The sequence below is a fragment of the Gelria sp. Kuro-4 genome (assembly GCF_019668485.1).
In the GTDB taxonomy this organism is placed as follows: Bacteria; Bacillota; DTU030; order DUMP01; family DUMP01; genus DUMP01.
This window is the reverse complement of the sequence record NZ_AP024619.1, coordinates 552019-666736: the sequence shown is the minus strand read 5'-3', so window position 1 is coordinate 666736 and position 114718 is coordinate 552019. Positions and strand designations below refer to the sequence as shown.

Annotated in this window: 113 protein-coding genes, 4 tRNA genes and 3 riboswitches (2 of these 120 running past the window's edge); of the genes, 41 read left to right on the top strand and 76 right to left on the bottom strand. The window is 63.4% G+C overall.

Annotated elements, in window-relative coordinates; translation table 11 throughout:
* The 7 genes from K5554_RS03475 to K5554_RS03445 form a co-directional block, all read left to right on the top strand.
* Positions 1–2223, top strand: the 3' portion of a protein-coding gene (locus K5554_RS03475) for a DUF2357 domain-containing protein (RefSeq protein WP_221039753.1). The gene continues 213 nt to the left of window position 1, outside the view; 2223 of the gene's 2436 nt are visible here — the last part of the coding sequence; the start codon falls outside the window, past its left edge; it ends in the stop codon at positions 2221–2223.
* A 43-nt stretch (positions 2224–2266) separates the two neighbouring features.
* Complete coding sequence (locus tag K5554_RS03470) at positions 2267–5746, top strand: protein NO VEIN domain-containing protein (RefSeq protein ID WP_221039752.1); 3480 nt, start codon at positions 2267–2269, stop codon at positions 5744–5746.
* A gap of 53 nt (positions 5747–5799) precedes the next feature.
* Positions 5800–8619, top strand: a complete 2820-nt coding sequence (locus K5554_RS03465; RefSeq protein ID WP_221039751.1) for a DUF1156 domain-containing protein — start codon at positions 5800–5802, stop codon at positions 8617–8619.
* 1 nt (position 8620) lies between these two features.
* Entirely contained in the window at positions 8621–12022 is a 3402-nt protein-coding gene (locus tag K5554_RS03460) for a Swt1 family HEPN domain-containing protein (RefSeq protein ID WP_221039750.1), read from the top strand.
* A gap of 197 nt (positions 12023–12219) precedes the next feature.
* Positions 12220–13125 (top strand): restriction endonuclease, encoded by a 906-nt coding sequence (locus K5554_RS03455; RefSeq protein ID WP_221039749.1) that lies wholly within the window; start codon positions 12220–12222, stop codon positions 13123–13125.
* A 337-nt stretch (positions 13126–13462) separates the two neighbouring features.
* Positions 13463–13792, top strand: a complete 330-nt coding sequence (locus K5554_RS14655; RefSeq protein ID WP_221040507.1) for an HD domain-containing protein — start codon at positions 13463–13465, stop codon at positions 13790–13792.
* Between the two features lie 292 nt (positions 13793–14084).
* The gene (locus K5554_RS03445) at positions 14085–15716 is read left to right on the top strand and encodes a Na/Pi cotransporter family protein (RefSeq protein WP_255565575.1); all 1632 of its coding nucleotides are present in this window, start codon (positions 14085–14087) and stop codon (positions 15714–15716) included.
* A gap of 450 nt (positions 15717–16166) precedes the next feature.
* Here the strand turns inward: K5554_RS03445 and K5554_RS03440 are convergent.
* Positions 16167–16241: transfer RNA gene (locus K5554_RS03440), tRNA-Thr, on the bottom strand.
* Between the two features lie 718 nt (positions 16242–16959).
* On the opposite strand from K5554_RS03440, the gene crcB reads away from it, so the two are divergent.
* The 7 genes from crcB (at position 16960) to K5554_RS03405 (ending at position 23357) form a co-directional block, all read left to right on the top strand.
* Positions 16960–17346, top strand: a complete 387-nt coding sequence (gene crcB, locus K5554_RS03435) for a fluoride efflux transporter CrcB (protein ID WP_221039748.1) — start codon at positions 16960–16962, stop codon at positions 17344–17346.
* A gap of 31 nt (positions 17347–17377) precedes the next feature.
* Positions 17378–17716, top strand: a complete 339-nt coding sequence (locus tag K5554_RS03430; protein WP_221039747.1) for a DUF190 domain-containing protein — start codon at positions 17378–17380, stop codon at positions 17714–17716.
* A 539-nt stretch (positions 17717–18255) separates the two neighbouring features.
* Positions 18256–19521 carry a double-cubane-cluster-containing anaerobic reductase gene (locus K5554_RS03425; RefSeq protein WP_221040505.1) on the top strand — a complete coding sequence of 422 codons (1266 nt, stop codon included), beginning with the start codon at positions 18256–18258 and terminating at the stop codon, positions 19519–19521.
* Positions 19522–19548: 27 nt separating this feature from the next.
* A complete protein-coding gene (locus tag K5554_RS03420; RefSeq protein ID WP_221039746.1) occupies positions 19549–20319 on the top strand; it encodes an acyl-CoA dehydratase activase in 771 nt (256 codons plus the stop codon).
* A gap of 114 nt (positions 20320–20433) precedes the next feature.
* The gene (locus K5554_RS03415; RefSeq protein WP_221039745.1) at positions 20434–21519 is read left to right on the top strand and encodes a hypothetical protein; all 1086 of its coding nucleotides are present in this window, start codon (positions 20434–20436) and stop codon (positions 21517–21519) included.
* A gap of 161 nt (positions 21520–21680) precedes the next feature.
* Positions 21681–21977 carry an EscU/YscU/HrcU family type III secretion system export apparatus switch protein gene (locus tag K5554_RS03410; RefSeq protein WP_221039744.1) on the top strand — a complete coding sequence of 99 codons (297 nt, stop codon included), beginning with the start codon at positions 21681–21683 and terminating at the stop codon, positions 21975–21977.
* 39 nt (positions 21978–22016) lie between these two features.
* Positions 22017–23357 (top strand): aspartate aminotransferase family protein, encoded by a 1341-nt coding sequence (locus K5554_RS03405; RefSeq protein ID WP_370636961.1) that lies wholly within the window; start codon positions 22017–22019, stop codon positions 23355–23357.
* Between the two features lie 73 nt (positions 23358–23430).
* Here the strand turns inward: K5554_RS03405 and K5554_RS03400 are convergent, their stop codons facing one another.
* The 4 genes from K5554_RS03400 to K5554_RS03385 all read right to left on the bottom strand — a co-directional run bounded on the left by K5554_RS03400 (position 23431) and on the right by K5554_RS03385 (position 26899).
* Positions 23431–25614, bottom strand: a complete 2184-nt coding sequence (locus tag K5554_RS03400) for a YcdB/YcdC domain-containing protein (RefSeq protein WP_221039742.1) — start codon at positions 25612–25614, stop codon at positions 23431–23433.
* A 253-nt stretch (positions 25615–25867) separates the two neighbouring features.
* Positions 25868–26440 carry a manganese catalase family protein gene (locus K5554_RS03395; protein ID WP_221039741.1) on the bottom strand — a complete coding sequence of 191 codons (573 nt, stop codon included), beginning with the start codon at positions 26438–26440 and terminating at the stop codon, positions 25868–25870.
* 31 nt (positions 26441–26471) lie between these two features.
* Positions 26472–26729 carry a spore coat protein CotJB gene (locus K5554_RS03390; protein WP_221039740.1) on the bottom strand — a complete coding sequence of 86 codons (258 nt, stop codon included), beginning with the start codon at positions 26727–26729 and terminating at the stop codon, positions 26472–26474.
* The gene (locus K5554_RS03385) at positions 26726–26899 is read right to left on the bottom strand and encodes a spore coat associated protein CotJA (protein ID WP_221039739.1); all 174 of its coding nucleotides are present in this window, start codon (positions 26897–26899) and stop codon (positions 26726–26728) included. Before K5554_RS03385 ends, K5554_RS03390 begins: the two co-directional genes overlap by 4 nt.
* A gap of 250 nt (positions 26900–27149) precedes the next feature.
* Between K5554_RS03385 and K5554_RS03380 the strand changes: the two genes are divergently transcribed.
* Complete coding sequence (locus K5554_RS03380) at positions 27150–27386, top strand: glutaredoxin domain-containing protein (protein ID WP_221039738.1); 237 nt, start codon at positions 27150–27152, stop codon at positions 27384–27386.
* Between the two features lie 105 nt (positions 27387–27491).
* Here the strand turns inward: K5554_RS03380 and K5554_RS03375 are convergent, their stop codons facing one another.
* The 3 genes from K5554_RS03375 to K5554_RS03365 form a co-directional block, all read right to left on the bottom strand.
* A complete protein-coding gene (locus K5554_RS03375; RefSeq protein WP_221039737.1) occupies positions 27492–29477 on the bottom strand; it encodes a methyl-accepting chemotaxis protein in 1986 nt (661 codons plus the stop codon).
* Positions 29478–29648: 171 nt separating this feature from the next.
* The gene (locus tag K5554_RS03370) at positions 29649–29921 is read right to left on the bottom strand and encodes a TIGR04076 family protein (protein WP_221039736.1); all 273 of its coding nucleotides are present in this window, start codon (positions 29919–29921) and stop codon (positions 29649–29651) included.
* A gap of 339 nt (positions 29922–30260) precedes the next feature.
* A tRNA-Gly gene (locus K5554_RS03365) sits at positions 30261–30335 on the bottom strand.
* 131 nt (positions 30336–30466) lie between these two features.
* Positions 30467–30659: riboswitch (cobalamin riboswitch) on the top strand.
* Between the two features lie 157 nt (positions 30660–30816).
* On the opposite strand from K5554_RS03365, the gene K5554_RS03360 reads away from it, so the two are divergent.
* The 9 genes from K5554_RS03360 (at position 30817) to K5554_RS03320 (ending at position 39804) form a co-directional block, all read left to right on the top strand.
* Positions 30817–31818: an ABC transporter substrate-binding protein gene (locus tag K5554_RS03360; protein ID WP_221039735.1), complete on the top strand. Its 1002-nt coding sequence runs from the start codon at positions 30817–30819 to the stop codon at positions 31816–31818.
* A 44-nt stretch (positions 31819–31862) separates the two neighbouring features.
* Entirely contained in the window at positions 31863–32987 is a 1125-nt protein-coding gene (locus K5554_RS03355) for an iron ABC transporter permease (RefSeq protein WP_255565487.1), read from the top strand.
* 12 nt (positions 32988–32999) lie between these two features.
* Complete coding sequence (cobU, locus tag K5554_RS03350) at positions 33000–34454, top strand: bifunctional adenosylcobinamide kinase/adenosylcobinamide-phosphate guanylyltransferase (protein ID WP_221039734.1); 1455 nt, start codon at positions 33000–33002, stop codon at positions 34452–34454.
* Between the two features lie 117 nt (positions 34455–34571).
* A complete protein-coding gene (gene cobS / locus K5554_RS03345) occupies positions 34572–35354 on the top strand; it encodes an adenosylcobinamide-GDP ribazoletransferase (RefSeq protein WP_221039733.1) in 783 nt (260 codons plus the stop codon).
* A gap of 21 nt (positions 35355–35375) precedes the next feature.
* On the top strand, positions 35376–35513 hold the full coding sequence (locus tag K5554_RS03340; protein ID WP_221039732.1) for a hypothetical protein: 138 nt from the start codon (positions 35376–35378) through the stop codon (positions 35511–35513).
* Positions 35506–37044 (top strand): cobyric acid synthase, encoded by a 1539-nt coding sequence (locus K5554_RS03335; RefSeq protein WP_221039731.1) that lies wholly within the window; start codon positions 35506–35508, stop codon positions 37042–37044. Before K5554_RS03340 ends, K5554_RS03335 begins: the two co-directional genes overlap by 8 nt.
* A complete protein-coding gene (locus K5554_RS03330) occupies positions 37041–37793 on the top strand; it encodes an HAD family hydrolase (RefSeq protein ID WP_221039730.1) in 753 nt (250 codons plus the stop codon). Before K5554_RS03335 ends, K5554_RS03330 begins: the two co-directional genes overlap by 4 nt.
* 275 nt (positions 37794–38068) lie before the next feature.
* The gene (gene cobT / locus K5554_RS03325) at positions 38069–39121 is read left to right on the top strand and encodes a nicotinate-nucleotide--dimethylbenzimidazole phosphoribosyltransferase (protein WP_221039729.1); all 1053 of its coding nucleotides are present in this window, start codon (positions 38069–38071) and stop codon (positions 39119–39121) included.
* A 26-nt stretch (positions 39122–39147) separates the two neighbouring features.
* Positions 39148–39804, top strand: coding sequence for a diphthine--ammonia ligase (locus K5554_RS03320; RefSeq protein ID WP_221039728.1), 657 nt, complete (start codon positions 39148–39150; stop codon positions 39802–39804).
* A gap of 140 nt (positions 39805–39944) precedes the next feature.
* On the opposite strand, the gene K5554_RS03315 is transcribed toward K5554_RS03320, so the two are convergent.
* Positions 39945–40526, bottom strand: coding sequence for an HDIG domain-containing metalloprotein (locus K5554_RS03315; protein WP_221039727.1), 582 nt, complete (start codon positions 40524–40526; stop codon positions 39945–39947).
* 380 nt (positions 40527–40906) lie between these two features.
* Between K5554_RS03315 and K5554_RS03310 the strand changes: the two genes are divergently transcribed.
* Complete coding sequence (locus K5554_RS03310) at positions 40907–41371, top strand: aminoacyl-tRNA deacylase (protein WP_221039726.1); 465 nt, start codon at positions 40907–40909, stop codon at positions 41369–41371.
* Positions 41372–41416: 45 nt separating this feature from the next.
* Here K5554_RS03310 and K5554_RS03305 read toward each other — a convergent pair.
* From K5554_RS03305 to K5554_RS03140, 34 genes are all read right to left on the bottom strand, one after another.
* A tRNA-Lys gene (locus K5554_RS03305) sits at positions 41417–41492 on the bottom strand.
* Positions 41493–41594: 102 nt separating this feature from the next.
* Complete coding sequence (locus tag K5554_RS03300) at positions 41595–42878, bottom strand: adenylosuccinate synthase (RefSeq protein WP_221039725.1); 1284 nt, start codon at positions 42876–42878, stop codon at positions 41595–41597.
* 23 nt (positions 42879–42901) lie between these two features.
* Entirely contained in the window at positions 42902–44284 is a 1383-nt protein-coding gene (locus K5554_RS03295) for an NAD(P)/FAD-dependent oxidoreductase (protein ID WP_221039724.1), read from the bottom strand.
* A 76-nt stretch (positions 44285–44360) separates the two neighbouring features.
* On the bottom strand, positions 44361–45218 hold the full coding sequence (locus tag K5554_RS03290) for an ATP-binding protein (protein WP_221039723.1): 858 nt from the start codon (positions 45216–45218) through the stop codon (positions 44361–44363).
* Positions 45202–45615 carry a DnaD domain protein gene (locus K5554_RS03285; protein WP_221039722.1) on the bottom strand — a complete coding sequence of 138 codons (414 nt, stop codon included), beginning with the start codon at positions 45613–45615 and terminating at the stop codon, positions 45202–45204. The genes K5554_RS03290 and K5554_RS03285 overlap by 17 nt, the downstream gene beginning before the upstream one ends.
* A gap of 241 nt (positions 45616–45856) precedes the next feature.
* A complete protein-coding gene (gene dnaB, locus K5554_RS03280; RefSeq protein WP_221039721.1) occupies positions 45857–47197 on the bottom strand; it encodes a replicative DNA helicase in 1341 nt (446 codons plus the stop codon).
* A gap of 27 nt (positions 47198–47224) precedes the next feature.
* Positions 47225–47392, bottom strand: coding sequence for a hypothetical protein (locus K5554_RS03275; RefSeq protein WP_221039720.1), 168 nt, complete (start codon positions 47390–47392; stop codon positions 47225–47227).
* 84 nt (positions 47393–47476) lie between these two features.
* The gene (gene rplI / locus K5554_RS03270) at positions 47477–47929 is read right to left on the bottom strand and encodes a 50S ribosomal protein L9 (RefSeq protein ID WP_221039719.1); all 453 of its coding nucleotides are present in this window, start codon (positions 47927–47929) and stop codon (positions 47477–47479) included.
* Entirely contained in the window at positions 47926–49884 is a 1959-nt protein-coding gene (locus K5554_RS03265) for a DHH family phosphoesterase (RefSeq protein ID WP_221039718.1), read from the bottom strand. Before K5554_RS03265 ends, rplI begins: the two co-directional genes overlap by 4 nt.
* A gap of 12 nt (positions 49885–49896) precedes the next feature.
* On the bottom strand, positions 49897–50847 hold the full coding sequence (locus tag K5554_RS03260) for a YybS family protein (protein WP_221039717.1): 951 nt from the start codon (positions 50845–50847) through the stop codon (positions 49897–49899).
* Positions 50848–50852: 5 nt separating this feature from the next.
* The gene (locus K5554_RS03255; protein ID WP_221039716.1) at positions 50853–51173 is read right to left on the bottom strand and encodes a MazG-like family protein; all 321 of its coding nucleotides are present in this window, start codon (positions 51171–51173) and stop codon (positions 50853–50855) included.
* A gap of 41 nt (positions 51174–51214) precedes the next feature.
* A complete protein-coding gene (scfB, locus tag K5554_RS03250; protein WP_221039715.1) occupies positions 51215–52615 on the bottom strand; it encodes a thioether cross-link-forming SCIFF peptide maturase in 1401 nt (466 codons plus the stop codon).
* 75 nt (positions 52616–52690) lie between these two features.
* Complete coding sequence (gene scfA / locus K5554_RS03245) at positions 52691–52846, bottom strand: six-cysteine ranthipeptide SCIFF (protein WP_221039714.1); 156 nt, start codon at positions 52844–52846, stop codon at positions 52691–52693.
* Positions 52847–52983: 137 nt separating this feature from the next.
* Positions 52984–53970, bottom strand: a complete 987-nt coding sequence (locus K5554_RS03240; protein ID WP_221039713.1) for a copper amine oxidase N-terminal domain-containing protein — start codon at positions 53968–53970, stop codon at positions 52984–52986.
* Positions 53971–54633: 663 nt separating this feature from the next.
* On the bottom strand, positions 54634–55170 hold the full coding sequence (locus K5554_RS03235; RefSeq protein WP_221039712.1) for a hypothetical protein: 537 nt from the start codon (positions 55168–55170) through the stop codon (positions 54634–54636).
* Positions 55164–56441, bottom strand: a complete 1278-nt coding sequence (locus tag K5554_RS03230; protein WP_221039711.1) for a Glu/Leu/Phe/Val dehydrogenase — start codon at positions 56439–56441, stop codon at positions 55164–55166. Before K5554_RS03230 ends, K5554_RS03235 begins: the two co-directional genes overlap by 7 nt.
* Before the next feature lie 152 nt (positions 56442–56593).
* Positions 56594–57286, bottom strand: a complete 693-nt coding sequence (locus tag K5554_RS03225; protein ID WP_221039710.1) for a response regulator transcription factor — start codon at positions 57284–57286, stop codon at positions 56594–56596.
* A 25-nt stretch (positions 57287–57311) separates the two neighbouring features.
* Positions 57312–58517 (bottom strand): GAF domain-containing sensor histidine kinase, encoded by a 1206-nt coding sequence (locus K5554_RS03220; protein ID WP_221039709.1) that lies wholly within the window; start codon positions 58515–58517, stop codon positions 57312–57314.
* Positions 58518–58728: 211 nt separating this feature from the next.
* Positions 58729–58959 carry a 30S ribosomal protein S18 gene (gene rpsR / locus K5554_RS03215; protein ID WP_221039708.1) on the bottom strand — a complete coding sequence of 77 codons (231 nt, stop codon included), beginning with the start codon at positions 58957–58959 and terminating at the stop codon, positions 58729–58731.
* A gap of 18 nt (positions 58960–58977) precedes the next feature.
* Positions 58978–59409: a single-stranded DNA-binding protein gene (locus tag K5554_RS03210; RefSeq protein ID WP_221039707.1), complete on the bottom strand. Its 432-nt coding sequence runs from the start codon at positions 59407–59409 to the stop codon at positions 58978–58980.
* Complete coding sequence (gene rpsF / locus K5554_RS03205; RefSeq protein ID WP_221039706.1) at positions 59402–59734, bottom strand: 30S ribosomal protein S6; 333 nt, start codon at positions 59732–59734, stop codon at positions 59402–59404. Before rpsF ends, K5554_RS03210 begins: the two co-directional genes overlap by 8 nt.
* Positions 59735–59929: 195 nt before the next feature.
* On the bottom strand, positions 59930–60124 hold the full coding sequence (locus tag K5554_RS03200) for a DUF951 domain-containing protein (protein WP_221039705.1): 195 nt from the start codon (positions 60122–60124) through the stop codon (positions 59930–59932).
* Between the two features lie 44 nt (positions 60125–60168).
* Positions 60169–61053, bottom strand: coding sequence for a mechanosensitive ion channel family protein (locus tag K5554_RS03195; RefSeq protein ID WP_221039704.1), 885 nt, complete (start codon positions 61051–61053; stop codon positions 60169–60171).
* Between the two features lie 31 nt (positions 61054–61084).
* Positions 61085–61705 carry a sulfurtransferase-like selenium metabolism protein YedF gene (gene yedF / locus K5554_RS03190; protein ID WP_221039703.1) on the bottom strand — a complete coding sequence of 207 codons (621 nt, stop codon included), beginning with the start codon at positions 61703–61705 and terminating at the stop codon, positions 61085–61087.
* A gap of 31 nt (positions 61706–61736) precedes the next feature.
* Positions 61737–62783, bottom strand: a complete 1047-nt coding sequence (gene selD, locus K5554_RS03185) for a selenide, water dikinase SelD (RefSeq protein WP_221039702.1) — start codon at positions 62781–62783, stop codon at positions 61737–61739.
* Between the two features lie 12 nt (positions 62784–62795).
* Positions 62796–63713: a selenium metabolism-associated LysR family transcriptional regulator gene (locus K5554_RS03180; protein ID WP_221039701.1), complete on the bottom strand. Its 918-nt coding sequence runs from the start codon at positions 63711–63713 to the stop codon at positions 62796–62798.
* A gap of 681 nt (positions 63714–64394) precedes the next feature.
* Positions 64395–64601, bottom strand: a complete 207-nt coding sequence (locus K5554_RS14650) for an alkaline phosphatase (RefSeq protein WP_221039700.1) — start codon at positions 64599–64601, stop codon at positions 64395–64397.
* Between the two features lie 92 nt (positions 64602–64693).
* A complete protein-coding gene (locus K5554_RS14560; protein WP_305038869.1) occupies positions 64694–65062 on the bottom strand; it encodes an alkaline phosphatase in 369 nt (122 codons plus the stop codon).
* Positions 65063–65252: 190 nt separating this feature from the next.
* Positions 65253–65963 (bottom strand): response regulator transcription factor, encoded by a 711-nt coding sequence (locus K5554_RS03165; protein WP_221039699.1) that lies wholly within the window; start codon positions 65961–65963, stop codon positions 65253–65255.
* Positions 65964–66012: 49 nt separating this feature from the next.
* Complete coding sequence (locus tag K5554_RS03160; RefSeq protein ID WP_221039698.1) at positions 66013–66768, bottom strand: phosphatase; 756 nt, start codon at positions 66766–66768, stop codon at positions 66013–66015.
* Between the two features lie 603 nt (positions 66769–67371).
* Entirely contained in the window at positions 67372–67746 is a 375-nt protein-coding gene (locus K5554_RS03155; protein ID WP_221039697.1) for a GerW family sporulation protein, read from the bottom strand.
* Between the two features lie 5 nt (positions 67747–67751).
* Positions 67752–68402 carry a hypothetical protein gene (locus K5554_RS03150; RefSeq protein WP_221039696.1) on the bottom strand — a complete coding sequence of 217 codons (651 nt, stop codon included), beginning with the start codon at positions 68400–68402 and terminating at the stop codon, positions 67752–67754.
* A 1-nt stretch (position 68403) separates the two neighbouring features.
* The gene (locus tag K5554_RS03145) at positions 68404–68865 is read right to left on the bottom strand and encodes an anti-sigma factor (RefSeq protein ID WP_221039695.1); all 462 of its coding nucleotides are present in this window, start codon (positions 68863–68865) and stop codon (positions 68404–68406) included.
* The gene (locus K5554_RS03140; RefSeq protein WP_221039694.1) at positions 68855–69433 is read right to left on the bottom strand and encodes an RNA polymerase sigma factor; all 579 of its coding nucleotides are present in this window, start codon (positions 69431–69433) and stop codon (positions 68855–68857) included. Before K5554_RS03140 ends, K5554_RS03145 begins: the two co-directional genes overlap by 11 nt.
* 228 nt (positions 69434–69661) lie before the next feature.
* Here K5554_RS03140 and K5554_RS03135 point away from each other — a divergent pair, with 228 nt between their 5' ends.
* From K5554_RS03135 to K5554_RS03115, 5 genes are read left to right on the top strand one after another with little or no spacing between them, the layout of a single operon-like run.
* Entirely contained in the window at positions 69662–69889 is a 228-nt protein-coding gene (locus K5554_RS03135; RefSeq protein WP_255565486.1) for a spore coat protein, read from the top strand.
* Between the two features lie 12 nt (positions 69890–69901).
* Complete coding sequence (locus tag K5554_RS03130) at positions 69902–70174, top strand: spore coat protein (RefSeq protein ID WP_221039693.1); 273 nt, start codon at positions 69902–69904, stop codon at positions 70172–70174.
* A gap of 34 nt (positions 70175–70208) precedes the next feature.
* Positions 70209–71222, top strand: a complete 1014-nt coding sequence (locus tag K5554_RS03125) for a polyprenyl synthetase family protein (protein ID WP_221039692.1) — start codon at positions 70209–70211, stop codon at positions 71220–71222.
* The gene (locus tag K5554_RS03120; RefSeq protein WP_221039691.1) at positions 71219–72142 is read left to right on the top strand and encodes a prenyltransferase; all 924 of its coding nucleotides are present in this window, start codon (positions 71219–71221) and stop codon (positions 72140–72142) included. Before K5554_RS03125 ends, K5554_RS03120 begins: the two co-directional genes overlap by 4 nt.
* 12 nt (positions 72143–72154) lie before the next feature.
* On the top strand, positions 72155–72304 hold the full coding sequence (locus K5554_RS03115; protein ID WP_221039690.1) for a hypothetical protein: 150 nt from the start codon (positions 72155–72157) through the stop codon (positions 72302–72304).
* A gap of 42 nt (positions 72305–72346) precedes the next feature.
* On the opposite strand, the gene K5554_RS03110 is transcribed toward K5554_RS03115, so the two are convergent.
* The 12 genes from K5554_RS03110 to K5554_RS03055 all read right to left on the bottom strand — a co-directional run bounded on the left by K5554_RS03110 (position 72347) and on the right by K5554_RS03055 (position 84150).
* Entirely contained in the window at positions 72347–73090 is a 744-nt protein-coding gene (locus tag K5554_RS03110) for a glutamine amidotransferase (protein ID WP_221039689.1), read from the bottom strand.
* A gap of 94 nt (positions 73091–73184) precedes the next feature.
* Positions 73185–74462: an ArgE/DapE family deacylase gene (locus K5554_RS03105; RefSeq protein WP_221039688.1), complete on the bottom strand. Its 1278-nt coding sequence runs from the start codon at positions 74460–74462 to the stop codon at positions 73185–73187.
* An 80-nt stretch (positions 74463–74542) separates the two neighbouring features.
* Positions 74543–75472 carry a nucleoside hydrolase gene (locus tag K5554_RS03100; protein ID WP_255565484.1) on the bottom strand — a complete coding sequence of 310 codons (930 nt, stop codon included), beginning with the start codon at positions 75470–75472 and terminating at the stop codon, positions 74543–74545.
* Complete coding sequence (locus K5554_RS03095; RefSeq protein ID WP_221039687.1) at positions 75469–76416, bottom strand: ABC transporter permease; 948 nt, start codon at positions 76414–76416, stop codon at positions 75469–75471. Before K5554_RS03095 ends, K5554_RS03100 begins: the two co-directional genes overlap by 4 nt.
* Positions 76392–77513 (bottom strand): ABC transporter permease, encoded by a 1122-nt coding sequence (locus K5554_RS03090; protein WP_221039686.1) that lies wholly within the window; start codon positions 77511–77513, stop codon positions 76392–76394. Before K5554_RS03090 ends, K5554_RS03095 begins: the two co-directional genes overlap by 25 nt.
* A complete protein-coding gene (locus K5554_RS03085) occupies positions 77506–79053 on the bottom strand; it encodes an ABC transporter ATP-binding protein (RefSeq protein WP_221039685.1) in 1548 nt (515 codons plus the stop codon). The genes K5554_RS03090 and K5554_RS03085 overlap by 8 nt, the downstream gene beginning before the upstream one ends.
* 34 nt (positions 79054–79087) lie before the next feature.
* A complete protein-coding gene (locus K5554_RS03080) occupies positions 79088–80158 on the bottom strand; it encodes a BMP family protein (protein ID WP_370636960.1) in 1071 nt (356 codons plus the stop codon).
* Between the two features lie 91 nt (positions 80159–80249).
* On the bottom strand, positions 80250–81167 hold the full coding sequence (rbsK, locus tag K5554_RS03075) for a ribokinase (RefSeq protein ID WP_221039683.1): 918 nt from the start codon (positions 81165–81167) through the stop codon (positions 80250–80252).
* The gene (locus K5554_RS03070) at positions 81164–82165 is read right to left on the bottom strand and encodes a LacI family DNA-binding transcriptional regulator (RefSeq protein ID WP_221039682.1); all 1002 of its coding nucleotides are present in this window, start codon (positions 82163–82165) and stop codon (positions 81164–81166) included. The genes rbsK and K5554_RS03070 overlap by 4 nt, the downstream gene beginning before the upstream one ends.
* 262 nt (positions 82166–82427) lie before the next feature.
* Positions 82428–82694, bottom strand: a complete 267-nt coding sequence (locus tag K5554_RS03065) for a type II toxin-antitoxin system HicA family toxin (protein WP_221039681.1) — start codon at positions 82692–82694, stop codon at positions 82428–82430.
* A complete protein-coding gene (locus K5554_RS03060; RefSeq protein WP_255565482.1) occupies positions 82691–82921 on the bottom strand; it encodes a type II toxin-antitoxin system HicB family antitoxin in 231 nt (76 codons plus the stop codon). The genes K5554_RS03065 and K5554_RS03060 overlap by 4 nt, the downstream gene beginning before the upstream one ends.
* Positions 82922–83094: 173 nt before the next feature.
* Positions 83095–84150 (bottom strand): BMP family protein, encoded by a 1056-nt coding sequence (locus tag K5554_RS03055; RefSeq protein WP_221039679.1) that lies wholly within the window; start codon positions 84148–84150, stop codon positions 83095–83097.
* A 439-nt stretch (positions 84151–84589) separates the two neighbouring features.
* Between K5554_RS03055 and K5554_RS03050 the strand changes: the two genes are divergently transcribed.
* Genes K5554_RS03050 through K5554_RS03040 form a run of 3 tightly spaced genes read left to right on the top strand, consistent with a single transcriptional unit; the run spans position 84590 to position 87172 of the window.
* Entirely contained in the window at positions 84590–85093 is a 504-nt protein-coding gene (locus tag K5554_RS03050) for an RNA polymerase sigma factor (RefSeq protein ID WP_221039678.1), read from the top strand.
* 1 nt (position 85094) lies between these two features.
* Positions 85095–86069 (top strand): zf-HC2 domain-containing protein, encoded by a 975-nt coding sequence (locus K5554_RS03045; RefSeq protein WP_221039677.1) that lies wholly within the window; start codon positions 85095–85097, stop codon positions 86067–86069.
* Complete coding sequence (locus K5554_RS03040; protein ID WP_221039676.1) at positions 86066–87172, top strand: hypothetical protein; 1107 nt, start codon at positions 86066–86068, stop codon at positions 87170–87172. Before K5554_RS03045 ends, K5554_RS03040 begins: the two co-directional genes overlap by 4 nt.
* A 98-nt stretch (positions 87173–87270) precedes the next feature.
* Here the strand turns inward: K5554_RS03040 and K5554_RS03035 are convergent, their stop codons facing one another.
* The 4 genes from K5554_RS03035 to K5554_RS03020 all read right to left on the bottom strand — a co-directional run bounded on the left by K5554_RS03035 (position 87271) and on the right by K5554_RS03020 (position 92934).
* Positions 87271–89244 (bottom strand): diguanylate cyclase, encoded by a 1974-nt coding sequence (locus K5554_RS03035; protein ID WP_221039675.1) that lies wholly within the window; start codon positions 89242–89244, stop codon positions 87271–87273.
* Between the two features lie 2 nt (positions 89245–89246).
* Positions 89247–90833 (bottom strand): GH3 auxin-responsive promoter family protein, encoded by a 1587-nt coding sequence (locus tag K5554_RS03030; RefSeq protein WP_221039674.1) that lies wholly within the window; start codon positions 90831–90833, stop codon positions 89247–89249.
* Positions 90834–90847: 14 nt separating this feature from the next.
* A complete protein-coding gene (locus K5554_RS03025; protein WP_221039673.1) occupies positions 90848–91414 on the bottom strand; it encodes a methyltransferase in 567 nt (188 codons plus the stop codon).
* Between the two features lie 170 nt (positions 91415–91584).
* Positions 91585–92934, bottom strand: coding sequence for a TrpB-like pyridoxal phosphate-dependent enzyme (locus tag K5554_RS03020; protein ID WP_221039672.1), 1350 nt, complete (start codon positions 92932–92934; stop codon positions 91585–91587).
* Positions 92935–93552: 618 nt separating this feature from the next.
* Here K5554_RS03020 and K5554_RS03015 point away from each other — a divergent pair.
* Both K5554_RS03015 and K5554_RS03010 read left to right on the top strand, forming a co-directional pair.
* Positions 93553–93780, top strand: coding sequence for a hypothetical protein (locus K5554_RS03015; RefSeq protein ID WP_221039671.1), 228 nt, complete (start codon positions 93553–93555; stop codon positions 93778–93780).
* 6 nt (positions 93781–93786) lie between these two features.
* Positions 93787–94191: a type II toxin-antitoxin system death-on-curing family toxin gene (locus tag K5554_RS03010; protein ID WP_221039670.1), complete on the top strand. Its 405-nt coding sequence runs from the start codon at positions 93787–93789 to the stop codon at positions 94189–94191.
* A 352-nt stretch (positions 94192–94543) separates the two neighbouring features.
* Here K5554_RS03010 and K5554_RS03005 read toward each other — a convergent pair.
* The 5 genes from K5554_RS03005 to K5554_RS02985 form a co-directional block, all read right to left on the bottom strand.
* A tRNA-Sec gene (locus K5554_RS03005) sits at positions 94544–94637 on the bottom strand.
* A 45-nt stretch (positions 94638–94682) separates the two neighbouring features.
* A complete protein-coding gene (selB, locus tag K5554_RS03000; protein WP_221039669.1) occupies positions 94683–96602 on the bottom strand; it encodes a selenocysteine-specific translation elongation factor in 1920 nt (639 codons plus the stop codon).
* 42 nt (positions 96603–96644) lie between these two features.
* On the bottom strand, positions 96645–97025 hold the full coding sequence (locus tag K5554_RS02995) for a hypothetical protein (RefSeq protein ID WP_221039668.1): 381 nt from the start codon (positions 97023–97025) through the stop codon (positions 96645–96647).
* A gap of 3 nt (positions 97026–97028) precedes the next feature.
* Positions 97029–98456, bottom strand: coding sequence for an L-seryl-tRNA(Sec) selenium transferase (selA, locus tag K5554_RS02990; RefSeq protein ID WP_221039667.1), 1428 nt, complete (start codon positions 98454–98456; stop codon positions 97029–97031).
* Positions 98457–98585: 129 nt separating this feature from the next.
* On the bottom strand, positions 98586–99341 hold the full coding sequence (locus K5554_RS02985; protein ID WP_221039666.1) for a fumarylacetoacetate hydrolase family protein: 756 nt from the start codon (positions 99339–99341) through the stop codon (positions 98586–98588).
* Positions 99342–99541: 200 nt separating this feature from the next.
* Between K5554_RS02985 and K5554_RS02980 the strand changes: the two genes are divergently transcribed.
* Positions 99542–99907 carry an ATP-binding protein gene (locus tag K5554_RS02980; RefSeq protein ID WP_221039665.1) on the top strand — a complete coding sequence of 122 codons (366 nt, stop codon included), beginning with the start codon at positions 99542–99544 and terminating at the stop codon, positions 99905–99907.
* Here K5554_RS02980 and K5554_RS02975 read toward each other — a convergent pair.
* Positions 99894–101054, bottom strand: coding sequence for a PQQ-binding-like beta-propeller repeat protein (locus K5554_RS02975; protein ID WP_221039664.1), 1161 nt, complete (start codon positions 101052–101054; stop codon positions 99894–99896). The genes K5554_RS02980 and K5554_RS02975 overlap by 14 nt on opposite strands.
* Positions 101055–101302: 248 nt before the next feature.
* Between K5554_RS02975 and K5554_RS02970 the strand changes: the two genes are divergently transcribed.
* Positions 101303–101560, top strand: a complete 258-nt coding sequence (locus tag K5554_RS02970) for a hypothetical protein (RefSeq protein ID WP_221039663.1) — start codon at positions 101303–101305, stop codon at positions 101558–101560.
* A gap of 51 nt (positions 101561–101611) precedes the next feature.
* On the opposite strand, the gene K5554_RS02965 is transcribed toward K5554_RS02970, so the two are convergent.
* Positions 101612–102511, bottom strand: a complete 900-nt coding sequence (locus K5554_RS02965) for a DMT family transporter (RefSeq protein ID WP_221039662.1) — start codon at positions 102509–102511, stop codon at positions 101612–101614.
* Between the two features lie 80 nt (positions 102512–102591).
* Between K5554_RS02965 and K5554_RS02960 the strand changes: the two genes are divergently transcribed.
* Positions 102592–102747, top strand: a complete 156-nt coding sequence (locus K5554_RS02960) for a DUF1540 domain-containing protein (RefSeq protein ID WP_221039661.1) — start codon at positions 102592–102594, stop codon at positions 102745–102747.
* A gap of 101 nt (positions 102748–102848) precedes the next feature.
* Positions 102849–103133 carry a CC/Se motif family (seleno)protein gene (locus tag K5554_RS14555; RefSeq protein WP_305038868.1) on the top strand — a complete coding sequence of 95 codons (285 nt, stop codon included), beginning with the start codon at positions 102849–102851 and terminating at the stop codon, positions 103131–103133.
* A 14-nt stretch (positions 103134–103147) separates the two neighbouring features.
* Here the strand turns inward: K5554_RS14555 and K5554_RS02950 are convergent, their stop codons facing one another.
* The 9 genes from K5554_RS02950 to K5554_RS02910 all read right to left on the bottom strand — a co-directional run bounded on the left by K5554_RS02950 (position 103148) and on the right by K5554_RS02910 (position 112219).
* A complete protein-coding gene (locus K5554_RS02950; protein WP_221039659.1) occupies positions 103148–103996 on the bottom strand; it encodes a helix-turn-helix domain-containing protein in 849 nt (282 codons plus the stop codon).
* Positions 103997–104404: 408 nt separating this feature from the next.
* Entirely contained in the window at positions 104405–105547 is a 1143-nt protein-coding gene (gene grdD, locus K5554_RS02945) for a glycine/sarcosine/betaine reductase complex component C subunit alpha (protein WP_221039658.1), read from the bottom strand.
* Positions 105548–105558: 11 nt separating this feature from the next.
* Positions 105559–107106: a glycine/sarcosine/betaine reductase complex component C subunit beta gene (gene grdC / locus K5554_RS02940; protein ID WP_221039657.1), complete on the bottom strand. Its 1548-nt coding sequence runs from the start codon at positions 107104–107106 to the stop codon at positions 105559–105561.
* Between the two features lie 64 nt (positions 107107–107170).
* Positions 107171–108487: a glycine reductase complex selenoprotein B gene (gene grdB, locus K5554_RS02935; RefSeq protein WP_221039656.1), complete on the bottom strand. Its 1317-nt coding sequence runs from the start codon at positions 108485–108487 to the stop codon at positions 107171–107173.
* Positions 108488–108502: 15 nt separating this feature from the next.
* Positions 108503–108970, bottom strand: a complete 468-nt coding sequence (gene grdA, locus K5554_RS02930; protein ID WP_221039655.1) for a glycine/sarcosine/betaine reductase complex selenoprotein A — start codon at positions 108968–108970, stop codon at positions 108503–108505.
* Between the two features lie 138 nt (positions 108971–109108).
* A complete protein-coding gene (locus tag K5554_RS02925) occupies positions 109109–110395 on the bottom strand; it encodes a glycine/sarcosine/betaine reductase component B subunit (protein WP_221039654.1) in 1287 nt (428 codons plus the stop codon).
* Between the two features lie 43 nt (positions 110396–110438).
* On the bottom strand, positions 110439–110771 hold the full coding sequence (locus tag K5554_RS02920; protein ID WP_221039653.1) for a co-chaperone YbbN: 333 nt from the start codon (positions 110769–110771) through the stop codon (positions 110439–110441).
* Between the two features lie 12 nt (positions 110772–110783).
* Complete coding sequence (trxB, locus tag K5554_RS02915; protein ID WP_221039652.1) at positions 110784–111704, bottom strand: thioredoxin-disulfide reductase; 921 nt, start codon at positions 111702–111704, stop codon at positions 110784–110786.
* Between the two features lie 131 nt (positions 111705–111835).
* Positions 111836–112219, bottom strand: coding sequence for a GrdX family protein (locus K5554_RS02910; protein ID WP_221039651.1), 384 nt, complete (start codon positions 112217–112219; stop codon positions 111836–111838).
* A gap of 100 nt (positions 112220–112319) precedes the next feature.
* Positions 112320–112420: riboswitch (glycine riboswitch) on the bottom strand.
* Positions 112421–112519: riboswitch (glycine riboswitch) on the bottom strand.
* Positions 112520–112701: 182 nt separating this feature from the next.
* Here K5554_RS02910 and K5554_RS02905 point away from each other — a divergent pair.
* The gene (locus tag K5554_RS02905) at positions 112702–112842 is read left to right on the top strand and encodes a hypothetical protein (RefSeq protein ID WP_221039650.1); all 141 of its coding nucleotides are present in this window, start codon (positions 112702–112704) and stop codon (positions 112840–112842) included.
* A 3-nt stretch (positions 112843–112845) separates the two neighbouring features.
* Positions 112846–113472, top strand: a complete 627-nt coding sequence (gene yyaC, locus K5554_RS02900; protein ID WP_221039649.1) for a spore protease YyaC — start codon at positions 112846–112848, stop codon at positions 113470–113472.
* Here the strand turns inward: yyaC and K5554_RS02895 are convergent.
* A protein-coding gene (locus K5554_RS02895) for a cation-translocating P-type ATPase (protein WP_221039648.1) crosses the window boundary here: on the bottom strand, positions 113469–114718 show its end. 1498 nt of this gene lie beyond the right edge of the window; the window shows 1250 of its 2748 coding nt (coding positions 1499–2748); its start codon lies off the right edge, out of view; the stop codon is at positions 113469–113471. The genes yyaC and K5554_RS02895 overlap by 4 nt on opposite strands.

The following is a 114718-nucleotide window of genomic DNA, read 5'->3' as shown; positions in this document are numbered from 1 at the left end:
CAACAGAATTACGAACTAATCATAGCAACAAAAAAGGCCGGCCAGTTCGGCGTTTGGCACGAAAACCCGCTATTAAGAGCTGCTGTCCGTCCTGTGGATCGTCAAGGCAAGGTTTACTCAGCCGTCATCAACTTTGGCAGTGAAGTGGGCAGTTCGGAATTCGTCTTTTTATGGGACAAGCGCCAGGTGCTCAGTATCTCTGTCGAGGTCTTTCCCACGAAAATTGATTATCGCTTGGACTACGAGCAAATGGTTCAGGAAGTCTACTCTGAGGTGTTAGGCCTGGTTTTTAACTTCTTGACTAAGACTTTTCGCCCGGTTTCCTCGCAGAAGAGCGGCCACTCTCCTACTGATGTTGAGTGGATCTCTACCTTGCGATACTTGCTTAAAGACCTGGAAGTGGCAGTTCGCACGGTTGCAAATCACCCGCACCATTCTCTAGCGGTTAACGAGCATTTCCGCCGGATAGACCAAGTTCGGCGACCTGGTAAGTCAGCTTTGCGCTGGTTGAGACACCATCCTGAGCAGTGGGAAGCAATTAACGGAAAACCCTCTCGACCAGATTCCGCTTGGAAGTTCCCCGCCGCCGAAAAGCAGGTCACGTACGATACTCCCGAAAATCGCTTCGTACGCTGGGTCCTGGAACAAACCCTCAAGCATCTAAAGCGCCTGGAACAGAAATACCAGGGCTCACCTTACCCTAACCCGGCTGTGAATGAGGTATTGGCCGAGTTTGCGACCAGGATAAAACGGCTACTGCAGTTGAAATTCTTGAGAAATGTAGGAACCTGGCATCCCGGCTACAGTCCGTCCCTGGTCTTGCAGTTCGGTCCCGGGTATCGAGAAGTTTTTCGTGCCCACCTTCTTCTTCTGCGGGGTTTAAACATAAAGGGCGCGGCTTTGCGGGTGGGGCTGAAATCAATTCATGAGCTTTATGAGTACTGGTGTTTCCTGAGGCTCAGGGAAATCCTGGCGCATTACTGCCGGTTGCAGTCGCAAGACATCATCCGGGTTGAGAGCACGGGTGTTGCGTTAGTACTAAAGAAAGGAAGAGCCAGCTGCGTAACCTATAAGGCACCGGATGGAGCAACCATCGAGCTCGGTTACAATGCCTATCCCGACATTCAATCGCCAACCACACCCCAACAGCCGGATATGCTACTAACGATAGACCGTAAAACGCCGGGCGGGCACCATCGTTACATCCTAGACGCTAAGTATAGGCTTGATGCAACGCCGGACTATGTAAAAAGGTACAGTGCACCGGGGCCAAAGGAAGAGGACGTCAATACTATGCACAGATACCGCGATGCCTTCCTGGCCGGCGACCCCTCTACCCAGGTGTATACCCGGGACGCGCTAGGCGCGTGTATTCTTTTCCCTTGGCGCGGTGAATTCGTGCAGCACCACTTCTTTCGCAGCCTTGAGAAAGTGGGCATCGGGGCCCTCCCTTTCTTGCCTGGGGCTACGGACTTAGTCGAAGCTTTCCTGAGAAAGCTGCTTGAGTGGCCCAACGTGGCCCATATGGACCATGCCATCTTTCCGCGGGACCACGATGTTTTCTGGGGAAGGCGGTATCGGAACAACCCGGTCCTCGTTGGGACACTCGGCCGCGACAAGCGGCCCGAACGTCTGGCGTTTGCTCGTCGCGTAGGTTACTACCACATCCCTGTTGACAAGTTCTCCGCTGCCAGGCTTGGTTTTGAGTACGTGGCGTTCTTTGCAGATGGGTGTATTAAACAGTTTGCCCAGACAGGAGAAACTACCGTGGTCCATGAGAAAGATCTTCCGCAGATTACTGAGCTGCGTCCCCTGCATGGCGATGGGGAAAGGCTTTATTACAAAATAAGCCTGCTACCCGATAGTTGGCAGGAGCTCCCTAAACCCATAACCAACCCATTGCGGCGCCGGTTTGACTTTATCACCACCACTTTGGAAGCCCTCCTGACAGCACAAACCATTGACGAACTGCGACTGAAACGGGAGACAGAACGACGACTGGTAGAAGCACTAAGGGTAATGGGCATAAAGTACAAAGTAGTAGACACCGGTGACAGTCGCTGGGAATTACACCTCTTGGGCCGGAACATACGAGTCCGACCGCAAATAACTACCGACGGCTTGGAGATCTGGAACGAAGGCGCCACAGCCCCACACCGTGTCCCGGGTAGTGTCATTAGGCAAAGACCGGAATATGTCGTTGAGATGATGAACAAGGGATAATCAGCTGCTTCATAAGAGCTTAAGCCGCGAGGGGGTAGCCACTATGGCCCGTCTGGAAGATTTGACCCAGGGTGCCACAGTTAGGGGAGTACTGCCGGACCGCGCGGTGACGGTAGTCGACGTTAAATGGTATGGGGACTCTGTTATTGACCTTACTTATAAAGATACTGCCGGGCGCCTGGGCAGCCAACTGCTTTATCGTGACAATGAGCCCGCCCTTGAAATTGTCACTGAGGGTCGCCTGTGGAGCTTTGCTGCCGACGGCGAGCTTCTCCGGCTGGTTTCCGAGGCGTATCGTATCCGCTTGGGCTACTTATTCGACCCGTACTTGGCGGTACATACTTCCCTTGTAGAGCCACTGCCTCACCAGATAACAGCCGTTTACGGCGAAATGCTCAGCCGACAGCCGCTGCGTTTCCTCTTGGCCGACGACCCCGGCGCCGGTAAGACCATTATGACCGGCCTCTTTATCAAAGAGCTGGTGCTGCGGGGCGACCTGCACCGGTGTCTCATTGTCTGTCCTGGCAATCTAGCCGAACAGTGGCAGGATGAAATGAGTCAGCGCTTTCACCTGCCCTTTGAGATTCTCACCAACGATCGAATTGAAGCAGCGCACACCGGCAATATTTTCTTGGAGTTGCCGCTCTGCATTGCCCGCCTGGATAAGCTCGCGCGCAACGAAGACCTCCAAGCCAAGCTGGAACAGACCGATTGGGACCTGATCGTCTGCGACGAGGCCCATAAAATGTCAGCCAGTTTTTTCGGCGGTGAGGTCAAGTACACCAAGCGTTACCGCTTGGGCCAACTGCTGTCCCGCATTACCCGCCATTTCCTCTTACTTACCGCTACTCCCCACAACGGCAAAGAGGAAGACTTCCAGCTCTTTATGGCCCTTCTCGATGGCGATCGGTTCGAGGGGCGTTTTCGGGACGGCGTCCATACGGTGGATGCCTCTGATCTGATGCGTCGGTTAGTCAAGGAAGAACTGTACCGCTTCGACGGCACGCCGCTCTTCCCGGAGCGCATTGCTTACACGGTGAACTACAGCCTTTCCGACGCTGAGGCCGCCCTCTACAAGGAGGTCACCGAGTACGTGCGCGAGGAGTTCAACCGTGCCGACGCGCTGGAGAATGAAGGCCACAAAGGTACCGTGGGCTTTGCCCTGACCATACTGCAGCGGCGCTTGGCCTCCTCGCCCGAGGCCATTTACCAGTCTCTTCGGCGTCGCCGTCTGCGTCTGGAGGAACGTTTGCAAGAAGAAAAGCTCCTTAGGCGGGGAGCTCGGGTCCAAGCAGCGCAGACCTTGTCCCTGGACGATATCGAGGATCTGGAAGATGCACCCGGTGCCGAACTGGAGGAAACCGAGGAGACGGTAGTCGATCAGGCCACGGCGGCCCGGACCATTGCGGAATTGGAAGCGGAAATCGCAACACTTAGGCGCTTGGAAAGACAGGCTTATCAGTTGCGAGCCAGTGGAACAGATCGGAAATGGGATGAGCTCTCCAAACTCTTACAGAACAACGCGGAGATGTTCGACGCTTCCGGTACCCGCCGCAAGCTGGTCATCTTTACGGAGCACCGCGATACCTTGAATTACCTGGCCGAGCGCATCCGCAGCCTTCTCGGCAAGGGTGAAGCTGTGGTTACCATTCAGGGCGGCATGGGCCGTGAAGAGCGGCGGAAGGCACAAGAGGCCTTCTCACAGGATAAGGAAGTTATGATTCTCGTAGCCACCGATGCCGCCGGTGAAGGTATCAACCTGCAGCGTGCCCACCTGATGGTCAACTACGACCTGCCTTGGAATCCGAATCGGCTGGAACAGCGCTTCGGCCGCATCCACCGTATCGGCCAAAACGAGGTTTGTCACCTGTGGAATCTGGTGGCGGCGGAAACACGGGAGGGTGAGGTTTTCCACCGCCTCTTTTCTAAGCTGGAAGAGGAGCGCAGGGCTTTAGGTGGCCGGGTGTTTGACGTCCTGGGTAGAGTGACCTTCGATAACCGGCCGTTGCGCGACCTACTTCTTGAGGCCATCCGTTACGGTGAGCGGCCCGAGGTGCGTGCGCGCCTCCACCGAGTGGTGGATAACGCCTTCGACCGCAACCACCTGCGCCGGCTCCTGGAGGAGCGCGCCCTGGTGCGGGATAGCATGGACGTGCGCCGTGTCCAGGAGATCCGCGAGGAAATGGAGCGTCTGGAGGCCCGGCGGCTGCAGCCGCACTTTATCGCCTCGTTCTTCATGAAGGCCTTCACCCTGCTCGGCGGCAGCATCCGCGAGCGCGAACCCAAACGCTATGAGATCACCCATGTGCCACTGGCGATACGGAACCGGGACCGCCTTATCGGTACCGGCGAGCCGGTACTCCCCCGCTACGAACGGGTTACCTTTGAGAAGGAACTAATCACGGTAAGCGGTAAGCCTCTGGCGGCCTTTCTCTGTCCCGGTCATCCCCTCCTGGACGCCACCATTGATCTAATTCTCGAGCGTTACCGCGAACTGCTCAAACAGGGAGCCGTGTTGCTGGATCCCAGCGATCCGGGTGAAGAGGTCAGAGCCCTCTTTTACATCGAACACACCATACAAGATGGCCGCCTGGATAAAGCCGGCAACCGCCGGGTGGCCTCCCGCCAGCTGCAGTTTGTGGAGGTAGACTCTGAGGGTAAAGCGCACTCAGCCGGGTACGCGCCCTATCTGGATTACCGAGCGCTGAGTGAAGAAGAACGCCTACTCGTCCAGCCTGTACTCGAAAAAAGCTGGTTGAGCCGGGACCTGGAGGCTGCAGCCACAGCTTATGCCATTAAGGAGCTCGTCCCTAGCCACCTGCAGGCAATCAAGAGCCGTCGAGAAGAACTGGTAACCAAGACCATGGCGGCCGTCAAGGACCGTCTCTCTAAGGAGATCGCCTATTGGGACCACCGGGCGGCTGAGCTTAAGGCCCAGGAAGAGGCGGGCAAAGTCAATGCGCGTATTAACTCGGCCAAGGCGTCCCAGCGCGCCGATGAGCTGACCGCTCGCTTGGAGAAACGCATGGCTGAGCTTGAACAGGAACGGCACCTGGCACCGCTGGCACCGGTGGTGATCGGCAGTGCGCTCATTGTTCCCCAGGGCCTGATCGCCCGGCTGAAGGGTGCGCAAACCTCCCCGGCTATGTTTGCTTTAGAAACCCGCGAGGTGGAACGCATAGCCATGGCGGCCGTAATGGCCGAGGAGAGGCGCCTGGGTTATGAGCCGTGTGACGTCAGCGCTGAAAAGTGCGGGTACGACATCGAGTCGCGCGTACCAGGCACCGGAAAACTGCGCTTTATCGAGGTAAAAGGGCGGAGAAAAGGCGCTACCACCGTTACCGTGACCAAGAACGAGATCCTGACCGCCCTCAACAAACCGGACGACTACATCCTGGCCATTGTCGAGGTAGACGGAGAGCAAGGCCGGCCCATTTATGTCCCCTGCCCCTTCCGGCGGGAGCCGGATTTTGCCGTCACCAGCGTCAACTACGATGTAAGAGAGCTTATTGGCAAGGGGTAGCTAGTGAATACTGCCGCCGGCTGCTAGCAGCTATTAGGGAGGAATAGCACACTATGACAACGCACAAGAAGCTCATAGAAGTAGCCCTGCCCCTTGAGGCCATAAACAAAGAGTCGGCCCGGGAAAAATCAATCCGCCACGGGCATCCGTCCACGCTCCACCTTTGGTGGTCTCGCAAACCGCTTGCCGCCTGCCGGGCAGTTCTTTTCGCCTCGTTGGTAGATGACCCCTCCAGCCGCCCCGACGAGTTCCCTACGGAAGAAGCACAGAAAGCCGAGCGGCAACGTCTCTTCCGCCTTATCGAGGAACTAGTGAAGTGGGAGAACTCGAATAACGAAGAGGTGCTGGCTAAGGCAAGGGCGGAGATTCTAAAGTCCACCGGCGGCAATCCGCCGCCAGTGCTCGACCCCTTCTGTGGGGGCGGGTCCATTCCCCTCGAAGCCCAGAGGTTGGGTCTGGAGGCGCATGCCGGTGACCTTAACCCGGTGGCGGTGTTAATTACCAAAGCTTTAATTGAGATTCCGCCCAAATTCGCCGGCCGCCCACCTGTGAACCCGGAGGCACGGCGTAAGATCGGGCACCAGGTGGAGTGGCCCGGTGCCGCGGGCCTGGCCGAAGACGTGCGCTACTACGGGCAGTGGATGCGGGACGAAGCGGAGCAGCGCATCGGGCATTTGTACCCGAAGGTGAAGCTGCCCCCCGAATACGGCGGGGGCGAAGCCACCGTAATCGCCTGGCTCTGGGCACGGACCGTAAAGTGTCCCAACCCGGCCTGCGGGACAGAGATGCCATTGGCTAGTAAGTTTTGGCTTTCGAAGAAGCGTGGGAAAGAGGCGTGGGTGGAACCGACTCCAGATTCCATGTCCCAGCGGGTTCGCTTTGAAGTCAAGACGGGAAAAGGTAAGCCGCTGGAGGGCACAGTGAACCGCCGTGGCGCTACCTGCATTTGCTGTGGTACCCCAGTACCCTTCGACTACATTCGCAGTGAAGGCCGCGCCGGCCGCATGGGCGCGCAGCTCATGGCCATTGTGGCCGAGGGCCCGCACGGGCGGGTGTATTTGCCGGCAAACGAGGAGCACATGAGGGCCGCTGAAGAAGCGAAGCCGAAGTGGAGGCCTGAGATGGAGTTGCCTCACAATCCAAGGGACTTCAAGACACCAAATTACGGTATGCAGACTTTCAGAGACCTTTTCACCCACCGTCAGTTGGTTGCCCTTGCTACCTTCAGTGATTTGGTGGAAGAAACCTGGGAGAGTGTGCGCCGGGATGGGGTCGTCGCTGGTATGCCCGACGATGGTATTACCCTTGCTGCCGGCGGCACGGGTGCCACGGCATATGCCGACGCGGTAGCAACATACCTGGGTTTGTGCATTGATCGCCTGGCAGATAGGAGCTCTACTATAGCAACTTGGGATGTAACTCGTGACAATATCCGAAATACCTTCGCCCGTCAAGCCATCCCGATGACCTGGGACTTTGCTGAAACCAATCCCTTCAGTTCATCCACAGGAAATTTCCTGGGCGCGGTTGACTGGGTTTCTGAAGTCATAGCGGGGCTACCTGCTACCGCACCCGGCGCATGCAGTCAGCGCGACGCTACCGCTGGTATTAACGGCGTCACGGCTCCCGTGGTATCTACCGACCCACCTTACTACGACAATATCGGTTATGCCGATCTCAGCGATTTCTTCTACGTTTGGCTGCGCCGGTCTTTGCGCGAAGTCTACCCGGACTTATTCAACACTTTGCTTGTGCCTAAGACCGGGGAGTTAGTGGCTACTCCCTACCGTTTCGGGGGAGATAGGAATAAGGCACGGCAGTTTTTTGAAGGTGGGCTGGGACAGGCTTTTGCTCATATGAGGAAGGCCGGCAACGCTGACTTTCCTGTAACCGTCTACTATGCCTTCAGGCAAACCGAGGCGGACACCGATGACGCGAACGAAGGCAATGAAGATCCCCGTGTGGCGTCAACTGGCTGGGAGACCATGCTTGAAGGGTTACTGAGGGCCCAATTCACCATAACCGGAACCTGGCCCATGCGCAGTGAAATGAGCAACCGCCCTGTGGCCAACGGCACCAATGCTCTCGCTTCTTCCATTGTCCTCGTCTGCCGTCCGCGCCCGTCTGACGTGCCGCCGGCCACGCGCCGGGAGTTCCTTGCGGCCCTGCGGCGCGAACTACCCTTAGCACTGAAGAAGCTACAGGAGGGCAACATCGCGCCCGTGGACCTGGCGCAGGCAGCCATCGGCCCAGGCATGGCCGTCTTCTCCCGTTATTCCAAGGTGCTCGAGGCCGACGGCACACCCATGCCGGTGCGGACGGCATTGCAGATTATCAATCAGGAACTGGATGCCTTCTTCGCCGTTCAGGAAGGTGACCTGGACGCCGATACCCGCTTCTGCCTGGCCTGGTACGAGCAGTACGGCCTACAAGAGGCCCCGTATGGCGAGGCGGACGTGCTGGCACGGGCCAAGAATACTACCGTAGACCGATTGGTGGAGCAGGGAGTGCTCCAGGCAGCCAAGGGAAAAGTGTCTTTGCTTCCCCGCGCAGGACTCGATCCGGCCTGGAAGCCGACGCTGCACCATGGCTTGAGCGTCTGGCTTTGTACCCAGCACTTGGTGCGCCGCCTCCAGGCCGGTGGCGAGGAGAAGACGGCGAGGCTAAGCCTGGACCTAGGCACCGCACGAAGCGAAGCCTGCAAGGCGCTGGCCTACCGCCTCTACACCACAGCAGAACGCCACGGCTGGACGGAAGAAGCACTGGCCTACAACACCCTGGTGGTTTCTTGGCCGGCAATCCAGGAAAAGGCGGCGGCGATCGCCGCCGCACCAACGGTACAGTTAGGTTTTCTTGCCGAGGAGGGGGAGTAGAGTGGCCGACAACTACCAACTTATCACCAAAGGTTTCGAGATATTAACGGAAATTCTCGCACCCTACGTCTGCCAGCAACTGGAGACACATTTCCGTACGGACTGGTGGCGCCGGGGAGTACTCGAAGTACTCTCGGACAACCAACGACGTAACCTGCCTGATCTCGGTGACTGGGGCGTCTTGGTGGATTCTTTGGATAGCCTGCGTTGTTTAATTCTCATCGACCTGCACTGGAACGATGTCTTCCGCGTTGAGCTGAGCCGGGAGCACCGCAACTGGGTGAAAGAACTCATCACCACACGCAACAAGTGGGCGCATAAAGGCAGCGGTGCGGTGTCGGACGAGGATGCCTGGCGCGCGCTGGACACCATGGCACGCCTGGTGGAAAAAATTGATGCCGAGTCCACCGAGGCCATCCGGGCTTTGGCGCGCCAGATTCGCTACGGTACGGTGGGCCCTTCCACTGTAGTCACGAATGACAAGAGAAGCAGCGATGTTCCTCTTGACCAGAGGTCAACGGACGTTTTGCCTCTTTCACCGCGCGTCGGTTTACCACCCTGGCGACTCGTGGTGGAACCGCACCCGGACGTAGCGCAAGGCCGTTACCAACAGGCCGAGTTTGCCGCCGACTTGGCTCAAGTAGTGCGGGGAACTGCCCAGGTAGAGTACCAGGATCCGGTGGAGTTCTTCGGCCGCACGTATATTACCGAAGGCATGGAGGGCCTCTTGGTTCAGGCCGTGCGGCGGGTCACCGGGTGCGGCGGTGAACCGGTCATTCAACTCAAGACCGCCTTCGGCGGCGGCAAGACCCACAGCATGCTGGCCCTTTATCACTTACTACGTGGGAAGGTTCCAGTGGACAAGCTCCCTAACGTGCGCGCCGTCTTGGCGAAGGCAGACGTGGACGAGCAGCCCAAGGCCAAAGTGGCAGTGCTGGTGGGTACGGCCCTCAACCCTTCTAAGGTTCGCCGGCCGCCCACCTTCCCCGGCATCACCATCCGGACCCTGTGGGGCGAGATGGCCGCACAGCTGGCGGAACAGGCTGGCCAACAGGAACTGTATGAGCTGGTCCGAGAAGCAGACAAGGCTTCCGTCCCACCAGGATCTGAGACCCTCACTGAACTCTTAGATGCCTGCGGGCCGTGCGTGATCTTGATAGATGAGCTGGTAGCGTACGCCCGAAAGCTGTACGGTGCTTCCGAAAAGCTGGTAGCCGGCACTTTCGATGCCGTCCTAAGTTTTGTTCAGGAACTTACGGAGGCCGCGCGGGCAAGTAAGAACAGCTTGATTGTGGCCTCCATTCCTGAGTCCAACATTGAAATCGGAGGCGAAGCCGGACAGGCTGCGCTGGCTGCGCTGGAGCACACCTTTGGCCGTATGGAAGCGATTTGGAAGCCGGTAGGGGCTGAGGAAGGCTTCGAGATTGTGCGGCGGCGGCTTTTCCTCCCAGTTCAGGACCTGTCCAGGCAGTTGGAAGTATGCCGCGCCTTTAGCGAGATGTATCGCGACGGTGGACCGGACTTTCCCATCGAGTCCAAGGAACTGTCCTACTTCGAGCGATTAAAGGCCTGCTACCCCATTCACCCGGAAGTGTTTGACCGTTTGTATGGTGATTGGGCTACGCTCGAACGCTTCCAGAGGACCCGTGGTGTCCTACGGCTGATGGCGGCGGTAATCCATGACCTGTGGGTGCGGCAGGATTCCAGTCTCCTCATAATGCCGGGTTCCATTTCCTTGGACAACACCACGGTGCGCGAGGAACTCACCCGCTACCTGCGTGAGGGTTGGAATGCAGTAGTAGAAAGTAACGTAGACGGTCCTCGCTCTCTCCCGTACCAGATTGATAGGCAAAACCCCCGCTTTGGCCGCTGGATGGCGGCCCGGCGGGTGGCGCGGGCCATTTTTCTCGGCAGCGCGCCCTCCGTGCGCGAGCAACGCGTGCGCGGAATTCAAGATGTGCGCATAAGGCTGGGTGTCATTCAGCCGGGCGAACAAGTGGCGGTGTTCAACGATGCGCTGGGACACCTGGGTGACAAGCTTACCCATCTCTACAGCAGCAACCAACGCTACTGGTACGACCTGCAGCCTAACCTGCGCCGGACTATGGAAGAACGTGCCCAACAGGTCACCCAGGATGATATCGACCTTGAACTTGAGACACGGCTAAGAAGGGTGCGTGAACGGGCCGACTTCGCCGCCGTTCATACCTGCCCGTCATGCTCCCTCGATGTACCGGATGATCAAGAGGCGCGGCTGGTAGTCTTGGGTCCGGGGTACACCCATAAGCCCGGCGATGAGAAAAGCCCGGCGATAGTTGCCGCCGAAGATATCCTCATCCACCGCGGCACCTCTCCCAGGCTCTACCGTAACATGCTCGTCTTTGTTTCTCCCGATGCTGATGGTTATGCCAGCCTAGTGAACGAAAGCCGTAAATACCTGGCCTGGAAATCCATCGTAGAAGATGAAGATGCTCTGAACCTGGATGCCCACCAGCGGAAACAAGCCAAAGAAAGTATGCAACGCAGTGATGAAACCGTAGATTTACGAATCAAGGAGGCCTACACCTGGTTGCTTGTCCCCACCCAAGACGGTGTCGGCCCCATCACCTGGGAGGCAGTGCGGATTCCCGGCGGCGGAGAGAGCTGGGTTTCTAAAGCAGCCAGAAAACTCCGCTCCAACGAACAACTTATCACTAGGTGGGGCCCTGCGCTCCTAAGGATGGAGCTGGACAAATGGCTCTGGCGGGATAGTGATTACATCCCCATCAAACGACTGTGGCAGTATATGGCCCAATACTGTTACCTACCCCGTTTGCGCGATGTACAGGTACTCTTGAACACCATCCAAGAAGGACTCGCATCCACAGAGTTCTTTGCTTACGCCGCTGGAGTTACCGAAGCGGGAAGGTTCCTGGATCTGCACTTGGGCAATCCAGCCGGCTCAGTCTCAGTCCATGAGTCTGGCTTCTTGGTAAAACCGGAGGCAGCCGGAAGGCAATTTGCCGCCGATGAGGAAGAGCAGAGGCAAATAGAAGCGGAAAAACCACAGGTGGTTTACCGAGCAAGTGGTGAAAACGCAGCAGGCCAGAGCCAAGCTGGGTTACCGGCTGGCGATAATCACGACGTCTTCGTTCCCCGCCTTCCAGAGCCGGAGCCAGCGCCCAAGATGCTGCGGCGCTTCTACGGAACAGTGAACCTTGATGTAAACCGGGTCGGCCGCGATGCCGGCCGGGTAGCGGAAGAGGTGATCCAACACCTGGCCTCGCTCCTCGATGCCCAGGTGAAAATCACCTTGGAGATTCAGGCGACTGTTCCAGACGGAGTTCCTGAGCACGTCTTTCGTGCCGTTACCGAAAACTGCCGCACGCTTAAGTTCAGCCAATACGGATTTGAGGAGGACTGATTGCAGAGCAGGGCCTAGATGTTCTGGCTTCTTTGACACTACCACCGACACTAAGCCCGGCAGCACGGATTTCTATGATTTACAGGGCCGGAATAGGCTACAAGGATGGCGCTGAGAATGTAACTTGCCAGGCACATACCCGCAGTGGGACTAGAGGTCATTCTTTGACCTTTCATGATCAAGGAAGGGGTGATAGGATGTCTATCCCAGGTTTTCAATCTCTCATGCTACCGCTCCTTAAGATCCTGAGGGATGGGCAAGAACATGCTTTTGGCGAATTAGTTGAAGTACTGAGCCAGGAGTTTCACTTGGAAGAGAGTGAGAAAAAAGAGCTGTTACCCAGCGGGAGCCTCAAATTCCGTAACAGGGTAGCTTGGGCTAGAACCTACCTAACGAAAGCGCGCCTTATTGAAAGCGTGGGACGAGGGAGATTGAGAATAACGCAACGGGGTACTGAGGTTTTAGCCGAAAACCCTCCGCTTATTGATCGTAAGTACCTGGAACGGTTTCCTGAGTACCTGGAGTTTAGGTATGGTGCCTTGGCACTTGAATCCGCCGACCATGAGGGAAGAATGGAGGCAACGGTTGAAACACCTGAGGAAACACTTGACTTAACTTACCAAAGCATAAGACGTGAGCTGGCGCAGGATCTATTAGAGCGTGTCAAGTCCTGTTCACCAGCTTTTTTCGAAAGACTGGTCGTTGACTTGTTAGTGGCTATGGGATATGGAGGTTCGAGAAGAGATGCAGGGCAGGCTATAGGGAGAAGCGGAGACGGTGGTATTGACGGGATTATCAAGGAAGATAAGCTGGGGCTTGACGTAATATACGTACAAGCAAAGCGCTGGGAGGGTACAGTCGGAAGGCCGGTTGTTCAGGCCTTCACCGGAAGCTTGGAAGGCGAACGAGCTAGTAAAGGTGTAATGATTACAACTTCACAGTTTTCAACGGAGGCTAGAGACTACGCCAAGAAAGTTGGTAAGAAGATTGTCCTCATAGATGGGGAACAATTAGCAGAGCTTATGATTGACCACAATGTAGGGGTTACAGAGGTGTCACGCTATGTGGTGAAGCGAGTAGATTTAGATTACTTTGATGAGTGACAAGAAGTACAGTCTCTTCCCGCACCCAACCGCCGTAACAGACGGTTCCTGTCGGGCAAGTGGAGGTGTTACTCGTCCGGGGACGATCAAGGGTTTGGTTGACTAATTATTCTCCCATAACTTGCTTTCATGCAATTATGCAGCTTGGTATTCGAATCGGCCTTTACTAAGAATCAGCTAATGAGGGAGGGCATAGACCGTATATGGGACAGGGAGCGTTCGCCGAGGTTCAAATGAATTGCGCTAATTCAAAATGGTTGCAAGCAATCGAAAGGCATGGAAGCTTGTACGAGAGGGATGACGATCCCCGCAGCCCTTTACCCGTGATTACAACAGGATTCTTCATTGCCGTGCTTATCGGAGATTAAAACACAAAACCCAGGTTTTCTTCGCAACAAGAAATGATCGCATCTGCGCACGGATAGAACATGTCAATCATGTTGCCTCTGTTAGCTACACAATTTCGAAGTGCCTTAGGTTAAACACTGAATTGACCAATGCGATAGCATTAGGGCACGACCTTGGACATCCACCGTTTGGCCACGAGGGTGAATCAATCCTGTCTAGCATCGCTTTGAATGAACTGGGGGACAATTTCAGGCAACTCAACATTAACAAACTTCATAAACTCGGTACCTGTGTGTTACCAGAGAGTAACATAGGTTAAAGCGCTCCGCTCATTCTCATCCCCTTCCGCCTGGTTGCTGTATGGATTCTAGCTAGGGTCAGAGCACTCCAATGCCTCTATCTGGAGTCGAAATCCGTATCCCCCTCCAGGGAATGATATCTTCAAACTAATCAACACAACTGGAGGTAGGTGCGGATCGGGGTCCGGGAAACCCTGTTGCCTGGATATGGGAGAGGAATCTGGGCCCTTGGTAGAGAACTTGTCATTAAGTAAGTGGTTTCGCCTGCCAGAGTTTGGGAGCCAATCCTACCGGCCAGGAGTGAATGATTTGGTGTCCAGTGAAATGCTCTTTACCCTCCTAGGGGGACTGGGCCTTTTTATCTACGGCATGAAGCTGATGGGCGAAGGACTGGAGAGGTCTGCCGGCGGGAAGTTAAGGCGTTGGCTGGAAGTCCTCACCAGAAACCGGATTCGGGCCGTCCTTCTCGGCACCTTGGTCACCGGGGTCCTTCAGAGCAGCTCCGCCACCACTGTGATGGTGGTGGGCTTGGTAAACGCCGGACTGATGAACCTTATGCAGGCAGTCGGAGTAATAATGGGTGCCAACATCGGCACCACCGTCACCGCTCAGCTCATCGCTTTTAAGCTCACCAAGGTGGCTCTACCGGCAATAGGCGTGGGCACGGCCATGCACCTGTTCGCCAGAAAGAAAAACCTCAGGTTCGTGGGGCAGTTCATCCTGGGATTTGGATTATTGTTTTACGGTATGCAGGTAATGGAGGTGGCCGTGAAACCTCTGGCCAAGAGCGAGGCTTTCGTCCAGTTTATCGCCGGTTTCGGCAGGAATCCGATCTTGGGTGTCCTGGTCGGCTTTGCCACTACAGCAGTGGTCCAAAGCAGCAGTGCCACAATCGGTATCCTCCAGGCGCTGGCCGGCCAAGGGATAGTCCCCATATCAGCAGCTCTTCCAATTCTCTGTGGCGATAACATCGGTACTTGCGTTACGGCCTTACTTTCCAGCATAGGTACCAACATAACAGCCCGACGGGCAGCTATGATTCACCTGATGTTTAACACAGTTGGTACAATGATTTTTATTACTGTTCTCCCCCTGTATCAGGCAGTAGTTCAGTGGATATCCGTAGATCCGATGCGGCAGATTGCCAACGCCCACACCTTTTTCAACGTGATTAACACTGCCATCCAGCTGCCTTTCGCCGCCTTACTGGTCAAGCTGGTTACAACGCTGGTGCCAGGTCGAACAGAGATTATGGAAAGAGGTGCGAAATACATAGATGACCGCCTCCTGGAAAGTCCCTCAATAGCCCTCTCTCAGGCGCGAAAGGAAATAGGGCGCATGGGGCAACTTGCTCTGGCTAATTTGATAGATGCCATGGAGCTGGTCATCCGCTTCAATGAAAGAAAGGGCCCCTCGCTCCGGGAGAAGGAAGCTGTAATCAATGAGCTTGCCAAGGAAACTTCCCGGTTTCTGGCTCTTCTTTCCCAAAAGCCGCTCCTTTCGGCCCAAGCCGGTCAGGTGGCCGACATGATAAATGCGATAAACGACATGGAGCGAGTCGGCGACCACGACATTAACCTGCTGGAGCTGGCTGAAGACCGGCAGGAAAATGCTTTACCGTTCAGCAATAAGGCTGTAAATGAACTTCGGGAGATGGCCACCTTAGTGGAGCAGAGTTTTTCTGACGCCGTCAAGGCCTTTACGGAACTTGACCACGACCTTGCAAACCAAGTTATCCAACACGAGGATCTTATCGACGAGATGGACAAGAAGCTGCGGAACGATCACATCAAGCGGCTGAACGATGGTACATGCAACCCCAATTCTGGATTTATATTCCTGAGTATAATAACCAACCTGGAGAGAATCGGCGACCATGCTTTCAATCTGGCCTCCTATCTGGCAAGAAAGGATAGACACTATGCGAGGCTCCCGGTTAAGTGAACTTCGACGTAAGTCACGGCGTCCACCCGCTCCTCTGGTATCGACCCGGCGTGTTCGTGGTGCCAGGGAAGCTTTCGCTTACGAAAAAACTCCCCGGCGTTCCAGTTGTGATCCTTCTTCCTCCCCTGCCTGGCAATGGTACCTACGCGGGTAACGCCAGGCTCCTCAGAGCCGTACTTAAAGAGTTACAAGAGGGCCTGGAGGTTCGGCGCAGACAGCCGGAGGTGGACCGGCCGGACCGCCTGCTAAAAGAAACTTCCTTTCGGTCAAAAGCCGAAAGGAAGCAGCTGCCAGGAACCACTATCCAACCCGCAGGAAACGCCACTTTCCTGTGGGTTTTTTTATTCCCACTCAGGGCCAGGGACACACGCCGCTAAGGCTACTGCAGTACTATTGCAGTAATCCTGCTTTACCGCAGCAAGTCCTGAACCCTGAAGCCCTTGTCATTACTGGAGCCGATGGGGGGATTTGAACCCTCGACCCGCGCATTACGAATGCGCTGCTCTACCACTGAGCTACATCGGCCGATTTTACTTGCCGCAGACACTGATTATTATACCTGAGATCGGCCGTCTCTGCAAGAGGTGGCGGAGCGGGGAAACTCCCGGCAGGCAAGTACGACACCGGAACCGCCCAGCGCGTACCAAGCCACCTTCGCCATCTCCACACCACCCCCGCCTGCCGGCTCGGCACTGTCCTGACGCTGCGGACATGGTTTCTCACCGTCACTTATATTTATACTCTAGACGGAGTCGCTTACACAAGGGGCCGGCCTACCAACGGTTTGCCCTGCCGTGAGGTGCGCAAGGAGATACGGGTTGCTCGCCGACCCCGGCTTGGAGCTTGCGTTAGCATGCGGTGTCGGGTAAAATAAAGAGCAGCGATGGAGCCCGCTTAATCGCGAAGAGCGTGATGGCCCCTATTGGGCGCGTGCCCAATAGGGGCTTAATCTTTACTTGAGTGCAAAGGAGCGGAAAAAAGTGCACTTCAGCCGGTAAGAGACAACTTATGCAGCTTTAGAAGAGTACCTAAAAGAAGCGCGAGAAGTTGCGCGTGGGCAGCAGAAGGCCGAGGCGGAAAGGCAGTTGGCAGAAGCCTTGGAAAAGCTCGCGGGCGGCAGCTTCAATCCAAGGCAAAAGGTATGCATCTATCCGCTGTCGGCCAAACTTGCACTTGAGGGCCGAAAGAATACACTTAAAACCAATGACAGCTTTAATACCACTAGAAATGCGAGGTTGCACACATGGCGTTAGACGTAATACTGGGAATTGCTCTAGGTGGCTCTTTGGGAGCACTTGCGCGGTATTTCTTGTCGCTTTGGATACAAAACCTGTTTGGTGACGGGTTCCCAATCGGCACCTTAGTCATTAACGTAAGCGGCGCCTTTGTCTTGGGTTTCGTGTACGTTCTGAGCCTGGAATCGAGCCTCAATCCTGTCTGGCGAAACGGGCTTACGGTCGGCTTTCTGGGTGCCTTTACCACCTTTTCCACGTTTGCCCTCGAAACCTTCCTTCTTATCCAAGAGGGGCTCTTCCTTAACGCCACGCTCAACGTAATCATTACGGTTATCCTGGGCCTTCTGGGCGCCTTTTTCGGCGGCGTGCTGGCCAAGTTCGTATCCGGCATTTGAGCGAAAGCCAGGTCAAGGGGAGGGATCATACTTGAAACCCGGATTAGCGAAGCGTCTGCGAATTTATCTGGGCGAATCAGACCACTATCAAGGGCAGCCTCTTTACCATTGGATCGTCAAAAAAGCTCGGGAGCTGGGGCTGGCCGGGGCTACCGTATACCGAGGAATCGAGGGCTTCGGGGCTACGAGCCGCATCCATTCGGCGCGCTTATTAGCGCTTTCCTCAGATCTGCCGATCCTGGTTGAAATCGTGGACACCGAGCCGTACATTGAAAAAATACTGCCGTTTCTTCAGGAGTGTTTATCGGGAAGCCTCTTAACAATTGAAGATGTTGAGGCCTTAAAATACGAGGAGGGCGCCTCCAAGTAACGGCTCCAAGGGGCGCCCCTTTTTTATCCCGGCTCTGCCTGCGGCAGCGAGCGCAACAAAAGCAGAACTTGTTCCCGCACGGTGGCGCCCGGCCTTCGATGGTGCCCAGGCCGGGGCCATCGAGGAGTTGCTTGGATGCCATCCCAGTTGCTGAGTATGTAGGCAGCCAAGGCCTGTACCCGTTTACGAGCTGCCCCCTTTCGTGCCTCGGCGGCCAAGCGCAGGAATTCTTCCGCCCTGTCCAGGCAATTCTCCCGTAGGGCTAAAGCTGACGCTTGACGCGCGGCAGATTGTACTCCCAGGCCTCGGTCACTGCGCGCCGCCTTATTGAGCCGTTGAACCGGTACGCGCCTGCCGCGGTGCGCCTGGGCCGGGCCGGAATAAGCGGGGCTTATTGGTCCCGTGGGAGACGTAGGCATAAGAAACTCTATTTGGAGGAGCCGGTGCCCATCGCCTAAAATGGTTATGGGGGCTAGGGTTCGGCCACCGAGAACTTGTTGCGAAAGGGGCTGGCTAAAGTGGCGGACGAGTATCATGAAATGTGGCGCGGGCTGGGCATGGACGTGGAAAAACACGATGCGTTTCTCAGCGCCCTGCCGGGAGCCTTCGGTGAGGTTTTTTTACAGCAGCCCAACCGCCCGGCAGGCATGGCTTACTTCGACAACCTCCTGCGTGAAGCCCACAGCCGGCGCGTCAAGGAAATCCTGGAAGAGAAAAAAGCCGGTCACCCGGTGGTCGGTACCTTTTGTGTCTACGCTCCGGAAGAGCTTGTTCTGGCAGCCGGCGGCGTCAGCGTCGGGCTCTGCGGTGGCGCCCAGTTTACCGTACCCGCCGGGGAACAGGTCCTCACGCGCAACCTCTGCCCGCTGATCAAATCGCTGGTGGGCTTCAAGCTGGAGCGCATCTGTCCCTTCTTTCAAGCCGTTGATTTCTTGATCGGCGAGACCACCTGCGACGGCAAGAAGAAGACCTGGGAAATCCTGAATGAATATGTTCCGACCCTGGTGATGGAACTGCCTCAGCGCAAGGAAGCAGTCGATGGAGCGCTCTGGGAGAGCGAAGTGCGGCGGATCAAGGACGAGGTTGAACGCCGCTCCGGCGTAACCTTGGACGCCGAGCGGATCGCGCGGGGGATTAAATCAGCCAACGCCCGGCGGGCGGCCCTGGAGCGCCTCTACCACACGCGCCGGGCCGACCCGGCGCCCATCAGCGGCCGGGACGCGCTCCTCATCACCCAGCTGGCCTTCTTCGACGACCCGGAGCGCTTTACGCGGGAGCTGAACAGCCTGTGCGATGAGCTGGAGGTACGCGTCGCCAAAGGCGAAGGCGCGGCCCCACAGGGAGCACCGCGCATTCTTGTGTCGGGCACCCCCATGGCTCTACCTTTCTGGAAGCTGCACCACCTGGTCGAAACAGCCGGAGCCGTAATTGTCGCGGAAGAGACCTGCACCGGCACGCGCTACTTTGCCGGCATGGTGGCGGAAGACGGCCGGACGGTGGACGAACAGCTGAGGAATATCGCTCAGCGCTTCACCAAGGTAAACTGCGCCTGCTTCACGCCGAACAGCGAACGGCTCACAGACGTGCTGCGCCTGGCTCGGGAAACCAAAGCCGACGGCGTGATTTACTTCTCCCTCCAGTTCTGCCAGCCGTTCGCCCTGGAAGGGCGCAGGGTGGAAAAGGCGCTCCAGGGAGAAGGGATCCCGGTGCTGCGCCTGGAGAGCGACTACAGCGCAGAAGACAGCGGCCAGCTGAAGACGCGGATCGAGGCCTTCCTGGAAATGATCGCCGGGCAAAAGGCGTAGTTCCGGCACGCGTGGGGTGACGAGCGGTTGCTTACAGCAGGAGTCGATGTCGGGTCCACCTCGGCGAAAGCCGTGCTCTTCGACGGCCGGCTCAAGGCCTATGCCGTCCGGCCTACGGGCTGGAATCCCCGGGAGGCCGGGGCGTGCGTGCTGGCGGAAGCCCTGAGCCGGAGCGGTTTTGCCCGCAGCGATGTCGCCTGTATTGTGGCCACGGGTTACGGGCGCGGTATTTTGCCGGACGCCGACCGTACCGTGACCGAGATAACGTGCCAGGCACGGGGCATTCACTACCTTACCGGGCGCGGCGGCACTATCATCGACATCGGCGGCCAAGACACCAAGGTGATCACCACCGACGGCGACGGCCGTGTAGTCGACTTCGTGATGAACGACAGGTGTGCAGCGGGCACCGGCCGCTTTCTAGAAGTGATGGCCACCTCCCTGGGGCTTACCGTGGCTGAGCTGGGGCAGGCCGCCGGCCCGGACGGCGGCGCGACCATCAGCAGCATGTGCACCGTGTTCGCGGAATCCGAAGTGGTGAGTCTTCTCGCCCAGGGCGTGGCCAAAGAGAAGATCATCACCGGCCTGCACCGGGCGGTGGCCCGGCGGGTGCGGAGCATGGTGAAGGCGCCGGTGACTTCGCCTGTAGTCCTCACGGGTGGCGCCGCGAAAAACGCCGGCCTGCGCAGAGCGATTGCAACTGAACTGGGCGTGGAAGTGCTGGTGCCGCCCGAGCCCCAGATCAGCGCCGCCGTTGGTGCCGCACTCATCGCCTCTGAGGCGGAGGAGACGGCCTAGCCTCCGGCCGGCCTGCAGCAGCCATCTTTGCGCCCGCCCCCGGCCCTTTCGCCTCGGCCGGGGGCTTAGTGTCACCGGGGGCCGTGCCGATAGATTCTGTAAGAGGTGGTGGGCATGGAACTGGCGCTACAGCAGGTGCTGCCGGGGCAGGGAGCGGGGACATCAGCTGGAGCGGGGCCGGGGGCGGCGGGGGCCGAGGCAGCGACGGCTGCAGGACCCAGCGCACCGGCAGGAACGACGGCGGGGGCCGGTGGGCCGGCAGCCGGAGCAGCAGCGGGGGTACCGGTAGGCTCCATTGGGGGTAGTGCGCCGGCGCTGCAGCCGGGGCGGGTGCTCCTTATGGAGGTGCTCTCCCTTGTCGCCGGCGAGGCCAGGGTGCGCCTGGCCGGCCGGTCCTTCACCGCCCGCGGGCAGCTGCCGCCGGAGCCGGGGAGTTTCTGGGTGCGGGTGGAAGCGGCGGCGCCGGGTCTGATTAAGCTGAAGCTCCTTACGGAACCCGGCGCCGGGGCGCGGCCGCCCGCGGACCTGGCCGCTGAGCTGGGGCTCCCGGCCGGCAAGGAAAGTGCGGCGCTGGTGCGCGCCCTGGTGCGGTGGCGCCTGCCGCTTTCGCCGGAGCCGGCGCGGGCGCTCCTGGCCGAAGCGCGGGACCTGCCGCCGGAGGCGAAGCCTTTCTTTTTTGCGGCGCGCGCCTGGCTGGAGACCTTGAACCTGGCCGGCAAGCCCAAGGAGCTGGCCGAGGCCCTGCCGTACCTTCTGCGCCGCCCGGACGCCGCTCCGGAGGGCCAGGCCGCGCTCAATCAGGCGCTGCCGCTCCTTCCCGGCCGGGAGGTGGTGCGCTTTTTGTCCTTCCAGGCCGGCCGGGGGGAGGGCGAGGTATACCTGGTGCGGGAAGGGCGCGCTTCCCCCGGCGACGGCGCCGGACCCAAGCGGCTGGTGGTACGCGTGGCCACCGAACGCTGGGGGGAGGTCTGGGTAGAACTTACCCTGACCGGAAAGAATATCGCCGCCCGCGTGAGCGCGGCTGACCCGGCCCTGCCGGCCCTGGCCCAGGCGGCCCAGGTAGGCCTGGCCGCACGCCTCGAGGGCCTCGGCTTCACCCTGGCCGCCTTGCGCGTGGGCCAGCGTGCGGTGCACTCCATCCTGGACTTCTTGGCCCCGGCAGAAAGCCTTACATACTCCGGAATTGACGTTTCTGTTTAGACCTCTCCCCCTACGCTCAGCCGTTTTGTCTGCCCACATTAACCTACGGCGTGGTCAGCTGGGGGCGACAACCTCGGTTCGCCGGGGGCGGCACGTTATGCGCTAAGAATTAAAAAAACTCTGCGGGCCACCCCAAGCAGTGCCATCGTGGAGGTGAGGCGATGAACGAGAAGACCAAACAGGCCGCGGCGGCCCTGGCCTACAACCCGACGTGCGACAACGCGCCGCGCTTGGTGGCGGGCGGCCGGGGCAGCGTGGCCGAGCGCATCCTGGAGCGCGCCCGCGCCGCCGGGGTGCCCATCTACCACGACGCTGCGCTCGCCTTGGCCCTAGCGGGGCTCGACATCGACGAGGAGATCCCGCCCGAGCTGTACCAGGTGGTGGCCGCTGTGATCGCCTGGGTCTACGAACTCGAAGAGCAGGAATTGCCACCCGGGCAGCGAATAAAGAAGGATTAACAAAACCCTGCTGGAAGGAAGGTGGCCCCCGTGCGGAACCTGGAAAAATGCCTGGCCATCGTGGCCGCAGACAAGGAGGTGCTCTCCCCGGCCTCCCGTATGCCCTACTATCCCCTGGCGGTACGAAGCGGACACGGCTCCACCGTGGTGGACGCCGACGGGAACGAGTATCTCGACTTTCTCGCCAGCGCCGCCGCCTTAAACACCGGGCACGCCCATCCCAAGGTGGTAAAGGCCGTACAGGAACAGGCGGCCCGGTTCATCCACTACACCCCGGCCTATATGTACCACGAACCGCTGGTGCACCTGGCCCAGGCCCTGGTGCGCATCACACCCGGGGATTTTCCCAAGCAGGTGGCCTTCGGCCTTTCCGGCTCCGACGCCAACGACGGGGCCATTAAGCTGGCCCGCGCCTACACCGGCCGGCCCAAGATCATCTCCTTCATCCGCTCTTATCACGGCTCGACTTACGGCTCCATCACCCTCTCGGCGGTAAGCCTCAACATGCGCCGCAAAATCGGCCCGCTCCTTCCCGAGGTGGAGCACATCCCCTACCCGGATTGCTACCGCTGTCCCTTCGGGCAGCAGCACGGAAGCTGCAGTCTGGAATGCCTGGAGTACGTGCGCTTTGCCTTCGCCAACTACATCCCGCCTGACGAAGTGGCCGCCGTGATCATGGAGCCCATCCAGGGCGACGCCGGGATTGTGGTGCCGCCGGTCGAGTATGTTAAGGGGCTGGTTAAACTCTGCCGCGAGCACGGCATCCTTTTCGTTTCCGAAGAGGTGCAGCAGGGATTCGGGCGCACCGGGCGCTGGTTCGGCATCGAACACTTTGACGTCGAGCCGGATATCCTCATCCTGGGGAAGGCCATCGCCTCCGGCATGCCGCTTTCGGCCCTGGTGGCAAGAAAAGAGATCATGCAGGCCTGGGAAGCGCCGGCGCACCTTTTCACCATGGGCGGTAACCCCGTCTCCTGCGCCGCCGCGCTGGCCACCATTGAGGTCATTGAGGAGGAGAACCTGGTGGAGCGCTCCCGCACCCTCGGGGAGCAGGCCATGGCCCGCTTCCGAGAGCTGGCCGGGCGCTATGAGCTCATCGGCGACGTGCGCGGCCGGGGTCTTTCCATCGGGGTGGACCTGGTAACCAGCCGGGCGACGCGCGAGCGCGCCTATAAGGAGGCGGCCAAGGTGTGCTACCGCGCCTGGGAGAAGGGGCTGCTCCTCTCTTTCTTCAGCAACTCAGTGCTCAGAATCCAGCCGCCGCTCGTCATTACCGACGCCGAGCTGGAACGTGGCCTCAACATCATCGAGGAGGCCCTGGCCGACGTCACCGCCGGCCGGGTGCCGGACGAGGTGCTGGAAACAGTCAAGGGCTGGTAGAGCGCGACGGCGCAAAGGAGCCCGGGGAGCCCACTGAGCGGGACCCCGGGCTTTTGCTGTAAGGCTGGGGACTTTACGAGCGCGGCAGGCGCAGGAAGCGCACGATGCCCTGGGCGGCCTGGGCGCGGGTGAGCGAAGCGGCGGGGCGGAAGAGCTCCTGCCGGTCGGGGTCCAGGTCCTGGCCCAGGTAGAGGGCGACGTGGCCCGGGTACTTGATGGCCGCGGCGTCCTTGGCCGGCACCTGCCAGATGCCGCGCAGGGAAGCCACGCGGTCCTGGTTCAAAGCTCGTACCGTCCAGACGGCGGTCTGCTCACGGGTTAAGGTCCGGGCGGCGGTGAAGGTTTCCCCTTCCTTGAGGAGGCCGCGGCGGCGCGCTTCCCGTTCGTAAGGTTCGTACCACGTCCCGTCCGCCTCCTGCTCGCGCGGCTGAAACCCTGTGGCCCGAAGCAGCATCACCAGGTAGGCGGCCTGGGTGCTGGACTCGTCCGGGTGGAACTTACCGTCGGGCGTGCCGGTGACAATCTGCCGTTCGGCCAAAAGCTCGATATCGCCCTCCGCCGGGTGGCCGGCGATGTCGTTGAAGGCGGCCGGCTTTTCCTTCCGCAGGGGGTTGCCGTTCCAGTCCAGCGCTACACCGGTCTTCGCGTCGAAGCGGCGGGCGTCCCCCGCGCCGCGCTGGCGGTACACCAGGCGTACCGGCGCCTTATCCGCGCCCGGCCGCAGATCCGGGACGGGAACTGTTACATATTCCAGCGTAAGCGGGCTCTGGGCCAGGAGGGCTTCATTGGCCTCAGCCTGCCCGATGAGCCCCTCCGGCGCCGGGAAGCTGAGGTCGGCCCAGGTCATGCGGTAGGAGGTTATCTCGCCGGAAGCGGCGTCTACCGTAACCCCAAAGCCCTGCTGCGGGAAGGGGATGCCGTTCACGCTGCGCGCCCACTGGAAAGAGTAGGAGCGGGGCTCGGGGAGCTTCTTTACCACCGGGAGGGGCACCGGGGGCTCCTTGGGTTCCTCTTGACAGGCCGCAAAACGCTCAGGCTGGAGCCCGGCGATGAAGGCGGCGGCGAGTTTTTTCGCCTGCTCTTCACTATACTTGACCACCGGCTCTTTTTTCTGCTGCGCCGGGTCAAAGATGTAACGGCTGAAGGAGACGAGCTCACCGGTGCGGGCGTCAACGCTTACGTTGAGGTGCCCGTTCTTAGTGTCCGGATCTTTGGGGGCCAGTGTCCAGCTGAAGGTCCACTGTCTTTGGCTGGGGTACTCCCAGTTCTTATTGAGGGAAGCGCTCTCAAACTTAAAGCCGGCCGGCACCTGAACGGCGGCCTGCGCCTTGGCCAGGGCTTCTTCCTGGGAGAGGAAACCGGCCAGTTCTTTTACCTCGGCCTGCTCCGCCGGGGTGAGGGGCACCTCCTTAACATAGCTGGCCGCGCGCTGCGGCTCGCCCCCGCCCAGGTCGCCCTTACCCATGGGGTAGTAGTAGGGCTCGAGTGAGATGACCTCGCCGCTTAAGGCGTCCACCCCGTAGCGGCCGGCGTACGGGGCGTCATAAACGAGCAGGACCGGCCGTTCTTGCTCCCCGTCGCCGGAGGGGCGGAAGTACACCAGGCGTGGTGCCGCCTTACCCAGAAGGGCTGCCTGCGCTTTGGCTACAGCGATGGCCTTGTCCGGCGCCGGAAACTCCTGCTCATAGTCCCAATTGAAGGAATAGTCCACCACTTGGAGGGTGTTGGCGTTCACCTCGACCCTGATCCCGTTCTGGGCAAAGGGTACGCCGTTCACCACGCGCTCAAAGACGAAGGTATACTGGCCCACCCAGCCCCCCCAGTACGGCGAAGTATCCGGCTCCGGTGCCGGCCGGGTTTCGGCAAAGCGGGGCTGGAGCTTCTTAGCGAACTCCCGGGCCACCTTCTCCGCCTCGGCCCGGCTGTGCTTGGGGAGGGGCGCTCTGGGCTCGCGGTCCTCTTGCCAGGTGTGCATCTCCAGGATGTCTTTGGTGGTAGCGTCCACTGCAACGTTCATGCTGCCGGGAGTGGCACTGCCCGATGGAGCGTTCCACCTGAGCTCCCAGCGCGGCCGGCCCCCGTAGCTGGAAAAACTGGAGCTGAACTCGGTAAAGGCAGGCGGGATGGTGAAGGCAGTTTTAGCCGCCGCCACCGCCTCCTCCAGGCTCACCTTCGGCGCCGGCGCGGCGAACGCCGGGGCAACCGTCGTCAATATAACAATGGCGCTGATAAGTATGGCAAGCAACCTGCGTGCCATGCAGTCTTCCTCCTTTTTCTTATGTTTTCCTTCGTCTTCCACAGCCTTTCCGGGCGGTAGGCCAGAGGCGAATTCCTCCTTTCTTTTACCCTACAGCTGCACCTTCGGGTTACGGGCTGCTTTGCCGGTTTCACCTCGATAGACGACGAGGCGAGGGGAAAAGTTCCAGTCCCGCCCAAAAAGAAACTGCCGGCGTACCGGCAGTTTGTATACATTCTTGTACAATTGAGGTAATTGCTCCTAGTGCGACCGATTAGAAGATGTGACGGCTGCCCTGCCACTGATACACCAGTTGCAGCATCTCGCCAAAGCGCTGGTAGTGCACCACTTCGCGCTCGCGCAGGAAGCTCAGGGTCTCGGTGACCAGCGGGTCGTCGGACAGCTGGATCAGGTACTCGTAGGTGGAGCGGGCCTTCTGCTCCGCCGCCATGTCCTCGTGCAGGTCGGTCACCGGGTCACCCTTGGACTGAATGTAACTCGCCGTCCAGGGGGCGCCGGCGGCATTGACAAAGTACAGGGCCTTGTCATGGTCGGCATAGTAATCATCCATGCCCGCAGCGCGGATCTCTTGAATGCTGGCATCGCGGATGAGGTTGTAGACCAAGGTGGCGACAATCTCCATGTGCGCCAGCTCTTCCGTGCCGATATCGGTGAGCACCGCCTTGGCCTGGCCCAGCGGCATGCTGTAGCGCTGCGTCAGGTAGCGCAGCGAGGCCGCCAATTCTCCGTCGGGTCCGCCATACTGCGTGATAATATCCTTCGCCAGGCGCGGGTTCGGGCCGCTCACCCGGGCCGGGTACTCTAGCTTTTTTTCATACACCCACATGCGCTTATTCCTCCTTAACGGGTGCGGCGCCTTAGAACGCCACTTCCCACGGCCAGGGCTCCGTCACCCAGGCCCAGGGGTACTGGCTGGACGCGTAACCGAAGTTGGTCAGCGGGCCGAAGCGCCGCTGGTACTGGTCCTTCAGGACGGCGAGTTCCTGTACGACGCTGTTGTAGTCCATGAGCGCGCGTTGGTCGTCGGGGTGCGTATCGAGGTAGAGGTTAAAATCCACGGCCGTGAACTCCAGGGCCATGATCTGCACCAACATCTGCGTCTGCTCAAGCATCATTCGGCACTCCCCCTCTCCCGGGGGCGATAGGGCATGTAAAGCTCAGGAAAGATAGTACCGCGCCGCAAACCCTCCAGGGGCTCCAGGCGCGTGGTAAAGATTTGAAAGGGCACATAAGCCCGCGCCAGCTGTAGCTGCTGCAGGGTCTGCGCCTTAGCATCTTCAGGCATACCAGCAGCCTCCTTATTTGTTGCTGGATCCGATTTCTCTACCAGGATATGCGGCCGCGCAGGGTATGGTGCCAGCGGCGCACGCCCGCCCGCAGGACACCTCCCCGGCTGGGCTGGAGTGGTGAGCTTAACAAATACCCTTGACAACTGCACCAGGCAGGAGTAAAATGTGACTTGATGATACCCCCCTTAGGGTATGGGGGGTATTAAAAAGCAAGATAACTCGACAGTGAAAAGGAGGAGAATTCACATGTCAGTGACTGTTTACAGCACGCCGACCTGCCCGTACTGCCGGGCCGCCAAGCGCTACCTCGCCGAGCGCAACATTCCCTTTACGGACGTCGATGTCAGCCGCGATTACGCCGCCGCCATGGAGATGATCCGCAAATCCGGCCAGCAGGGCGTACCGGTGCTGGACATCAACGGGGAGATCATCATCGGTTTCGACCGGCCCCGCATCGATGCCGCCCTGGCCGCCGGGTACTAAGGCTACAGTTTCCGTACACGCAAAGCAAAAGAGGGTGGGTTTTGTGCCCACCCTCTTTTCTTGTAGCTCTCCCGCGCCGGCACAGCCGGTCTCTGGCAGCCTGAGTTACAGCTTAAACCGCGCCACCGCCGCCTGCAGTTCCTGAGCAAGCCCCGCCAGGGCCTCAGCCGCGCCTGCTATCTGCTCCATGCTGGCGTTTTGTTCCTCACTGCTGGCCGCCAACTCTTCGGTGGCCGCTGCGTTCTCCTGGGCGGCGCTGGAGATGGACTCCACCGTCTCGGTAATGCTCTTGGCGTTGCCCTCCACCTGCTCGGCAAAGATCGCAACCTGTTTAATACTCTCGTCCATCTGGTTCACCGCCGCCGCGATGGCGTGGAAGGCCTGGCTGCTGTCGCGGGTGGCCGCGTCTTGGGCAACAACGATGTCTTTCGCCCGGTCCATCTCCGCCACTGCCGCCTCGGCACCAGCCTGGATGTTTTGCACAATCCGGCCGATCTCTTCGGTGGCCTGGCTGGAGCCCTCGGCCAGCTTGCGGACCTCTTCGGCCACCACGGCGAAGCCGCGGCCGGCTTCCCCCGCCCGGGCCGCTTCGATGGCTGCGTTGAGGGCTAAAAGGTTGGTTTGCTCCGCTATGCTGGCGATGGTGGCGAGGATCTGGCCCACGTCCTGGGCCTGGCTCGCCAGCTGGTGGACGGCCTCGGCCACCCGCTCGGCTGAGTCGGCGTTCTCGCGCATCTTCTCGCTTTGGGCTGCAATGGTCTTGGTCCCCTGGTCGGCCAGGCCCCGCAGCTGGTCGGCGCTGCGGGCAAGCTTTTCGATTTGCTCGCGCGCACTGGTTATGGCGCCGGCGATCTCGCTAACCATCCCCGCCGCTTTTTGCGCTGCGGCGGCCTGGTCACTAGTGCTCTGAGCCATATCCTGGGTGGTAGCCGCCACCTGCTGCACCGCCTTCTCGGCATCGGCGGTGGAAGCGCTCAACTCCTCCGAAGACGCCGCCACATTCTGGGCGGTATCCGCCACTTTGCGAATGAGCTCCTTGAGCGAGGTGCTCATGCCGGCGAACGCTTGTGCCAAGCGCCCGATCTCGTCCTGGGACTTAGCCGCAACCGTAGCAGTGAGGTCCCCGGCCGCAATCTGCTCGGCCCCGCGCACCAGTCCCCCGATGGGCCGGACAATGCGGCGCGAAACGGCAACGGCCACCAGCGCGACCAGCAGGCTGACAAAGATGGTGGTCCCCCAAAGGAAACGGGTCAGGGCCTGGTTGTGGCTGAGGGCTTCGTCCCTGTCCTGTTCCATCACCAGGTACCAACCCAGGTCGTGCTGCACTGTGCGGTAGGCGCCCAGCACCTGCTTGCCGCTGTCGTCGGTATAAAGCCCGGCACCCTCCTGCCCCTGCTCGATCTTTTCGCTCACGCTGCCTGCGAGCTTCTCTTTGAGGATGACACTGGTGGCTTTTCCGGGCGGCAGGGTCAGGTAGTACCCGCCCTTGTTGACCAGGAAGGCTTTCCCCGTCGCACCGAGCCGGTTATTCAGCAGGCTTTGCTGCAGCACCCCGGTTGTGACGGTGCCGGAGACCACGGCGACGACCTGTCCTTGGTCATTTTTCACCGGGGCCGAAACCACAAACACCGGAGAGCCGGTGGTTTTAGACATCACCATGTCGTTGAGACCGGCTTTTCCCTGCAGGGCCTGTTTGAAATGGGGGCGGTCGGCAAAGTTGAGGCCGTTGGTACCACTACTGTTGATGATAGCCGTACCCTTGGTATCTATCAGGTTGAGCGTCTCATAGGCATCGGTAGCCCCGAGGAAGCGCTTGAAATAGTCGTGGGCCCGCTTCGGATCCAGAGACTTGATGTCCGCGCTTTCGGCCATAATGGCTACTTCTTTCTGGCGGTCGCGGATGTACTGCTGGAGGAACAGTTCTTCCTGTAGCGCCAGCCGGTCGAACTGCTGCAGCGTCTGGTCGATCATGACCTGGTTCACTTGCCGTGATACCACCTGCGTCAGGGCAGCGAGCGGAACGAGCGTAAGTACCAGAAGGATTACGGTCAGCCTTAAGGTAAGGGAGCGGAACTGCAGTCGTACCTTCATTTTGTCCATCTCCTTGCTGTTTGGACTGCACTAGAAAATGATGCCATAAAAGCCGCTGCTTGTCCAGGAAGTATCTTCCCCAACTGGCAGCCGGCGTCAAAGCCAGTGCCTTGTGAAAATATAAAAAGAAGGCCCGGGGCATGAACCCCGGGGCCTTTTACCCCTGGCAACCTAGGCTTCGCTCCGTTCCAGCCGGAACACCACGTTATTCGCCGGGTCGGGGCAGGCAAGGCGTTCGATGCCGCCGATCCAGTCGCCCGCCTCGCCCCGGCGGCAGTACGCGGCCAGGTAAGGTATGACGGCGGCCAGGCCGTACGCGCAGAGTCTGGTCCGCGCGTCTGCCACCGTGATGCTCCCGTCTTCGTAATAGAACACGTCGCCTATCCGGCAGCCGGCCGCGCACTCCCCGGCGATGGACTCCACCGTAACCTTGACCCTGTACATTTCTCCACCCCCCCTGTTCTCTTTCTCTATGCAGGGGCGCAGTTCCTTCCGGCACCGTAGATAAAAGGCAAAGCAAGAGCGGGTCCTGCCTGCGGCCCTGAAGCAGGCGGTGAAAAACAACCCGGCCTTGGGCAGGTCCTCAACGAGTCCTTAAGCCTAAGAACGGCCTGCCTCTCCTGAACCGGGGAAAAAGAAAAGGGCTCCCTCCCATCCCTAAGAGGAAGCAGCCCACCACAGCCAACCCGCAGGGAACCACCGCTCCCCTGCGGGTTTTTTATTCACCCAACCAGGATCCAGACTACTGCAGTAAACCCTGAACCCTGAAACCCTTATCAAATCTGGAGCGGAAAACGGGATTCGAACCCGCGACCCTCGGCTTGGGAAGCCGATGCTCTACCGCTGAGCTACTTCCGCTCGGTGTTCTTATTATACCCCACTCTTACGAGTTTTGCAAGGGCATCCGCGCGGCCGGGCGTCGCTTGCTCGCCAAGCGTAGGAAAATAAAGTATTTGCTTCCAAGCGCTTTTCCGGTATAATAGAGCCAAACAGCATATTTCCAGACAGGTGCCCGCAGGGCACAAGAGGGAATCAGGTGTAAGTCCTGAACGGCCCCGCCACTGTAACCGGGAAGTCGCCGGCAAAGGCCACTGTTCGAAGGCTGCGCGCGCGGAGAACGGGAAGGCGCCGCTCGATGATGATCCGGAAGTCAGGAGACCTGCCTGTCGGTGTGTACGTGGTACCGGCCTTCGAGGGGAAGGGGTTCACGCCATGGCTGGGAGGCCCGGCCTCCCACAGCGCTTCGTGAAGAGTCCCCGGCTGGCCGCCGGGGTTTCTTTTTAGGTTAAGCGGTGGACAAAGCCCGGGCTGCCAGGCCGGCGGCGAGAGGAGGAGAAACATGGCCCCGAGAGCCAGAAAGAGGAGCCTGCCGTTAAGCAGGATCGCTCGGATCGGCACTGTCGTTGTGGCGGCGGCGGTGCTTTGTAGCATCCTGCTCGCCGGCTGCGCCCCGGCGGCACAACCAGCGCAGGGCGGCACCCAGGCGGCCGCACCCGCCGATGCTCAATTCCCTTTCACCTTTACCGATGACATGGGCAGGCAAGTCACCCTGCCGGCACCGCCGGTGCGGCTCGTTTCCCTCTCGCCCGGCAACACGGAAATCCTCTTCGCCCTCGGCCTGGGACCCAAGGTGGTGGGAGTGGACGAGTACAGCGACTACCCGCCGGAGGCGGCGCAGGTAGCCAAGATCGGCAGCTTTTCCCAACCGAGTGTGGAAAAGGTGGTGGCGCTGAAGCCGGACCTGGTCCTGGCCACCGACATGCACGAACAGGCGGTGCGGCAGCTCGAGGATTTGGGTATCCCGGTGGCCGTAGTGCTGCCGCGCACCGTGGATCAGGTGATGAGAAGCATCGCCTGGGTAGGCCGGGCTGCCGGTGTAAAGGACAAGGCGGACCAACTGGCGGCTGAGATGCAGGCGCGCATCGCAAAAGTTAAGACCCGGGTGGAGAACATTCCGCAGGAGGAGCGGCCCCGGGTGTACTACGAGGTGTACTCGGATCCTCTTATGTCCGCCGGGCCGAAGACATTCATCGGGCAGTTGATTGTGCTGGCGGGCGGGCGCAACATTGCTCAGGACGCGGACACCGACTACCCTAAGTTCAGCGCCGAGGCCATCATCAAGCGTAACCCACAGGTGATGATCTTCCCGCAGTTTCACGGTACAGCCGCTTTGACGGTGGAACAGATAAAGGCACGGCGCGGCTGGGCGCAAGTGAGCGCCGTGAAAGACAGCCGCCTGTACGGCATTGACGCCGACCTGATCTCCCGCCCCGGCCCCCGGGTGGCCGAGGCGCTGGAGGAGCTGGCCCGCCTAATTCACCCGGAGCTGTTCGCAAAGTAAGAACCGGGCGGGAGCACACTCACAAGGGCAGGGAGGTAGCCGGTATGGAGACGGCCCGGCGCAGGGCGCCGCAGAAGCCCTCGCACGCCAGGGAATGGGACACGCCGGAGCCCGGCGGCGGGACTTTACCGGTGCTGCGGAGCAAAAGGCGGCGGGAACGGGCACTCGTCCTGGCGCTGCTGGCGGTACTGGCCGCTGCGGCGTTGGTGGCGGTGTGTGTGGGCGCCGCGGACATTTCCCCGGCCGAGCTGCTGCGTGCCCTAGGACCGGTGCACACCCCGGCTGCAGCCCAGTCGGCCGTGAACCGGGCCATCATCTGGGAGCTGCGGCTGCCGCGCGTAGCGCTGGCGGCCCTGGTGGGCGCGGCGCTGGCCGTTGCCGGGGCCACCTTCCAGGCCTTGTTCCGCAACCCCATGGCCGACCCCTACGTGATCGGCGTTTCCTCCGGCGCCGCCCTGGGGGCCACGCTGGCGCTGCTCTTGGCGCTGAACTTTCGTTTTCTGGACGTGGGCGCGGTGCCCCTCCTGGCCTTCACCGGGGCCCTGGGCACAGTGGCGGTGGTTTACCAGCTGGGGCGGGTGGGCAACGCCGTTTCACTCCTCACCCTGCTCCTGGCCGGCATTGCCGTGGGCTCCTTTCTTTCGGCGCTGGTTTCCCTCCTGGTGTACTTCGCCGGCCAGCGGCTGCACCAGGTGGTGTTCTGGCTGATGGGCGGCTTTGAGGGCGCCGACTGGTCCAAGGTGCGCCTGGCTCTGCCCTACTTCGCCCTGGGCACCGCCGTGATCCTCGTGCACGCCCGCGAGCTGAACGCGCTGCTCCTCGGAGAAGACACAGCCCTGCACCTGGGCGTGGAGGTGGAACGGGCGAAAAAACTGCTCCTGGCGGGGGCGGCACTGCTTACGGCCACGGCCGTCGCCGTAAGCGGCCTGATCGGGTTTGTCGGGCTGGTCGTGCCCCACGCGCTGCGCCTCCTGGGCGGGCCGGACCACCGCTACTTAATCCCCGCCTCCGCCCTGGCCGGGGCGGCACTCCTGGTGGCCGCGGACACCCTGGCCCGCACCATCATCGCCCCGACCGAGCTGCCGGTGGGGCTGATCACGGCCTTGAGCGGCGGGCCCTTTTTCCTGTACATCCTGCGCAACCGCAAGAAGCTGCGTTTGTTTAATTAGGCAGGTGGTACCATGGCGGAAGCTTTGCTGGACATCCACGGGGTAACGTACAGCTACAATGCGGCGCCGGCCCTGGCGGGGGTAACCTTGCGCGTGGCACCGGGCGAGATGCTGGCCATAGCCGGCCCGAACGGATCCGGCAAGTCCACCCTTCTGCGCTGCATCAGCCGGGCCCTGCGCCCACAGGCGGGCACTGTGCTGCTCGCCGGCCGCAACATGCTCACGTACACGGCCCGGGAAGTGGCGCAGCGCCTGGCGGTGGTGCCGCAGGAGACCGGCGTTGATTTCGACTTTAGCGTGGCGGAGGTGGTGCTGATGGGGCGGCAGCCCCACCTGCGCGCCTTCCAGCGCGAGAGCGACCGGGACCTGGAGATCGTGCACCGGGCCATGGAACTCACCGCGACCCTGCACCTGGCAGACCGGCCGGTATCCACCTTGAGCGGGGGGGAATGCCAGCGGGTGGTGATTGCCCGCGCTTTGGCCCAGGAACCCCAGGTACTCCTGCTGGACGAGCCCACCTCGCACCTGGACCTGACCTATGAGGTGGAGATCCTCGGCCTCCTGGAGCGCCTGAGCCTGGAACAGGGGCTGACCATCATCGCCGTCCTGCACGACCTCAACCTGGCAGCGCAGTACTTTACCAAGTGCCTCCTTCTGGCCCAGGGACGGATTGTGGCCCTGGGGCCGGTGGCGGAGGTGCTGACCGGTCCGAACATCCGGCAGGTCTACGGCTGCAACGTCATCGTCTCCCGTCTCCAGGGGAGGCCTTTCATTACGGTAGCAGCCGACCGGGGCCGAGCAGCGGCGGGCAGGTCCCGGCCTCCCAGCGGAGGAGAACGAATCGGTGGGCGCCCTCTAAGCCGGCGCGGCCGCCGAGGAAGGAAGGGGCCAACAGCGCAACCGGCAGGCAAGGTGATCTTTGTTACCGGCGGGGCACGCAGCGGCAAGAGCACCTTTGCCGAGGGCTACGCGCGGGACAGCGGCAAGAAGGTGGTGTACATCGCCACCTCCCCGGTGGTGGACGAGGAAACACGCCGGCGCATCGCCGCCCACCGGCGCCGCCGTCCGGCCGATTGGGAGACGGTGGAAGAACCCTTCCGGCTGGAAGAGGCCCTCAGGCGCTACGGCAGCCCGGACAGGCTCCTCCTGGTGGACTGCCTGACGCTCTGGCTCACGAACCACCTGCTGGAGAGGGCCGGCCTAGACGGGGAGGCTTTGGCCGATGCCGCCCGGGCGGAGAGCATCCTGGCCGAACTCCTCGCCTACGCCCAGGCCACGGCGGCGCTCACCCGCGAGGTTGCGGCAGACGTGGTGCTTGTCTCCAACGAGGTGGGCCTGGGCCTGGTGCCGGATAACCCGCTCAGCCGGCTCTTCCGGGATCTGGTGGGAAAAAGCAACCAGTGCTTCGCAGCGGCGGCGGACGAGGTGTACGTGCTTTTTTCCGGCCTGCCGCTGCGGTTGAAGTGAGGTGGTCACCCTGTTCAAGGCCGTGGTGCGCCCGGCTGCCTGGCTGGCCCCGGGAACGGGCATCCTCGTCTCTTGTCTCTTTGCTCTAACGCTGCCCCGTTGAAAGGAGAGCCTCCCGTGCGCCGCATTTGGAACGCCTTCTGTGACGCCCTGACCCTGCTCACCATTCTCCCCTGCCCCCGCTTTACCTCCCTGCCGCCGGGCGCGGCGGACCTGGGACACTCTACCTGTTTCTTTCCCCTGGTGGGCGCCGTGGTGGGGGCGCTGCTGGTGGCTGTGGATGCCGCAGCCGGGAGGTTCTTTACCACTGCGGCGCGCTCCGCCCTGGTGCTGGCGGCCGCGGTGTACGTAAACGGCGGCCTCCACCTGGACGGTCTGGCCGACACCTGTGACGGGCTCTTCAGCCACAAGGACCGGGAGCGCGTCCTCGAGATTATGCGCGACAGCCGCATCGGTGCCCATGGAGCCACGGCCCTGGCTCTCACCCTGCTCCTTGAGTTCGCGTTCCTCTGCGAAGCGGCCGGCCCGCTGCGCCCGTACGTCCTCTTCTTTTTCCCGGTGGTGGGCCGCCAGGCCATGGTCCCGGCCATCTCCCTCCACGGTTACGCCCGGAGCGGCCCGGGCCTGGGCCGCGGTTACGCCCTGCAGGCCGGGCGGCCGGAGGTGGGGCGTTCGTTCCTTTTAACCGGCCTGCTCTTCATTTGCGCTTACTGGCTCTGGCCGGGGTTGCGGCAGGGTTTTGTCCCCGTCCTCCTGGCCGCCACAGGCGCTCTCCTGGCCGCCGGGCTGTTCGCCCGCGCGGTGGCCGCCCGCCTGGGAGGCCTGACCGGTGACGTTTACGGAGCGGTGAACCAGGCAGCGGAGCTGGTGTTCCTGCTGGTCGCCGCGGCCTACCGCTAAACGAGGCAAGGGGGCGCGGAATTGATCCACTTCTTTTGCCGCGCCCGGCAACCGGCACGGGTGCTGCTGCCGGTGCCCACCTGCGGCGAATACGCCCAGGCGGTGCAGGCCGCCGGGCTGCTCCGTTTTTTTCAGGCAGGGAGGGAATTCAGTGGGTAAAGCCATTATGGTGCAGGGGACCGGCTCCAGTGTAGGTAAAAGCGTGATCGCCACCGCTCTATGCCGTATCTTTCACCAGGACGGCTGGCGCGTGGCACCCTTTAAGGCGCAGAACATGTCCCTCAATTCTTACGTGACGCCGGACGGGCGCGAGATTGGGCGCGCTCAGGGCGTCCAGGCCGAGGCCGCCGGGATCGAAGCGGAGGCGGTGATGAACCCCATCCTGCTCAAGCCCAGCGCCGACTGCATCGCCCAGGTGGTGCTGCTCGGGCGGCCGGTGGGGCATCTCGGCGCCCGCGAGTACCGGGATGCTTATCTCCCCACTGTGCTGCCCACGGTGAAGGAAGCCCTGGCCGACCTCCTGCAGCGCTTCGACATCGTGGTGATTGAAGGAGCCGGCAGCCCGGCGGAAATCAACCTCAAGGAACGCGACATCGCCAACATGCCGACCGCGGCGCTGGCCAACGCGCCCGTCCTCTTGGTGGGCGACGTGGACCGCGGTGGCCTTTTCGCGGCGTACATCGGCACCCTGGAACTCCTGGAGCCAGCGGAAAGGGAACGGGTGGCGGGGTTTATTGTCAACAAGTTCCGTGGCGACCTGGGACTGCTGCAGCCGGGTCTGGCTTTCCTGGAAGAGCGCACAGGTAAGCCGGTGCTGGGGGTGATCCCCTTCTTGCCGGAACACCTGGTGGAAGAGGAGGACTCCGTGGCCCTGGCGGAGCGCCCAGCAGGCCAGGAAAAGACCGGGGCGGTCTCCATCGCCGTGGTGCAGCTGCCTCACATCGCCAACTTCACCGATTTTGACCCGCTGGAAGAGGAGGAGGGCGTGCACCTGCGCTACGTACGCGCCGGTGAGAGTATCGGGGCACCCGATGCCGTGATCCTGCCGGGGAGCAAGAGCACGGTGGCCGACCTGCGCTACCTCCGGGAAGCGGGGTATGAGCGCGAGATTCAGGCCCTGGCCGCGCGGGGCGTGCCGGTGGTGGGGATCTGCGGCGGCTACCAGATGCTGGGGCAGTGGATCCTTGACCCCAAAGGGGTCGAGTCCGCCGAGCCGGAAACGCACGGGCTGGGGCTGCTCAACGTGGTCACCGAGTTTGCCGAAGAAAAGCGGGTGGTCCGCGTCCGGGGCACGGTGACGGCCGAAGCAGGCTTCCTGTCCGCCATCCAGGGCGAGCAGGTGGAGGGTTATGAGATCCACATGGGCGTGACCCGGCTTCTCCCGGGCGGGCGGGTGTGGCTGCAGCTCGAGGCGGCAACCGGCCCGCCGGACCTCACGGCGGGAGCCATGGCGGCCGACGGCCGGGTCCTGGGTACCTACCTGCACGACATCTTTCACAACCGGAATTTCCGGCGCGCTTTCGTGAATCACCTGCGCCGGCGCCGCGGGCTTGCCCCCCTCAAGGGGCAGGGGGCCGATCCCCGCCGGGAGCGCGCCGAGAAGTATGACCGCCTGGCGACCCTGGTGCGGCCGCACCTTAACATGGGCCGCATCTACCAGCTGCTGGGGCTGGCTCCCGGACGGCGATGAAACGGCCGTTTGTCTTCTTTGACCTGGACGGCACCCTGTACGATTTCCCGGGCTGCGCCGCCGTGGCCCTTAAAGCAACCCTGGCCCGGGCACAGGAAGAGCTGGGCTGCCCGGACGAGCACCTCCCGGCGCTTCAGGCGGCCTTCTGGCAGGCATATTTTCACTACCTGAAGAGGGAGAGCAGCCCCGGGGACCCGCGCGCAGCCCTGGAGGAGGTTTTGACCCGCACCTTCGCCGCATGCCGGGCCGGGCAGGCCCGTTTGAGTCCTCATTTCGGCCGCGAGCTGAGCGGCACCTGGCTGCGTGCCTTCTTTGCCGCGCTGGCGCCTTTCCCAGGTGTACGCCCGCTGCTGGAGGAACTGCGGGCGGCGGGCGTAATCCTGGGGGTGGTGAGCAACGGCACCCGCCCCTTCCAGGTGGCCAAGCTCAGGCGGCTGGGCCTTAAGGTATACTTTCCCGGGCGCAACCTCTTTTTTTCCGGCGATGGCGGCGGTGCCAAGCCCGACCCGGCCATTTTCCACCGCGCCCTCAGCGCCTTGCACCTGGCGCCCGCTGCGGGAGTGTTTGTGGGGGACTCGCCCCGCACCGACCTTGCCGGCGGTCTGCAGGCGGGCCTGCGGGTGGTCTGGCTCAATAGGTACGGCCTGCCGGCCCCTGAGGAGGTCAGAGGGAAAATCCACGTGGTTACCTCTTTTCCGGCGGCCGCCCGGGCGGTTTGGGCTTTGCTCCACCAAGAAGAGGGAGGTTGATGGCCGTGCCGGGCGAGATGTACGGCTCTGCCAGGGCCCCGGGAACCGGCGCCGAATTGTGCAGGGCTCGCCGGCCGGCAGCCACTTTCTGTTCACCTGTCCGGTGGACCTCTGGTCCAGGGTGGAGGTTTTCTTCCCACCGGCGAGGCCGCGGCACCTGCCAGGCCGGCGCCCGGCGCCCCCCTTGAGGCGGTACAGGCGGTGGGTAAGCGCTACGTCCCCCTCAGCGGCGGAGGAGCCGTACAGAGCAACAACCGAACGAAGGAGGTACCGCAGTGAAGACGCTGGCAGAAACCCGGGAGGCCATTGGACTGCTGGACCAGGAGGCCATGGCCGCCGCTCAGCGCCGCCTGGACAGCCTGACTAAACCCCGGGGCAGCCTGGGGGTTTTGGAGGAGCTGGCCGTGCGCCTGGCCGGCATCACGGGCCAGGCGCTGCCGGAGGTAAAGAACAAGGTGGTCATCGTGATGGCCGGCGACCACGGGGTTACAGAAGAAGGGGTAAGCGCCTACCCCAGCGAAGTGACGGCCCAGATGGTACAGAATTTCGTGAACGGCGGGGCCGCCGTCAATGTCCTCGCACGGCAGGCCGGGGCGCGAGTGGTTGTAGCCGACATGGGTGTATGTGCGGAGCTCAACTTCCCCACCGTGCTTCCTTGGAAGGTGCGGCGGGGTACAGCCAACATGGCCCGGGGGCCGGCCATGAGCCGGGAAGAGGCGGTAACGGCCCTGGAGCGCGGCAGCACGCTGGCAGAGCAAGAGATTGACCAGGGTGCAGACCTCATCGCCACCGGGGACATGGGCATCGGCAACACCACCGCCGGCAGCGCCATTCTGGCCGCCTTCAGCGGGCTGCCGGTGGCCAAGCTCACCGGCCGCGGCACCGGCGTCGATGACAGGCGCCTGCGTCTCAAGGTAGAGACGGTGGAGCGGGCGCTGGCGGTGAACCGGCCCGACCCGCGGGACGCCCTGGACGTTCTCACCAAGGTGGGGGGGCTGGAGATCGCCGGCCTGGCCGGGGTGATCCTCGGCTGCGCCGCCCGGCGGGTACCGGTGATCATCGACGGGTTCATCTCCGGCGCGGCGGCATTGGTAGCGGGTAAGCTCGAGCCCCGGGCGCGGGAGTTCATGATTGCTTCGCACCTCTCCGAGGAACCCGGTCACAGGTACATGCTGGCGCTGCTCGACCTTAAGCCGCTGCTCCAAATGAGGATGCGTCTCGGCGAAGGTACCGGCGCGGTGCTGGCCATGCATCTCTTGGAGGCCGCCTGCCGGATCATGCGCGAGATGGCCACCTTCGATTCCGCCGGTGTGGCCGGAGCGCTGTAAGGGCGGTTGGGGGGGAAGTCACGGCCATGGATAACATGTCTTTCTTCTCTTCCTGGAGCGGGGGAAAAGACGCCTGCCTCGCCCTCTACCGCGCCGTGCGCGCCGGGGGTAAACCCGCCCTGCTTTTCACCACGCTCACGGAGGCCGGGGACAGGACGCGGGCGCACGGCCTGCCGCTGCGGCTCATTGAAAAGCAGGCGGCAGCCATGGGCCTTCCCCTCGCCGCCCGGGCGACCTCGTGGGAGGGTTATGAAAAGGTCTTTCTCACCGCCCTGCGCGAGTTTAAAGACGCCGGCGTGGCTGCCGGCGTCTTCGGGGACATCGACCTTGAGGAACACCGCAACTGGGTGGAAAGGGTGTGCGCGGCGGCGGGGATGCGCGCCTTTCTCCCCCTCTGGCAGTGCCCGCGGTCCGAGCTGCTGGCAGAGCTGCTCCAGGCCGGTTTTAAGGCCACCCTCATCGCCGTCCGCGCGGACGCGCTGGAGCGGAGCTTTCTCGGCCGCACCCTCGACCGCGACCTGGTAAAAGAGCTGGAAAACCAGGGAGTCGATCCCTGCGGCGAGCAGGGTGAATACCACACCGTGGTGACGGCGGGGCCGCTCTTCGCCGCACCGCTGCGCCTGGAGCTGAGAGGGCAGGTTTTCCACGATGGTTACTGGTTCCAGGAGGTGGCCGTGGAATAAGGCGCTGACCCAATGGGCGCCAAAGCGTCACGTCAGATCTGCGCCTGAAGAGATCCCACCCGTTCTCGTCTGGCGTTGGGCGTAAGACCTGACCCAATAAAAAGCCGCGCGTGTGCGCGGCTGCTTCACTTGTGCCCGGATCAGTGGTTCCCTTCAAGCCCGATCTCCTGCGCCACCGTCTGCATGCCCTTGATGGTTTCCTCGATAATGGAGCTGAGATCCATCCCCAGCATTTCGGCACCTTTTTCGATAACCTCGCGGTTCACGCCGGCGGCAAAGCCCTTCTGCTTGAACTTCTTCTTCACCGAGCGGGGTTCGAGATCGAGCACGCTGCGGCTGGGGTGCATGAGCGCCGTGGCCGTCACCAGGCCGGTGAGCTCGTCCACGGTGTAAAGGACTTTTTCCATCTTCTCCACAGGTTCCACGTCCACACAAAGGCCCCAGCCGTGGCTCTGGACCGCGTGGATGTACTCCTCCGGCCAGTTGTGCTCTGTGAGGATCTCGCGCACCTTGCGGCAGTGCTCCTCCGGGTACCGCTCGTAGTCCAGGTCGTGCACCAGGCCGATGATGCCCCACTTCTCCACATCCGGTTCGCCGAGGATTTCGGCGAAGTGGCGCATCACCGCCTCCACCGCCAGGGCATGGCGGATGAGGCTCTCATTCCGGTTGTACTCGTTCAGGAGTTTCCAGGCTTCTTCCCGCGTTGGCGTGGCGCCTGCCATAACAAAACCCTCTTTCTGTGAATTTCTCCTTTCTTTGCATCCTAGCCTGTCTGCGCCGCGTTGTCAAGGGCCCGGGGCTCGGCGTTAGTGTCAAGACCTAGTAGGCGAGATTGCACCCAAATCCCGAATTCTCGGTGTCAATGGCCCGAGTATGCTTCAAGAGGTTTTCGAGGGCACCTTCTTCCCCCAGCGCCGGAAGGCGGGGCATGTAGTCGCCTCCCTTGAGCCGCCAGCGGGCCCCACTGTGCTTCATCCGCCACCCGACCAGAGCGCCGAGAACCCCTTGTCGCTTGCTCAGGCCCGGTGCTTCTGGTACAATTTCCCTAAAGCCGAGCAGAATGTTGGCAGGCCGCGCCGCCGCGGCCGGGAGGGATGTCGGCGTGCAGGAGTACGAAAAGAAGCTGCAGAGCTTCCTTCAGGAGCATAACGTCCCGGCGGAGCACCTCAGCTTCAACCAGTCGTGTCATTCCGTGGCCGAAGCAGCCCGGGCAGCGGGCGCCGCGCCGGAGGACCTGGTAAAGAACGTCTGCCTCATCGACGGGGAAGGCCACCTCATCGTCGCCATCGTCAAAGGGGAAGATAGGGTCAGCACCAAGCGGGTGGGACAGGCCCTGGGCATTGACCCACCCCGTACGGCAACGCCGGAGGAAATCCTCGAGAAGACGGGTTACCCCTGCGGCGGGGTCCCTTCCTTCGGTTTTGCGGCCAGCTTTCTCATCGACCCCAAGGTGCTGGAAAAAGAGTTCGTTCTCACCGGAGGCGGCTCGGAAAGGTCGCTCGTGCGCCTCGCGCCGCAGCAGCTCCCCGTCCTGAACCAGGGGCTGGTCGTGCGCATCCGGAAGTAAAACGGCAAAAAAACGCCGCGCTTTCGCGCGGCTGCTATGTTTCTCTGGTGGGCCATCCGCGACTCGAACGCGGGACACCCTGATTAAAAGTCAGGTGCTCTGCCAACTGAGCTAATGGCCCGACCTGCACTATGATATGGTATCACAGGCAACCCGGCCTGTCAAGGGGCGGTGCGGCGCAGGCAGCGTTTAGTAAGGTATGCTGCCACGCCGGCGCGTTAAGCTAAAAGAGCTCGTCCAGAATGAGGGTTTGGCGGCGGCGCTGGCCCACGCTCACCAGGATGATCGGCACGCCGGCGAGCTCGGCGATGCGGTCCAGGTAGCGGCGGGCATTGGCCGGCAGGTCGGCCAGCTTGGTGGCGTCGCTGATGCTTTCGCTCCAGCCGGGGAGCTCCTCGTAGACGGGCTCGGCTGCTTCCACGGCCTTGAGGCTGGCGGGGAAGTGCTGCGTCACCTCGCCCTTGATCCGGTAGCCGGTGCAGATTTTCACGGTGGCAAGGCCGTCGAGCACGTCAAGCTTGGTAATGGCGATGCCGGTAAGGCCGCTCACGCGCACGGCATAACGCACCACCACCGCGTCCAGCCAGCCGCAGCGCCGTGGCCGTCCGGTGACGGTGCCGAATTCGTGACCCCGCTCCCGCAGACGGTCGCCGGTGGCATCCTTAAGCTCCGTGGGGAAGGGTCCGGCACCCACGCGCGTGGTGTACGCTTTGACCACGCCGATGACTTTATCGATGGCCGTAGGCCCCACGCCGGCGCCGATGCAGGCACCGCCCGCCGTGGGGTGCGAGGAAGTAACAAAGGGGTAGGTGCCGTGGTCCAGGTCCAGGAACGTTCCCTGGGCGCCTTCGAAGAGGACCTTTTTGCCCGCGCGCAGTGCCTCATGGAGGACCACGCTGGTGTCGGTGATGCGCCCCTTGAATTTCTCCGCCAGGGCGAGGACCTCCTCCTCGATGGCGGCCGCCGAAAACCCGTCCGCACCGAAGACCTGCTTCAGGTAGTGGTTTTTCAGTTCTACGTTGGCGGCCAGCTTTTCATGAAACTCAGCCGGGTCGAGGAGGTCCGCCATGCGGATACCGATACGGGCGGACTTGTCGTTGTAGGCGGGACCGATGCCGCGCCCGGTGGTGCCGATTTTGCCGGCGCCGCGCCCCCGCTCCTCCAGTTCATCCAGGCGTTTGTGATAGGGAAGGATAAGGTGCGCGCGGTCGCTGATGCGCAGGTTGGCGGTGCTGACGCCACGACCCTCCAGCTCGGAAAGCTCGCTCACCAGGGCCTCGGGATCGATCACCATGCCGTTGCCTAGCAGGCACAGCTTCTCCGGATAGAGGATACCAGAAGGCACCAGGCGCAGACGGAATTCTTCCTCGCCCACCACCACCGTGTGCCCGGCGTTGTTGCCGCCCTGGTAGCGTACCACGACACCGGCGCGCTCGGCCAAGAAGTCCGTTACCTTCCCTTTGCCTTCGTCGCCCCACTGCGTCCCCACTATCACTGTACTGGGCATAGGCCCACCTCCATCTTCAGGCTCTATTCCGTTTCGCGGCGCTCGATGGCCCCGGCACAGACCACCCCGCAGGCGGAAGCCTGGGCTAAGCCGCGGGTGATACCGGCGCCGTCGCCGGCAGCAAAAAGGTTCTTAATCCCGGTCTCGAGCTCGCTGCTGAGCTCCAGGCGGGAAGAATAAAACTTAACCTCCACCCCGTAGAGGAGGGTGTGGCGCGAGAAAACCCCCGGCGCCACCACATCCAGGGCTTTCAACATTTCAATAATACTCACCAGGTGCCGGTATGGCAAGACCAGACTCAAGTCGCCGGGCGTGGCCGCCTTGAGGGTGGGCTCCACCATACCGCGGCGCAGGCGCTCCGGCGTGGTGCGCCGCCCGGAGAGAAAATCGCCCAGGCGCTGCACCAGCACCCCGCCACCCAAAAGGTTCGCCAGGCGGGCGATGTACTTGCCGTAGGAGATGGGCTCGCGGAAGGGCTCGGTGAAGGTCTTGCTGACAAGGAGCGCGAAGTTCGTATTTTCGGTGCGTTTTTCCGCGTAGGAGTGGCCGTTTACCGTAAAAAGCCCGCCGTTGTTCTCCAGCACCACCTCGCCGTAGGGGTTCATGCAGAAGGTGCGGACGCGGTCGTCAAAGGCCTTGGAGAAAAAGACGAACTTGGATTCATAGATCACGTCGGTAAGGTGCTCCAGGACCACGGCCGGCACCTCCACCCGCACGCCGATGTCCACCGGGTTGACCTCGGTCTGAAGCCCCAGGCGGGTGGCCTCCCCGGCAAACCACTCGGCGCCCTCGCGCCCGGGGGCGACGATGACATAGCGGGCCGGGATCGTTTCGCCCCGCTCTGTCTCCACCCCGCGCACCCGCCCCTCCTCCACCAGGAGGCGCCGTACGGCGGTGCGCGGCCGGATGTCCACGCGCTCACCCAGGTAGCGGCGCATGTCGCGCAGGATGGTGAAGCACTTCTCTGTGCCCAGGTGGCGGATACGGGCGGGGATGAGGTTTAAGTCCGCCTGGGCGGCTTGGCGCTGGATCTCCTTGATCCGCTCGTCGTCGGTGCCAAAAACCGTTGACGGCGCGCCGAAGCGCAGGTAAACATCGTCCACGTACTTGATGAGGCGCGCCACCTCGTGGCGGTCCATGTACTCGTCCAGCCAGCCGCCGAACGCGGTGGTGAGGGTAAGCTTGCCGTCGCTGAAGGCGCCTGCACCGCCCCAGCCGGAGACGATAGAGCAGATGGGGCAGTGCGCGCACACACCCGCCTGCTGCATGGGGCAGCGCCGCGCCTCGATATCGGCGCCCTTTTCCAGCATCAGCACCTTGAGCGCCGTCTTTTCCCCCAGCTCCAGCGCAGCAAAGATGCCAGCCGGTCCGGCGCCCACTATAATGACATCGTACTTTGCGCCCACAGGCTCACTCCTTTGGCCCCGGCAGGCCCTTGCCCTTAGATTTTCCCCGGGCAGGTGGAAAATACGCCCGCACCGGCTAGTAGTCCTCCGAGCGCAGGCTGCAGGCGATGCGTTCGCGGTAGTTCTCGCCGCCCACAGGGATAAAATCCCCGCACATCTCCAGGAGCCGGTCCACCACTTTTTTCCCCAGGCGGTCTTTGATCCAGGTCACCATCTTGTTGCTGGTGACGAGGATAGGTTTTTCGGCCTCGTAGCGCAGGTTGATGATCTCGTAGAGCTTGCCTTTTTCCCACTCGGAAAACTGGTCGACGGCGGAGATGTCGTCCAGCACCAATAGATCCACCTGTTTGAGCGGGCGCAGGATCTCCTCTTCCGTTCGGCCTTCACTCTGGTAGCTGGCGCGGATGTCGCTCAAAAGCTCCAGGGTGACCACGAACAGGGCCCGGAATCCCCGGCGGACCACCTCCTGCACCACCGCGGCCGCCAGGTGGGTTTTGCCCCGGCCGGAGTCCCCCACCAGGAACAGGCTTTTGCCGCTCTGGCGGTGGGTGGCGAAGTTCCTGGCGTAGGCCCGCGCTGCTTCCCAGGCCGGCCGGTTGAGGTCGCTGAGGGTGAAGTTTTCAAAGGTCCGGCCGCGGAATTTCTTGCGCAGGCCGGCGGCACTCAGGCGTTCTTCCAGGCTCTTCTTCTCCGCCTCCTGGTGCCGCCGCTCCAGGCAGCCGCAGGGCGCCGAAGAGATAACGCCGTCGGTTTCCGTGTAAACGCGCTCGTAGTCCAGGCACTGCGCGCAGTAATAGTGGCCGGGCGGGTAAAAACGGTAGTAGGTTTGGCCGCCGCCCTCGAAGCGCACGTGGTGTCCGGGGCGGGGATCGGGGCGCTCACCGCGCTGGATGGCCAGCCGCTCCTTCTTGAGGGCCTCAACCCTCGCCGCCACTTCCTCTTTCTTTATCTCCCACGGCAGGGCGGCGGTAGAAGCGGTAGTACTCGTCAGCGCTGAAATCAAAGGGCGCATCTGTCTCTCCATGGTAACCAAGCTCCTTTAAAAGCTCCGGGTCCACGGTAAAATCGGCCCCGCTCAGGCGTTTTAAGGCCCACTGGGGCACACCATGGGCCTGCCAGTTGAAAAAGAGACGCTCCAGGTAGGTTACGGTGCGGGCGTCCTTGAGGAGGGCGTAGTACACGGCCGCCGCCAGGATGCTGAGCTCCCGCGCGTCCCGTGCCTCGTCCGGCAGGCTATAGAGGCGTTCGTAAGCCAGGGGGCTTAAACGGGCCAGTTTTTCCTTGACAAAACGGGTGATAAGGTCAATCACCCGGCCCTTCAGCTCTGCCACAGCCTTCCCCTCCTGGTAAGTATTTCTCTACCGGCGGCCGGTTCTCCTGCTCCTTAGCCCTCCACGGCTGTACCAGGGTGACACCACGATGAATTTTGCTCCTGCAGGCATTCCCCTTCGGCGCGGATGATCGCGGAAGATCATCTTGACGGTCCCGCCGCTTTAAGGTCGCCCGCCGGGAGCCCTCCAGTTCCGCCGGGGGCCGTGCGGGAAACGGCCCTACCGGTTAACCTTCTCCACGTCAGGGGGCAGGCTCCAGCGTTAGGTTGTGAAAGAGGGTGAAGTCCTTGAGGAAGGCCAGCTGCACCACGCCGGTGGGGCCGTTGCGCTGCTTGCTGACGATAACCTCGGCGATGCCCTTCTTCTCGGTGTCGGGGTTGTAGTATTCGTCGCGATAGATGAAGGCCACCAGATCCGCGTCCTGCTCGATGGCCCCGGATTCGCGCAGGTCCGAAAGGACCGGCCGCTTGTCCTGCCGCTGCTCCACGGCGCGCGAAAGCTGCGAGAGCGCCACCACCGGTGACTTCACCTCGCGCGCCAGGGCCTTGAGGCTGCGGGAGATCTCTGAGATTTCCTGCTGGCGGCTGTCGGTGCGGCCGTGGCCCTGGATAAGCTGCAGGTAGTCGATGATCACCAGGCCGGGCCCGTGCTCCTGTACCAGCCGCCGCGTCTTGGCGCGGATGTCCATGGCGGTGAGCACCGGGCTGTCGTCGATGTAGATGGGCAGTTCCGCCAGCCGGCCCATGGCCGCCACCAGGCGCGGCCAGTCATCCTCGTCCAGCGCTCCGGTGCGCAGTTTCTGGCCGGCGATACGGGCCTCGGCGGCCAGCAGGCGCTGCACCAGCTGCTCCCGCGACATCTCCAGGCTGAAGAGGGCCACGGGCCGCTTCTCCACCGCCGCCACATGCTGGGCGATGTTGAGGCAAAAGCTGGTCTTACCCATGGACGGCCGCGCCGCCACCACAATAAAATCCGCCGGCTGCAGGCCCGAAGTGAGGCGGTCCAGGTCGCGGAAGCCGGTGGAGAGGCCCGGGATAACCCCCTGGTTCTGGGCCAGGTACTCAATGCGATCGAAGGCCTCCACCAGCGCATCCCGTACGGGCAGGAAGTCCTGGCCGCTCCGCCTTTGGGAGACGTTCAGGATGGCCCGCTCGGCGCTGTCCAAAATAGCGGTCGCCTCGTCGCTGGCGCTGTAACTCTGCTCGATGATCTTGTTCGCTTCGCGGATGAGCTGGCGCAGGAGCGCCTTCTCGGCCACTATGCGGGCGTAGTGCTCCACGTTGGCCGTGCTCGGCACCGCCGTCGCCAGGTCCGTAAGGTAGGCGACGCCGCCGGCAGCCTCCAGGCGCCCTGCCTGGCGCAGGGCCTCGCTCACCGTTACCAGGTCACAGGCCACGCCCCGGCTGGAAAGTTCCAGCATGGTGCGAAAGATGTGCTGGTGATTTTCCTGGTAAAAGTCCTCGGGACGCAGTATCTCCGCGGCGGTAAGCACTGCCTCCGCATCCAGGAGCATAGCGCCCAGTACCGACTGTTCGGCTTCAATGTTACAGGGCGGTATCCGCTCCCCGCCGCTTCCAGCCATGGTTCCTCTCTCCCTTTCGGCAAGCCTCTAGGTTAAAGCCGACATCAGCTCCCCCACCGTAGCGGCCGGCACCACGTCCAGGCCGCTTAGCCCTGCCGGCACGTCGGGCCCGTTCTCCTTCGGCAGCGCCGCACGCCCGCCCGGCGCGCGCCGTAGAGCTTCTCCGGAATCCAACCCGCCGGTGGTTTTCCCCACTCTGGCGGCCTGCAGAGGATGACGTACTGCAGGTAGGGGGAAGCGGTCTGGGCCAAGAGGGCGGCGACGGCCTCAAAACGCGTGTTACTCCGGCGCGGCCTCCACCTTGACGGTGATCTCTGCCGTGACTTCCGTGTACAGGTGCAGGGTGGCGCTGTAGCTGCCCAGGGCCTTGATGGGCTCCTTCAGCTCCACGCGGCGCTTATCCAGGTTCACCCGGAACTCCTCGGCCACGGCCGCAGCCACGTCCTGGTTGGTCACCGAGCCAAAGAGGCGGCCGCCCTCGCCGGCGCGGGCGCGGATGGTAACCGTACACCCGTCCAGGCGCCGGGCCAGGTCCCGGGCTTCGGCCCGGGCGCGGGCCTCCTTGCGCGCCGCCTGTTCCTTCCGCGCCTCAACTTCCTTCAGCCCACCGGCCGTGGCCGCACGCGCCAGGCGCCGGGGAAGAAGAAAGTTGCGCGCGTAGCCGTCGTTAACGTCCACCACTTCGCCCTTCTTACCGAGGCGCGGGACGTCCTGTTCCAGAATAACCTTCATGCCTTTTCTTCCTCCTCACTTAAGAATTCCCGCAGCACCGCGCGCACCTTGTCCCGCGCGGCGCCGACGCTCACGCCGCTGAGCTGCGCACCGGCGATGGTGAGGTGACCGCCGCCGCCGAGCTTTTCCATGAGGACCTGCACGTTGATGTCGCCCAGGGAGCGGGCGCTTACGGCGGCCCCATCCTTGTAGGGATAGAGCACGAAGGAGGCCTTGACCTCCTCGATATTAAGAAGCTCGTTGGCCACCTGCGCCGCCAGGAGCTGGGCCTCGGACCCGGCCGCATTCACTTCCGCCAGGGCCAGGCCGCCGGGCAGCACCTCGGCGCTTTTTATGGCCTCCGCCCGTTTCAGGTAGGAAGCCAGGTCGTCCTGAAAGAGGCTCTGCACCAGGCGCGCGTCGGCGCCGCTGCGCCGCAGGTAGGCCGCGGCCTCAAAAGTGCGCACCCCGGTCTGAAAGGCAAAGTTCTTGGTGTCCACCGCCAAGCCCGCCAGGAGCGCCGTCGCCTCCAGCGAGGTGACGTGCACGCCTTCCAGGTACTGCAAAACCTCGGTCACCAGCTCGGACGTGGAAGAGGCGTAGCTCTCCAGGTACACCAGGGTGGGTTCGGCGATGAATTCCTCCGCCCGGCGGTGATGGTCGACCACCACCACCTTGTGCGTGCGCGACAGCACCCGGGGTGCTTCCAGGAGCGATGGCTTATGCGTGTCGGCGACGATGAGCAGGGTTTCGGCCGTCACCTGGCGGTAGGCCGCAGCCGGCTCCAAAAAAACGTCGCGGTAAGACTCGTGCTCCGTAAGGTAGGCGTGGAGTTTCGCCACCGACGGGGTTACCTCGTCCAGAACAAAATAAGCCGGGCGCCCTAGGTCGCGTGCCGCCCGCACAAGAGCCACCCCGGCGCCCAGGCTGTCCGGGTCGGCGCTCCGGTGACCCATCACCAGCACCTTATCTGCACCGCGGATGAGCTCGCGCAGCGCCTGGGCTATCACCCGGGCCTTGACCTTGGTGCGCTTCTCCGGGGCCTTCGTTTTGCCGCCGTAATACGTGAAGTCATCCGGGGTTTTGAGCACGGCCTGGTCGCCGCCCCGCCCCAGGGCCAGGTCCAGCGCCGTCTGGGCATAATTAGCGAGCTCGAGTACGTCCCAGCTACCGCTCCCCAGACCCAGGCTCACGGTGACCGGCAGGGTGTTGCCCAGGCTGATCTCCTTCATCCGGTCCAGGATGCCAAACCTTTCTTCCTGCCGGGCGGCCAGGGTCCCCCGGTCGAGGAAGAGGATGTAGCGGTCTTCCGCATACTTGTGCAGGTAAATGCCAGCCGCCTGGGCCCAATCGCTGAGGAGTTTGTCGATGGCCGCCTTGAGCAGCGGCCGCTGCCCCTCCGGCGTGCCGGCCAGGACTTCCTCGTAGTTGTCCACCTGCAAAAGGCCCAGCACCGGAGCGCGGGCGGCTGACTCCGCCCGCAGTTGACTGGCCTCGGTGGTTTCCTCCAGGTACCAGGCCAGGCTGCGGCCCCCTGCGGTGGAAAGTTCCCGGAGCACCACACGGAAGGTGCGCTCGCCCACAGTTACCGTGGCCCCAGGCTCGGCGCCGGCCAACGGCGGAGCTACCTCGGTAAGGGGACGGCCGCGCTCGGCCGCCGGGAACAGCCGGCTGAAGGCCCGGTTGGTCAGGAGTATCCGGCCGGAGCCGGCTGTAAGCGCCAGCGGGCAGGGCGCGCCGAGCAGCGCCTGGTGCACCGCGCCGTCCGACTCAGGCGGCAGGGGATAGAGGCGCGCGCTCTCGCGCCGCCCCGGTGCCCGACTGCTCCGAGCGGCGAAGACAAAGCCGAAGGCCGCCAGGGCAGCCCCCAGCGCCAAGTACAGGTTGTAATGGGCAAGGATCAAAAGGAGCAGGGCAAGAAGCGCCAGGACCGGGTGCCAGGGGCTTGGGCTGCGGCGGCTCGCATCCTCGGGCATGGCCATCTCTCCTCAAGCAGTGAGGTGACGGAAGTCGAAGAACAGGTCAAAGAGGCCCAGGAGAAACAGCAGCTGCCCCACCAGCGGGGTGAATAAGGCCAGCGCCACCAGGAGAACCCGGAGCGGCGTCGCCACCCGACCCTGCTCGAAGAAGTGCCAGGCCACCGCCAAGCCCTCCATGAGGAGCAGCAGCTGAAAAATGGCCTGCAGGTTGAGGCCGATGTGGGTGAAAACCTCCTGCTTCCAGTATTGCCCTGCGACCAGGGCGGCAATTCCCGCGATGTAGCCGTAGGCCAGGCTGCGGGGAAAGCGCCAGGTGGCGAAGGGCGGAAAGCCGGGGTAGGCGACGCCCAGGCGCCTCAGGACGGCGCGCGCGAGGAGGAAATTAACAAAGGACAGGAAGCCGCTCCCCACCACCAGGGCCATGGGAATGAGGTAGCGCATCATGGTGAGCGTCTGCTCCAGCATCTTTTCCATCTGGGCCAGGTTCTCACCCGAAACGCCCAGGCTGCGGTAGAAGCTGAGCACGCCGCCCACCGAGTCCTGGTAGAGGGCCAGGTAGGTTTGAAACGGGTTTACGCCCATGACAAGGAGCGAAAAGGCGAAAAGCAAAAGAAGCGAGCCCAAGAGGGTGATGCCTCCTAGCGCCACCGTCCTAAGCGGCGGTACGCGGCGGCGCATGGAGCTGCCGAGCACCAGTCCCAGGATACCCAGCCCCAGGAACATGCTGAGCGCGGTGAGCGGGCCGGCCAGCATGGCCACGAGCAGCCCCGCCACCAGGGTGGCCAGTACGGCCAGGCGCAGGTCGTGGCGCACCCCCAGCAGCACGATGGGCACCGGCCAGAAAAAGCCGGTTACAAGGCCGAGCACCGGCAGGTAAATAGTGGCCAGGCAAAAGACAACGGTGAGGGCGGCCAGGAGCGCCGCCTCGACCAGGGAGCGCGTCGATCCGTAGTGTGGCACGTGTTTCACCTCTTTGTCCCGTCAAGGTGCTGCTCGAAGGCAGAGAGGTCACCATACCATTTTTCCAATTCGTGCTCTTCGATTATACTCTGGTGCACCATACCCTTGACCTTGGCATCCAGCCGGGTAAAGCCGATGCCAAGGCGCCGGGCCAGGAGGTAAACGGTAAGCACGGCCTGGGCCGACGCCTCCAGGATGTGTTCTTCCGACCCGCGGAGCGCGGCCCGGTAAAGCAGCGTCACCGCCCCGAGAAGCTCGCACTTGAGCCACTCGATGGCGCGCACGTTCTTCGTGATGTCGAGTTCCTTCCCCTTGAGCTCCGGCACGCGGTGCACCTCCTCGTGCTAACCTTTAATCATTCTTTACCTTAGGCGGAAACTCCTTCTTTTGGTATCGGTTCCCGGCCGCCGCCCAGCTCCAGCACCGCCTTCAGGTAAAGGGCGCACTCCACCCGCTTGCGCTCCAGGGCGCAGCCCAGTTCGTAGGGGACGTGGATGTCGCCGTGGAACAGCTCGGCGTTGGCGTGGCAGCCGCCGCCGCAGAAGTAGCGCGCCCAGCAGGTGCGGCAGGAGGGTTTGCTAAAGAGCGTCGCCCGGCGGAACAACTGCACGAGGTCAGGGCGCGTGACGCCCTCCGTCACCGTACCCAGCCGGTACTTTTCCCGGCCGACGAACTGGTGGCAGGGGTAGAGGTCGCCGCTGGGGGCCACGGCGAAGTATTCGTGCCCGGCGCCGCAGCCGGTAAAGCGCTTGGCCAGGCAGGGGCCGTGGCTGAGGTCCACCTCGAAATGGAAGAAGGTGAAAGGCCGCCCGGCGCGGGCGCGCTCCTCGTAAAAGCGGGTGAGCTTGTCGTAAGCCTGGTAAAGGGCCGGCAGGTCCGCTTCCGTAAGGGCGTAAGGCGCAGGCGGCTCGGCCACCACCGGCTCCAGGGAAAAGCGGCGGATGCCCAGGTCCGCCAGGTGGCGGGCATCAGCGTCGAAATCGCGGTTCGCGCGCGTGTACGTCCCCCGCACCCACCAGTCGCCCTCGGGATCGGCGGCCGCCGCCGCCAGGATATGGGGCAGCACCCGCCGGTAGGAACCGCGCCCGGCGGCATCGGGGCGCATGGTATCGTGCACCGCCGGCCGGCCGTCCAGGCTGAGGACAAGCGAAACCCCCAGGTCCCTAAGCTCGGCCCGCACCGCTTCCGTGAGGAGAACGGCGTTGGTGGTGAGGGTGAACTTAAAGCTCTTGCCGCGCCGGGCCCCTTCCCGCCGCGCGTAGGCGATGGTCCCGCGCACCACGGGCAGGTTGAGGAGCGGCTCGCCGCCGAAGAAGTCCACCTCGCAGAGGGAGCGGTCGCCGGAGCCCGCCAAAAGAAAGTCGATGGCCTGCCGGGCCACCGCCTCCGGCATCAGCTCACGGCCGCCCCCGAAGTCGCCGGTATCGCCGAAGCAGTAGCGGCAGCGCAGGTTGCAGTCGTGGGCCACGTGCAGGCAGAGCGCCTTTACGAGCGGCGCGCCGGCCGGTTCCCAGGCCGCCACCGCCGGCGGGCTGAAGAGCGTGCCCGCCGCCACCGCCGCCTCCACCTCCGCCAGCGCCTCCCGGATGGCGGCGGCGCCGAAGCGGGGCGCCAGGGCAGTCACAATCGCCCGCGGGGGCTTTTCAGGGTAGAGGCGGAGGATTTCATAGGTCGGCTCGTCCACCTGGTGCAGGCTGCCGCTTTCCACATCCAGCGCCAGGTAGGTGCCGAAGCAGGAAAAGGTGTGCACTTGTCCCAATACGGCCATGTTCATTCTCCCCCGAACAAAAATTAGGCCCGCCGGCGGGTATACGCGCCCGCCGCGGGCCGCGCCCAAGCCAAGTCAGCGCCGGCGCGTGTTCTCGCAACTCTGGTTCCCGACGGTAAGCGAAGTTTTGCAGGCCGATTGGCACGAATTATGGCACTGGCCGCACCCACCGTTCACCAGGCTCTTTTGCAGGTTGCCCTTATGTAGGGTTTTGAGGTGTTTCTCCAGCATGACCAGCCCTCCTTTGCTGTTTCCCATTATAACATACGGGCCGCCGGGCGACAATTGTGCCGCCACGGCGGGATCGTGTCAAGGCACCGTAGGAAAGCCCTGCCCAATATCTGGGCAGGGCAGCAAGTAAAACTTCGTTACTGTTGCGGAGCCGTCGTCGGCGAAGCAGGCTCTTCCACGGGCGGAGCGGCTTCTTCTACCGACGGAGCAGGCTCTTGCGTCGGCACCGGGACATCCGGTTCCTGGATGGTGATAACCTGCGTGGATAGATCGTAGTACACACTCGCCGCGAAGTTTTCCGAGATGAAACGGAGCGGGACGAAGGTGTAACCTTCTATCACTTGAGGCGGAACGGGCAGGGGAATGGTCTTCTCCTGACCCAGCTGGTCCTTCAGCGCCGCAGTGCCGCTGGTCAAGTTCAGCTTGATGGTTACGCCTTGCTTGACCACGGTGACCGTCTTAGTAGCTGCATCGTAGGCCACCTGGGCCTTCAAGCTTGCAGCCAGCGCACGCAGCGGAACCAGTGTGGTGCCCTCCTTCACCACCGGCGGCAACGCGTCCTTGAGAAGCTGGCCGTTCACGAATATCTGCGGCCCTACCCGGTTGCGCTGCGCCGTCGCCTTGGGCACTGTAGTGGCAGGGGCCTCTTCCGCTTTCGCCTTCTTCTGTTTCTGCTCCAGTTCCTGCTCCTGTTCCTGTTTCTGTTCTTCCTCCTGTTCCTGGTGCTGCAGCTGCTCCTGCGCTTCGGCCTCGACCTTGGCTTTTGTCTTAAGCCGGACTTGATCTTGCACTTTCTCCCCGTCTTGGGTTTGCGTCTGCTGCTCGACCTCGTTCTCTGCGCGCGTCCGGTTCTTCTCCTCTACCCCGTCCTGGTCTTCCTCTTGTTGATTGTCTTCTTCAAGCTGGTCTCCTTCTTCGTTCTGTTCCTCAACCTGGTCCCCGTTTTCAAGCTGCACCTGGTCCTCTACGCGGTTCTGGTCTTTCAACGCCGTTGCTGCAGCCGCCGACGCACCTTCTCCATGGGCCGCTCCAGCCTTCTTAGGCGCCGCCCATGCCGGACCGGCAAGGAGCAACGCTGCTACTACCATGAGTGCCACGAAGAGCTTAGCTGTTCTCCCTTTCATCAACCCTACCTCCTTGTTGTCTCTTCACTTGCTATTTCGTTGCATTGCCGGTTTTTCTGGGGGGAGGAGGGCCGATTCATCCAACCCTGCCGGCGGCTTCGTCAGAGGGCGCATCATCTGTCCTATGCAGCGCCCGAGCTTTTAAGAACCTTTCGGCTTAGATCCGGTTAAGGAACCTCCCCCTGCGGGACCGGCGCGCGAAAGCCAACCAAAAGGACATTCCCAGGGGCAAAGTGCGCGGTTAGTTACACCCAAACCCCGAGATTGATGGATGGGAACGTATCAGGCAACGTAACCGGGCTTGTACCAGCGGCCGAAGCACGTGCTTTATCCAGGTCTCGCTGGCAGAGAGGCCGCTGAGGGCTGGAACGATCGCCTTAAGCCACTCTCCCTCCTCATCCAACTGCCTCTAACCTCGCCTGGGGTTCGCGGTCCTCGGGCGGGGGTTGCCGCCGGCTTTTTTCAAATTTCGCCTCGCGGCGGACACCCTGGCCTTGAGCTACGGCTACTGCTACCTTCGCCGTTCGGGTCTTTCACCCTATAGACAGCGCCCATGCCGGGCGCACAGAAAATAGGCGAACCCATCAGAGTTCGCCTTTGCCTGTTAGACTCCCCGAACGGAGTCTATTCCATATATACCAAGGGGGGCTTGGTATCCGCACTTTAACAGGCGGTGCGTTCCCAGATCTTTAAGGCTGGTTTATGCATAGAGCCGACCAAGGAGGCGTAGCCCACCTTGTGAGCGATGTCGTCATCGGTGATGATGTGGGTATCGAGCAGCGTGCTCATCCTTTGGACTCGAGTTCCAAGGAGTCTCTTGTACTCCTCTAGAAACCGGGCTTCAAACCAACTGAGGAGTGAGTCAAGGGCGGGAGAGTGTTGCGTGACCCAGAAAAGGATGTTTATGTTTGAAGTTAACTGCACATATTCCTCCAGGGAACTGCCGAAGAGGTAGACGGCCTTGAGCTTATCATCGACTTTTTGCAGGTAAGCTGTCAGTTCCCTTACCAGGGAGTAGCGAAAATAGCTGTGGGCATTGGGGCAACCGCTTTGGAGTCGCGTTACTACCTCCTGTTCGGAGAGCCGCATTTTGCCGGTGCAGTAGGAACAGGCCTCTCTGAATATCTCGCGAACCAGGTCCGTGTTTGGCTGAAGGACTGTGCTGGACAACTCGGCATCACTCCTTTCGAGACCTAGCAAACAAGCACCCCTTTCTGTTCCAACGCGCGCGCAACCCGTTGTACCGCAATCGCATAGGCTGCGGTTCTTAACGGAATGTGTTGCTCGTTAGCCAGGAGATAAATATCATCGAACGCACGGTGCATGGTAATGGTGAGCCTTGTGTTCACCGTGTCTAAATCCCAATAATAACCCTGCTGGTTTTGTACCCATTCAAAATAAGATACTACTACACCACCTGCATTGGCCAGGATGTCGGGCACCACAATTGTTCCGCGTTTCCGGAGAATAGCATCGGCCTCTGGAGTCACTGGGGCATTGGCTGCTTCAATGATTATGGGGGCCTTGATCTGTTCAGCGTTGGCGACGGTAATCTGGTTTTCCAGAGCGGCCGGGATGAGAACGTCTACGTCCGCCTTGAGAAGCTCCTCGTTGGACATAGGAGTTGCGTCCGGGTAACCGGCCAGTAGGTGGTCATCAGAGGTCTGAACATACTCCAGCAGGGCGTGAATATCGAGGCCGCTTTCCTTATACAACCCGCCGCTGATATCGCTAACAGCTTGTATCTTGCACCCGGCCTGGGCCAGGTACAGTGCCGTATAGCTGCCGTTATTGCCAAATCCTTGAACAACTGCTCGCATCTTGGCGGGATCTTTGCCCAGCCATTTAAGAAGTCTCAAAGTGGTGACGGCCACACCTTTACCGGTGGCCTCGCGCCGGCCTAAAGATCCGCCCAGTTCGATGGGTTTACCGGTTACGATTCCGCGCACATCGTCACCAGCAAGCTCGCAGGCTTTGGCTACAATCCAACCCATTGTCTCTGCCGATGTATTAACGTCGGGTGCAGGAATATCCTTAAGCGGACCCAGCGCTGGCATGATCATACTAATGAAACTCTGCGTTAGAGTCTTTAATTCGCGTTTTGTCAGGGTCTTCGGGTCGACAGCGATTCCGCCTTTTGCTCCACCGTAGGGAATGTTAACGGCCGCGCACTTCCACGTCATCAGAGCGGCTAGTCCTCTGACCTCATCCAGGTCGACGCTAGGGTGAAAGCGGATGCCGCCTTTGAAGGGCCCGCGGGCGTTGGAGTGTTGGACGCGGTAACCGGAAAAGACCTCAAGACTGCCATCCTCCTTAACGAGCGGCACCTGTACCACCACTTCCCGCTGTGGCTGTTCCAGGATTTTGGTGATTCCTGGGTCCAACTTTAGGTGAGCCGATGCTTCTTTGAAGAAGTGCTGCGTGGCGGAGGCTAAGCTCGGCAATGCTTTAGTGGACGGATTGGAAACCATTTGTTCACCACCCCCGTTTCTAGTGTAAAGCATGTGGTGCTAACAGCGCATAAAAAGGGTGGGTGATAACGTTAAAAAGGCATAAAAAAAGTCCCCCGATAAAAGGGTGACAGGCGCCGTGAACAACCCATAGGTGTGTACCGTACCAAAACTTACTCTTTATCATCCAAGACGTAGCCTATACCCGGTAGAGTATGTAAAAGTTTTGGTGAACCGGGATCTTTCTCCAGCTTTTGCCTTAAGCGGGAAAGATAAACCCTCAGGTATTCAACCTCATCCCTGTATTCGCTACCCCAGACATGGGCCAGAATTTCGGAATGCAGCAACACCTTACCCTTGTTGCTGGCGAGGTAATACAGCAACTTGTATTCGGTCGGAGTGAGGTCCACGCTTTTCCCCTCCAGCGTTACCCAGCGGCGGACCGGATTAATCTCAAGTGGGCCGATCTTGATTGAGGAAGTTTGCGGCCTGGTTCCTCCTTGCACCCTCCGTAGGACGGCGTTGATTCGCGAAAGGAGCTCTTTGGGGCTAAACGGTTTGGTCACATAGTCATCGGCACCAACAGCAAAGCCTTGGACCTTGTCGTTCTCCTGAACCCGAGCCGTCAGCATGATAACGGGAACATCGGAAAACTCACGAAGGCGCCGGCAGACTTGAAAGCCGTCCTCGCCTGATCCAAGCATAATGTCCAAGACAACAAGATCTGGCTGTTCCTGGGCAACCGTCTGGATTGCCTGTTCCCCGTGGGTCGCCAACAGCACCCTGTAATCTCTCTCTAGATTTACCCGCAGCAGTTTGAGCAGCGCCTGTTCATCGTCCACCACCAAAATTGTGTCTTTTTTCACCTACTCATTCCTCCCAGTCTACCTCCTAGTCCTCCCGCTGGGGTAGGGGAAGAGAGAAGTAAAAGGTGCTCCCTGCGCCCACCTTGCTGGTAGCCCAGATTCTTCCCCCGTGGGCCTCGACGATCTGCCTGGCTATCGGCAGGCCAAGACCTGTCCCTGTGACATGACGACTAGAGTTTTTTACGCGGTAGAACTTTTCGAACAAGCGGTTTAGGTGTTCTGGGCGAATGCCGATACCCTCATCCGCCACGCTAACAACTACCTCGTCGTTGTTCCTTTCCCCGCGCACCACGATGAGACCGCCGTCGGAATACTTGATCGCATTATCCAGCAGGTTACGGATAACCTGTTCAATGCGATATGGATCAGCTTCCACAATATGAATCTCAGGCGCGAAGATCACCGCGAAGCGATGCCGGCAGGCAGAGAACTTGAGTTCGTGCACAACTTTAGTGCAGAGGTTCCGCAGTAAAACAGGCTCTTTATTAAGTTCCAGCTTCTTAATTTCCAGGGCTGAGTGATCGAGGATATCGGTGACGACCGCTGTGGCGTTGTCCGCTTCCCTGAGGATGATCTCTAGAAAATCCTGCACAGCGTCCCGATCCCAGTTAACATCGTCGCGCAGCAGGGTGGCAGCGTAGCCTTTAATCGCCGACAGAGGGGAACGTAGCTGGTGGGATAGAATTGCCAGAAGGTCTGGGCTCAGGCAGGTTGCTTCACGCTCTGCTTTAATTTTCCTAAGCTGTTCATGCAGAAGGAAAGACGTCACATAAGGTGCGAGTAAATCTGCTACCGGCTGAACGAAGGTGGTCATCCGGGGTGTGAAAGTGCCGGTCCCGCTGAAACCGTGCAGGCACAGCACTCCGGCAGAGCTGCCATTGGTCACAAGGGGGACCGCCAAAACGCAGGTATTGGGACAAACTTGTGGACGTCTCGTGGTGAAGGCTTTCTGCCACAACCACCGACTGGAGGTAACAACGGCATCTACCTGGTCCTCAGAGGGAAAGCCGTAAGAAGTCCTCAGCCGCAGGCAGCCGTTGTCCGGCTCCTGTAGCAAAAAATAGCCGGCCGCAAAAGAAGGCTGATTGTTGATGAGATGCTGCAGGGCAAGGCTCAGGACCCTATCCATGGAACACGCGCTGCTCATGGCAGAAGCCAGTGTGAAGATGGTATGCAGCTGTCTCGGAGCACTTTCGTATAAAGGAAACATGTCTGTAGTGCTGCCGTTCATGCCCAGCCCACCCCCAAAACCCTACCATGGCCATTCCTTATGCGCCTTAGAATACAGCCGTCTCTAAATTATTCGGCAAAGACCTACACTTTCCTCCCCGCCCATGACATGCAGGCAGCGTAATCCTCGATCCAAACCTTTTCCTTACCCTGCCGCTGCAGCCGCCGCATGTTCCTGCAAGCCAACAAGGCGCCCCAGGGCGCCTTGTGCTTTATTCGGCTGTGAACGGCAGCAGCGCTACGTTCCGCGCCCGCTTAATGGCCACCGTCAGCTGGCGCTGATGGCGGGCGCAGTTACCGGTGATGCGCCGGGGAAGAATCTTGCCCCGCTCGGTGATGTAGCGCCGCAACCGCCCGGCATCTTTGTAATCGATGACGTCAATCTTATCCACGCAGAAATTGCAGACGCGCTTCTTGCTGCGCCGTTTATCGTGCCGTGGCACTCGTTTTCCGCCCTCCTTTTAGAAGGGGACATCGTCCAGATTATACTCGACCTCGGTGCCGCTGGGTTCCCCGCTCGGCTCCCCACTCGGGCTCCCGCTGCTCTGACCCCCGCCGGCACCCACCGCCGCTTTGGGCCAATCCAGGAACTGAACGCTATCGGCCACCACTTCCGCGGCCCGGCGTTTCTGCCCGTCCTGGGTCTCGTAGGAGCGGATCTGCAGGCGGCCTTCGACCGCTACCAACCGTCCCTTGCTCAGGTTATTGGTGCAGATCTCAGCCTGGCGGCGCCAAACGACGATATCGATAAAATCCGTCTCCCGCTGTCCCTGTTGGTTGGTGAAGGAACGATCGACCGCAAGTGTGAACCTGGCTACTGGAACGCCGGCGGCCGTGTACCTCAGTTCGGGGTCACGCGTCAGCCGGCCGATGAGGATAACCCGGTTAAGCATGTTCCGCCGCCACCTTCCCCTCGGCGTTCGCGTTATCCTTTTCTTCGTGCCGCACGATGAGGTGCCGCAGCACAGGCTCCGTGATCTTCATTACCCGGTCCAGTTCCTTGACGCAAGCCGCTGTGGCGCTGAAGTAGATGACGGTGTAGAAGCCTTCGCGGAACTTCTTGATCTCGTACGCCAGGCGCCGCTTGCCCCAGGTGTCCACCTTCTCAACCCGGCCGCCGCTTTCGGTAATAAGGTCGCTGAACTTCCGGCTCAAAGCAGCGTAGGCCTCTTCTTCCAGGTTGGGGGCCAGGATGTACATGACTTCGTAACTGGCCACTCGTTTCACCTCCTCCCTCCGGACTATCAGGGGTCTCCCCCTGCGGCCCTGCGCCGCGCGCAGGGCAGGGAGGTAATGCCAGAGCACTACCAGGTAGTTATTATATCATTGTTTGTGGCTAAAGGCAAAGTTTTTACCGTGCGGGGAGTCTCCCTGTGGGTTTGGGCTGCGGGGGGAAGGAAATGCATCGCCTTGTCATTCTTCCCCCGCAGAGCGCACGATTTCCTTGACCGCCCGTTCGAACTTGGGCCGGGGCAGCATGACCCGCCGGCCGCAGCCCAGGCACTTGAGTTTAAAGTCCGCGCCCACGCGGATGATTTCCCACTGGTCACTGCCGCAGGGATGCGTCTTGCGCATGCGGACGATGTCGCCCAAGCGGTATTTGTCCATCCTTCATCCCTCCCCGGCGAAGAAGGGGGCGCCGTCCGGCAGCTTCACCGTGCCGGCCGCAGGCCGCCTTCTTGTTTCCCCTCCAGGACAACCACGCGGTGCGGGTAAGGAATTTCAATCCCGGCCGCATCGAGCCCCAGCTTGAAGCGGCGCCGCATCTCACGCTCCACCTTCCATTCAGCCATGGGTTCGGTCCGGGCCAGGACCTGGAAGGTCACCTGCGACTCTCCCAAGGCGGTGACGCCGAGCACGGTGGGGCCTTCGACTATTTCCGGCATGGCCGCCGCTATTTCCCGGGAAATACCCTCAAGAATTTCCTGTACTCGACGCAGATCGGACTCATAGGCCACGCCCACCTCGACCAACGCCCGGCGCGAACCGCGGCTCTTGTTGGTCACCAGGTTGATCTGCCCGTTGGGAATGATGTGCAGGTCACCGTTGAAATCGCGCAGCCGCGTGGTTCTCAGGCCGATGTCTTCGATGATTCCCTCCACGCCGGCGACGCCGACGTATTCGCCGATGCCGTACTGATCCTCAAAGAGGATGAAGAAGCCGGTGATAACATCGCGCACCAGGTTCTGGGCGCCGAAGCCCACCGCCAGGCCCACCAGCCCGGCGCTGGCCACCACGGAGGTGGTGGGCACGCCCAGGGCATCCAGCACCACCAGCGCACCAACAAAGTAGAGGCTGTAGCGCAGGATGCTGTTCAGGAGAGCCTGCAGGGTTTGGGCGCGACGCGGGTCAAGGGGGTACTTTTTGCCCTCAGGGGGGCGCAGTGCCCGCGCGATGAGCAGGCGGCCCGCCTTAAGGGCCAAGGTGACGCTCACCAGCACCAATAACAGGACGAAAAGCACCCGCCCGGCGCCCAGGACGAAGGCGGTCAGGCGCTCGGGGGCGAGTAAGCTCGCCATTGCCGGAGACAGGTTCATAAGATACCTCCCAAAAGGGATAGCTGGACCATTAGGAAATGGTGACGACTTTCTCGGCACCCAGGAGCTTTTCGACGATGGTGAACATATTCGAGATGTTCCCTACCGCCAGTTTATCCTTGAGCTTGAGGTAGTCCAGGCACGTACCGCAGGACAAGATCTCCACGCCCTGTTTCTCCAGGGTCTTGAGGCTGGCCAGCACCTCGGAGCCCTCGGTGCTGAGACGGACGCCGCCGTTCATAAGGATCACCGCTGCCGGGGCGGGTGTGCTTTCGGTGAGGGTGTAAAAGAAGGACTTGGTGAGGATGTGCCCCAGTTCCTCCGCCGGGCGGCCGACGGCGTCGCTCAGCACCAGCACCACGGTGCCGCGGCCGGAACGCTCGGCCTGCGCCACAGCCGCCGTCTCCGGGCCGGGCGCCGGCTCGACCAGGGCACCCTCCTTGGTAATGGTGAGGACGAAGTTGTTCCCCTCCACAGCGACGGCTACGGGCAGGTTGAGGCTGCGTGCCAACTTGGCGACGTTGTCACGGGCGACAGGGTTGTCCACAATGGTCACCACTTTTCCGGCTGTCAGGGCTTCGATGGCTTTTTTGGTGCGGATCACGGGCAGGGGGCAGGCGAGGCCCCGCGCGTCCACGTGTTTTTCTTCCATAAGGCGATTTCTCCTTTCCAAAAACCGGGGTTCAGCCGTAAACCCGCAGGCGCGGCGTGTCCCCCGCCACCGGTTCCGCCCGGCCGACGCGTGCGGCGGGCACGCTGCGGCGGGCGAGTTCGTCCAGGAGGGCACCTGCTTTGGGCGCGGGCACGGCAAGGAGCAGCCCGCCGCTCGTCTGCGGGTCAAAGAGCAGGTCGGAGAGCTCGTCGGGCAGGTCCTGGGGAAGCTCCACCTTGCCCGTTAAGTACTCGCGGTTGCGGTACGTGCCGGCCGGCACCAACCCCTGCCGGGCCAGCTCCCGCGCGCCGGGAAAGAACGGCACCGCCGCCAGGTCAATGGCCAGGTCAACGCCGCTGGCGGCGGCCACCTCGTAAGCATGCCCCAGGAGGCCGAACCCGGTGATATCGGTGCAGGCGCTCACGCCCACCGCCTGGGCGGCGGCGGCCGCCGCCGCATTCAAACGGGCCATGCTGGCAGCCACCGGGGCAAACTCCCCGGCCGGTGCCAGGTCCACCTTGTAGGCGGTAAGGAAAACCCCCGTCCCCAGCGGTTTGGTAAGGATGAGCTCGTCGCCGGGCCGGGCGCCGGCGTTGCTCCAGATCTCCGCCGGGCGGGCCGCACCGGTTACCGCCAGCCCGTATTTGGGCTCCTCATCCTGAATGCTGTGCCCGCCGGCCAGCAGGGCCCCTGCTTCTTTCACCTTTTCCGCCCCGCCGCGCAGGATCGCACGCAGGACTTCCGTATCCAGGCAGGAGGGAAAGCCGACGATGTTGAGGGCCAGGAGCGGCTGCCCGCCCATGGCGTAGATGTCGCTCAGGGCGTTGGCGGCGGCAATCTGGCCGAAGGTGAAGGGATCGTCCACCACCGGCGTGAAAAAGTCCACGGTTTCAATGAGGGCCAGGTCCGGCGCCAGCTGGTAAACGGCGGCGTCATCGCTGGTGCCGTGCCCCACCAGGAGGCGCGGATCGGTAAGCACGGGTAAATCTCGCAGCACCTGCGAGAGGGTCACAGGACCCAGTTTGGCCCCTCAGCCGGACGCGGCCGTCAGCGCCGTCAGGCGCTGTTCCTTGCTCATGGCCTCACCTCCTCAGCCGGCAGCACGGCTCAGCGACTGGGTGTTAAAGGTGGTCAGAAAGGTCTGGAACTCCTCCAGCGCCCGGTTGGGCAGGGCCTGCTTGTGGGTGACCACAAAGAGGTCGCGCTTGAGGTTGAGCCCCACCACGCGCACCTCGCGCACCTGCCCGAGCGCCAGGGCCTTGTCGGCCGCCCAGCGGGAAACCACCGAGATCCCGAGCCCGGCTTCCACAGCGGTAAGGATGGCCTCCGTGCTGCCGAGTTCCATCACCACCTTGAGGTCGGCCAGTTCAATCCCCACTTCCTTCAGCCGCTCCGCCAGCACCTGCCGCGTGCCGGAGCCCTTTTCCCGCAGGATAAAGTTTTCCTCCAGCAGGCCGGCCGGGGCGATTTGGGCGCGGGAAGGCCAGGTGTGCCCGGGCGGCACGATCAGGATGAGCTCGTCCTCCAGCACCTTGGTGGAATTCAGCTGGGCCTGATTGGCCACCGCCCCTACTACGCCCAAGTCCAGGCGCTGGTCGAGAACTTTCTTGCGGATCTCGCTGGAATCGCCGATCTCGAGGCTGATCTGCACCTCAGGAAATTTCTCCTTGAAGGCGCCGATAAGGTGCGGCAGGATGTACTCGCCCGGTATAGTGCTGGCACCCACGAGCAGGCGCCCCCGCACGTGGCAGGAGAGCTGGCTTACCCGGTACTCCGCCTCCGCCAGGAGCTGGAGCGTCTGGCGCGCGAAGTCGCACACCAGGCGGCCTTCCTCCGTAAGTTCCGCCCGCTTGCCCGAGCGGTCCACCAAGCGGGCGCCGAAGTGTTCCTCCAGGGAGTGGATCTGGAAGCTTACCGCCGGCTGAGTGAGAAAGAGCTTTTCCGCAGCCGACGAGAAGCTTTTGCACTCGGCAAGCGCGACCAGTGTACGCAACTGGTTGATGTTCACCCCAAAGCCCCCCAGCGTCCGTAGCCGTTTAGTTGTTCTAATCTTCGACATCTGGGGGCAGAAACCCTTCCTTCCTATCCCGGCGGGCAAGAAGCCTAACTGCAGGACTATTCTTCGCACGACGCCTTACGACCGGCATAAAAAAGAAGAGCCCGTAGTGACCTACGCTGCAGCTGCTGCAGATCCCTGCATAGCCCAAGGCAGCCTTTCGACCGCCGGGGACCATTACGGAACCTGCAGCAACCTGTGCTCGACCCGGCGAAGTACCTGGGAAGCCTAGGTTCCTCTCGCGAGGAACTCCTAAACCTCGAGCCTTTTCAACAGAGTGAAAAAACATGCGGCACTTCGCCGGATCTTAGCTCGACCGGCGGGCATCCCCCTCGCTCCCACAGCGATCTTTCGGACCGCCGCAGAAACTGAGGAGACACCGGCCGGTCTGCCCGCCGGCTAACGCCAGGCCAAGCACCCGGCGTTAACCTTTGGCCGACCACTGCAGAGCGAACCCGCCCTGCAGCAGTCTGGGCTCAGCCACTACAGACCCTTCGTTCATTATTCTGTCCCGCCTTACAACCGTTATGCACGCGTAAGAACTTTTTGAGCAGCAACAGCGCCCCGCCCTTCAAGGCAAGGGTGCCGCTTTGGGGTTGGCCCCGGTTTATATTACCAAAGGGAGACAAGCTTCTATTTCTGGAAGCCGCAGGCCCTATACATCAACTTATTGAGATCGGTGTTATCCAAATGCCTTGCGAACTCTTCAGCGTACGGACCATAAGCCATGACGGGCACGTCATTCCCGGTATGGCCGCCAGAGGTCCAGCCGGCGTAAGCCCGGCGGCTTACAATGTCCGCGGCGGCATTAGCTGCGGCGTAGGGGTTGGTCTCTTTCACTTTGAAGGCACTCAGCAGGGCAACGCGTTCGTCAAGGGTAAGGTCATTAATGCCGACGTACTCCGTGAAGATGTCTTTGTAATTCTCCGCGGTCAGTTTAGCTTCACCGGTTGTTTGTTGACATCCACGCTGATGGCGGCATTGTATGTTTTCACGCCGGTGGCGATGGCCGTGGCGGCGGCGGCCGAGTCAGTCACCCATTTTTCCACCGGGTCGTTGGGATAAGTGGAAACGGTTCCGTTATACGTGAAGCTGTCCATCGTTAGCGCGCCGCCCTCGACAATGCGGCCTAAAGTCATCTGTCCGTAACCCATGCCGTCACCGATGAGCAAGATCACATTTTGGGCTGGCGCGGACGGCGTAGCTGCCTGGACGGCGGGTAAAACAGCGGTCAGGGTCAAACAAACAACTGTCAGCAGTATCACCAGTAAGCCGACACTTCTCCTCGCCGAGAACCTCACGGCAATCCCTCCTAAGGCGTTTTGTCTTCATTGTACACGCTCAATTTTAGAAGGATATTAAGACGACCTTAATTCTTTCTTAGAAGCTAGGTAGGAAACTCGGCGCGGTTTACCAGCGTCGAGAGGTTGGGAGCGTGTATACAGCTTCTCTCTGCCTCTTTGCCGCCCACCTGTTTCCAGTTGGTGATAGTTACGACAACGAACGGTGCTCAGTAAGGGGCGGCCGGAACCGGTAGCCTACACGGCGCACTGTCTCGATAAGCACGGGATGGGCCGGGTCGGCCTCGATTTTCTGCCGCAGGTAGCGCACGTGCACATCTACTGTACGTGTATCGGCCGCATACTCGTAACCCCAGACGTTCTCCAGAAGGAACTCGCGCCGTAGCACCTTACCCGGGTTCCGGAGGAAGGTCTCGAGCAGGGAGAATTCCTTGGGAGTGAGGGCCTTGCGTTTGCCGGCCAGGAACACCTCGTACCGGTCCGGATAAAGCTCCAGGTAGCCGCTCCGTAATACCGGCGCTTCGTTTTTCGCGGGAAGGCGGCGCAGGCGTGCCCGGATGCGAGCAATAAGTTCCCGCGGGCTGAAGGGCTTTACTATGTAATCGTCGGCGCCGAGCTCGAGCCCCAGCACCCGGTCGGCCTCGCTGGCCCGGGCAGTAAGCATGATTACCGGAATGGCCCGGGTCTTTTTCTCTTCTTTAAGAAGCCTGAACACCTCCAGGCCGCTTAAGCCCGGCAGCATGAGGTCGAGAACGATGAGATCCGGCACCTCGCGCCGCGCTACCTCCAGAGCGGCCGGCCCATCATCGGCTGCCAGCACCCGAAAGCCTTCCTTTTCCAAGTTAAAGCGCACGAGTTCCACCACATGGGGCTCATCGTCCACTACCAGAATGCGAGCCATCTCTCTTCCACCTTTTTTCAATCCGCGAAAACAAAAGCCAGCGCCACCCTTAGGAAACAGGGCAGGTACGCTGGCTTAAGAGCCGCTGGCGCCGTTTGAGTTCGGCGAGGTAACTCTTGACTCGCTCCGCTGAGTAGTTGAGGATCTCCTCGTCGCGGATGCCGGCGGCGTGCGCCACCTCGAGGGCCTGTTCGAAGTTACCGACGGCCGTGTAGATGTGCGCATCGCTGGAGATGATAACCGGTACCTTGTGGCGGTGAATGTAGCGGGCAAAGAGCTCGCAGCGGGGCGCGCTGCCGGTGCGGCTGACGGAGAACGAGCTGTTGTTGATCTCCAGGGCCTTGCCGGTGGCCTTGGCGGCCAGTACAACCTTCTCGATGTCCACCGGGAAGTGCGGATTCCCCGGGTGCACTACGGCATGCACGTAGGGGTTGTAGAGGGCGGCGATCATCGCCTGGGTGTTCTCCTCCACCGAGCCGCCGTCAAAGCCGGTGCCCGCGTGAAAGCCCGCCAGCACCAGATCCAGCCGCTCCAGTAGGTACTCCGGCATATCCAGGGTACCTCGGCTATCGATGATGTTGGCCTCCACGCCGCGCAGGATTTCCACGCCGAAGAGGTTGGACGGTATGGCTGCCAGGTTGCCGAAGTGGTACTCGTGCGGGCCGCCCGGCATGTTGATCCCGTGATCGGTCATGCCGAGGAGCTTGATGCCTTTGGCCGCCGCTCCCTCCGCCATCTCCTTGATGGTGCTGTAGGCGTGCCGGCTGGCCACGGTGTGGGTGTGCAGGTCTGCTTCAAAACCCATCTTTTTTTCCTCCTTTCTGCTTTATTCAGGCGGGTACGCCGGTTCCGGCTCCTCCCACCGTCTTCATTATAGAAATTATTTGTTAAGGTCGCTTAAGGCGGCCGTTAAGTTTCCGTTAATGGCCCCGCCCGTACGGTCCCGTGCCGCCGGCAAGAAGTCGGCGGCGAAAAAAAGGCGGGCTCCGGAAGGAGCCCATGTCTATAAATAAGAAGGGGGGTATAGGATAGCTTGGTACCAAGTATAACAGGAGATTGTTAAGAAAATGTTGCAATGCGATTACGGTGTCATTAATAAACCTGGAGAATTCCTCACAAGAGCCGCGCCGACCGGCCCGCCGGCTCGGAATTCACCTTGACCGGGGCGACGTGCCCCGCCGGCGGCACGCCGCGGATGCATTCCACCACGAGGAGAGGCCGTTGCGGCCGCCCCTCCTCAGGTTACTTTGTAGCCGTACCTCAGCGCCTTAGGTTGGTTGAAGGAATCCTACCCCCCTCGAATGGTTAGGGTTTCGCTCTTACCTCGGTATTTCATAGTTCTGTTAAGAATGCACCGCAGAATACTAGGTTGCTGTTAAGACGATAAGAAGAGGACCGACCCCGCTGGTCACTCGGTTTCCTGCTCTTTTTTCTCCTGCCCGTGGCACAGGCTGACCTTCGCCAGTAACTCGGGGACCAGCTCCACGACCTTCTCCAGTGTCCCTTTACCGCCCAGCGGCAGCAGGCTCACCTCGCCGCCCTTGATCACGACCACCCCGGTGGGACGCAGCCGGGCACCCAGCCCACCGCCGCCGCCGACACCGCTGCCCTTCTTCTCGTCCTTACCTTCACCGCCACCGGTACCCAGGCCGAAGCTTGCCTCCATCACCGGAATGAGCGTCACCTCGCCCACCGTAAACGGCTCCCCGATCACGGTCTTGGTGGTAAGGAAGCGCTCGAGCTCAGCCGTCATGGCCTCCAGGTTCTCTTTGACGATGTTCATCTCGTTTATCTCCTTTCTTGCTTGGTCTTTCTTCGTACCTGCCGAAAGGTCCGCCAAAGGAGGCGTCCCTCCGGTTGGACCGCAGCCAAGGCGAGAGAGCCGACCAACCCCAAGGGAAGAAACCAGCCTTGGAGCCGCACCGCGCCGCTGGGTAGCTTAGCGGTGAAGTCAGAGGTGAGATTCAGCCTAGGAAAGCCCAGACGCTCGGGGGGCACGGCCGCCAAGAGGCCGGCCGCCCAGCCCGTGGCCGCCGGGTCCGGGAAGGCCACCACCCCGTCACCCTCCAGGGTCAGGTGCAGGGCCGCCCGCAGGCGAAGCAACAGGGCCAGGGCCGCCCGGGCGACCTCCCGCCGTAGGAAGGGACGCGGGTCAAACCGGCGCGTGCTGGCCTGTTTTGACTTGCGCCGTGGGGCGGCTTTACGGACGGGACCGGCCCGCTCCTTCCGCCTGCCGCTCAAGCGCCTTACCGGGTGCCCGGCCAGGGTGAGCGCTGGCCCGTCCGGTAGCTGGAAGGCGAGCCCTAGCAGCCCGCCCAGCCAGGTGACAAGGCCCCGCCCCCCTAGCGCGTCGGCCACCTCTAGCTCAGCCTGGTAGCTTACCGGGCCGAGGAGCAGGAGGGTGACGAAAGCTACCGCAACTGTTGCCCACATGCTCATGCTACGCTCTCCCTGCTGCGGACACGCCCGCTAGAAGGCGGACAGCGATTAGCCCGGCCGCTCTCTGCCCCCAGCGGGCCGCCCCCAACACGGTAAGGCGGGCCACCTGTCCCACCTGCTCTTCACCTGGAATGCGCCGCAGCGCCGCCAGCCAGCCGGCCTGGCAGCCCTGCCAGGCCAAGGCACCCCCGGCGATGCGCCGCAGCCAGGAGGCAGCGCCCTCTATCGCCGACGGCCCCGTTACCGCCCGCACGACGCGCTCGTGCACCGCCGCCAGGTCTTGGACCTCGGCAGGAGGAAGCTCCCGGCTGGCTTGGCCCAGCTCCCAGAACAGCCAGCCGTAAAGCACCAGATCCTTCCGGCAGTGGGCGCAGGTCGCGAGGTGTTCTTCCACTTCCCGGCGGGCGGTGGCTGGTAGCCTCCCTTCCAGGTATTGCTGTAAGAGATCTTCGTCACACTTCACTGTCAGCACCTCCGGCAAAGAAAGCGCCCACCTTTTCCTTAAGCTGGCGGCGCCCGCGAAAGAGATAGGTCTTGACGGTACCGAGGGGCAGGGCGCAGGTGGCACTGATGTCTTCGTAGCTCAGGTCCTCGAAGTGGCGGAGAAAGAACACAGCCCGCTGCAGGGGCGGCAGGGCCGCCAGCTCCCGCCGTAGGTGCTGCAGTCCTTCCCGCTCTTCCACCTCTCGTTCCACGTTAGTGGAGGCCGCGGGTTCCTGGCCGAGGCGCGTCAGCTCGTCCTCCAGGCTGAGCTCTGGACGGCGCCGGTGCAACTCCGAGAGCGCGGTGTTCAGGGCGATGCGATGCACCCAGGGAGTAAGGGGCCGCGTTACGTCAAATGTGCAGAGATGCTCAAAAACCTTGAGCAGCACCTCTTGGGTGGCATCCAAGGCGTCCTCGTGCCGGCCCAGAACGCTGCGGCACAGGCAGTAGATGTACTTTTCGTAGCGGCCGAGGAGTTCCTCCACTGCCGACCGCTCGCCCTGCCGGCAGCGCCGGACGAGTTCGGCGTCCGCAGGCCTTTGTACCACTTTGCGCTCCCCTCCTGGATAGATTACTTGTCTGGCAGACAAAAAGTTTCACCGCCCACACAACCAGAAGGCGGCGGCTCACTGGCGCAGCGCGGCCAGCGGGCGACGGCCACCGCCGTACGCGCCCTGCTGCATAGCCAGGGCCGAGCGGTACATACTAGGAAAAGCCTGCACCAAGCCGCCCGGCTGGGACTCAGTCCAGCGGGCGATTTCAAAGGAGGGATAGCCGTGGTTCAGACAAGTGCGCGGGGCACCCAGGTGTTCACCGACCGGGAGCTCCAGTCTCTCCAGGAACAGCTTTTCCTGGAGGAGCTGGCCGTACACAAGATGCGTTCTTATGAAGGTCAGCTGACCGATCCCGAGCTGCAAAAGGTGGTCACTTCCCTGCGGGAAAAGCATGAAGGACACTACAACACCCTGATGCGCCACCTCTTAAGCCAGGAAATTCAGCCTTAAGGAGGGATAAAGGTGACGGAGAAGCTTTCCGAACGGGACATCATGAGCGATTGCCTCACCATGCAGAAGCACCTTACGGAGGCCTACAACAGCGCGGCCAACGAAACCGCCCATAACCTGCTGCGCAGCGATCTTATCAACATCCTGACCGAGGAGCACCAACTGCAGTCCTCGGTCTTCGGGGCTCTCGATAAGCGCGGCTGGTACCGCACCCGCCCTGTGACCCGCGAAGCGCTGAGCCAGGTGCAGAGTTACTTCAAGAGCATCCAAAGCCGGTTGCAGTAAGTTAGAATGAGTCAGGCGGACGGGAGGTGAATACGTGACAGCACCCGTGGCGGCGGAAGGCACCACGGCCCTGGCGGACACCGCCGGCACCAGCTCCGGCGTGGCTGCCGATTTGAAGCAGGTGGAAGAAATGCTGGAGCGCCTGCTGGCGCCGGGTGGGGGACGGCGTGCTCCGGAACTGGGACGGGGGCTGGCCCTGGCCGGAGGCAAGCGCCTGCGCCCGCGCCTCTTTCTACTGGCCTTCCGCTCCTTATCCCCGGCGGCGCCCACTTTACCGGTTTACCGGCTGGCGGCCGCCCTGGAGCTCCTCCACCTTGCCACTTTGGCCCACGACGATGTGATCGACGGCGCGACGGTGCGGCGCGGGCATCCCAGCCTCAACGCCGCCCAGGGGGAGCGGGCGGCGGTGCTGGTGGGCGACTTCTTCTTCAGCCAGTTCCTCACGGCGGCAGCCCCCAGCGGGCCGCGGGCGCTCAACCTCATGGCGGGCGCCATCACGGCCATGGTGGAAGGCGAGCTGGAGCAGGCCGAGCACCGCTTTGATGTGAACCTGAGCGAAGAAGGCTATTACAGCATCATAGGGAAAAAGACGGCCGGCTTTCTGGCCGCCGCCTGCGAACTGGGTGCCCTGGCCGCCCGCGCCGGCCGCGCAGCTCACAGCATCTACCGGCGCTTCGGGCTCTACTTAGGTTACGCCTTTCAGATTCAAGACGACATCCTGGACTATGTAGGGGATCCGCACCGGCTGGGTAAGCCCCGGGGTAGCGACCTGACCCAGGGCGTTATCACCCTTCCCCTGATCCAGGCACTTAAAACGGGCCGGCAGGCGCCGCGGCTGCGGGCGCTCCTTACGACCCCACCGCTTGAACCCGGCGATGCGGCGGCCATCCGGGCCGCGGTGGAAAGCTGCGGCGGCATCGCCTATGCCCGGGCGCGGGCCAACGAGTTTTGTGAACATGCGCTCGCGGAGCTGGCAAAGCTGCCGCCCAGCCCTACCCGGATGGAACTGGAAGGGCTGGTCCAGGCTCTTAGGGGGCGGCAGTGTTGATGCCCAAGGCAACCGCCCGGCTCTACGCTCTGGGGCTTCTCATCCGCTGGCCGGCGGTGCTGGCCTGGAGCGGCGGCGGAATCTACCTGGCCGCCGGCCTGGCAACGAAAGCAGGTGTTGCCCCGCAGCGCTGGTTGGACCTTACGCTCTTGGCGCTGGCTACGCTCTTGCTCCACGGCATCGTCACCCACGCGGTGAACGACTGCGCCGACTGGGCCAGCGGGACCGATCGTCTCAGCCCGGGACTGCTCTCGGGTGGTTCACGCGTCATCGTCCGCGGGCTCCTCACCCCGCACGCGCTGGCCGTGGTAAGCGCTGCCGCCGCTTTCCTGGCGCTGGCCCTGGCGGTGCTGCTGCTGCCCCGCCTGGGACCGGGGGTGCTGGTGCCGCTGGCCGTCGGCCTGTGGTCCTCCCTGGCCTATTCCCTACCTCCGTTCTCCCTCGCCTACCGCCCCCTGGCCGGGGAGTGGCTGGGGGCCTTCCCGGCCCTCCTGGCCTGCACCCTCGGGGCGTATTGGTCACTGGTGGGAACACTCAGCCCGCGCATTTGGCCGGCCGTCCTCAGTTACGGCCTCCTTTGCCAGGCCTGGTTGGCCGAGCACCACCTGGCCGATGTGGAGGCCGACCTGGCCGCGCAGCCGCCGAAACTCACCACCGCCGCCTGGATAAGCCGGCGTTGGGGCCGGAACGCCGCCCGTTACCTGCCCGCCGCCTACGCCGCGGCTGCCCTGCCGTTCGTTTTCTGGGCCGGCCGGCCGGGCGCCCTGCCGCTCGAGGCGGCCCTGCCGCCTCTCGGCGCGATCATTGTTGCGTTCGCCGCCGCGCCCGGCAATGTCCGGGCCACCACGCGCGCGGAACTCGGCATGATGGCGCTCGCCCTGATCGAAGCCGGCCTCTTGGTACATGCGCTCCAGCCTTGAAGGAGTGATGCTATGCTCACTTTCCTCTGGGCCTTTCTCGGCACCATCGCCGCCCTGCTTTTTTCCGTGGCCGCCGTGATCGCCGCCCGCCGCCAGATCCTGCGCCTCCTGGCCGCCCGTTTCCTACCCCGGCTGGCACGGCGCCTGCGCGACCGGCGCTAAGAGTATAAGCAACGCCCGGGCTTTCGGCCCGGGCGTTCGGCATCACTTTCCTCCAACCCAGCGCAGGGCATTGGCCCAGAACGCGTTGTACCCGGGCCAGTTCAAGAATTCCGGCGGTCCCCAGTGCGGGGCGCAGTCGCCGGCGAAGGCCAGGCTGCGGCCGCGGCCGTACGTCCCGGCCACTGCGAAGGGATCATCCCCGATGGTAAGCAGCACCGTCGCCCCTCCCTTGGCGCGGAAGCGGTTATACCCCAAGAAGTGCGGCCACTTCTCCGGCACCCCGGTCAGCACCGGGTGCTCCGGGGCCGCCACCCGGGGCGTGATCCCCTGTGGTACCTCGCGGCGGTCGTCGCCGGGGAGGCACTCCACGGGGAGCGCCGCCGCAAGCGGTGTCTCCCCGTAGCGGGCCTTGCCGTCGATGCCCGAAAAAGACATATAGCCGCCGATCATCACCAGGCCGCCGCCCGCTTCCACGTACCCGCGCAGGGCCTCCAGGCGGTTGGGCAGCCTGGCCGATTTACCAAAAGTATCGTTGTGGAGCAGCAGGGTGTTGGAGCCGATATCGCTCAGGATCACAGCGTCGTAGCGCTGCAGCTCTTCTGCCGTAAAAGGAAAGTGATCCTGCGCCACGTGGCTGGGCTGGTAGTCTACCTCCATCCCGGCGCCCTGCAGGGCCTTGAGGAGCCAGGCGGCTCCTTCTTCGTATTTGGAGGTGGTGAAGCTGTCAAAGCCCTTGACGTGGATCATGTGGGTAACCCAGGACTCGCCGGCCAAAAGAACGCGCATCTTTTCCGCCTCCTTGTACCTATCTTAGGAGATTCTACCCGGAGCAGCGGTACGAAAAAAGCAGGGGCCGCAGGGTCATTCTCCGCACGGCGCCTTATTCTGCCACTCCGCACCAGGTGAGGATGAAGCGCGCGGCGATGCGGATAAACTCCAGGTACTCGGCCAGGGCCACCGATTCGCCCACGCTGTGCGCCTGCTCCGGCTCACCCGGCCCCAGTATGACGCAGGGGATACCGGCCAGGCTGGTAAAGTAGCGGGCGTCACAGCCGGCGGGCATGCCGGTAATGCGGGCCGGCGTACCCTCCTCGGCGGTCACCGCCTGGCTCGCCGCCTGCACCAGCGGATGGTCCACCGGCACCTCGAAGGGGCTCCCCTCCTGGTACTTGGTGACGAGCGGCGGGTGCTCGCGCAGCCAGGGGTCACCCTGGGCGCAGTCCCGGAGCGCCGCCAGCACCTCCGCCTCTGTACGCCGCCCGGCGTCCGGACCGCCCGGGAGGTAGTGCAGGCAGAGCTTGAACTCGCACCACCCCGCCACCGTGGAGCCGGCCTCGCCGCCGTGGATCTCGCCCACGTTGATGCTGGGACCGGGTAAAAAGAGGTGCCGCCGGGTAAGGAGCCAGCGGTGCTCGAGTTCATCCAGGGCGCGGATGAGCTTCATGGCCTTCTCGATGGCGCTCACGCCCGCCCACTTGCGGCTGGAGTGCAGCGGTTTGCCCTGCACCCGCACCGCGTAGAAGATGAAACCCATGTGCGCCGGCTGCACCTCCAGGTGGGTGGGCTCCGCCACCAGCGCTCCGTCGGCGCGGTAGCCGCGGTCCAGGCAGGCCAGGGTGCCGTTCCCCCCGCCCTCCTCGTCGACGACGCTTTCCAGGATGAGGTCGCCTTTAAGGCGCACCCCGGCGCGCTCTACGGCCACGGCCGCCAGCAGCAGCCCGGCCAGGCCCGCCTTCATGTCGGCAGCGCCCAGGCCATGGAGCCGGCCGCCGGCGATGGTGCCGCTCCAGGGCGCATGCGGCCAGGCTGCCAGGTCTCCGGGCGGCATGGTGTCGACGTGCCCGTTGAGGATAAGGGAGCGCCCGCCGCCGGCGCCGGGAAAGCGCACCACCACGTTGGGGCGCCCGGCGTAGTTGTGGCCTTCGTTGCCCAGGCCGTAACGCTTAAGGCGCGCCGCCTCAGGCTCGAAGACGTCGGGCGCAGCGCCCAGGCGCTCAAGGCGCGCCCGGATGAGCTCCTGCCCGGCGGCCTCTTTACCGCCGGCGATGCCGTGCCCCACCACCTGGGTGTCCGCCTGCACGAGCTCCTGGAGAAAGCGCACGGCCTCTTCTTCCTGCTCTTGAAGAACCGCGCGCACACGCTGCCACGCATCCGGCATAATCATTCCCCTTCCTGTCGGCCGTCCGCGCACCGTGTCGGGATTCCCGCCCGCGCTTTCGCCTCTCACATGGGATCACCCTACCGGTACCGCGCCAGGGCAGTGAGGACGATGTCCCAGAAGCGTTCGCGGTCGAGCTTGATCGCCACCTGCGCGTTGGGGGCGTGGCCCGTAAGGCCGTAAAAATCACACACCGTGCGGCCGTAATCGAGGTCGCTCTTCGTATCCACATCCACATACGCCGGCCGCGTCGTGAAAACGTCCGGGTCGATGAGCTTGGCGACGGTGCAGGGGTCGTGTACCGGCGGGGCTTCCATGCCGTACACCTTGTGGTAGGTGGAAGCAAAGAAAACGAGGAGCTCCGCCGTAAGGTCCCCCACCCGCGTCCCCAGGGCGCGCACGCGCGCCAGCACGTCGGGCGTGGCCGTGGCCTGGTGCGTAAGGTCGAGGCCCACCATGGTAAGGGGCGCGCCGGCATGGAACACCACCCGCGCCGCCTCCGGGTCGGCAAAGATGTTGAACTCCGCCGCCGGCGTCACATTGCCCAGGCCGTAGGCGCCGCCCATGAGGATGATCTCCTTAACCTTGCCCGCCACCTCCGGCCGCCGGATGAAGGCGGCCGCAATGTTGGTGAGCGGACCCGTCGGTACCAAGGTGATCTCACCCGGCGCGTCCTCCAGTGCCCGGATGATGAAGTCGACGGCGTGTTCCTCCTCCACGGCCACAGCGGGCGCAGGGAAGGCCGGGCCGTCCAGCCCGGACTCGCCGTGGATGTTGGGGGCGATGACTTGGTCGCGCACCAGCGGCCGGGCCAGGCCAGCGTAAATGGGCGTCTTAATGCCGGCCACGGTGGCTACGCGTCGGGCATTCAGGGTTGTCTTTTCCAAGGTCTGGTTACCGGCTACGGTGGTGATGCCGACCAGCTCCAGCTCGGGGCTGGCCGCCGCCAAGAGCAGGGCGATGGCGTCGTCGTGGCCCGGGTCCACATCCAGGATGATCTTGCGTTTCACTCTGGGTCAGCCTCCTCGGTAGCACTGGGTAGCCTGAGGTGTCGCGGCTGGGCGGCCAGGTGCGAGACGATGATCAGCACGGCCACCGTAACCACGTAGGGGATCATGAGCACAAACTGGGAGGGAAAACCGAGGGTCTGCAGGCGCATGGAGAAAGCTTCGGCCAGGCCGAAGATGAGGGCGGCCACCATGGTTCCCACCGGCGTGCCGCGCCCGAAGTAGATGGCCGCCAGGGCGATGAAGCCGCGGCCCGAGACCATGTTCTCAACGAACATCCTCAGCTGCGCCAGCGAGAGATACGCCCCGGCCAGGCCGGAGAAGGCGCCGCTTAGGAGCACGGCGAGAAACTGTACCCGCGCCGGGTCCACCCCCACCGAGCGGGCCGCCTCGGCGTGCTCGCCCACCGCCCGGATCCGAAGTCCGGTAGGGGTACGGTAGAGGAAGTAGTGAACGGCAATGACGAGCAGGAAGGCCACGTACACGAGGAGCGAATGGCCGCTGAGCAGCGGCCCCAGCACCGGGATTTTATCGATGCCCGGCAGGGTGAGGGACGGCACCCCGACGATGCGCGGGTCTGAAAGGGAGCCGCGGGTACGGAAGATGGAACGCAGCAGGTACATGGTGAAGGCCCCGGCAAAAAGGTTGAGCCCCATGCCCGCCACGATGATGTTGCAGCGGTAGCGCACGCCGAAGAGGCCGAAGACCACCGCGGAGACGAGCCCCACACCCACCGCCGCGAGCAGCGCCAGCCACACCGAGCCGGTCATGTAGCTCACGAACACCCCCGCCCAGGCGCCGAAGAGCATCATGCCCTCCATGCCGATGTTCAGGATGTTGGCCTGCATGGTGAAGAGCCCGCCCAGGCCGGCCAGGAGGATGGGTACCGCGATGCGGATGCCAGCCACCAAAAGGCCCAGGTTCAGGATGCTTGCGAGGAATCCCACTGCCCGCCACCCCCTTTCCCAGCCTTGCCCGGCAGGATATGCCAGCGCCGGAGCTTCTCCCGGAAGGCCTCGCTGGACTGGGCGAAGGTAAAGAGCCCCTCCGCGGTGACAAAGAAGATGATCACCGCTACCAGCGAGTTGAGGAGTTCCTTGGGCACCGCCGTGGTGCGGTCCATGTAGGCGGCGCCGGTTTGCAGGGCGCCATAAAAGAGGCCGGCCAGGAGAATCCCCAGCGGGTGGTTGCGCGCCAGGAGCGCCACCATGATCCCATCGAAGCCGTAGCCCGGGGAAAAACCGTCCAGGAAGCGGTGGAGAATCCCCATCACCTGCGCCGCCCCCGCCAGGCCGCCGATGGCGCCGCTTAAGAGCATGGCCCGGATCATGGTGCGCGGTACATCCACGCCGGCGTATTCGGCAAAGCTGGGGTTAAGCCCCGCCATGCGGATGTCGTAGCCTAGACTCGTGCGCCTGAGGAGCCAGTGGAGGAAGACGGCCACCAGGACGGCCAGGAAAAGCCCGGCGTGCACGCGCGAGGGGGGAAGAAAACGCGGCAGGTAGGCGCTGGGATGGATGGCCGGCGTCTGCTGGGTACCGGCAGTGAGATCTTTGAAGGGGACGGCCACCAGGTACGAGGTGAAGAGAATGGCCACGTAGTTGAGGAGGATGGTGGTCACCGTTTCATCCGCTTTGTAGCGGGCCTTGGCCCAGCCGGGGATGAACGCCCAGGCCGCACCCACCAGCATAGCCCCCAGCAGGGTCAGCGGGACATGAAGGACGGCCGGCGGCGCGACCTCGTAGCCCACCAGGAAGGCCGCGAACGCCCCCAGGTAAAGCGATCCCTCCACCCCGACGTTAAAGACGCCGCTCGAGAAGGCCACCGCCGTGCCCAAGGCCGCAAGCGTCACGGGAATGGAGCGCTCCAAGGTCTCGGCGATGCGGTAGAAGTTGCCGAAAGCGCCGAAGGCCATCTGCCCGTACGCCTCCAGCGGGTTCTGGTGGGAAAGGAGGATGATGAACGCCCCGATGGCGAGTGCCGTGAGAACAGCGAGGAAGGGGCGCAGCAGGTTGCGTAGGAGAAAATCGCTCAGTTTACGCACTCCGAGCCCCTCCTTTCTCGCCCAGGTGCATGCGCCGCGCCCCGGACATGTAAAGGCCGATCTCCTCTTCCGTGGTGGCCGCCGGGGCAAGCTCGGCGGTGAATTCGCCTTCGTACATCACCAGGATGCGGTCGCTCAGGGAAAGGACCTCCTGCAGGTCGGCTGAGACCAGGAGCACCGCCGCCCCTCTATCCCGCTTCTTCACCAGGCACTTGTGAATGAATTCGATGGCGCCGATGTCGACGCCGCGCGTCGGCTGGGAGACCAGGAGCACGTCGGCCTGGGTGCTGAACTCCCGGGCCACCACCAGCTTCTGCGCGTTGCCGCCGGAAAGGGAGCCGGCGGGATCATGGATGCTGCCGACTTTGATCCCGTATTCCTTAACCAGCTCCTCTGTAAACGCCGCCGCTTTCCGCCAGTCGATGACACCCCGGCGGGCGAAGGGTGGGCCGTAGTGCAGGCCCGCCACCATGTTTTCCAGAATGGAAGCCGGGCCGCAGAGGCCACGGCGGAAACGGTCCTCCGGGATGTGGGCCACGCCGGCGCGCCGGATGGCCGCCACCGGCAGGCCCTTCAGAGAGCGGCCGTCCTTTAGGACCTCGCCTCTTTCGATGGGGCTCAGGCCGCTCAGGGCCTCGATGAGCTCCGTTTGCCCATTGCCCTGCACACCGGCGATCCCCAGGATTTCACCCCGCCGCAGGGCGAAGGAGACGCCGCGCACCGCCGGCAGTCCCCGCCGGTCGGCCACCCAGAGGTCTTTGACCTCCAGGGCGACCTCCCGCGGCCGCGCCGCCTCTTTCTCCACCCTGAGCAGCACCGGGCGCCCGACCATGAGGCGGGCGAGCTCCGCTTCGCTCGTGCCCTCGCCGGGGACATTGCCGACCACTCGGCCAGCGCGCATGATGGTAATGGTGTCCGAGATGGTCAGCACTTCCTTGAGCTTGTGCGAAATAAAGATAATGGTTTTACCCCGGCCCGCCATATTCCTTAAGACCTGGAATAGTTCGTCCGTCTCCTGGGGTGTCAGCACTGCCGTGGGCTCGTCCAGGATGAGGAGCTCGGCGCCCTCGGAGAGGGCCTTTATGATCTCCACGCGCTGCTGCAACCCCACCGACAGGTCGCGTACCCGGGCGTCCGGGTCCACTGCCAGCCCGTAACGGGTCGAGATCTCCTGGACCAGCCGGCGCGCCGCCCCCCGGTCCAGGCTGAGGCCCCGCGTGGGCTCGTGGCCTAAGACGACGTTTTCCGCCACCGTAAGGGAGGGCACCAGCATGAAGTGCTGGTGCACCATCCCGATGCCGAGCGCCATGGCTTGCTGGGGGCTCGCTATCTCCACCGGGTGACCGGCGTAGTAGATGGATCCGGCATCGCGTTTTTCGAGACCGAAAAGTATCTTCATCAGGGTCGTCTTGCCGGCGCCGTTTTCCCCCACCAGGGCGTGGATGCTGCCCCGGCGGACGGTAAGGTTTACGCCGCGGTTCGCCTGCACGGGGCCAAATCTTTTGGCAATGCCCTCCAGACGAACCAACTCTTCCTGCACTTTGCGTCACCCCCTGTGGCTCAGCGCTCTGTACTTACTGCCCTACCTTAAAGTTGGCGTAGTGCTCCACCTTGATCTCGCCCGTGGCGACCTTATCGGTGATCTCGGCCAGTTTCTGCCGCACGTCCTGCGGAATCTTGTCGCCCATGACCTTCATGTCGGTAAGGCCCACGCCCTGGTTGTGGAGGCCGTACTCGAAGTGGCCGGCCTTCCACCGGCCTTCCTTGGCCAGCTTCACCTGGTCGAAGACGGCGTTGTCCACGCGCTTGAGCATGCTGGAGAGGATGTGGCCGGGATAAATGCCGTCCTGATCCGAGTCCACGCCGATGGCGTACCTGCCGGCGTCTTTAGCCGCTTCCAGGATGCCTACGCCGGTGCCGCTGGCCACGTTCATTACAATGTCGGCGCCCTGGTTGTACTGGGCCAGGGTGAGCTCTTTGCCTTTCGCCGGGTCGTTGAAGGAGCCGGCGAAAGACGAGAGCACCTTGACCTCAGGGTCGATATACTTGGCACCCTGCTCGTAGCCGGTGAGGAAGTCGTGCAGCACGGCGATGTCGGAGCCGCCCACCCAGCCGATGATCTTTTCCTTGTTCATGCCGGGAAGCTCGGTATGGGTGGTCATCATGGCCGCCAGCGCCCCTGCCAGGAAGGAGCCTTCGTTTTGGGCGAAGGTGATGGAGGCGATGTTGTCGCCCGGCACCACGTCATCGATATAGACGAACTTCACCTCAGGGTACTTGGGAGCCACGTTGGTCACGGCGTCGTGCATCTGCGAGGCCGCCGCCACCACCACATCATAACCGTCCTGCGCCGCCGCCTCCAGGTTGGGCTCCCAGTCGGCGCTGTTTACGGACTGGATCACCTTGATCTCGGCACCCAGCTCTTTCTGGACGCGCTCCATGCCGGCCATGCCGGAGTCAAAGAACGACTTGTCCCCCAGGTTGCCGGAGATCACGTACGCCACGCGGAACTTCTTCTCCTTACCCTGGTCGGCCGCCGGGCCCTGGTCTCGGCCGCCTTGGCCTGCACCGCCGCAGCCGGCCAGGGTGAGGCTTACCGCCAGCGCCAACGCGAGAACCGGCGCCGTGAGCTTCCACTTTTTCAGCACGCAATACCCCTCCCAAGTTTTCAGTTCGCATCTCCTGCCGAAAGAAGGAACCTGACAGCAATCTTTCTTTTACTGCCCATCGGGTGCCCTACGCGCCCCGGGCGGCCAGGAACGCCTCCACCTCCTTTCGGTAAGGAAGTGAAGACTGGGCACCGGCCTTCGTCACCGTCAGGGCGCCCACAGCGTTTGCGAAGGAGAGGGCGCGGTACACATCGCCGTGCTCGAGCCAGGCCACGGCGAAGGCGGCGCCGAAGGCATCCCCGGCGGCGGTGGTGTCCACCACCTTCACCGGAAAAGCGGGCATGTGCTCAAAACGGTTGCCGCAGGCAAAGAGGACCCCCTCGCCCCCGAGCTTAAGGAGCACCTGGCGCGCCCCCTGGCTGATGAGCTTGGCGGCCGCGAGCTTAGCACTCCTGAGGTCCGTAATCGGCTGCCGGCTGAGGGCGGCAGCCTCATGTTCGTTCGGCGTCAGGAAATCCACCAGCCGGAAAAGTTCAGGCGGGAGCGGCTGCGCCGGCGCCGGGTCCAGGACGACGGTGACACCCTGCTCGCGGGCCACCCGGGCCGCTTCCACCACCGTGGGGAGGGGGGTTTCGAGCTGCAGCAGCAGCACCCGGGCCTGCCCGATGAGCCCGGCCTGCGCCCGGACATCGGCCGGCATAAGGCGCGCGTTGGCACCGGGCGAAACGATGATCTGGTTGTCGCCGGCGGCATCCAGGGTGATAAAGGCCACCCCTGAGGAGACCCCTTTTTCCACCTGCACCGCCTCTGTGCCCACGCCCGCCGCCGCCAGGTTGGCGATGAGGGTGCTCCCGAACGGGTCGTCCCCCACCTTACCCACCATGTGCACCTGACCGCCCAGGCGGGCGGCGGCGATGGCCTGATTGGCCCCCTTGCCGCCGCCGACAAAGCGCACGTCGGAACCGAGGACCGTCTCACCGGTGCGCGGGCGCCGGCGCACCGTAACCACCAAATCCATGTTCAAGCTACCCACGACAGCAATCACTGTGTCTGCCCCTCTCCCTGAGATGATGCCCGCACGACCAGTGTCGGCTTGAAGAGCTTTTTTTGCACCGGCAGCTCCCGGCGGGCGATGCGCTCCAGCACCACCTCGCAGGCGGTGAGACCGATCAGGTAGGACGGCTGCTCCACGGAGGTGAGCGCCGGTTTGGCCAGGCGAGCGAAGACGATGTTGTCGTAGCCCACCACTGCTATATCCTCAGGCACCCGGCAGCCCGCCGCCAGGATAACTTCAAGGGCGCCCAGGGCCATGAGGTCGTTGGCGGCAAAGAGCGCGTCGGGCCGGGTGCGGCCCAGGATCTCCGCCATGGCCCGGCGCCCGGATTCAAATTTGAAGTCCCCGTGGGCGGTAAGCGTGTCCTCCGGAACCAGCCCCGCCTCCTTGTGGGCCAGGCGGTAGCCGCGCTCGCGTTCTTCTGACGTCATCAGCCCCGCCGGGCCGGAGATGAAGGCTATGCGCCGGCGCCCCAGGGAAATGAGGTGGCGCGTGGCCAGATAGCCGCCCAAGAAGTCGTCGCCGGCCACCACGTCCCCCGCCACGCCCACCGGGGGGCGGTCCACCCAAACCACCGGCAGGACCTGCGCAAACTCCTGCACATGGTCGGCGCGCGGTGCAGCCGAGACGTACACCAGCCCGTCCACGCATTTTTCGCGCAGCATGGCAAGATACATGGCCTCGGTATCGGGGTTGTTGTCGGTGTTGCAGAGGATCACCAGATAGCCCTGGGCCGTGGCCGCATCCTCCACCCCACGGGCCAGCATAGGGAAGTAGGGGTTGGTGATGTCGGGAAGGATGAGGCCGATGGTGCGCGTGTTGCCGCGCACCATGCTGCGGGCCACGCCGTTGGGAACGTAGTGCAGCTTGCGGATGGCGGCGATCACGCGCTGGTAGGTTTCTGCTTTGACGTAACCGCTGCGGTTGAGGACCCGTGACACCGTGGCCACGGAAACCCCCGCTTCACGGGCCACCTCGCGTATGCCCATCTTCCGGCCCCCTCCGGCTGCTCGAAGAATGTGTAACCCGTTACATACCAATGTGAAAACGGTTCCATGTATTCCAAGAGTGATTTCGCCTCAGCTTGATAATCTCCTGCTATCCTTGTCGGGTTGTAAAAAAAATTTTTCAGGGGCTCGAGGGAATTCTTTCCTGTCCTCGGCTCAGGAGCACTAGAGCCAGAAACTTATGGAAACAGTAAAAAAACAGCCTGCTTCGCGTGAAGCAGGCCCAACCTCATAACCGGAACCGCTACTGCTCTTGTTCTGCACGGGTCCTGCCTTTCTTGGCTCTGAAGATTTCCCTGAGCTCGTCGACGCTGAGTTCTGCCTGATCTAAGATGGTCTTCAATGTCTTTGGCGTTAAGGTTTCTCCTGCATGCACCGGTACAGTGACCAACCGTCCGCCGCCTCGACGACGTAAGTAATGGTGACTACCCTCAATGTGATCCACCTGAAAGTCCAACCTTTTCAGCGCTCGCAAAACATCCTTTCCTGTCACCCTGGGCAGCCGGGTCATAAACTTACCTCAACTTCCCCGAACACCATCCGCGGATCGTGTTTCGGGACACTCTCGCCATGCAACTTCATCGCTTTCAGGTAGCCCGTGATGGCCTCACGCACCCGTTCCAGTGATTCTTCCACCGTACGTCCTTGCGTCACGCAACCCGGCAAAGCTGGGACTGTGACTGTATACGCACCAACTTCTTCATCCCACTCTAGAATGACCTTAAACCTTCGCAACACCGAGCAACCCTCCCTCAGCCGTTCCATCTAGGCTTTAGTATTCCCCTCTATGCCGAACAGTTCCTGCAAGAGCGAAGCAGGAAGCTTGCCTGAGCTTCCTGCTTCGATTCTACCGGAGCATGGTTAAAACGTTAAGATTCCAGTCCCAGCTTTTGCACTATCACTGGGGTGCCCTACTTCTTAAGGCCGGCGTAGTGGTCCACCTTGATCTCGCCCTGGGCGATCTTATCCGTGATCTCCGTAAGCTTTTGGCGGACGTCGGCCGGGATCTTGTCGCCCATCACCTTCATCTCGGTAAGAGCGACGCCGCCGTTTTTGAGGCCGTACTCAAACTGGCCCGCCTGCCACGTACCTTCCTTGGCCAGCTTCACCTGGTCGTAGACGGCGTTGTCCACCCGCTTGAGCAGGCTGGTCAGGATGTGGCCCGGGTAGATGCCGTCCTGGTCGGAGTCGACGCCGATGGCGTACTTGCCCGCGTCCTTGGCCGCCTCCAGGATCCCCAGTCCGGTACCGCCGGCCACGTTCATAACGATGTCGGCGCCCTGGTTGTACTGGGCCAGGGTGAGCTCCTTCCCCTTGGCCGGATCGCTGAAGGAGCCGGCGAAGGCGGAGAGCACCTTAACCTCGGGGTCGATGTACTTGGCGCCCTGCTCGTACCCGGTGAGGAAGTCGCGCAGGATGGCCATGTCCATGCCGCCCACCCAGCCGACCACCTTTTCTTCGTTCATGCCGGCAAGCTCGGTGTGCGTGGTCATCAGGGCCGCCAGCGCCCCGGCCAGGAAGGAACCCTCGTTCTGGGCGAAGGTGATGGAGGCGATGTTGTCACCCTGGATCACGTCGTCCAGGTACACGAACTTCACCTCAGGGAACTTGGGCGCCACGTTGGCCATGGCGTCGTGGAGCGGCGAGCCGCCGGCCACCACCAGGTCGAAGCCCTGCTCCGCCGCCGCCTGCAGATTCGGCTCCCAGTCGGCGCTGTTGGCCGACTGCATCACCTTGACCTCGATGCCCAGGTCCTTCTGGGCGCGCTCCAGGCCGGCCATACCGGAGTCGAGGAACGACTTGTCACCCAGGTTACCGGAGGTGACGTACGCCACACGGAACTTTTTGCCCCCTCCCTGGTCCTGCCCGGCCGCCGGGCTCCCATCCTTGGGCGCGGCGCAGCCGGCCACCAGGCCGAGCACCAAAAGCAGCACGGCGGCCGATGTAAGTACCCGTTTTGCCCGCACTTTGTGTAGCCTCCCCTTACCTGTACGTTCTCGGAGGTAAGCGTCAGGCATTTCGCCGGTGCTGGGTGCCGATAGAAAGGAACATCTGCCCGCGGAACACGCAGGCACGGCATTTGTTCCTTCGCCTTACGCCGGGCGCAATACCTGACTCCCTGGACGGCCTGCGGCCCTCCGTTTGTTGGATTCGCCGCCGGCGCCAAAATTCCTGCCTGCAGTGCCGAACATTTCGCCTGCTGGTTTTTGCTGCGTTCGGAAAGGGCGGGGCTGCTTCTCCGGCCCGCCCAGGCCGCGCCCGCCGGAGACCACGAAGATGATCTCAACTCCAGGCTGCCGGTGATAATTTTTTACCGCCGGTGTAACCTTTCGGCCGCCCGCTGCGTCTGTAACAGCGGAAGCTGTCGCCGGCCGGCCCAGCGCCCCGCAAGGAAGGAAGATCGCCGTGGACCCCGACTTTTCCGTTCTCTACCGTCGCTACAAAAACGCTATCTACGGCTACCTTTACTACCTCTCGGGCGACCGGGGCGCAGCCGAGGACCTGTGTCAGGACGTCTTCCTGAAGGTCTATCTGAACTTGACGCGCTTTGCAGGCCGGTCCAGCTTCAAAACCTGGCTCTACCGCATCGCGCACAACACCTACCTGGATTTTGCCCGCACGCGGCGGGAGACGCTGCCCCTCGACGCCGACGCGGGTGGAGAACTCCCCGCGCCGCTGCCCGGCCCGGAGGAGGCGGCCTTAAACGCCGAACGCAGGGAAAGAATCCGCGCCGCCCTGCAGCGCCTCCCGGCCGACTACCGCACGCTCCTTGTCCTGCGCGAGCTTCAGTACCTCACCTACAAGGAGATCAGTCAGGTGACCGGGCAGGAACCGACCAGCGTCAAGGTGGGTCTCTACCGGGCGCGGCGTGAGTTTCGGTGCGTGTATCGCGCATTGGAGAGTGAGTGAAATGACCTGTGAGTACAAGAAACAGCTTCGCGATTATCTGGAAGAGAAGCTGCCGCCTGAGGCGGCGGCCGCCCTGGAGGCGCACCTGGCAAGCTGTCCCGAGTGCCAGGCCGAGCTCGATCGGCTGGCGGAAGGAGAAGCCGCACTTAACCTGCTCCGCGAGCCGCTGGAAGTACCGGACGAGGTGGTCGTGGGCCGAATCAAGGCCCGGCGGGCCGGCCTTAGGCGCATCACCGTGTACGGCGTGCTGGGTTTTCTCCTGGGCCTTTTCTCCCGCTTTTACACCCGCGACCACTTCATCGTAACCAAGGCCCTCATGGCCCTGCCCTACAAGCTGGCCCAGTTCGGGCTGGAACCCTTTTTCAAGAAGAACGTCCTGCCCCCCTGGCGCTGGCTCCCCCAGGGCGTGAGCGGCGGTATGGGCTTCTTCCCGTACAACCCCCTCCTGGATTTTCTGGCTGCCCTCTTTACGCCGGCGCTGGTGGCGGCCTTCGGCGCCATGGTAATCGGTTACCTGGTGAGCGACCGCCGGGTGTTCCTGCGGCGGGGCGTGGTGCGCTTCCTGGCCGGGGCGGCCGTCGTCTTCCTCCTGTGGACGGGCGTGCTGGGCGCGCTCTACGCGCAGACCGAAGCCCGCATCGCCCGCCTGAACGGGATCCGGGAGATCACGGTTTGGGCGGTGGAGGAAGGCGGCGGCGCGCGGTGGCTGGCGCGGCTGGACCGCGACGCCTTCCGGCAGCCCCCCTATGACCAGCTTCTGGCCGGGCTGCAGGCTGCCAGGCCGGCGGGGCCGCAGGCCTACCCGGAGGGCCGGGCGGGGTTGGAACTCATGCTCAGCTTCGCCGGCGGCGGTCGCATCCCTGCCCACGTGGACCCGGAAACCCGGAAGATGGTGCTGTTCAACGGCACCGGCTACCAACTCTCCCCGGAGACCATAGCTCTCCTGGGGAAGCCCGGCGAGGTGAAGGCAAAATGAGGCAAAACACAAGTCTCAAGCGCGATAAACTTCTGGCGGTCGCGGCGGCCGCTCTCCTCGGCTACTACCTGGGGCTCTCCCTGCTGCACGCGCCCCTCTGGCAGTTGCTCCTCGGCCTGCTGCCCCCCATCAACAACCGCCACCTGCCCACCCACTATCCGGGGCTGATCGGCGCGGCGCTGCTCGGCGCGGCCGCCTACCTTCTCTTCACCGCCGGGGTGGAGCGGAAGCCCTTCCGCACTGCGCGGCGGCAGTACGCGGCCGGGCTCACCCTGCTCGTCGCTCTGCCGCTCCTTATCGCCGGGGCCTTTCGCCTGCAGGCGGCCGGCTACGTGGCTGCAGCCGAGCGCACGGTGCCGACGGACATCCACGTGACCCTCTCCCCGCGCACGCCCGGGAGTCAGATCATGTTCCGTACGAGCCCTGATACAGCCACCGGAGTGCCGAAGAGCGCCAGCGTACCCGCCGCCGACCTTCCGCGCTGGGGAGAGCTGATCCGGGAGCTCAAGCTACAGGAGGTGGTGGGCCGGGAAAAGGCGCTGCCCGAACCGCGCCTCACCCTCTGGGTGAATTACCACGTGCAGGGTCGCTGGTACTCCAAGATCCTGAACTATCACCAGGGCATCTTCGAGGAAGAAGCGGCGGGAGAGCGCTGGGCGCGTTACGTGAACGAGGAACTCGCCCGCGCCCTGGAGGACCTGATCAAGGGCGCGGGCGACCTCAGCCGCTACAGCAGCGCGCAGGTCTACAACACCCGCACCAAAGTGGAAGGAGCGGAACCGGGTCGCATTCAAGGCGCCGCCTTCACGGCGCTGGTGCAGGCCGTGCAGGCCGCCCGCACCGTGGACCCGGCCCCCGCTGTGGCCGCCCGTTTTGCGGGCTGGCTGCGCAGCGGCGTCCCGGAGGGTGAAACCCGCGCCTGGGCCGTGCTCTTTCTCACCGCGCCCGACACCTCGCCCACGACCCGCACCCGCCGGTCCCAGGGGAGCACTTTCCTCGTCTACGATGCGCCCACGAAGATCTTCTACTTCGAGGGCCGCTACTACCAGGCCGACCTATCCCCCTTCCTCACCTTGCCCACCGGGAAAAAGCCTGCCGGGTAGATGTTCATGCCGCCCATGGCCTACCAGAGCCTTGGGCCTCCCTCGTCGGGCGGCCGCAGGCAGCATTTCCCCTCTTCGACCAGGAACCCCCGGCGCCGCTACGGTGCCGGGGCTTCGCTGCTCCACGCCGCCGTCTCCACCGGCGGCTCGGGCGGCTCGGCCGGCCGCCGGTCCGTCTCGCCGTAAACCCCAATCTGGTTGCGGCCGGCGTGCTTGGCCCGGTAAAGGGCCTGGTCGGCCGAAGCCAGGAGCTGCCGGCGGCTGCGCCCCTGCGCTGGGCAGGCAGCCACGCCCAGGCTCACGGTAAGGAGGTGGCTCGCGCCGCCCGCACCGGGAAAGCGGGCCTGGACGGCGCTTTTAATCCGTTCGGCCACCACGCGCGCCTGACACGCGTCCGCCCCGGGCAGAATCACGGCGAATTCGTCGCCACCGTAGCGCGCCGCCACGTCGGTGGGGCGAACGGCGCTCAGGATGGCCGCGCCTACGCGCGCCAGCGCTTCGTCCCCGGCCAGGTGGCCGTAAATATCGTTGTAGGCCTTGAAAAGGTCGAGGTCCATGAAGATGAGGCTGAACCCGCGCCCGGTGCGCTCGTAGCCGATAATCTCTTTATCCAGGAAATCCTGAAAGTAGCGGTGGTTGTACAGCCCCGTGAGCTCGTCGCGCACCGCCTGGGCACGTACCTCCCCGTACATGCGGGCGTTGTGGATGGCCACCGCCGCCTCGTTGGCCAGGGTAAGGAGCAGCTCCCGGTCGTCATCGCTGTACGGGTCCCCGGAAGCCTTCCGGGAAAGGACGAAAAGGCCGGTGATGTCGTTTTGCAGCTTGATGCCCACCAGCACCTGCGTCCCCAGCTCCAGGAGGGTTTCTCTTTCCCGCTGCCACAGCCCCCGAAACTCCGGCAGCATCTCGATCTCCTGCCAGGTAAGGTACGGCTCCGGCTCTTGGGCCAGCCAGCGCACCAGGGGGCTTGTTCGCTCCAGCCAGAGGCCGGCGGCCGCGCACCGGGCGCTCCCGCAGCTGGCGTGGGGGTAAAAGTTTCCCTCCGCCTGCGGCAGGAGCAACACCCCGCCTTCGATCTGCAAAGCCTGGGCGGTGAGCTCCAGGGTGGAATGGACCAACCGGTCGAGGTCGAGGATAGAGGTCATGAGGTGGCTGAAATCCTTTAAAGTCTGGCGGTAAGTGTAAACCGGCCCGAAAAAGGCGCGGTCGGTCCAGGCGCGCAGCGTTTCCTTGACCGGCTCAAAGAGGAAGGCGATGAGCCCCGCCATGAAGGGAACGGCGAGCACGGCTGCCGAAGCAGTCCCTACCCTCACCACCTGTTTGAGCAGGAAGAAAAGGGCAAAGTACACCCCCGTGATGAGGAACACCAGCAGCGCGTAGATGAAGCCCCGGCGCAGGGTGATGGTCACGTTGAGCAGGCGGTAGCGGTAGATGGCATAGGCCAAGAGGAAGGCATTCAGGGTGTTGGCCGCGATGTCCACAGGAAAGCGGCCGACGGCGGGGGCCAGGTTGAGCAGGCTGCCGCCCAGGATGAGGAGCGACCCCAGGGAGGGGTAGAGCAGCCGGTTGGCCCTGAAAGCCGCCGGATCGCGCCGGCCCGCACGCGCCAACAGGAAGGCCGCGGCCACCAGGTACCCTCCGCCCGCCGCCGCCAGAACGGGCGCGGCCGGCCCCAGGATATAGACGAACCCCCCTTGCGTGATGTACGCGTCGGCAACGATCAAGCCTGACGCATTGGCCACGTTAAGGAGGGCAAAAAGGAGGTACCCCAGCGCAACGCTCGCGCTCGTCCCCGCGCGTTCCAGAACCTCCCGGCTGAAGTGGTAGAACACGAACGGTACCCCGATGGTCCCGCAGACCATCAGCCGGTTCCAGAAAAGCGGGCCGGGAAAGAGGCCGGTGCGCATGAGAAAGGAGCTCAAACTCCAGATCAGCATCAAGAACAGGTACCAGATGAAAACCCGGGCCACGCGCGAGCGCGGGCTGCTGAGCGCCAAGAGGAGGAGGGCGCAGTAAGAGAGAAAGGCAATGAAAGGAACAGCCAGGGTGAGGTCGGTTAAGCCCGCGCTCATGCTCACACCTCCCGGGCGGGGCCGTTTTCCTGCGCCGCCGCGATCTGCTCGAGGACGGCGGCGGGAGGATGCAGGCGAGAGGCATGGGCCTCTTTCTCCCGCACCCGGCTCAGGTTACCCACCGGCAGCGGCACCACGCGGAGGGCGTGGTAGCCCAGCATGTCCTCCAGGTCGCGGAAGTCCGAATCCACGGCGCGCAGGGCGGTATGGATCCGAGCGCTGATCTCCGGGGCCGGCACCTCCCCGGGCAGTTCCAGGTACAGTTCCACCACCGGGTGGTTCCCGGCGTACACCTTGCGGGCGAGCCAGTTTCCCTGGGCGACGCCGGCCTGCCGCAGGGCTTCCCAAACGGTCCTTTCCGTAATGCGGGTAAAACTGGCCAGGTCCAGGAAGTCCTCCACCCGGTCTTCGTACACGATCTGCGGCAGGTTGATCCCCAGCCGCTCATTGCGCCGGCTGAGGGCCTTGATCATGTCGCCCACCCGGTAGCGCACGAAAACGCCGCCGCGCAGGTTGGTCACCACCAGCTCATAGCGCCGACCCGGCTCGAGGTCGGGAAGCAGCACCGTCGCCGGCTCGTAGCCGGGGTCGGCCAGGGACCGGACGTGCTCCTCCTCGGGAATGAACTCCCAGAAGTTGGCGTCAGGGAAAAGGACCATCCCTTCATAATCCCAGGTCTGGGTGGCGGCGATGCCGATCTCCGTTCCCCCGTAGATTTCCAGGGGTTTACGCCCCCAGTAGTGCGCGATCCGTTCTTTGTAAAAGGTGGTGTCGGTGCCCGCACAGATGATGCCCTTGAGGGTCCAAACATCCCGCGGCAGCATGGGGCGCTTCCTCAGGCGGCTGCGCAGGAGCCCCCGGGCCAGCCTGAGGCCCGCCGCAGCGCCGAGGCGGCGTGAGCTGCCGGCAAGGCCTTCCCCGCCTTCAAAACGCTCCCCGATGCGCACCAGCACGCTGGAGAGCCCAAAGAAAAGGTCAATGCCGCGGTCGAGTCCCAGCCGGAAGCCTGCGGCGTTCTGCTCCTCGAAGCTCATCCTTTCCGCCTGCGCCGAAGGCGGCAGGTACTCAAAAGGGAACTCATCCTTGAGGCCGTAGGGCACCATGCCGGTAAGGTACGGCGGCGGGGCCATGGCATAAAGGAAATGGGCGTTTTCCCGGAGCCAGAAGTCTCCCTTACTGTTGGTAAGAGAGAAGATCACCGCCGCCAGAAAGTTTTTGGTGTGCGTTTCAAACCAGGCCGGCGGGTAGGGCGCCCACTTACGCTCGTATTCCCCCGCCTTGCCGGAAGTACATACCCAGCACCGCGGCCGGGCGGGAAGCACATCCTCCCGTTTCTCCTCCAGGTAGGGCAGGTAGTCTTCATAGCGGGTAAGGGGCACGGCCCGGCGAAAGTCCGCCACCTTCGGCGGCGCCTGGGCGCCCAGAAGCCGGCGCCCCAGCGGGGAGGCGGCAAGGAGCTCGAGCTGTTCCGCCAGCAGCCGCTCCTGTACCCCCATGAAGTCGCCCAGCGACAGGTCGATGAAGCCGCAGTACTTCAACCAGGCGTCGCTTTTGCGGCCTTCGCGGAGAAGCGTTACGAGTTTTGCCAAGGCCCACTACCCCCTTATTGCCACCGGGTGGCCCAAAAGCGCTGCAGGCTGGCAGCGGTGGGCAGGATAAACGGTGTTTCCGCCCGGTACGCGCCGTACTCCCGGAAGAGGCGGGGAAAAAGCACCCGGTCCTGCAACACGACATAGGCCAGGTTGGCCGGTACCCAGACGCCCGCCGCCCGAAGAAGAAGGAGCGAGCGGGAAGCCAAGAGGAGTCCGCCGAGCAAAGCCAGGTGGCCGATAAAACCAGGATGGCGTGAAAAAGCGTACGGGCCCGCACGCGTGAAGGCGGGGCCCGCCGGGTCCTGGTAGGTACGGGCAAGGGAAGGGAAGAGAAAGAGGCAATAGACAAGCCACCCTCCCCCCAGCAGGGCCAGTAGTGCCCCTATAACCCGCGGCCAGAGCGGCGCGGCCGGAAACGCCGCTTTCTCCCCCGCCCACGCTGCCGCAAAGATCGCCAGAGTGTGTAGGGCATACCCCAGAAAGGCTAGGCCGCCGCGGCTGGGAACGCGGTAAAGGGAGACGATATCATAAATAAAAAGCAACGCAAGACCGAACAGGCCCAAGAGTATTACTTGCATGTTTATTTATATTCGCCGCCTGGATCCTTTTTCCTCCTCCACCTCCAATTTTCTCCAATATTTGGGCGGTCGGTTCCAGCTCCCGCCCGCCGTAAGGGCACCTCTCCCCGGCGTGGAGGCACAGTAAAGGGGCGGGGTTTTCCCCCGCCCTGCGCGGCTCCTCTTGCGGATCAGGGCAGCTTGGCCAGGAGTTCCTGGAGTGTGGCGTCGTCCAGGCCGGAATCCTGCAGCTCACCGGCAAGGTAAGCATCGTAGGCGCTCAGGTCGAGGAAGCCGTGGCCGCTCAGGTTAAAGAGAATGGTCCGCGCTTCGCCCGCCTCCCGGGCCGCCAGGGCCTCGTCCACGGCGGCCCTTATGGCATGGGAAGACTCCGGCGCCGGGACGATGCCCTCCGCCCGGGCAAACAGCACCGCCGCTTCAAACACCGCCAGCTGCCCGTAGGCCTTGGCTTCAATTAAGCCGTCGTGCAGGAGCTGGCTCTCGATGGGCGAGGCGCCGTGGTAGCGGAGCCCGCCCGCGTGGATGCCCGGCGGCACAAAGTCGCTCCCCAGGGTGTACATCATCATGCGGGGCGTAAGGTGCGCTTCGTCCCCGAAGTCGTACGTGAACTTGCCCTTTGTCAGGCTGGGGCAGGCGGTCGGCTCCACCGCCAGGATGCGGGTGCGCTTGCCCGCCCGGATTTTGTCGCGCACGAAGGGCAGGGCAAGGCCGCAGAAGTTGCTGCCGCCCCCGCTGCAGGCGATGACCGTGTCCGGGTAGTGCCCGGCCTTTTCCAGCTGCTTCTGGGCCTCCAGGCCGATTATGGTCTGGTGAAGCACCACGTGGTTCAGTACGCTGCCCAGGGAGTAGTTGGTGTCGGGGTGCTGCACCGCGTCTTCCACCGCTTCGCTGATGGCGATGCCCAGGCTTCCCGGGGAATCCGGGTCCCGGGCCAGGACGGCGCGCCCGGACTCGGTCTTGTCGGTGGGGCTGGCGTAAACCTCCGCTCCGAAGATCTGCATCAGGGAGCGCCGGTAAGGCTTCTGCCGGTAGCTCACCTTTACCATGTAGACAGTACATTCAAGACCAAAGAAGCTGGCGGCCATGGCCAGGGCGGTGCCCCACTGTCCGGCGCCGGTTTCGGTGGCCAGGCGTTTGATGCCGGCCTGTTTGTTGTAGTACGCCTGGGGGATGGCGGTGTTGAGCTTGTGGCTGCCGGCGGGGCTGACGCCCTCGTACTTGTAATAAATCCGGGCCGGGGTGTCCAGGGCTTTTTCCAGCCGCCGGGCGCGCACAAGCGGCGAGGGCCGCCACAGGCGGTAGAGTTCACGCACCTCGTCGGGAATCTCGATGTCGGGCTCGCTCGCCATCTCCTGCTGAAGCAGCGCCTCGGGGAAGATCTTCTTGAGCTCGTCCGGGGCCATGATCTCACCCGTGCGCGGGTTAAGCGGCGGCTGCAGCGGGTTAGGCAGGTCGGCCTGGACGTTGTACCAGTGGGTGGGCAGCTCCTGTTCGCTGAGGAGTATCCTCACGTCTTCCATGCTAAAACTCCTCTCCTTTTCCATATCTTCCTGTGGATAAGCCGGTCAGGTTCGGACGGTCGGCGTCGGGTCGCTTACCTTTGACCCGACCCCATGGCAACTGGAACCGATGTCCCTAAGCGTAGGACCCGTTTGCCGTGGAACTGTGCCGCTCTTTCACGTCAATGGCGTCACCCCCTTGAAAAGAAAAGCATCCGCCCGGAAGGGACGGATGCTCACCGTGGTACCACCCTAATCGGCCCGGTGAACAAAAAAGCACGCTATCATTCAGGATAGTGTGCTTCTTGCCACCTCAATGGAAGGGCCGTCTTTACGGATACGGCGGTACTTAGACCGCGATATCCTGTCCGGGTAACGGCGGACGGCCGGATGCAGCTACTTAACCTTTCGGCTTTAGCAGCACCGCTCGGGGGCCCATTCACCTCGGCTTCCGGCGCCGCCTTCCCATCACCGGCGGCTCTCTTTGGCCTTCCGCCCAGGGTACTCTTCCCCTTCATCGCATTCCTGAGTATGCTGACTGTATTTTACCACAAGCTGCCGTCCCGGCGCAACCACCGATTGCAACCCCGGTTCTGCCGTGATACAATGTAAGTACAATAGGTTACAGGGGGTACACGTATGATCAAGACGTTAACCGCCCACGGCAACAGCGCTGCGTTGATTATTGACAAGCCGATTCTCGAACTCCTTGGCATAACCCTGGATACCCCGCTTAAGGTCAGCACCGACGGGAAGAGCCTGATTATTTCTCCCCTTCGGGATGCCGAACGGGAAGCCCGGTTCAAGACCATCCTTGAAAAGATCAACCGGGAACACGGTGCAACCCTGAGGAAACTGGCAGAATAACCGGCTATGGAGGACATCATTTTTCTCACCCTGGCCGAGGTCATTGAGGTCCACCAGGATCAAATCAACCGCTATGGTGGTGCGCCTGGAGTACGCGACTTTGCCTTGCTGGGATCCTCTCTGGCGATGCCGGAAGCCTCTTTTGGCGGCGCATACCTTCACATAGGCCTCTATGAAATGGCCGCGGCCTACGCGTTTCACCTGTCGCAAAACCATCCCTTCATTGACGGTAATAAACGTACCGCCCTCGCCTGCGCTTTACTGTTTCTCGAGTTTAACGGGGTGACCGTCAGTGACCCCGAAGGTAAGCTGTATGAGGCGATGATGCGCATCGCGGAAGGAAAAATGGACAAACACACGCTGGCGCTTGTCTTTCACCAGCTGGCCAATCGCCCGCCGATCCAGACATGACAAGCCCCCTTATGGTTTAGCGACCGTAAGGGGCTGCTGCTGATCACCGGCAGGAAACGCCAAATTGCCCTCTATTTAGCTTGGACACGCCTGAACCTGCCGATGCGGGGTGCAGAAGCACCCGCTCTCTGGCCGAGGGGCGTCGTGCCCGGGGAGGTCCCAGGAGAAGGGGTGCCGACCATGGCACCGTTAGTAGCCATCGTGCTGCTCCGGTCTCCTTATTGTGTACCGACAAAAAATAGCCTGCTTCTTGTGAAGCAGGGAAAGCCCAAAATCTGCCCCCGGGTCGTAATGCCCTCCAAGGGTGGGAAGCTTGCGGAGCTTCCTACCCTTATTTTGTCTTAAGCCTTCTTGGCGGGAGTGTGTGGGAATCGAACCCACCGCGGACGAACTCGCCCGCCGCCGGATTTGAAGTCCGGGCAAGCCACCAGGCCCAATCCACCCCCGTCTCCTTCCCGATTATAGCACCGGCGTCCTGATCAAGCAAGAAACTACGCAGGCGGGGCGGCGGGGCCGAGGATGCGCTTGTCGCCCACGCGGCGGGTGATGCGGCGGCCGTCCAGGTATTCCAGTAGAGGCAGGGCGTAGCGGCGGGAGGTGCCGAGCAGGTCGCGCAGCTCGGCCACGGTGATGGCGCCGCGCGCGCGGACGTGCTCCGCCACCCGGGCCACTGCCGCGGCAAAAGCGTCGCGGGTCAAGACCACGTCCTCGGCCACCTGGACCAGTTCGCCGCGCTCGAGGAGGGCGGCCAGGATCTCCGGTCCTTCCTTGCCGGCACCCAGCCGCTCCAGGATCTCCAGCGGGGCCGGCGGCTGGTAGGGGGCCGCCGCGAGGGCCGCTTTCAGCCCGTCCGCCAAAGCCGCCTGCGCAGGCGTAAAGCTCACTCGGTGGGCGGCAAGGCGGATGCGCTCCTCCTCCACCTTGAGGTGCGCCGCCGGCGGCAGGCGCAGCACCTCAGCCAACAGGCGGGCCGAAAGCTGGGGGAAGACGCGGGCGCGGATCTCTTCCAACGGCAGTCCCTGGCGCAGGGGGTGCTCCGCATGAAAGCGGGTGAGGATGGCCGTAGCCTCGTCCACAGCCCGCACCAAAGCCGCCCGGTCCAGATAGTAGGTGCTCCCTTCCAGCGTAAGGCTCACCGCCCGCTCGCCGTCCACGAGCTTCTTAAGGGCCGCCGCCGTCTCTTGCGGCCCCAGGCCGGCGGCCAGCGCCACTTCCTCGCTGGGTTGGGGCTTGAGGCCTGCGCGCTCCAGGGCGTGGGCTACAAGATCGAGCGGGTCGCCCTGTTCTTTTTGCGCCAGCTCGGCCAGCACGGCCGGGTCGAAGCGGCGCCGCCGGGGGGCCGCCGGCTCCAGGATGCTGCCACCGCCTACGGTGGTGGCCGGCGAGTAGGTGCGGATGACAAAGCGGTCACCCCGCTTCACGGCCACGGGTGCTTCCAGGCGCAGCTGTACGAAGGTGGACTCCCCTGGGGCCAGCTCGTCACTTGCCAGCAGGTAAACCCTCCCCAGCACCTCCACCGTCCCCGTATGGAGGCGGATGCGCTCCCGCTGTTTCAAGGGCCGCGGCGCGTGCGCCAAAAGGAGGAGCCGGGCGTCCACCTGCGTGGACGGGGTCAGGGAGCCGGGCGTCGCCACCACGGCGCCACGCTCCACCTCTTCCACACTGAGGCCGGCCAGGTTAAGCGCGACGCGCTGCCCGGCGTAGGCCGTCCCCGCCTTCTGGCCGTGCACCTCCACCTGGCGGATGCGGGTCGCCAGCCGGGCCGGAAAAACCTCGGCCCGCTCCCCGGCTTTGACCGTGCCAGAGAGGAGGGTGCCGGTGACCACCGTACCGAAACCGGCGATGGTAAAAACCCGGTCCACCGGTAGGCGGAACGGCCCGGTGTGTTCGCGTTCCGTCACCGTGTCGGTGGCCCGGTCGATGGCCGCCAACAGCTCCGGAATACCCTGACCGGTAACCGCCGAAACGGCATACATGGAGGCCTCCGCCAGGAAGGTGCCCTGCACCGCCGCCCGCACCTCCTCTTTTACCAGCTCCAGCCACTCGGCATCCACCAGGTCGACCTTGGTGAGCACAATGAGGCCGCTTTTCACGCCCAGGAGGCTCAGGATGTCCAGGTGTTCCCGGGTTTGCGGCATCACCCCTTCGTCCGCCGCCACCACCAGGAGCACCAGGTCGAAGCCGCCTACGCCCGCCAGCATGTGGCGGATAAAGCGCTCGTGGCCGGGGACGTCCACCACCCCGGCGCGACGGCCGCTGGGGAGGTCGAAGGGGGCGAACCCAAGCTCAATGGAAATGCCCCGCTCCTGTTCTTCTTTCAGGCGGTCAGTGTTGTGGCCGGTGAGGGCCCGGATGAGGGTGGTCTTGCCGTGGTCCACGTGCCCGGCCGTACCAATGATGATGTGCTTCAAGGGTATCGCTGCCTCCAACCAGGAAGGAGTTGAGGAACCGGCCTAGCCCCGGCGGTACCGGGCGAAGCGTGCGCCTTCACCTCTGCCCCGCTCGCTGAAGCTCAGGAAAAGCAGAAAAACCAAGGTAGCGATGATCCCCAGGTTGGGCGTGATCTTAAGGTAAAGCTCCACCGCCTGGTAGACCACAGCGGCCAAAAGGCCCAGGAGGGCGAACATAACGGTGTCGAAAAGCGCCTCCTCCAGGTAGGCGGCCGCCCGCTCCCGCCAAAAAAGGGCGAGGAGGAGGTCGCCGGCCAGGAGCGTCAGCGCAAACACCAGGGGCCCGGCCAGCCAGGGGCTGACGCGGGGCGCCAGTGCCTGAAAAAGTTGGAAGGAGCCGGGGCCCAAGAGGATGGCCTCGGTAAGGTAAACCCGCGCCGGCATGGTCTACTCCCCTCCGGCAGGGCTGCCCGCCGCGGCGGCCAAGGCGCTCACCAGGGCCGCCTCTTCCTCCGGGCGGACCGTCCGGAGGTCAAGGAGCAGGCGGTCGCCGCCGATCCGGCCGATGACCGGCAGCGGCCGGCGGCGCAGCCGTCCCGCCAGCTCGTCCGGCGAGTAAGTGCCGCTCGTCACGGCCACCAGGTGCGTGGGCAGGGCGCTCAAGGGCAGCGCACCGCCCCCCACCTCCGAGGTGCCCGGCTGCACGGTGGCCGTAAGCCCCTGCCCCAGGGCGTTGATCTTCCCGGCCAGGCGCTGGGCCCGCTCTTTGAGTTCGCCTTCGGCCCAGCTCAGGGCGCGCAGGGCGGGGATTTCCCGCCAGGCTCGCTCCGGCTCCCGGTACAGCCTAAGCGTCGCCTCCAGGGCCGCCAGGGTGAGTTTGCCCACGCGCAGCGCCCGGGCCAGGGGGTGGCGCTTGATGACGTCCAGGTAGCGCTTCCTGCCCACGATAATCCCGGCCTGCGGCCCGCCCAAGAGCTTGTCGCCGCTGAAGGTGACGATGTCCAGCCCCGCCGCCACGCTTTCCAGGGCGGTGGGCTCCTTTTCCAAACCGGCCCGGCTTAAGTCCACGAGCACGCCGCTCCCCAGGTCCTCCAGGGTGGGAAGGTTGTAGCGCGCCCCGAGGGCGGCCAGCTCCGCCCCGCTCACGCTGGCGGTAAAGCCGAGGATGCGGTAGTTGCTGGTGTGCACCTTGAGCAGCAGGGCCGTCTCCGGCCCGATGGCCGCCTCATAATCCCGGAGGTACACCTTGTTGGTGGTGCCCACCTCACGCAGCCGGCAGCCGCTCGCCTCCATCACCTCGGGGACGCGGAAGGAACCGCCGATTTCCACCAGTTGCCCGCGCGCCACCACCACCTCGCGGCCGGCCGCCAGCGCCGCCAGCGTGAGCAGCACGGCGGCAGCGTTGTTGTTCACCACCAGCGCGGCCTCGGCGCCGGTAAGCTCCGTGAGCAGGCCGGCACAGTGGCTGTGGCGCGAGCCACGCTCCCCTGTTTCCAGGTCGTACTCCAGGTTCGAGTAGCCGCGGGCGATCTCCGCCAGCGCCGCCCGGGCCGGCTCTGCCAGGGGGGCGCGCCCCAGGTTGGTGTGCAGCACCACGCCCGTGGCATTGATCACCGGGATAAGGTGGGGCCCCGCGGCCGCGCGCACGCGCGCCACCACCTGCGCCGCCAGCGCCGCCCTGCTGAAATCCGGCAGGTCGGCTTCGGGCGCGGCGCTCAGAATGAGGCGCCGTGCGGCGGCGGTTACGGCGCGGGCCGCTTCCACCACCAGGGCCCGCGGGTGTTCGGCCAGAAGGGCCGCTACCGGCGGTGCCTCAAGCAGGGCCTCCACCGCCGGGATGTTCCGGAGGGCTTGAGTTTGGCTCGGAGAAGGCATGCCCATTTCTCCTTTGACAAAGGTAAAAAGGTAATACGAACTTACTCGTATAGTATTTCCTCCCGGGGTAAAGAATTCCTGCCGGCCTTGCCGACGAAAAGGCCCCGCGCAGGGCGGGGCAGTTGTCCCTTACTTCACCGGATTCGTCAGACTGCCGATGCCGGCGATGGTCACCGTCATGACATCACCCGGCTTCACCGGCCCAATGCCCGGCGGGGTGCCGGTGGCGATGACGTCGCCGGGAACGAGGGTCATTACCTGGGAGATAAAGCTCACCAGCTGCGGTACCTTGAAGATCATGAAGCGGGTGCTGGAGTTCTGCTTAAGTACACCGTTTACCGTGAGCTTTATCGCCAGGTCGCCGGGGTCGAGTTCCGTCTCGATCCAGGGGCCTAGGGGGGCGAAGGTGTCATAAGACTTGGAACGTGTCCACTGCACGTCCTTGACCTGGAGATCGCGCGCTGTGACGTCATTGAGGCAGGTGTAGCCCAGGATATGCGCCGCCGCCTCCTCCGGCGAAGCAGCCTTCGTCCTGTCCCGAATCACCACCGCCAGCTCCGCCTCGTAGTCCACCCGGCCCACGCCCGCCGGGTACAGCACCGGCTCCTCCGGCCCCACCACCGCCGTAGGGGGCTTAAGAAAAAGCATGGGCTGCTCCGGCAGCGGCTGGCCCGTCTCGGCGGCGTGATCGGCATAGTTGAGACCCACCGCGACGATCTTACTGGGAACGCAGGGCGCCAGGAGCTGCACCGCGGCAAGCGGAATTTCTTCTTCCCGCACGCCGGTTTCCCCCTGAAAGGGGTCACCGGCGAGAAGACGCACCTTCTCCCCGGCCAGGATGCCATAGCTGACCTTTCCTTCCGCAAGAAACCGCACCAAGCGCATGCCTGTACCCTCCTCTGAAAGATTGGAGTGCACTTCTTTCCCCGCTCGTCTCGCCCTCCTCAGGCAGGGAAATGCCGGTGGTGAGACGTAAGCGTTTCTTCGCCTTAGGCGGGCGGAATTCCTTCCTGGTTCCAGCTGACAGCCGGTCTTGCCGCCCCGTCCAAACTGGAGTAGAATAGTCGGGAAAGGGGTGCATAGCATTGAAACGCAAGATCGTCCGCATCGACCAAGAAAAGTGTACCGGCTGCGGGCTCTGCGTCACGCCCTGCGCGGAAGGAGCCATCCAAATCGTGAACGGTAAGGCACGCCTTATACGCGAAGAGCTTTGCGATGGTGCCGGTTTCTGCCTGCCCATTTGCCCGCAGGGAGCGCTCATCATCGAAGAGCGGGAAGCGCCGGCTTTTGATGCCGCAGCCGCTGCGGCCCACCAGCGGCAAGCGGCGCCGGCGCCAACCTGCTTCCGCTGTAACGCCGGCGAAGCCGACCGCCCGCTCCTTCCAGTGCGCTGGCGGGGCGAAAGCCTCTGGGTGTGCACCCGCTGTCTCCCCGCCCTTATTCATGGCTAGCCTCCGGCCGCGGGGGTGTGATGAGGATGAGGCGCTGTCCCTCGGTGGCCACCACCACTTCGTCTCCCGCGGCCAGGGGGGCAAAGCCGGCGATGGGAGCCGGCGCCTCGTAGCACCACTGGAGCCGGCCTTCGCCATCCAGGGCGTAGACCAGGCGGGTGTCAGCTACCAGCACCGTCCCTCCCCGGCTGAAAAGGCCGCGGCAGGCGCCGCGCAGCCGCCGCTGCCAGGCCTTTTTCCCTTGGGAGGTAAAGAGCGTGAGGCGGGCCGGCGCGGCGCCCGAACCCCCCGCCTCCACGGCAAGCAGGCAGCCGTCTGCGGTAAAGGCCAGGTGGGAAACCGGGTTGGCAAGCTCTACCTCCCAGCCTGTTCCGACCTGTGGGAAGAACTTCAGCCGGCGGCCGCTCGCCGCCGCCATTCCCGCCGGGTGGTGGGCCACGGCTTGTATAACCTCTTCTTGTTCCCAGAGCGTGCGGGCGCTCCGGCCTTCGCGCGTCAGGGCAAGGAGGCGTGCGCCGCGCGGCGTGCTGCTGAGCCCTATGGTGCTGAGAAACCAACCCTCCCCGGCCGGCTCGATTTTAAGCGCCGAGGCGTTGCGGAGCACGTACTCACCCAACATGCTCCCATCGGGTGCATAAAAGCGTACCCTTTCCATCAGGTTGGCAGATCCTTCCGCGAGCGGGCCCTCCACTACCGCCGCCCGCCCGTCCGGGGCCAGGGTCAAGAGCTGGACCGGCCAATCGCTGTGGTCGGCCCAGGAGACCCCGTTTTTACCACCCCGTTTCACCACGCCTCCCCCCGGCGCGGCGAAGAGCACTTCGCGGCCGCCCGTCACCGCCGGAGGGCCCGCGCCGGCCTCCTCGCGCCAGAGCGCGCTACCCTCAACCGAGACGGCCACCAGCGTGCCTGCACTCTCCCGCAGCACTATCTGGCAGCCCAGGAGCGGCCCGCCCAGCCAAAGAGGCGCTTCCTGCGGCCCGCCTTGATACTCCCAGACGACGCCGGCCCGGGGGAGTGAGGCCGGCAGGCCGAGGGCCGGGGCGCTGAGCGAAAGGCTCTCGCCGCCCTGGCGCAGGAAAAGGAAGGGAAGAAGCAGGATGATAAAGAGGGCGGCCCAAAGGCCGCTGACATGCCTTTCGGAGGCCAAGGAGCTCACCTTCCGCGGGCGAAGACTGGGAGCAACGCCATGGGGCCCACGCTGCTGCAACTTAGTTTACAGATTCCCCATCCCAGTTCTTATTTCCTCCTTTTTCCATGGGTTGGGGAGAAGAATTTTCCACTGCGCAGGCCACCTCACCGGCCGCAGACGGCGTGCAGCGCCGTTCGCCTCCGTGCAGCGGGCAAAGGCGGCCGGGGCGGCCGCCTCCGGGTAGACGACGTGCACGCGGCTCTGGAATGAGTTCCTCCGCCAGGGCTCTGGGGGCACCCTTCCTGGTACTGGGCGCCGCCGTTCACCTGGTGCGCAGCATCCGTCGGCCCCTGGCTAGCGTACGGGAGCCCCTCTCCGCTGTGGCCGGCGGCGACCCGACGCACGAAGTGTTCCAGCAAAGCACCACAGCCGAGCCGGCCCAGCCGGCGGCCACAGCGAGAGGCCTCACTACCCTGGGCGAGGAGCTTGCGGCACGGGTTGCCGATTTCCACTTACCAGCATAACCGCTCTAGGATGGGCGCTCTTTTAACGCGGCTGCCGCTGTGAGACCCCGGTTATGAGGCTTTGGAGGCGCAGCGGTCTGCACCCTGCGGTGGAGGTGTCCCGGCCGGCACTGGTGCGGACAGGTAGACGGCAATCCCGCCGAACAGTACTGTCCCGGCCAGGAGTTGCCCGGGACGCGGCGCTTCGCCAAACAGCACAAAGGCCAGGAAGGCCGCCCCGACGGGCTCGCCGAGAATGGCCACGGTGACGGAGGTGGCCGGCAGGTAGGCCAGGGCCCAGTTGAAGACCGAGTGGCCGAAGAGTGTACACACCACAGCCAGACCGGCGAAGATGAGCCAGTCTGCCGCGCCGTAGGGACCAAGCGGCGTGCGCGCGGCCAGGGCCAAGACAAAGAGTACGCCTGCTGCCGTGCTGTACACCCAGAAGGTGTAGGTGAGGGTGGAAAGCGTACGCCTGAGCACCCGGCCCAGGAGAAAATAGGCGGCGACAAAAATGGCGCCGAGGAAGGCCAGGGCATCGCCATAAAGACCGGCCCCGCCGCCCCCGAAGTCGCCGGCGGCCAGGGCCGCGCCGCCGGCCAGCGCCAGGCCGATGCCCAGGACCTCCCGGCGCACCAGGCGCTCGCCCAAGAGGAGCCGAGAAGCCAGGGCGGCGATGACAGGCTGCAGGGTGACTAGGGCCACCGAGCTCACCACGCTGGTGTAGCGGAGCGAAGCGATCCACACGGCAAAGTGCAGGCCAAGAAAGAGCCCGGCCAAGGTCGCCAGCTGCCGGGCCCGCCGGTCCGGCAGGCGCCCAGGCCGGCCGCGCGCCAGTAAAAACGTTGCCGCCGCGGCGAACGCCAAGCGGTAGAAGGCGATGGCCAGCGGCGGGGCGGCGCTGAGTTTGATGAGCGGAGCGGCAAAGGAAACGGCAACAACGCCCAGAAGGAGGGCAAGCTGCGGTCGCACAGTACCGCCTCCTGCATACTTTCCCTCCCGGGTGGCACACTTGCTGAGGAACAGCCGTGTGCGCCGGGGAGGTGAAAGGTGTGACGGTGCAAAACGTCAAGTGCACGGTGTCCAACTGCGCCTACTGGCACAACGACGTCTGCCGGGCCGACGCCATCGAGGTGAACGTCGAAAACGGCGGCCGCCTGGGGCAGACCAGCAAGGACACCATCTGCGAAACCTTCAAGCCCCGCTGAGTTTCGACCCGGCTCTGCCGGGCCTTCTCTTTACAGCGAATAAAGCCTATAGTATAATTGAAATAGATCCTCTCCTCAGCGGGCATGGAAGGAGGGCCTATATGACAAAGGTGACCTTAACCCCGGAAGCCCGGGAGTACCTCAAGTCCAAGGGCAATACCGTGATCAGCATCCAGTACGAGCAGTGCGGCGGCTGAGGGGGCCCGATCGTTCGTCCTGCCGTGGTAGCAGGCGCACCGTACAGCCGTGAGGGTTACGAGCTAACCACCATCGACGGCATCGAGGTCTATGTAAGCACTGAGATCGAGGCCGGGCCGGAGGGCATGGTGGTGGACCTGGGCGGCTGGGGTCCATTCCGGTTCCTTACCCTGGAGGGGGCTGCGTAGCAGCCCCCTTTTCCCTATTCCTGTCCCTGGGTACCTTGCCTGGTTTCCGTCGCCGGCGCCGGCCCGGCTCCAGGCCGGTGGTGTGTCTTGTAAAGGTCGATGAAGGCGAGCAGGAAGCGCAGCTCCGCCGGCGAGCAGGTGCAGAGCCGCTCCAGTACCGCCTGTACGCTCCGGTCCGCCAGAAGCTCGCGCACGCACGGGCTGAGGCGGGCGTAGAGGGCCGCCGGGTCCTCTTCCCGGATAAGGTGGCACGGGGATACGCCCAGGCCGGCCGCCAGCCCCTCCAGCGTCGCCAAGGAAGGCTGCACCTCGCCCCGCTCCACCTGACCCACGAGCCCGGGTGAGACACCGGCCCGGGCCGCCAGCTCGGCCTGGCTCAGGCCCCGTTCCTCGCGCAGCTCTCGCAGGCGCAGGCCCAGGCCGGCCAGCGGCCCCCAAAGCTGGGCGAGCGTGGTGCCCAGGGCTTGGGCCAAGCGCTCCAGGGTGGTGAGCGCCGGGCCGGCCTGCCCGCGCTCGATTTCACTGAGGTAACTCGTGGTGATACCAGCTTTTTCCGCCAGGGCACTCAGCGTCAGCCCCTTTTCCTCCCGGAGGAGCCGCACGCGCTCCCCCGGCGCCAGGGCCGTATCCCGTGCTTCCGCCGCTATAAGATCGGCCGGGGCCAGGTTGAGGGCCGCAGCCAAGCGCCGCAGCACAGGAAGGGACGGCGACTTGCGCCCGTGTTCCACCTCGCTGAGGTAGGAGGAGGAAACCCGGGCCGCCGCCGCCAGGGCTGAGAGCGAAAGCCCGCGCGCCTCCCGCGCCGCCTTAAGCTTACGCCCGCAGACCGTCCGCCCCTTATCTCCGCCTGCCCTGCGTGCCATACTGCCCCTCCTCTGCCGGCTCCCGCACCGCCGGTCCACGTGACTTTCTTCCGGGCAATTCTACCTTGCAGCCCGGGATTCCTGCCGGAAACCACCTAAAGCTTACACGGCACACGAGATTATCGAAAGAAACGCAGCCACGGTCGCCACAGGGACAGGTCGAACATGGGGACAGGTCGGGCCCACACAGTCAGCCCCGAATTGCCGACCTGTCCCCCACTCCTACCCCCTGAATTGCCGACCTGTCCCCGCCCTCCCGAAGGCCCTAAAGCTTACACGGCACACCGGATTACCGAAAGAAACGCATCCAGGGTTGCCATGGGGACAGGTCGGGCCCACACAGTCAGCTCTGAATTGCCGACCTGTCCCCCACTCCTACCCCCTGAATTGCCGACCTGTCCCCACACCTTATATATATCCTCCCCCGCGCAACACGGCCACAGCCTTTTCTTTGTCTTCCGGCGCCACCAGGATCACCGGCCCTTCACAGCCCATGCCGGTCTCAGCATAGATGCCCTGCCGCCAGAGCTGCCGGGCGGCATCCTCGATGGCCAGCACGTCCACCCCGCCGATCTCCGCCCCGGTGGGCTTGGCCGGCGGCGGCTGCACTGCTCCCGCCTTTTCCTCGGCAGCCGCCGGCCTGGCCAAGCGGTCCTCGATGCCGGCCCGACGGGCCGCCTCCCACTCCGCCTGCATAAGGCGCGGCAGGCCGGCCGCCGCGCAGGCGGCGGCGAAGGCGATGGCCCCGGCGATCACCGGCGCCCCGGAGGCCCGGGAGACGATGCCCACGATACGGTCCCAGCCGGGACCCACCCCCGGGCCGTAGCCGTAGCCCAGCGCCTCGTAGCTGCCGCCGGTGCTGTAGGCGCTGAAGATCTTCATGAGGAGGTTCCCGGTTAAGGTGTCGCAGACCATGACGTCGGGGCTGGCGGCCAGAAGGTCGTTGCCGCGCATGATGGCGCCCTTTTCCGCCCGCACGGTTTCGGCGAAGGTGATGGGATAGCCGCGCTCCGCCAGCTCCTTAAGCTCCCGCTCCGCCTGGCGGGCGCCGTCCACGTTGAGGATGCCCAGGGTAGGCGTGTTGATACCCAGGGCCTTGGCCACCGCCAGGCCGTAGACGGCGTTTTTCAGCAGCGCCGGCACGCGTTCGGCCGCGCTGGCCCCGGTGGTGGTGGCAAGCAGCAGCGGTTTGCCCCGCGCCGGGGTGATGACGCGCCCCACGGTGGCCACCCCCACCGGGAAGGGGTAGTGCATGGTTACCGCCGCCGCCAGGCGCCCCTGGCTCAGGAGCTCCTCCATACGCCGGTGGGCTACGTCTTCGCAGTCGCACTCCTCCTGGGCCAGGGGTGAGTCCACCCGCGGGCCGATGAGGACCACCGCAAGGCTTGGATCCGCCTGGGCGGCAAGCTCCGCGCCGCGCACCACCTCGGCTACCCCGTGCTCGCTGCCCAGAGTGGTAACACCCACCGTCACCCGGCCGCCCATGCGACCCGTCTCGAGGGCAGCGGCCAGGTCGGTGAACAGTCGGGCAATGGCTGCTTTAGCGTCCATGGCGCTCCCCCCTAGCCCTCGCCGCCGGTGAGCTCGTCGGCTGCCCGGCGCAGGGCGGAGGCCACGAGCTTCCTGAGGGCCGCCTCGTCCACCACCGCCGCCTCTTCGCTCTTGCGCCCCGGATTCCTCTCCAGGAGGAAGGAGACCCCGTCGAAGAGGTTGGTCATGCGGCCTAAAAAGAGGCTGCCCTTGCCGATGATCATGGCCCGGGTGATCTTGCCGGCGAGGATCTGGTCACGGGCGTGACCGATGAAGGGCACGCCAGAGGGAATGTGCCCCTGGGTGGGAGCAAAACCGGGCATGCCGTGCCGGGCCACAAACTCGGCAATCGCGCTGCGCTCGATTTCTTTCCGCATCACCGCCAGGGCAGCGATCATCTTGAAGTTGGCGGTGGGGACGTCGCCGGCACCGGCCGGCTCGGTGATCTCCGGGATCTGCATCTCCACGGAGTACTTATCCACGTCGCTGAGCCTGAGGCCCAGGCGCTCCAGCGGGTCGGCCACCAGGGCCTGCATCACCGCCTGGGGCGAGGAGCCGGAGCCGATGTTGTGCTTGCCCAGGGAATCGCCGCGGATGACGGGATTCACCCCGTCGTTTTCCGCCACCAGGATGGCAAAGCCCCCCAGGACATCCTCCAGGACGGGCAGGCCCTTGGCCACATGGTCCCTGCCGTTCATCCCGAGTTTGGCCATGGCCCCGCCGCCCACCACCACCACGCTCTTGTAGAAGCCGGCCTTCACCAGGGCGGCCGCATGGATGAGGGCATGGGTGGGCCCGGCGCAGAAGCCGCGCGTGTCGGAGCCGGTGGCATTGAGGCAGCCGGCCCATTCCCCGATGGCCTTGGCGAAGTTACCGCCGCCCCGCTGGTTCATGTCGCCGCAGGCCTCTTCTGAGGCCTCAATGATGTAGTCCACCGCCTTGGGGTCCGTACCCGTTTGGGCGAGAAGGTGGCGCAGCACCAGTACCGCCGAGGCCTTGCTGGCCACGTTCTCGGCCATGACGTGCGCGGCCAGGGTGTCGTCCACCTCGTGCGCCTGGCGCACGCAGCCCACCAGGCGCCCGCCCAGGTAAAGTGGCGCAGCGCTCCCGGCCTGCACCCGGGCCGCGATGTCGGCGGCGGCTTTGCCGCTCCCCAGCTTCTTGAGGTCGGCCGGAGCGACGAGCGGGTTCTTCTCCAGCCGGACTTTGAGCTCCGCCAGGAACTTCTCGTCCAGCCAGACCAGGTCGAAGGTATCCACCAGGAGCATCCAGGCGTAGAACTCGTCCTCGGGGACAATTTCCCCGTAAGGCCCCGTCCGCGCCGGCTTAACCTTTTCGCCCTCGTACCAGGGGCGTGGGATGGCCGCCAGGTCGTCGGGGTGGAGGTTGCCGATGTAGGCCTGGAAGGGCGGATAGGCCAGGGCCTGTTCGTAGGTCCTGAGGTGCTCCTTCAGCTTGGCCAGGTAAGGTGACTCGGGGTCTTTGAGCCGCTCCAGGACCTGGGTGGTGCCGAACTCGTACGTGAGGTTGGGGACGTGAGCCAGGATGTACCCTGCGCCCTTTATTACGGCGTCGTCCATTGCTTCACCTCCGGCAAGCGGCGCGTGCCCTGGGCTAAACCAGGGCGCGCGCCAAGAAGAGTTCTTACTGTTCGAAAACCGTCTGCCCTTCGACCGGCGTCTCCAGGGCGCGGAGGGCCCGTTCGACCAGCCGGCGCCGCAGGGCCTTTTCCTCGTCCTGCGGGAGCTCGGGGTTGCCCAGCGGATGCGGAATGGCCACCGCCGGCACAATGCGGTTGGCGCCCACGGTGAGGGAGATCGGCACCACCGTGCAGACATGCACCACGGGCAGGCCGGCCCGCTCGATCTCTTTTACCATCGCTGCGCCGCAGCGAGTGCAGGTTCCTCAGGTGGAGGTGAGGATCACCGCATCGACCCCGGCTTCTTTCAGCTCCTTGGCGATGGCCGCGCCGTAGCGGGAGGCGTTGGCCACCGAGGTGCCGTTGCCCACCGTGGCGTAGTGGTAGTCATAGAGCTTGCCGATGCGGCCCCCGCGCTCCAGGTCCCGCATCACATCCAGCGGCAGCACCCGGTCCGGGTCGGCGTTGGCGTACGTGGGGTCGTAGCCGCCGTGGGCCGTCTGATGCGTCTCGGGCGTCAGGTCGTCCAGGCCCTTCAGGCTGTACTTACCGAACTTGGAGGCGCTAGAGGACTCGATGTGATCCGGGTTGCCCTTGGGTACGATGCCGCCGGAGGTAACGAGGGCGACGGTGGCGTGCGCCATGTCCTTCACCGGCGGGTTGGGCGGCACCCGGTCGAACTGGGGCATGGGAAGCTCTGTGGTGAACGGTTTCCCCTGGAGCTTGGCCACCAGCATCTCCACCGCCCGGGCGGCGCCGCTTTCTTCCGCGAAGAAGTTCTTGCGGATGCCGCGCGGGATGTACCCCTCTTCTTCCGGAGTACCAATGGCCGCGCCGCGCGCCAGCTTCAGGGCGAAGGCCGCCAGCTTGGGCAGCGCCTCGCGCATGCCGGCGGCAGAGTCGGCACTGGGCAGGATGTAGACGTCCTTTTTGTACAGGTCCACGCCCGGGTTCTCCGGGAACATGGCGGTGACGGCCGGGATGTGAAGCTCCTTGACCACGGCCTGGCACACCGCGCCGCAGGCCGTGCCGTAGCGGCCCGCGTTGAAGGCCGGGCCGGCCACCACCACATCGGGCTGGAACTTCTTGATGAGCTCGAGCACCGTGCGCGCGGCCTCGTCCAGGTGTTCGCCGAAGTAGCTGTCGCCGCAGATGACGGTGCCGACGATCTCAGCGTCCGCCCCCAGGGCGGCCTTCAGGCCCATCCCGGGGCCCACCGCACCCTCGCGCGCCTCGGGCGGGATGTTCGCCTTCTCCTCGCCGCCGATCTGCCCGAAGAACTGGTTCAGGTAGTGCACAACCCTGATCTTTCCCTGGGCCATAGTTCTCCCTCCCCCCTAAAGCTGGCTGTGTTCTTCCCGCATCTTCTTCACGGCCGCCGTTAAGGCCTCCACGTCGAGCACCATCTCCATCATGGCGACCTGCTCTTCGTAGACCTTGGGGTCAATCTGCTCTTTGATCTCCGCCTCCAGGATGTGATACACGGGGAGTCCCAACGGGACTCCGGCCAGTGGACCGGCGTAGGTGGGATCGCCTGCGGTGACGGTCTCCGCGGCGAGCTCGGCGCTGTCCGGGTCGGAGGAGCCCAGGATAACCACCAGCTCCTTGGGCCCGTACTTCTCGCCCAGCTCTTTGATCCGCGCCTGATTCTCCAGGTCCATGGTCCCGGCCGCCGTTCAGACGAAGCACTCGGTGGTTACGAAGGCGAGTTCCGCGCCGGCCGACTTCAGGCACTCCTCAATGGCCGGTCCGGGAACCCCGTCCCGGTCACCCAGGGCAATGACCTTCTTGCCCTTGAGCTCCATGTTTAAGCCTCCTTCCGCAAAATCCCCTTAAGCTTACACGGCACACCCCAGCACCGTGAGAAACGCATTCTCGGTTGCCCTGGGGACAGGTCGGGCCCTCAACATCAACCCCGAATTGCCGACCTGTCCCCACACCTATTAATACCCCCTCGCCCTTAGGTTGCTGTAGCCGAGCTCGCAGTTAACGCCGGTGATCACCTGCAGTTCGGCGGTGATGCTGCCGTCCGCATGCAGGGCCCCGGCGAATCCGCCGGCGATGACGTTGGCGGCGGCGGCATCGCCGATAACCTTTTTCATAGGCGGCAGGTCGATGAGCTCGTTGGCGTTGCCGGTGCTCACCACGGCATCAGCCTTGGCGCTCACGTCCGCCAGGGACTGGGAAGCGCCGTCGCGGCCGGCATACTCGTCGGTGATGAGCACGGTCTTAATACCGTAGTCCTCGAGCTTGTTGCAATTCATGATGAGGTCGGCGTCCGGGTTGCCGAAGCCCTCTTCGGTGACGATGGCGGCATCGGCGCCGACGAGGTGCGCCAGTTTGGCGGCGTAGCTGGAGGAGCGCTGCTTGTCGGCCAGCGTCACGTTCTCATTGGTAATAACGCAACCCAGGAAGCAGAGGTCCTTGCCGTGGCGCTTGTAGAGTTCGGCGATAACCGGGTTGTTGAGGTGGTGGTAGGTGGTGTTCTTGTCGCAGGCGGAAACGCAGTTGCCGCTGACAATGGCCCCGTCCATGGTCTCGTTGGGATGGATAAGGCTGGGCAGGGTACGCTTGGCGTCCACGCCGTAGACCCACGTGTCGTGCAGCAGCCCCTGGGACTGCAGCATATAGACGTAAAGCACCTTGGGGAGGCTCGGGTACTGCGCCGCCGTCTCCAGGTAGGAGCCCAGCTCGTACACCTCCACCGTCTCGGGCTCCAGGTTCTTGCCGGCCTCGCCCAGGTAGGCGGCCGCCTTGAGCCCGGCCAGCCGCACGGCGCGCTCGTGATCGTGCTGAGGCAGGCCGTCGATCGGCTGGATGCTCAGGACCACATTATACGTCTGGGAGAACGGGGTGTACCGGGCGCCGGGACCGGTCATATCGATGATGCCCTCCTGGAAGCCCACGATCTTCCCGGTGGTCACCACCGCGGCGCCCTTGAGGACGTGGGTGCGCCCGCTCCCGACCGTCTCCACCTTGCCGACGAACCCGGGAAAGATGCCGCCCGGCCCGCTCACTTTGCAGCGCGGCTCGATAACGTCCTTAACGGGGATGATGCGCACCTCTTCGCCCGGACGCGCCAGATCCACCGTACAGGACTTCAGGGTTTTGTCCTCTAGGACCAGGGCGGTAAGCTCGTCCTTGTTAACATACAAGGTGCCGCCTTCCACCTTGGTCTCTGGACCGAACGCCACGTTGCGGATGGTGATCTTACCTAGCTCCAAACGCATGTTGTGCAACCCTCCTCTCCGTTTTCGGTGACCGCCCCGGGCCTTACCCGGCCAGCTCATCGAGCTTGGCCTTGATGTTTTCCTTGGTGGCCTCGGGACCTGACAGTTGGGCTACCACCTCACCCCCTTTGTAGAAGAGGAATGTCGGCAGGGCCATCACCTTAAGTTCCACCACCAGGCGCCGGTTCTGGTTGCAGTTCACCTTGCAGAACTTAACGCGGCCGCTGTACTCCTGCGCCAGTTTCTCCACCTCGGGAAGGAGCGCCAGGCAGGGCGCGCAGCGCGGCCCCCAGAAATCCACCAGCACCGGCAGTTCGGCGCCTTTCACTTCCTCCTCGTACGTCTCCCGGGTAAGTTCAGTAACGAAATCGGACACAACCAGCCCTCCTCAGAAGTTTTCCTCGATGTAGCGCTCGGCGGCGACGGCGGCGGTGGCGCCGTCGCCCACCGCGGTGACCGCCTGGCGCAGGAGCTTCACCGTGACGTCGCCGGCGGCGAACACCCCGGGCACATTCGTTTCCATATTGGCCGTCACGGGGATGTAACCGCGCTCATCGAGGCGCACCTGGCCTTTGAGAAAGTCGGTGTTGGGCACCAGCCCGACGTAGATGAAGACGCCCTTTACGGGAAGGTCCTGGAGCGCGCCAGTCTTGACGTTCTTTACCCGCACGGCCTCCACCATATCGCTCCCTTTAACCTCGGCCACCACGCTGTTCCAGACAAACTCGATCTTCGGTTCGGCAAAGGCTTTGTCCTGGACCACCTTGGTGGCGCGCAGGGCGTCGCGCCGGTGGATCACATAGACGCGGCTGGCAAACTTGGTGAGAAAGAGCGCCTCGGTGATGGCCGAGTCGCCGCCGCCCACCACCGCCACCGGCAGGTCCTCGTAAAAGGCCCCGTCACAGGTAGCGCAGTAGGAAACGCCCCGGCCGGTGAACTCTGCTTCGCCCGGGCAGCCGAGCTTCTTGTGGGTGGCCCCGCTGGCGATGATGACCGCCTTGGCCGTGTACTCCCCTTCGCTGGTCAGCACCTTTTTCTCGCGCCCGCTGAAGTCCACGCCGGTAACCTGGGCCATGCGGAATTCCACCCCGAACTTTTTCGCCTGTTCCTCCATGCGCTCGGTGAGTTCGGGGCCGGTGGCCCCTTCCGGCGCCCCGGGGTAGTTCTCGATGAGGTCGGTGGTGGCGGCCTGCCCGCCCGCCAGCATCTGCTCGAGGAGCAGGGTCCTCAGTTTGGCGCGACCGGCGTAGAGGCCGGCCGTCAGGCCCGCCGGACCGCCCCCGATGATGAGTACGTCGTATGTACTCACAAACTTCCCTCCTTGCTCTTTCGGCGTCGGCTTAATCAGTCCGGTAACGAGTGCCGCGGCTTCCTGTCTCAATCGGGATCAGGTTTACCCTTCGTCCACCGTTTTATACCGCCGGCGGCCCCTACAGGCCGTCAGGGCGCGTCTCTTAGGCTCTCGAGCGCGCTCTCAAAGATGGACAGGTCCACCAGCGCATAGTCGGCCGCCACCTGGTCTGGGATGGTAAGGGCCCAGGCGGGCCTGGTTTTGGCCAGGGCCTCCGCGGCCGCCGCCATAAGCTCCAGCGACTCGAGGTCCACCGCCTGCTCCGGTGCAGCGGTGAGCACCACCGTTTTAAAGGGTATGCGCCCCGGTTTCAGGCTGCTGGCGAGAGGATGCGTGAGCAGGCGGTAACCCTGGTGGACCAAGTCGCGCGCGCGGCGAAACACCTCCTCTACACCTCCCTCCACCCGCACAAGGTTTAGGTGGGGGTATTTTTCTTTAACAGCGGGGTTATTGGTAACAGCGAGAAACTCCACGCCGGGGTCACTCCCTTTCGCGCGCCCGCACCCTTCGCCCGGGTTCGGTCCCTGGCTACCAAAAAAGACAGGAAGCAAGTCGCGAGGCTACCCCCGCTACTTACTCCCTGTCCTTTGGCCTGAGAGATTTCCTCGCCCGAGGTTACCCCTTCGGCGCCCGAGCCCGTGGCATCCTGCTGCTTATGGGTCTCTCCAGGGAACCTTCCCTGCGAGGTACTTGTACCTGAGAGGTTCAGCCGGGTAAGTAGCGCTACCGGCCTTGCTCCTTCGGCGCCTTGCGGACTCTCCCCCGCAGTTCATCCGGTATAAGTATTCCTTATTGTCCAAGCTTTGCCACCGGTTTCATTATACCATAGGACGGCGCCCTTGGCCAGGGGTTTGTTAGAAAAACGAGAAACGCCCAACGCCCTGCATAATTTCTTGTCCTTCTTCATATACTCCCTTTGACAGAACTGGGAAGGTTAGACAAGGGGGGCGAGAAGGTGCTAGGGCTGAAGGAGAAAAGCTGCCCGCTCTGCGGCAACAAGATCCTCGACCTCGACCTGCCTGGCGACGAAGGGGCCCTCTGCTACGCCTGTTACCGCAAACTGGCGGCCCGGGAGAAGCAGGCGCAGGAGGGCTGAGCCGTGGCCGGCCTGTTCAGCGGCAGAGGAGAACGCTTCTTTGCCGAACCGGAGTTCCGGGTGACGGTGGACGACGCCCTGGCCGTACATAAGCTGGCGGTTGCGCTGGGACGGCAGCTGCGTCTCCTCGCCGGCGGCCGCCGCCCGCTGGCTGCCCTCTGCGTCGGCACTGACCGCTCCACCGGCGACGCCCTGGGGCCGCTCACCGGCAGCCGCCTGGTGGAACTAGGCTGCCCGGATCTTACGGTGCTGGGCACCCTGGCTGAGCCGGTGCACGCCACCAACCTCGAGGAGGCCTTGATGCGGCTGAGGGAGTGCCCACAGGCTCCGGTGGTTGTCGCCGTGGACGCGTGCCTGGGGCGCCTGGAGAGCGTCGGTTCCATTACGCTCGCCCGCGGTGCACTCCGCCCCGGGGCGGGGGTAAATAAAAACCTGCCGGCGGTGGGCGACCTCCACATCACCGGCATCGTCAACGTGGGCGGGTTCATGGAGTACATGGTGCTGCAGAACACCCGCCTGCACCTGGTTTATCGCATGGCCCAGGTTATCGCTTCCAGCATCGCCATCGCCTGCCGGGCCGTGGGGGCGCGCCAGGCCGCGGCCGGCGAGGAAGAGCTCTGCAAAACCTAGGAGGCACGGTGGTCGCCTGCTGGGGCGACCGCCTTTCTTTTGTCCCCGTTGCCCGTAAGCAGCGGCCGCAGCTGCTTCCAGGCCTCGGCCGCAGCAGCCGGCAGGAAGGCAGCCGGCAGGATAAGCCGCCACTCGTTCCAGGAGAGAGGAATAGTACGGAAAACGGGCTGCAGGGCCGGGACGTAAATGGTGCTGAGGAAAAGCAGCAGGGAGAAGCCGGTGCCGAGGAAAAGGCTCGGGTTGCTGAAAAGCCCCAGGCGCAGCACCGGAATGCGCTCGGAGCGCGAGGTGTAGGCGCGCAGCAGCTCCGCCAGCACCAAGGTGGTAAAGGCCAGGGCACGGGCGCCGGTAACATCGTAGCGCCCCAGGGCCACGGTGAACACGCCCAAGGCGGCCGCCGTGAGCGCCGCACTCTGGACGATGATCCCCAGCGTCATGGGCCGGTCTAAAATAGGCTCCCGCGGCGAACGGGGCGGCCGGTCCATAATACCCGGCTCTGCCTTTTCCACCCCCAGGGCGAGCGCCGGGAAGGCATCGGTCAGCAGGTTCAGCCAGAGGAGCTGCACCGGTAAGAGCGGCAGCGGCAGCCCGAAGAGCTCCGCCAGAAAGACGATGAGTACCTCGCCTACATTGCAGGAGAGGAGGAAGTAGACGAACTTGCGGATGTTGCTGTAGATGACGCGGCCTTCCTCCACCGCCGCCACAATGCTGGCGAAGTTGTCGTCGGTCAGGATCATGTCGGCCGCGCCCTTGGCCACGTCTGTCCCGGTGATGCCCATGGCCACGCCGATGTCGGCCGTCTTGAGGGCCGGGGCATCGTTGACACCGTCGCCGGTCACGGCAACGACCTCGCCTTGTTCCTTCAGGGCCTTGACGATCGCGCTCTTGTGTTCCGGTGCCACGCGGGCGTAAACGTTCACCGTGCGCACCCGCTCCCCCAGTGCGGTCGGGCTGAGCTTATCGAGCTCAACGCCGGAGAGAACCCCCCCGGCTTCCACCAGCCCCAGCTCCCGGCCGATGGCAGCGGCCGTGTCGGGGTGATCGCCCGTGATCATTACCGTGCGGATGCCGGCGCTGCGGCAGCGCTGTACGGCCGCCTGTGCCTCGGCGCGCAGCGGGTCTTTCAGACCCGCCAGGGCCACGAAGGTGAGCTCTTCTTCTACCGCGCTCAGGTCGGCCTCCGCCGGGAGTTGAGGCAGGTGCCGGTAAGCCAGGGCCAGAACGCGCAGGGCTTGTCCGGCCAGAG

What these genes read in the sequence shown, in the direction of transcription:
- K5554_RS03470 (WP_221039752.1), top strand. Translation starts at nt 2,267, where the DNA reads ATGGCCCGTCTGGAAGATTTGACCCAGGGTGCCACAGTTAGGGGAGTA.
- K5554_RS03465 (WP_221039751.1), top strand. Translation starts at nt 5,800, where the DNA reads ATGACAACGCACAAGAAGCTCATAGAAGTAGCCCTGCCCCTTGAGGCC.
- K5554_RS03455 (WP_221039749.1), top strand. Translation starts at nt 12,220, where the DNA reads ATGTCTATCCCAGGTTTTCAATCTCTCATGCTACCGCTCCTTAAGATC.
- crcB (WP_221039748.1), top strand. Translation starts at nt 16,960, where the DNA reads ATGGCGTTAGACGTAATACTGGGAATTGCTCTAGGTGGCTCTTTGGGA.
- K5554_RS03425 (WP_221040505.1), top strand. Translation starts at nt 18,256, where the DNA reads ATGTGGCGCGGGCTGGGCATGGACGTGGAAAAACACGATGCGTTTCTC.
- K5554_RS03415 (WP_221039745.1), top strand. Translation starts at nt 20,434, where the DNA reads ATGGAACTGGCGCTACAGCAGGTGCTGCCGGGGCAGGGAGCGGGGACA.
- K5554_RS03410 (WP_221039744.1), top strand. Translation starts at nt 21,681, where the DNA reads ATGAACGAGAAGACCAAACAGGCCGCGGCGGCCCTGGCCTACAACCCG.
- K5554_RS03400 (WP_221039742.1), bottom strand. Translation starts at nt 25,614, where the DNA reads ATGGCACGCAGGTTGCTTGCCATACTTATCAGCGCCATTGTTATATTG.
- K5554_RS03395 (WP_221039741.1), bottom strand. Translation starts at nt 26,440, where the DNA reads ATGTGGGTGTATGAAAAAAAGCTAGAGTACCCGGCCCGGGTGAGCGGC.
- K5554_RS03390 (WP_221039740.1), bottom strand. Translation starts at nt 26,729, where the DNA reads ATGATGCTTGAGCAGACGCAGATGTTGGTGCAGATCATGGCCCTGGAG.
- K5554_RS03385 (WP_221039739.1), bottom strand. Translation starts at nt 26,899, where the DNA reads ATGCCTGAAGATGCTAAGGCGCAGACCCTGCAGCAGCTACAGCTGGCG.
- K5554_RS03380 (WP_221039738.1), top strand. Translation starts at nt 27,150, where the DNA reads ATGTCAGTGACTGTTTACAGCACGCCGACCTGCCCGTACTGCCGGGCC.
- K5554_RS03375 (WP_221039737.1), bottom strand. Translation starts at nt 29,477, where the DNA reads ATGAAGGTACGACTGCAGTTCCGCTCCCTTACCTTAAGGCTGACCGTA.
- K5554_RS03370 (WP_221039736.1), bottom strand. Translation starts at nt 29,921, where the DNA reads ATGTACAGGGTCAAGGTTACGGTGGAGTCCATCGCCGGGGAGTGCGCG.
- K5554_RS03360 (WP_221039735.1), top strand. Translation starts at nt 30,817, where the DNA reads ATGGCCCCGAGAGCCAGAAAGAGGAGCCTGCCGTTAAGCAGGATCGCT.
- K5554_RS03355 (WP_255565487.1), top strand. Translation starts at nt 31,863, where the DNA reads ATGGAGACGGCCCGGCGCAGGGCGCCGCAGAAGCCCTCGCACGCCAGG.
- cobU (WP_221039734.1), top strand. Translation starts at nt 33,000, where the DNA reads ATGGCGGAAGCTTTGCTGGACATCCACGGGGTAACGTACAGCTACAAT.
- K5554_RS03330 (WP_221039730.1), top strand. Translation starts at nt 37,041, where the DNA reads ATGAAACGGCCGTTTGTCTTCTTTGACCTGGACGGCACCCTGTACGAT.
- K5554_RS03320 (WP_221039728.1), top strand. Translation starts at nt 39,148, where the DNA reads ATGGATAACATGTCTTTCTTCTCTTCCTGGAGCGGGGGAAAAGACGCC.
- K5554_RS03315 (WP_221039727.1), bottom strand. Translation starts at nt 40,526, where the DNA reads ATGGCAGGCGCCACGCCAACGCGGGAAGAAGCCTGGAAACTCCTGAAC.
- K5554_RS03300 (WP_221039725.1), bottom strand. Translation starts at nt 42,878, where the DNA reads ATGCCCAGTACAGTGATAGTGGGGACGCAGTGGGGCGACGAAGGCAAA.
- dnaB (WP_221039721.1), bottom strand. Translation starts at nt 47,197, where the DNA reads ATGGCTGGAAGCGGCGGGGAGCGGATACCGCCCTGTAACATTGAAGCC.
- rplI (WP_221039719.1), bottom strand. Translation starts at nt 47,929, where the DNA reads ATGAAGGTTATTCTGGAACAGGACGTCCCGCGCCTCGGTAAGAAGGGC.
- K5554_RS03265 (WP_221039718.1), bottom strand. Translation starts at nt 49,884, where the DNA reads ATGCCCGAGGATGCGAGCCGCCGCAGCCCAAGCCCCTGGCACCCGGTC.
- scfB (WP_221039715.1), bottom strand. Translation starts at nt 52,615, where the DNA reads ATGGCCGTATTGGGACAAGTGCACACCTTTTCCTGCTTCGGCACCTAC.
- scfA (WP_221039714.1), bottom strand. Translation starts at nt 52,846, where the DNA reads ATGCTGGAGAAACACCTCAAAACCCTACATAAGGGCAACCTGCAAAAG.
- K5554_RS03240 (WP_221039713.1), bottom strand. Translation starts at nt 53,970, where the DNA reads ATGAAAGGGAGAACAGCTAAGCTCTTCGTGGCACTCATGGTAGTAGCA.
- K5554_RS03230 (WP_221039711.1), bottom strand. Translation starts at nt 56,441, where the DNA reads ATGGTTTCCAATCCGTCCACTAAAGCATTGCCGAGCTTAGCCTCCGCC.
- K5554_RS03220 (WP_221039709.1), bottom strand. Translation starts at nt 58,517, where the DNA reads ATGAACGGCAGCACTACAGACATGTTTCCTTTATACGAAAGTGCTCCG.
- K5554_RS03210 (WP_221039707.1), bottom strand. Translation starts at nt 59,409, where the DNA reads ATGCTTAACCGGGTTATCCTCATCGGCCGGCTGACGCGTGACCCCGAA.
- K5554_RS03200 (WP_221039705.1), bottom strand. Translation starts at nt 60,124, where the DNA reads ATGGACAAATACCGCTTGGGCGACATCGTCCGCATGCGCAAGACGCAT.
- K5554_RS03195 (WP_221039704.1), bottom strand. Translation starts at nt 61,053, where the DNA reads ATGAACCTGTCTCCGGCAATGGCGAGCTTACTCGCCCCCGAGCGCCTG.
- yedF (WP_221039703.1), bottom strand. Translation starts at nt 61,705, where the DNA reads ATGGAAGAAAAACACGTGGACGCGCGGGGCCTCGCCTGCCCCCTGCCC.
- K5554_RS03165 (WP_221039699.1), bottom strand. Translation starts at nt 65,963, where the DNA reads ATGGCTCGCATTCTGGTAGTGGACGATGAGCCCCATGTGGTGGAACTC.
- K5554_RS03160 (WP_221039698.1), bottom strand. Translation starts at nt 66,768, where the DNA reads ATGGGTTTTGAAGCAGACCTGCACACCCACACCGTGGCCAGCCGGCAC.
- K5554_RS03155 (WP_221039697.1), bottom strand. Translation starts at nt 67,746, where the DNA reads ATGAACATCGTCAAAGAGAACCTGGAGGCCATGACGGCTGAGCTCGAG.
- K5554_RS03150 (WP_221039696.1), bottom strand. Translation starts at nt 68,402, where the DNA reads ATGAGCATGTGGGCAACAGTTGCGGTAGCTTTCGTCACCCTCCTGCTC.
- K5554_RS03115 (WP_221039690.1), top strand. Translation starts at nt 72,155, where the DNA reads ATGCTCACTTTCCTCTGGGCCTTTCTCGGCACCATCGCCGCCCTGCTT.
- K5554_RS03110 (WP_221039689.1), bottom strand. Translation starts at nt 73,090, where the DNA reads ATGCGCGTTCTTTTGGCCGGCGAGTCCTGGGTTACCCACATGATCCAC.
- K5554_RS03105 (WP_221039688.1), bottom strand. Translation starts at nt 74,462, where the DNA reads ATGCCGGATGCGTGGCAGCGTGTGCGCGCGGTTCTTCAAGAGCAGGAA.
- K5554_RS03070 (WP_221039682.1), bottom strand. Translation starts at nt 82,165, where the DNA reads ATGGGCATACGCGAGGTGGCCCGTGAAGCGGGGGTTTCCGTGGCCACG.
- K5554_RS03065 (WP_221039681.1), bottom strand. Translation starts at nt 82,694, where the DNA reads ATGACCCGGCTGCCCAGGGTGACAGGAAAGGATGTTTTGCGAGCGCTG.
- K5554_RS03045 (WP_221039677.1), top strand. Translation starts at nt 85,095, where the DNA reads ATGACCTGTGAGTACAAGAAACAGCTTCGCGATTATCTGGAAGAGAAG.
- K5554_RS03040 (WP_221039676.1), top strand. Translation starts at nt 86,066, where the DNA reads ATGAGGCAAAACACAAGTCTCAAGCGCGATAAACTTCTGGCGGTCGCG.
- K5554_RS03035 (WP_221039675.1), bottom strand. Translation starts at nt 89,244, where the DNA reads ATGAGCGCGGGCTTAACCGACCTCACCCTGGCTGTTCCTTTCATTGCC.
- K5554_RS03025 (WP_221039673.1), bottom strand. Translation starts at nt 91,414, where the DNA reads ATGCAAGTAATACTCTTGGGCCTGTTCGGTCTTGCGTTGCTTTTTATT.
- K5554_RS03020 (WP_221039672.1), bottom strand. Translation starts at nt 92,934, where the DNA reads ATGGAAGACGTGAGGATACTCCTCAGCGAACAGGAGCTGCCCACCCAC.
- K5554_RS03015 (WP_221039671.1), top strand. Translation starts at nt 93,553, where the DNA reads ATGATCAAGACGTTAACCGCCCACGGCAACAGCGCTGCGTTGATTATT.
- K5554_RS03010 (WP_221039670.1), top strand. Translation starts at nt 93,787, where the DNA reads ATGGAGGACATCATTTTTCTCACCCTGGCCGAGGTCATTGAGGTCCAC.
- K5554_RS02995 (WP_221039668.1), bottom strand. Translation starts at nt 97,025, where the DNA reads ATGCCGGCGCGGGTTTACCTTACCGAGGCCATCCTCTTGGGCCCCGGC.
- selA (WP_221039667.1), bottom strand. Translation starts at nt 98,456, where the DNA reads ATGCCTTCTCCGAGCCAAACTCAAGCCCTCCGGAACATCCCGGCGGTG.
- K5554_RS02985 (WP_221039666.1), bottom strand. Translation starts at nt 99,341, where the DNA reads ATGCGCTTGGTGCGGTTTCTTGCGGAAGGAAAGGTCAGCTATGGCATC.
- K5554_RS02970 (WP_221039663.1), top strand. Translation starts at nt 101,303, where the DNA reads ATGAGTTCCTCCGCCAGGGCTCTGGGGGCACCCTTCCTGGTACTGGGC.
- K5554_RS02950 (WP_221039659.1), bottom strand. Translation starts at nt 103,996, where the DNA reads ATGGCACGCAGGGCAGGCGGAGATAAGGGGCGGACGGTCTGCGGGCGT.
- grdD (WP_221039658.1), bottom strand. Translation starts at nt 105,547, where the DNA reads ATGGACGCTAAAGCAGCCATTGCCCGACTGTTCACCGACCTGGCCGCT.
- grdC (WP_221039657.1), bottom strand. Translation starts at nt 107,106, where the DNA reads ATGGACGACGCCGTAATAAAGGGCGCAGGGTACATCCTGGCTCACGTC.
- K5554_RS02925 (WP_221039654.1), bottom strand. Translation starts at nt 110,395, where the DNA reads ATGCGTTTGGAGCTAGGTAAGATCACCATCCGCAACGTGGCGTTCGGT.